We start from the raw sequence: 115343 nt of genomic DNA on the forward strand, positions 1-115343 counted from the left end.
TCACCATAATTGCTTGCATTATAGATAGCCACGTTATTCAAAAAATATTGAAGCATTTAGATAAAAAACACCCTACTTCTTCACAAGCAACTCTATTACCCCCTTTGCGTGCACCACCTGAAGAAGAGCACGACTTCAATATTCAACGCGACTTTAACTTTGGAGCGTAGACAATAAGCAAAATAAGATACTAAGACCTAGATTCTTTTGGTAGGGCAGCCTGCACTCAATTTTTACTATTGCTGTACCAAAGACTTGAAAAGATCAAACAATGAAAACTGTGCAATTAATCCAAATGCCTAAACCATCTTCGTAACGGACATCTAGCCACACTAAAAGCCAGCTACAACGAAGGATAGCATATAGCGTTTGTTTTACTTATACTCTGTTATGCCCTCTAATTATTCATATCAATAATAGAACGGTATTTATAAAAATGATGAAAAAGTAAGCGCGGGGTGCGTTATTCTCGAGTGATGAGCTACTTGCTAGGAATCAGTGAATGTCGGGTGATTTTTATTTGAGTGGAACACCAGTTAAACGCGAGTTGATGGTGCAGCGCGCGAAAAAATTAGCGTATGTTTTGCAGCAAAAAGGGCTGAAAAAGGGCGATGTAATCGCTGTTTTGCTAAGAAACGATCCCACGATGTTCGAAGTTGTGTTGGCATGTCGTTACGTTGGCGCATATTACGTTGCCTTAAACTGGCATAATACCCAAGCTGAACTCATGCCGATTTTGCTCGACAGCAAGGCTAAAGTGCTGGTGGCTCACAACGATTTATTGGCCGACTTTTTAGCTCCGCTACCTGTAGGTGTTGCGGTACTCGTGGTTGACACACCGAGCGTGATCGCAGAGCGTTATGCGGTAAAAAACATGTCAGACAACAGTGCACATCACGCGATAGAGCGTTTATATCCACTATTGGCACACAGTCCTATGGTTGAATCTGAGCCACTGCGCTTCAGAGGAATGTTTTCTTACACTTCAGGTAGTACCGGCCAACCGAAGGGGATAAAGCGTGATTATAATGAGCAAAGCCCCGACCCTTTTGTCGTATTTGCTGGTCTCGCAAAAAGCTTGCTGCAACTTAATAGTGGCGATCGTTTTTACATTGCCGCACCGCTGTATCATAGTGCTCCCCATGCCTTGACCTTAAGTTGCCTTGCCGCAGGTAATATTGAGGTGTTTGTTGAAGCAAAATTCGACCCGGAGCGATTTTTAGCCGATGTGCAACAACATAAAATCACTCATATCTATATTGTACCAACCATGATGATTCGCTTATTAAAGCTCACAAGAGCAGTCCGTCAGCAATACGATATATCAAGTCTGCGCTATGCCCTGTCAACCGGTTCTGCTTGTCCTGTCGAGGTAAAACAAGCCATGATTGACTGGTTTGGTCCCATTTTTTTTGAATCATATGGTGCCAGTGAGTTAGGTTTTATGACGCTTATTTCGTCTGCTGAGTCAGCTGCAAAGCCGGGCTCGGTAGGTCGAATTATCCCAGGTGGTTCGATAAAAATTCTAGACGAGAATAAGCAGCTACTGCCCAGTGGTGAATCTGGCTTAATTTACGTTTATTTACCAATGTTTGGACCGTTTAAATATACCAATATTCAGGGCAATATTGACGACTTGCATGTTGCAGGCCATACCACCTTAGGGGATGTGGGCTACGTAGATGATGACGGTTTTTTGTATATTAATGATCGCAAAAAAGACATGATCATTTCAGGTGGCGCCAATATCTTTCCAGCCGAGATAGAAACGCTGCTAATTGAGATGCCACAGATTGTTGATTGTGCCGTTTTTGGTGCACCTCATGCGGAATTTGGGGAAATGGTGATTGCTGCCGTGCAGTGCGTTGCAGGCGAAGCGTTATCGATGCAACAAGTTCACGAGTTTTTAGAGGGGAAATTGGCTAAATTCAAATGGCCCAAAAAACTCGACATACATGACTCATTGCCGCGAGAAGACAGTGGCAAGATATTTAAACATCGGTTAAAAGTCGCTTATGGTTGATGGCGGTACATGCCGTGTGCATGGCTTACTGATATCAAATCAACAGCGCTACAAAGGTAAGTCGCACCGCCATAAGAATTGCGCGGATGAAAAACCGTAGCCTGCACTAAATATTCGGGACTTTCGCTGTAATTTAAATTTAACGGCTGCGTCTTGCACTTTTACCCAACAATCGAGCTCCTGTCTTACTCTCGAGGTAAAATACACATGCTCGTGTTGTTAACCTCATTGTTTTAACCAAACGCCATCATACTTTCGCAAAGCATAATTTTTTGCTTTCAGGCATAAAACCAATCCACTGATTATTAAATGAATAATGCTATGCGTTGCGAGCTAATTGCAAAATTTTGGCTGCTAAGAGTGAATTGCAGACAATGAGAAAACCCATTGATAATGTCCGATGATCCGACATTGCGGACATACGGATTTGCTTGGTGACGGTCTTTTCGGTGTCATAATCAGATCATCGAACGTCTGACAGAGAACGATCACGTCGTACGTGCAGCTGCCGCTGAGAAAGAATGCCTTAGCATTCAAGTTATCGCTGTTTCAATTACTAAGATCTTTTCTTAACTGCTTCGCAATGTGCCACATATCCCGATCACCGTAATATTCCAACGAATTTCCCGTGTGAACTATTACTATTTGTAAGTCTGGTATGACATAGATATTTTGACCAAGATTACCCGTTGCAAAGAATTGATTATTGCCATCGCAATTAACATGCCCCCACCAATGAAAACTGTAATACGTTCTTTCACAATTATCGCTATCGAACCAGTCTGGGTAAATATCGGGTGAAGAATTCGGAATTTCAGAAAGACTTTGCTTTACCCATGAAGCTGATATTAACTGCTTTCCTTGCCATTGGCCGTTATTAAGATACAACATACCAAACCTCGCGTAATCAATGGCCCTAGCTATCAGTCGGCTAGGCATGTATTCAAAACCAGATTCACTACTGTCCAGTGAAAACAATGCATCATACTCCATAATTTGCAGCCATAACTTTTCTTCAAGATAACTGGAGACACTTTTACCTGTAGCATTTTCAATAATCATTCCTAGAAAGCTCGTATTGTAGTTGTTGTATTCGAAAAGCTCCCCGGGCGCAGTTTCGACTTCGATCTCGTTAAGAAGTCGATTTCGCACATTATTGTGATAATACCCAACAGCCTCGTCGTGCCAAGGTGAGTGAATATTGGTAAAAGGAACATAATGAGTCGTGTATTTCAATCCTGATTTCATTTCCAATAAATGACGAATCGTGATGTTGTGAAATCGACTGTCTCGAATAGCTAAACTCGGAATATATGTGACAATTGAGTCATCAACACTCTCGATTACGCCCTCGTCAATCGCTGCACCGATTAAAAATGATATAAATGACTTCGCCATTGATTGGGAGTGAAAAAAGGACTCTTTAGAAAAACCATTAAAATACTTCTCATAGAGAATTTTGTCTTTCTGAATCACGATTAGTGATGTAGTTTTAGACCTCAAGGCCCAGTCGTCGAATGAATCAAATCCAGATACTTCTAGTCGTCTATCAAATAGCGACTCAATATACTGCGCTTTGGGTCTTGACTCGAATTTTGATGCAGAATTACCCGCATTAATATTTCGATTAGGAAAAAACTGATAATCATAAACATCTGCTACGTGCATCGTTGCTAATCGATATACGTAAGTAGGTGAATATTGCACAGACAGCAGCACTACAAGAAAGCATATAAGAGCAACAAGAAATATTGTTAATGGCATTACTAATTTTTTAATAAACCTTCCCTGTTGTTCTAGTTATCTCATCGAAGAAAATTGTTTGCAATTACCGATATTTGTAAATACATCAGACGCCTATCCGATGGATGAAAGAAATGAATTAGTTTAAGCGAGAATCTGCTGCTTGTCTTCAGCAGGCCGTTAGATAAAATACGTTCTGTGATTTCTCATAGCTCTCCGATGCCCTTAAGTTAAGATTCCTTATGTAGGCAATACACCAGCAAGGGCACAACGCAAAATCTACACTTATGACTGCTCTATGTCGGCAGTCGACATTTTAAAAAAGGCAAAAAGTCCGACGGAGCAGACATATGAACAAAGAATTATATTTCTACATTTTGCCGTTAAACCCCTTCAACTCCCTCTATCCGTCGGCTGCGTGCGCGGGCTGTGTAAAAACTATATTCAGCCCGTTATTTGAACAAAAATAGATGTAAATTTGTCTTACATTTTACGTAGCATTGGGTAATCAATTGGGTTGTTGAAGTTTTTACATTACCTGAGCCAATTCAAAGCGTTCGTGGTAATAGCGATTCAGGAGCAAGAAGCCCAGGTTTTAGCAAATTAGGATGATGCCCCTGCAACTGATGTAAGACACTTTTTAGTTGGTAGGACACCTTAAAGTAAGTTGTCATTGCCGTCCCCATTCCTTTCCACCCATTTCTACCAACCGAGACGCGGCTCGTCGAAATGAAAAGGCGAGATCATTGGCGGACGATAATTGTGCCAGTGACACGCCAATCAGACCCGTCGCCGACCACTCCACATGCTCCCCCTCTTTATTGCGGATCATGGTCGTCGCAAAGGAACTCGAGTTTCCCCCCTTCTCACTGACAAACAATTCTTCATCTCCATCTCTGCTTTCGACTTGCGCTTCAAAATCGACAAACAACTCGTCGAGCGGGACTTGTGCCGCCAGCACCAAGCGGGTGCGAGATTCATAACACGCATCAATGAGGGTCACGAATCGTCGCGCTTCATTGAGGTGATTAGCGGTAAGTTGGGGTACGCGGTCCATGATGATGACCGGAAATCGCTCGCAAAGGGAAATATAATCGGCCGCGCCGAGCGGTTGGTAGCACAACTCGGCAAAGTCAAACCAGGCGCACCGATCATTTAATCGGGCGACCTGGACGGTGCGACCGAAGTGAACCTGAATGTCCTCCGCCTCAGTTGTGGATGCAGTGCCACCAAATATTTCTTCCAACTGCGCCCGTATGTCGTTTTCAGCATTATTATCGCCATGAGCATCCTCGTTAGACCAAAGATAGGATTGACCATCCCCTCGAGTTTCGAGTCGATAATCCTTGGGAGAATCCTCCATGGAAATAATGTCGAACGTCTGTTTTAACATATCTATGAATGGCAAAAAGAGGGATCGGTTAATGCCTCTCTCATATAAGGCCTCGGGAGAGCGATTCGAGGTGGCCACTACCACGACATTACAATCCAATAAGAATAAAAAGAGTCGTTTCAAAATCATAGCATCGCCAACGTCTGTCACTTGAAATTCATCGAAACAGAGGAGTTGGGCTTCTTGTGCCAATTGTTGCGCAATGATGGGGATCGCATCACTTTGTGGGTGTTTCTGTTTGTAGACAAAGACTCGATGATGGACGTCTAGCATGAATTCATGAAAGTGGACGCGGCGTTTGGTAATTTTTGCGCGTTTATTGGTATGAGTAAGGCTGTGGCTGTCATTATTACAGCAAGAATCATCATCAGCAAAATTAACCGACGCGTAAAAGAGATCCATTAAAAAGCTTTTGCCAACCCCGACCGGTCCATAAATGTAAATGCCTCGCGGTGGTGGACCAAAAGACCACAAATGGAACTTCTTTCGAAGAAAGGACTTGGCGGATACCAGGGGTCGCGCAAGTAACAATGGACCATTGCCTGCATAACTGCTCTCTGTCGAATAGTTGGTGCGCACGGGTACTGGTGGCAGCGAGGCTAAAGACTCATGTAGGGCATCCAATTTTGCCGCCAGAGCGACTTGCGCCTCGTCGCGTCGCACCTCTCCCGCATCCACCTTGAGTTCATAAGCCGCTGAAACGGGGCCTGTCGAGAGGCTCCGCCGAGCGACGGGTTGTTGCGCTATATTGGTCTTCATCATCGTCTTCGTTTTCATCATGGAGCTGATGAGTTTATAAACATGATGAATGGTACGTTAGATCTCTGTAAAGGTATCAAGTAATTTGCTCATACACGCCGATCTTCAAGTCGACAACCTGTTTAATACAATGTTGCAAAAAAACAGGGCGTTACCATTGTTAACCTTTTCTATATTCAAACCATAAAACGCAAAAAGCCAACTTAACAAAGCTGGCTTTAAAGGCGCATATTACGGCGTATACTAAGGTGAGTGCTATGGCATCTGCAGGCTAATTAAGAGACTAAAAAAGCCTACTCCAAAGCCTTTACATCTCTTTTTTTAAATTGGCGAGCCAGGTGGTAATGGCATTACCTCAAACGCAGCAGGCCATGTTCCACTGCTAAAGTAAGCGTCAAAATATCCGTTTAATATTTCGTACTTATCGTCATCAGCTTCATCCTCTAACCACTCGTTAAACTCTAACAAAGCTTCATCAGCCGCAAGTTTTACTTCAGGTGCCAATTTGTTGTTAGTCACAGCCTCCATAATGGCGTTAAGCGCAACTAACTGAAGGCGCTTTGCGATAGCGCTGGTATCTTTATTCTTATACCAATGAACATTCAGAATTTGTTTTATCAAAAGATTAACGTCAACTTTTTTGCGTCTATCTTTGCTGCTTGTTACTTGCCACTGAAGGCGATTTAGGCGCTCGGGGTGTAACAATAGCGACAATGAGAAGTTTGCCGCAGAGGCCGCAGCCGATGCAGGGTCGAGCATTAATCCCATTTTACCCTTAAATTGTTCACGAGTAATATCATCGCCGTAGGCTGTGGGAGGAATTAACGACAACACACTTTCAGGCATACTTAGGTAATCTGCCGTCGACGCTTTAATTAACTGCTGCATTGCACGCTGCTGCACCGCAGGTGCCACAAACTGTTGGCCTTGTGGGGTAACATAATCGCCCTTACGTTCATATTCATAGTGCAAACCACCTACCTGTTTTGCTACTGCTTCAAGCTGATAGCGATGAAGCAAGAAAATGGGCACTAAGCTGTGTTCTAGTGACGAAAGGCTGGCATTGGGGGCTAGGGTATTCATACCAAGGTTGTTAAGCGCTACATCGCGAACCTTCGATATTTCATCAAAGGCGTCTAATGGGTCTGAACCATTCTCCCACATATGCCCATTTGCAGAGCCGTGTCTGGAGCTTCGCGTATCTGAATCCGATTTAAAGGCAAGGCCGGCATTTCTTGCTTTAGTGATAACTTTCGCAAGAGCTTCCTTCTCTTCGTCTTCACTGGCAAATGTAGCGTAGCCATAGGTGACGGCATGCTTATCCCAGTCACCTATTCCTTTGTCATAGGCATTTTCTAAGCTAATCACCCCGTCTTTTAATGTAATTTGAGGGTGCGGATAATCCATCACCGAAGCTCTATTGTTTTCGCTGGCCGCAAAGTTGTGCGCAATACCCAGCGTATGACCAACTTCATGGGCAGAAAGTTGTTTTATTCTGTCTAGGGCCATTTCTTGCTGCGCGCTAGTATCGGCTGCATTGTCGACACTGCCATCCGAAAACGGGCTGGTGAGGCCAAGAGCGATTAAATAGTCTTGGCGCACGCGTAATGAACCTAGCGTTACGTGGCCTTTTATTATTTCTCCCGTTCTTGGGTCTACAACAGAAGAGCCGTAAGACCATCCCCTCGTTGCTCTGTGAACCCAGTTGATAACGTTGTAACGCACGTCCATAGGATCTGCGCCCTCAGGTAACACTTTCACCTGAAATGCGTCTTTAAAACCCGCAGCTTCAAACGCTTGGTTCCACCAGCTAGCGCCTTCTTTAAGCGATGACATTACTGGCTCAGGTATACCTGGGTCTAAATAATAAACAATAGGCTCTACCGCTTCACTCATTGCAGCGTGGGGCGTCTTTTTCTCTAGCCGATGACGAGTAATAAAGCGCTGCTCTGTCGACTCAGTAATCGCCGTAGAATAATCATAATAATTGAATTTCCAGTAGCCTGAGTACGGATGATATACACGGGGTGTATAGCCAGCCTCTGGCAGCGCAACAAAGGAATGATGCAAATGCACGCTTAAGCTTTCAGCGTCAGGCGTGACTTGCTGTACATAGTCACCTGGTTTGCTTCCACTAAACGTGACCAAGGCTTCAAGCTCAGTGTTTTTCTCAAATCCTTTCGTACGCGGAAGGTAAACGCCACTGCGCATTTTATCTACATTGTAGCTGCCTTGCTTACTGCCAGACAACCGGTTACCAATGCCATGAACATCGCTTAATAGGTAATCGGTGTAGTCAACCAGGTTCGCGCCGTCACTTTTCGCAACAATAGCAAAGCCTGCAATAACCGAGTCGGCAAAGGCTTCATCAATACTTTGCTTTTCAGCAACAGAGCCATGGCCAGCTCTAAACTTGGTGTTGTGCTGTGTTAGCAATAGCTTATTGCCGAAACGCTCGAAGGAAATTAATCGAGTCCTACCAAGCTGCCCCCTATCCAGGCCAATATCGTTTGAACCCACGCCGTATGGAAGGCTACTTTGAAATAGATACTGCTCATCAGATGCTGGTACTTCCAAAAACACCTTATCAGCAGAGTCATCATAATACATGGGGATCAGGCCGTTTTTCTTGGTCATGCCATCAGTAAACTCACTGATGCTTGGCACTGCGGCTAAGGCAAGAGATGATGACGTGATAAATAGCGCAAACAAAACGGTGATGAAATGGCTGGTAGCACGTAGGTACTGTGTGTACCTACCAATCAAGGTAGAACGCTGCATTCGTTAATTCCTTCTGCGTACATGCGAAACAGTAAAGTATGAATTGTTTCAGTTAGCCTACCCCAAGTGACTGTATTTGCCTATGATTGCGTCGGTAAAAAATACATCAACAGAAAATACTTGAATAGTTATCGTGAGTATTTCCTAATGTGTACCCGCTTACATTGTTTTTTTATCTATCAATATTGAGGTTGGCTATTTTGAAGTTTACGTCTCGCGCTACTGGTATCTCTGAGTTCTTGGCCATGGCCTATGGTGAAAAAGCATCGGCGCTTGTTAAAAGCGGCTTTGATGTTATTCGCCTGAATCTAGGCGAGCCTGACTTTGGTGCCCCAGACGCTGTAATAACAGCGATGAAAGACTCGTTAGACTCACCTGATTACCCTTATACATCGGCGCTGGGCACGCCTGAACTTCGCGAGGCCATAGCTGGCTTTTACGAGCAAAAACACGATGTAAAAATTCTCTCATCACGCATTGTGGTTACCGCCGGAGCAAGTGCGGCGCTGTTGTTAGCCAGCGCGGCACTGGTAGAGCCTGGCGACAATGTGATTTTAGGCGACCCTTCATACCCGTGTAATCGTCGCTTTTTGAACGCTTTTGGCGCGGATGTCACTCTGGTTCCCACCTCTAGTGAACATAACTTTCAGCTTACTGCTGACGATGTTGAAAAGCACTGGAAGCCCAATACGAGAGGCGTACTCATTGCAACCCCAGCGAACCCAACGGGCACAGTGATTGATGCTGCTGAACTGTTGGCTATTGGTAAAATCTGTAAACAGCATGATGGCTTTTTAATTGTCGATGAAATTTATTTAGATTTGCTGTTAGACGCTTCTGTACAAGAGGATGCTGCGGCAAGAGATGAAACTGCGCCTGCGGCAACAACCGTTCTCGCTAACACGCTTCTACACGATACTATTATTGTGATTAATAGCTTTTCCAAATACTTCGGCATGACCGGCTGGCGTTTAGGCTGGTGTGTGGTACCTGAGGAAATGACAAGCGTTGTTGAGCGTTTAGCACAAAACCTCTTTATATGCCCTTCTACCCTTTCTCAAAAAGCAGCGCTGGCTTGCTTTACCCCGCAAGCCCTCAGCCAATGTGAGGAAAACAGGCAATTACTTATTAAACGGGCCACACTGGTATTTTCTGCATTGGAAAAGATGGGGCTACCTGTTGATGCAAAGCCTAACGGCGCTTTTTACGCGTATATCAATATTCAAAAAACCGGGCTTTCAGCCATCGAGTTTTGTGACACGTTATTGGATAAATACTATGTTGCCCTTACTCCAGGAAACGACTTTGGTGAACATAATGCCAACAATTACGTTCGTTTGTCATTTGCCACTAGTGAGAGTGATTTACTAAAAGGACTGGAAAGACTATCTCAATTTGTGAATGAATTAGTAGGCTAACGGTTTCATGAATACACCAATATTATGCAAAAAAATAATAGCGGGCCCGCGAGATAGGTATATTTACCTAATTCGAGATTAGCGAAAACTAATTGGGCTAACATAAGACTAGCTATCGCAATATTGGTTTTCACAAGAATGCTAACGTAAAAGAACGCATAAAAACGTAAATTAAAAACAGGATGCAAGTATGAGTATTGAACGAGATTTAGATGTGGTGATTTTCGGTGCCACCGGCTTCACAGGAAAATTAGTCGCAGAATATTTTCAATCGCAGTACGGCAACGACAGCAGCGTTAAATGGGCAATAGCAGGCCGTAACGAGCAAAAGCTTAACGATGTAAAACAAGAGCTAGGTATCAGTGACGCTGTTGAAATGATTATTGCTGACGGCGATGACGACAGCGCGCTAGATACACTGACAAAACGAACTCATGTTGTACTGACTACCGTAGGCCCTTATCAAATTTACGGTGAAAAACTGCTTTCTGCTTGCGTTGACAATGGCACGGGGTATACCGATTTATGTGGTGAACCTGCGTGGATGCACCAGATGATCAACAAGTACAATGATAAAGCCAAAGAAACTGGTGCCAATATCGTCTTTTCGTGCGGCTTCGACTCTGTGCCTTTCGACTTAGGAGTGCACTATCTGCAACAACACGCAAAGAAACAAACCGGCGATGCCATTGAATACGTTAAAGGTCGCGTGCGTAAAATGCAGGGGACGTTTTCTGGCGGTACCGCAGCGAGCCTAAAAGCCACAATGGTAGCGGCGAAGAAAGATAAGTCGATAATGGCGGCATTGATTAATCCGTTTTCACTAGCTGATACAAACGTAGCGACAGAACAGCCAGATGGCAACAAACCCTATTTTGATGAGCAGTTAGGAACATGGGTTGCCCCTTTCATTATGGCTGCCATTAATACTAAAAACGTGCATCGCGCTAATTACCTAAGTAACTATGCCTACGGCAAAGCGTTCAAATATGATGAAATGCTTATGACCGGTCCTGGTGAAAAAGGTGAAGCCATGGCAAAACATGTGGCTAATGACAAGTCGTTAGCCAGTGATGATGGCCCTAAGCCCGGCGAAGGACCAAGTAAAGAAGAGCGCGAAAATGGGTTTTATGACGTCATGTTTGTTGGCAATGCGACAAATGGCGATATGCTGGCAGTATCAGTAAAAGGTGACAAAGACCCGGGCTACGGCTCTACCAGTAAAATGATTGCAGAATCTGCGCTGTGTCTTTGCAAAGACGTAAGTTTATCTGGCGGTTTTTACACGCCTGCATCTGCGCTAGGCGATAGCTTAATTAGCAGATTAGAGGCCAATGCTGGCCTTACGTTTACCATAGAAAAATAAGCTGGAGAAAGTAAACCTGCAAATTTGACGAACTGGTTTTATTACCGTAGCGCACACGCCGCTTTGAGAACCAATTTTGACATTTAGGTGAATAACAACGAACCCGTGAAAAGGCACTTTCCTTTTCACGGGTTTATTTTTTGTCAATGCTGGGGGCTGTTATAACGTGGAGTCATAACGTGGAGCTATAACGTCGAGCTATAACGGTGCTTTTATAGCGAAGAATTCATACCGGAGAATTCCTACAAGCTTCACCGAGCATCATTCGCCTTAGCTTTGCCTTTTGTAATTACAATGCGCGGTGCATCCCATAAAGACGGTAATAAAATTAAGGACACGGGCACAGCACTCACCACAATAAATGCTTGCAGTTTATCTATACCGCCAGAGTCAATCATAATAAGAATGGCGGCCATCAGCCCCATTGCAATGCCCCAAAACACTCTCACAAACGTTGCCGGTTGATCAGAGTCTGACATAGAAACTGATAACACGTAAGTCATGGAGTCGCCCGTTGTGGCTACAAACGTCATGGTAAGCAATAGAAACAAGAATGAAACAATGGCGCCCATAGGCAGCGCCTGAGTAACCGCAAGCAGCGCCGCTGGTAAGTTAAAGCCTTCAAACGCAGCTGAAATAGCTCCTGGGGCGTTAAGCTCTAATGACAGCCCTGTTCCACCAACAATAGTAAACCAAAACATAGTGATAAGCGGCGCAATAATAGACAGCATAATGACAATTGCGCGAATAGAGCGGCCTTTGCTAATACGAGCTATAAAAATTGCCATCATAGGCCCGTAGCCAATAAACCATCCCCAAAAGAATACTGTCCACCAGCCTAACCAACCCGCCTCGCCAAACATACCCGCATCTCCGCGATACAACGCCATTTGAAAAAAGTGCGTAATGTGTGTGCCCAACGCCTCAAAGAAATGGCTAATGACAAACATTGCACTGGTGGTCACCATTAAAAACGCCAGCAAGCAGACTGCGAGGATCATATTTAATCGGCTAAGCAGCTGAATACCTTTGGTCACCCCGGTGATGGCCGATGCAACATATACAATGGTGAGCACGCTAATAACTGCCGTTTGAGTTGTGGCATTGTCGGCTATACCAAACAACGTATTGAGCCCGTAACTTACCTGTAAACCCAAAAACCCTATAGGCCCCACCGTGCCTGCAACAACTGCAATAATACATACCGCGTCGGTGATAGTACCAATAGGGCCTTGTATAGCGCGGCGCTTAAAAATAGGGTAAAGCAACGTTCGGGGCGCTAATGGCAGGCCCTTCTCGTAGTGATAATACATAAGCATTATCACCGTCAGGCTACCTAAAATAGCCCAGGCCAAAAAACCCCAGTGAAGATAAGATTGCGCAAGGGCGTACACCGTAGCCTCGCCAGTACCTGCTTCAACATCACCAAATACCGGCGGCACACTTAAGAAATGTGCCATGGGCTCGCCAGCTGCCCAAAATACGCCACCGCCAGCGAGAAGCGTACACATGATCATTGAGCCCCATTGGAAGTTAGAGAACTCTGGTTTATCTATATTCCCCATTACAGCTCTAGCGCCTGGCAAACATGCCATACCAAGGCTAATTGAAAAGGTAGCCAATAACAGTACTTGCCAATACAAACCAAAATACGTTACCGACCAAGCGAAGCTGCTGTCTACCCAAGCAGCAAGCGCGCTCACATCAATTAAGGCCATCAAACAAAATACACTGATAAACCCAGCGGTAATGGCAAATAGCGGGATGTTTATCTTACGTTCTGTGTTTGTGTCTTTTGTTAATATCATTTTAAAAGCAAAGATTCCTTAAGGAGAGTAAGGTCATCGACATCATTAAATTTAAGTCGATGACTAATGTCGATGACTAATATAGATTGGTAAATCGAAATAACGCTAACATTATGTCTACGTTATCATATCGAATACATTATCGGATTACCGGGTTGATTGCTATTTCCAGCCTTGGCGCCACATTGTCGTGTCTTTTAAATCTCGCCAGTTTATCGGGTATTCTGTTTTTGACATCACCGATTCAAGAACACAAGAGACAACAACCCCCTCTTCGTCGAATGTCACGTCAGTCACTAAAAAATGCTTTTCTTTGTTTTTAGGCGACGTGGACGTCCATTTGCTGCGCAGAAGTTTTTTAGGGTTTATCTGATGTTTAGACATAAACAGGGCTCTTTAACTATCTTTTTATAATGATTAACGAAGGCGACTGCACTACTCAATCGCAACCGTAATTTTGCAATCAATATACTTGAGCATTTTATTAACTGCGTAGGGAATCGAAATTTCTGTAAGCGGCTCATTGATAGATTTGGCTTTTACCAATAGATCGCACCCATCATAACTAATCTGCTGACGTATAACATAATCGTTAAGCTCGTCAAAAAAGCGCTCCTCTAGAGGCACAAGCCCAATAAAAAAATCAGTACTGTCGTCTTTATAAAACCACGCTCCTGTTATCTCTTTTTTAAGTGTGTATGCCTGCATGATATCTAAACGCAAAAACCGAAAATAGGCTTCTGTACTTTCAGCACGCTCATTCGTTTGGCTTTTAGTGGGTTCGCTCACAGAGTTCCTATTGATGTTTTTAATGATAGTTAACGTCGCGGTGAAGTCGATAATGAGTCACCGTGAAAGCTATGTTTTATTACGCTTGGTCTATTACGTTTGGTCTATTACATACGGCCGATTAATCTGCGCTAAAGCAAGGCGTAGCGTTGATCCACATCAACGCATCTTTTCTGGTGATAAGCCACACTTCAATCATCTACACCTTTTCGTGTTAATGAGAATGCATACGTTAGAAAACACCACCGCTTTTCAAACCACCATTATCCCTATGGTGCATGGACTATACAAGCTGACATTGAAGCCAACAGTAAACCTCGCCATTCAGACAAAACCTGTTTTTGGCGCAAACGTCACCTTTCATAGCGATATTATCGAGCACCCTAGCTTTGTTGCTAGCCCTCGGTGTGTTATCGGTTGGCTTGATGTTGGCGGGTTATCTTATTTAAGTATTGAAGAAGGTATACAGGGAGCTGCGGACAATAGTGCCGCACCACCTTTTTTACCGTCTCAATTTATGCATTGTGATAGGGGTATTTTAAGAGTGAATATGACCACCCGCTTTTACCCAATTGCTAAAAACGCATTAGACGTTCACGAACACGGCGCGTTTTTCTTTACGCCGTTGTGAGTAGCGCCTCTCATTGGGAGTTCTATTTAATCGCTTGTATTAACAGATCTCTTTCAGAACCTATTGAGAGTCGCAATCGAACCGACCGGGCACATCATCTAACACGTAATCCCATGATTGTGTTAACAATACCGGCTGTAAAGTTGTGTTTGTCTCTGAAGGAACCCAACGATGCCCGCTAATTGCTTTTTTAGTTTCAGCAACAAAGGTATTATCGGGTAAAAAGTTGATGGTTTTTAGGTCTTCAGGCTCCCCTTCACTGTTAATAATAAATTGAATTTTGGCACACCCGTTCATTTTCCTTTTAGCCGCAGCTATTGGATATGAAGGATAAGACTTTTCAGATAAAACCCAGTAATCTTTCACTGACTCCTCGCTTTTGGTTAAGTCGATGGGGTCGAGTTTTACACCCTTAGTCTCTGCAGAATTAGGCTCTGTAGATGAACAGCCCAGCAGTAATGCTGTGATTGTGAATAACAGTGTTTTTTTCATATTCATCCTTAAATGTTCTATCAAAAGCTTTAACATTGGTTCGATGGCTGAGACCAATAGTATTAATCTACCATCCATTATATTCATCTACCATCGATTACGGTTCATCAACAGCTGCGTCGCAAATGGCGAATGCCAAGCCGGAATATCGCTTGTCTACTCGCGATACCATGTCACTAAAGGTAGGACTATTGGCGATTATCAAACATCCCTTTTTAGCTCGTGTAAGCCCGGTGTATACCAGGCCACGGTGAAACAACCCTGCAGCCTTTTCTGTTTCAGGCTTTGGAAGCAGCAGCACAACGTGAGAAAACTCAGAACCTTGCGACTTATGAATGGTCATTGCGTACACGGTTTCAAACTGGGGCACGCGAGATAAGGAAATATGCCTTAGTTCATCATTCTCAGCTTCAAACCACGCAAGTAGCTTTCCATTACTGTCTGGCCAAATAATACCAACCTCACCATTAGATAGGCGCTGAGGATGATTATTTTTAACTATCATGATGGGTTGGCCTTGATAGAAGTTGCCTTCTCGCCGTGTAATTTTGTGTTTAATAGCATCAAAAACCAATGAATTTAAACGCTCAACTCCCATGTTGCCTTTGCGCACCGGCGTTAACCACCTGACTTGGTTTAGTCGACGCAGTGCATCACATGCATTGGAGGCATCAAAAATAGGCATAAAACTTTGAACGGCCATTTTGCGCAGCATTTTCTCGTTTACCCATTCTTCAGGCCATAAATGAACACCATCGTTTAGTACTGGTATATCAGCTATTGATTCTGCGTTCTTTGCATTATTTATCGCGTTATTTAACGCGCTCAAGGCCCTCTGCGGTTCGCCTTTTTGGATAGCGGTTGCCACTGCCGCCACTTGCCCTTTGAATCGTTGTGGTGCTCGCAGCGTATGTACCCACGTTTTAGCATCTTCATCTACGGGTAATAAAGGTAAATGGGGGCATAGGGTAGCGATATGCTGACGCAGCGCAGCGGGCACTGCGCCGAGCATTTTGTCGCCTGAATGAACTAAGTCGTCATTCGTTTCTACCAATTGCTCTAACACGTTTCCTAGCTCTACAGCGGGCAACTGCTCAGCATCGCCAATGAAATACAGGCGCGCATGCTTAGGTAGCGCTCTCATTATTCGCGTCATTAGGGCAAGGTCTACCATACTGGCCTCATCCACAATTAATACATCAAGGGAAAGCTGATTTTGCCTGTTGTATTTTGTTGATACCGTGTGTTCTCTTAGCCCTAACAACCGGTGAATAGTTACTGCTTGTGTGGGAACGCGGTCTAACACACTGTCATCTATTTTCCCCCTCAAGCCAGCAATACTGTCGCTAATTGATTCCGTCATACGCTGCTGCGCTTTTCCTGTAGGCGCCGCCAACACTATGTTGATGTTGTCCTCGCAGGCTTGAAGGGCTAGCAACAAACGCAGTACGGTGTAGGTTTTTCCTGTTCCAGGGCCACCGTTAATTACGCTAAATTTTTGTACAATACTTTTTGCAACGGCTACCTGTTGCCAGTCTTGCTCGCTGCTAAGCGCTAGCTCTTGGCTAGGCTCTTGTGAAGCCGCACTTGATGGTGCTTTGAAAAACATGGCAGGCCACAAGGCTTTTACCTTGGAATATGCCTCTTCGGATAAGGGAGTAAAGGCGGTTCTAGCAACGACACCCTGCGCTATCTCTTGTTCAAACTCATAATATCTGCGGCTGTAAAACATACCGTTGTTATAAACAAACAGTTGAGAAATGCGTTCGTCACTTAACGCTTTTTTCACCACACCGATAAGCGGTGTAAGTTCATCAAACGTGTACCCTCTCTTTTGCGTATCGGTTTGGCCGTTGTCACTTGATGGTGAGGTTTGAGTGCTATTACTCACACTTGCATTTTCACTAACATCTTCGCCAAACAAGTTCTTTCCTGCTACATCGCTAAGCATCACACAGCTGTGCCCATGGCGCTGCATAAACGACAACAAAACCAGAAGATGCAGCCACGTTGTATTTTCTTGCTCACTAAGCACAGAAGTGGGTGTAAATTCAGAAGCTATAAATTTATCGATGGCCTCAATACCAGATAGCTGTTCAAACAATGCATTTTTATTCATTTTCATTGCTGCTATGCCGTCTGTATCAGCACTGTCTTTTTGGTCTATTTTGTTTGTGTTTATCGTGGCTGTGTTAATTAAGGTTGATTGGGCCTTATCACCACTAGCCTTATTTTTTTCACTCATGGTTTGCGTCGCTCTTTTCAATAGACACTTTCATCAATCAAACCCAAAACTTTGCTGATGACCTGCTTCGCCTTTCACTGGTTTTTCTTTCAGTGTTTTTTTCAGCTTTTGATCCTGCGAATGAGACGGCGAATACTCCGTCTTATCATCAATAGTATGCTCCGGTGTGTGTTCTGGCTTGCTTCCAGTAACGGGCTCACTGCTATTAGCTGTTTGAGCCATGACCGTATCGTCGCCGTCAAATATGCTGTCTAGCGAATGCAGCACTTCTTGAGAGATAGACGTAAAGAACACCCCTTCCCCTTCTTGGTTCTCTGGGTGCATACCACGCAGATACAAGTAATATACTCCCCCAAAATGGCGTTCTGGTTGGTAATCTGCAAGCGTATTGTTTAAATACCGATGTAGCGCAAGGCAATAAATAAGATACTGCAGGTCATAAAGATGATGCTGATTATTTTCAAACAATGCACTGGGGCTGTAGCTTGCGATGTCATCGCCTAACCACGTAGACTTATAGTCGGCCACGTAATATTTGCCTTCATGTTCAAACAACAAATCGATAAAGCCGTGCATCATTCCCGCAAGATTGGCTGTCATAAGGTGAGGCACTGTCAACGCCTGAGCGTTGTATTCAATGGCCACCTTTGCCCTATGAGCACGTAAAACCTCGCTTAGCCCCGCCCATTTACTGTCGTTCATGGGAAAATAAAATTCAGCCTCTCTTAGGGTTTGGTTAAGCGTTAAGTCGCTTAACGCAAGGCTTGTGTTAGGGTAAAGCGGTGTTTGCAGTACTTCCTCTAGCCAGTCGTACAGTGAACTTACCTTGTCCTCCTCTAGCCCAAAACGACTGACCAACTCAGGCCCATGTTCATCCCACGTGGGCGCACTAAAGTCATTAAGCTCTAACAAATCATGTAAAAGATTACCGGCGCTTGCGCCTTTAGTTAACGTAAAGCGCAAGCGGTGCGCCTCTTCAATATTCGTCGTAGTAGGTTTATCCGCTGCTTCATTAGTAAATCTGTCGCCAAAGCTAGATAGCCCATCTATTGAGAACTCTTCGTCACGAACAGTTTGAAGTACAGGTACCGTATGCGCTTTTTGATTGGCAACCGGTATGTTTCCTTGCGTTGTCAGCCTACTTAGGGCCGAAAACGAATATAACCGCCAATCTTCACTGTGGGTACCTGTAAATTGAAGTGCATAGAGATCTTGGCTAGTTTCATCAAGGGTGAAACTGGTGTATTTAAGGTCAAATTCATCGGCGCTGATATGACACGTATACGCGTCAGTTTCCCCGCTCACCGTGTCGAGCACACCCTGCCAATCACAGACGCTATCGGCGCTATCGGCGCTATCGTTACTAACTCCTAGGGCTCGCGCTAGTGCACTTTTTTCATTACCATCAAGGGGAATAACTCCCATATAACAGCGGTGGGCGGCGCGAGTAACCGCTACGTAGGCCAGTCGCATATCTTCTGCGGCCCCTTCAGCACGCACTCTTGCGATGGCTTGCTTGGTTTGCCCTAACTGCAGCTGTAACCCTTGTTTGTCTTCATCATAGTACGTCAGTATTTGCGACATCGATTTGCCGTTTTTTGCTGGATCTTTATAGCCAGTAGCAAATGGAATAAACACAATGGGATACTCTAGCCCCTTAGAGCCGTGCTGTGTCACTAAACGGATAAGCTGATTGTCACTCTCCAAACGCAGCGTCATCTCTTCATCTGACTCAGGCTGGTGTATTTGCTTGTGCAGCCAATCGAGTAATTGCTCAGGCCTTTGATGGGTTGTGCTTGCCTTTTCGAGGACTTCAGCAAGGTGTTGATAATTGGTTAGCGCTCGCTCTACTTCCCCGCCGTATGGCGTGTAGCTTTCTTGCATTAGGTGAAGCAGCACACTCATACAGCCTTTTTGCAGCCACAGTTCACGCAGTAACAGTACCCGCTCGAAGGCAGTATCCCACAGCGCATCATCTTCGTGATACAGTAAATCAACCAGTACTTCAGGGCTATAGCCCCACAAGGGCGATGCTAAACTTGCCGCTACTTTGCTGCTGTCGCTGGCATGCCAAATGCCATTTAACAAGCGCAGAATGTCTTTGGCTTCTGGCGTGAGAAATAAATTACTGCGATCGCTTAAGTAAACGCAGGCCAAACCTTGCTGCTGCAGCACATACTTTATTGCATTGGCTTCAGTTCTGTCTTTAACCAAAATGGCAATATCGGCTGGTGTGACAGGGGCGGCTGGTGTGACAGGGGCGGCTGGTGTGACAAGGGCGGCTGGTGTGACAAGGGCAACGGGCTTGCTGTCATTGGTGCCGGACGAGTTTGTATCATCAGCGTTTTGATCATCACCGCTTTGATCATTAACGCTTTCTGGCTTTGAATTATCAAAACCGGCTTCATTGAGAAGACGATAGATTTCTTGTGCAATCCACAGCGCCATTTTACGGCGCATTGTGTTGGTATCTTGCTTATCGTCTAAGCACATACTCACATAATTCATTGCACTGCGCTGCTCACACGGGTCGCTTAACGGATGCTTCGCTGCAGCGGCCTTTTTAGTAAACTCCACCTGCGTGTAGTCAATATTAAAACCGAAAACATTACCAGAATGAGCTGCCGACAGCGGCGCACCATAAAACACGCGATTGTACGCACTGACCATGCCTTTAACAGAACGCCAGTTTGTGTTCATAACCCACCGGAAATCTGCTTGTTTGCCCGCTTTTAAGTAGGTAAAAATATCCCCTCCTCTAAAGCGATAAATAGCCTGTTTGGGATCGCCTATCATCAAGAGCGCACTTGTTTTGGTGCTAGTCTCTGTGGTGCTAATCTCCGTGGTGCTAATCTCCGTGGTGTTAATATCTGTGGTGCTAGTGCTTAAAGCGTTGGTATCAGAATCGCGAGGATATACTGCGTCTAAAATAGCGTATTGTTTGGCATCGGTGTCTTGGAATTCATCGATTAATGCTACGGGGAATTTTTTGCGAAGCTCTGCGGCTAGCGTATTGTCAGGTTTTGCCACCTCATCAGCCAGCATATTAATGAGGTCGTCGAAATCAATGATCCCACGCTGCTTTTTCTGTTTTATCACTCGCTCTTTTATAAAGGAAATAGCGTCATTAACTAGCGCAAAAACAGGCAGCTGAGCCAACGTGTTATCTCTTTCCTCAATCTCAACTTCTATCGCTTTGGTAAAGTCTTTTATGGGGCTTAGCAGTTCTTTAACGCCAGAGGTGTTGCGAGAGTACCGTCTTTTATCTAGAAACGCTTTGGCCTCACTAGGTGCATCAACATACTCGCCCTGCCGCAACCACGATTTCAGGGCTTCAAGCTCGCCAGGGCGTACCTTTTTGTGAGCAGGGCTTTTAATAAGTTGCTCGTGTAATAGCGATTCATTGGCTTCTATGCCAGTTAAGAAGGCCGCAAATTGAGTCTGTTGGGTATCAGGGTTACTCTCTAAATTATATTTAAATGACTCCTCTACTGCGTGTTCATCAAGCACATTAGGGGTTAACGTACTGCGGATACTTGCATTAAATTCACCTAGCAAACGCTCAGGCACATGCCACCCTTTTGATGCCAGCAGCAAGAAATCGTCTTCGGTATAACCGTCGTGACCACCGCTTACTTTTCTTATCCAGTCTTCACTGGCCTGCAAGTATAGGTCGCTGGTATCTTTACTTAAATTCAGTGACATAGCAAAGCCACTATTAAAGGCGAGTTGCCCTATTACATGCTGGCAGAACCCATGAATTGTGAAAACGGATGCCTCATCAAGTTCTAGCTGCGCGGCTCTGAGTAGGCTCAAACTTTCTTCAAGATTGCAGTGGGTCAGTAAATGATGAAAAACGGGGTCCATTCCTTTAGGATCTGGGCCTTTAGAATCTATGCCTTTAGGATCCGAGCCTTTGGAATCTGCATTTTCAGATGCTATGTTTTCAGAAGCGGTACCTTCATTGTCTATTGCTTGTTGCCAAAAGCTAGCAGCTTCACGCAGCGTTGCCGCTACACGACCTTTAATTTCCTCGGTGGCGGCCTTGGTAAATGTCATTACCAAAATCTCTTTTACCGTTAGCTTTTTTTCAAGCAGTAGGCGTAAATACAACCGCGTAATATTGTACGTTTTCCCCGTTCCTGCACTGGCCTCGATAAGATGTCTACCGTGCAGGGGCATACTTGGCACATCGAGCAGTCGAGATGCCACAGTGCTTGAACCATCACTGCCTGGTATTTGAGTACCTTTAGCAAGTTCATCACTCATAACTGTTCCTCCGCTGCACAATTCGCCACCATTGAAAACAAAATAAAGCCTTCAATATGTGGAAAGCTCTGCCATGAAATACCATCGGGAAAAAGCCATTTCAGGTACGGGTTATTTGCCATGTCTGCACTAAATTGCCCCGAGGACTGCAGCCAGCTTTTAAGTATACGTTCGGCCTCTATGCTATTGAACAGCTCACCACTGCGCTCGACGATTTGTTGTGCCTTTTCTGAAATAACATCAGGCGCAGTTTCGCTGCCTTTTGTATCATCCGAGCTATTATCATCCGAGGCACTATCATTAGAGCTATGATCTTCAAAGCGATATGCAAAAGCAGTAGCGCTTGATTGCTGTAACGTAGCGATAATATCGTCATAATGTTCAGGCTTAATCTCACCCACTATCGCTTTGCTGTCAGAATTTCGCTTACCTGGCACTAGGTCTGAATATAAGCTGCGGTAAAGAGGCGTTGGCGCAGTGAATATTGCCATGTATAGCTGTTCAATAAATAACAATATGTTTTCAGCAGTGGCAGCGTCGAGTGCCGCAAAGCGACGTTTCATCAACTTTGTTTCGCCTTTTTCCCAATCGCAATAATAAATATCCAACGGATAGCCATGATGAGTGCTGGTTTCACTGTCGGCGCAAAAAACGAGTTGAGACATAAAGTACGACAGTGCTCTTATGTCGTTAATTTTTCCGGCGCTTCGCAGAACTAGGCTATCAGCAGCTTCAAAAGCGCTGGCGGTGAAGGTAATGTGCTTACCAACGAAACTGACATTTTTTGCCGCAGCATCATGAGGGCCCATTGCCTGGGTTAATGCTAGCGCTCCGTCTTTCCACATTTGTAGCTCTTCTTTTGCCACAGGGTTATTCGGAATATCGCCTCGTAAAGAAGCAAATTCAACCACCTGCTCTGAAGACAGTTCGTGATGCGAGCTTTCCTGTTGCCCAGGCGGCACCGAGAAAATAGCGTCTAGAACTTGATAGCGCACAAGCGCATTGGTTTCAAACGGCTCGCTGTTATCTAGCAAGGTGAAAGATTGAGATAGGTTCACCCCTAAGCGCTGCAGCGAAAAGTATTCTAAAGGGTCTTTAAATGCCCTCGCCACCTGCATGGTTGAAAGCCGTGTTTCATCCGGACTTTTACTGTTTTCGTTAGCGCTATGCTTATCGCCAGTCTGGGCATTCGTTTTTGTTTCGAAAGAAGCGCTTTGAACTGAATCTAATTCTTGACCCTCAGCCTGTGGCTGTGAAGATTTGGTAGCATGGGACTGTGAAGCATTGGTTTTTTGCAATGCGTCTGCCAAGCGAAGCCAACCCGTCTCATAGCTTGGAAGCTGACCGGTAAATGCACCCTCGCTAAAGGGATGCAATGGCGCGTGCTTTACAAAGTGCGACGTATCAAGCTGATAGCCTGTTGCTAGCATATCGAGAAATTCTGCTAGCACCAAACTTGGCTGACGTTCGCTGTTATTTTTTACATCGTTACCTTGGTAACTTAAGTACAAGCTCTCTCGGGTAGAGATGATTGCCTCTAAAAAAAGATACCTGTCTTCTAGTCTTCGTGACCTATCGCCTGTTCGTCTTTTCGGTCCCGCCATAAGATCAAGACCAAGCGGCGTTGCTTTTCTCGGAAACTCGCTATCGTTTAACCCTAAAATACATACCTTCTTAAACGGAATGCTGCGCATAGGTAACATAGAGCATACGGTTACTTGCCCCGTCATGAAGTGGTTTCCGGCATCTGGGGAGGAGAAGCGGCTTAACAATAGCTCCCGAATTTGACGTAAGCTCAACTCGTGTTCATAGTCAGCTTCATTACATCGCGCATATAAATCAGCGGCAACTTTAGCGATTAAATCCCAGCTTTGCTCCTGATCTTTAGTAGACACAAAGCACGCATCACGTAGCTGCAGCAAATCTTGGGCCCAAGCTTTCGGCGAGCGCGGTGTAGTGAGCTCGTTTGCAAACAGGCCAAGTAAATCAATAACCTGTACCAGCTTGCCTAAAATAAGCGCGCTTTGTCCTTCTACGTCGGGTATGGTCAGCGATCCATCTACAATCATTTCGCTATCTGGTGCTAGCATGCCCATTAGTAAGCGGCGAATCCCCCACCACCAGCTGTAGGTGTTTTCCTTTGTCACGCCCTCTGATATGGACGCCTTATGCTGGGCATTTAACCCCCAATGAATATGAGCTTGCTCGAGCCATACCATCATCTGATCGATATCAGCCTGCGTAACATTAAAGCGCTTCTGCACAGAATCGAGCTGTAGATAATCCATTATATCAGCCACGCCAAAGCGGCTATCTGGCAATTCTAACAGCGCCATAAAAGCGGCAATTAATGGCTCGGTATCCATTGGGCTTCTGTCGGCGATTGAACATGGCAAACGGGTGGTACCATTAGTGTACTGGTTTTTAGTGCCTACTCGATGAAAAACAGCGTCGACAAAAGGGGCATAATTTTCAATAGCTGGGCACATCACCAGAATATCAGAAGGTGTGCGCGTGATATCTTGTGACAACCAATGTAATAGATGATCGTGCAGCACCTGCACCTCACGCAGCGCAGAGTGAGTGCACATAATAGTGACACTGTCGTCTTGCTCTGCTTCTTGAGGGTCGTTTACTCGAATAGGGCTTGCAGGCAGGGCCTGCAATATATCGCTATGAATACGCTTTAGCAAATTGCGCTGGGCAAGTCCCCTGCCTAGGCTTTTCGGTTCTGCGGTATCGCCTTGAGGCTTTTCTGCTAAGCTAGTGCCTGTAAGACTGGCCTCTTCAGTGTTTGTTTTTTCACCGTTTGTCGATTGAGCAAGGGCGTCGTCAAGGGCATCAATTTCGGGTTCATCAATCTCGGGGGCATCAAAAGCACTAATTTCAAAGGTGTCTAACTCGGTCAGTAAGTTAAACAACTCTCTCCCCTGTTTCCCCAAGTTCCCTAACAACGAATTACTCTGCTCGTTCTCCATCCACTTATTGACGCCTTCCATGCGCAGTTGCTTCGCAAGTTCGCTGTCGCTCTTCGCATCACCCCAATAGTTAACACTAGGGTTTAAATGAAAAATATGAATATCGATGTGTTCGGCCAGCGCATCAAAAAATGCAATGAGTTGAGGTGCCATGGTGTTGATAGCAAAAACCACTATGCGAGAGGGAAGACTCGTTGACAGCTGCCCTTCGCAAAGTGCTTCTAGGGTCATCTTATGCAGTCGAGCAGGATGCAGAGGCTGCTCTTTAGTCAGAATGCGCCAAATTTCGCTCTGCCACGATTCCATGTCATCGAACACCACCTGCTCGTTATTTTCCCAGGCAAAAAGCCAGTCTGGTCGGTAAAGTAAGTATTGCTCATACACATCGGCAAGGGCCGTAGCGAGCTGTAAACGCTGAACGCCCTGCTCTTGCTCACTGCCTGCGCTTAACCAATAGCGGCGCACTTGTTCAAACGCACCAGTGGTCATCAGGGCATCGTCTTGCAGAATATTATCTATACGCCAGGTAAGTACCTCTCGTCGATAAGGAGACTGGCGAGGCACCTTTTCATTGCCTAACACCACCCGGGCTGTATTCCACATAAACCTTACAGGCAAAGGGAAATCAAGATTCATTGCAATTCCCTGCTCTCGAGCCAGCTGCATGCTTACCCAATGCTGCATACCAGGGCTTTCAACAAGAATAGTTTCAGGGGAGAATACTGAAGAGGGTTGTCGCTCAAGTAACGAAGTAAGCAGAAAACTAAGATGCTCTAATTTGTTTGATGGATATAGCGCAAGCAATCTAAAAATCCTTTATTTGACTGGCAGTTAGCCTATCTTATACATACGAGGGCATGTTGGCCTTTAATAGAGAATTAGTGTATCGCAATTAACTGCAGTGTTAAGTGTTTTATTTCTTATACCAGTCTGCATAGATAATTACCCACTCAGCGAGACTTAAAATGTGTGTAATCGCGGCGTGTTACCGCAGGTGCAGTGGTTCTACATCAAGGTGGCACAACAAAGAGTACGGACATTTTAAACTCGCCCTTTGGGAAGGTCTGGCAAGTTTCCTAACTTCATTCTGGGAATTTGAAAGGGAATAGCCATTCCTGCATTCCCACGCTTTGCTAGGAAACTTGCCAGCGCCTTCTGAGTGGGCAATTATTTATGCGGACTGGTATTGTTGTGAGGGGGCGATAAAGGGGAAAAACAGGAAAAAAGAGAAAAAAAACCCATACAGACCTCAGGACACGAAAATTCTGTATGGGTAAGGTTTACGGGCTGCGCAATTGCCGCTCAAATGCGTGTTGCCTGGCACTCATTTAAACGATGTGTTATTGCACAGCTCAGTTAACGTTATTAACAAAGCAGATAAGATGCCAATTTTAAAAACTTGATAAATCAATAATTTAAATCAAAACCTATTCCATCAACCTAAGACTTTAGATTAATTTTGGTGCAGCCGCACCAATGTGTAACACGCTTCCCTTCTCTTGAACTGCGCAAACTCCGAGTAGCAGCATCATGCTTCATTCAAATAATTATTTATCCACACGCTGGCTTCCAGTACACTTTGCGCCATCGCATACAGATTAAAATTAGGTTATCAGGAGCCACAATGTTAAATGCACAGCAGCTAGCAACAATGCTTTCGCTTCAAGACAAGATGAATGCAAAAGTGAACCCAGACTGGTTAAATGCGGGTTATGGTTACCTGCGCGCCGCCATGGTTGAGTCGGTTGAAGCCATAGAGCATCACGGCTGGAAATGGTGGAAAGCACAACACAAAGACTTACCACAGCTGCAGATGGAACTTGTAGACATTTGGCATTTCGCATTAAGTGCGTGCATTATCGATGCTAATGGTGACGTTGACGCTTCTGCAAAAAGTATTGCAGCAGAACTTGCCAGTGGTCAAACAGTAGTAGCCTTCGACAATCAAAACTACGATGCAACCCAACAGTCTTTGCTTGATAACTTAGAACTAATGACGGGTTTATGTGCAGCGAAGCGCTTTAGTGTTCCTTTGTTTATGCATATTGTTGAACAATGTGACATGTCTGTTGACGAGTTATACCGTCAGTACGTTGGCAAGAATGTACTTAACTTTTTCCGTCAGGATAATGGCTATAAAGAAGGGACATATGTTAAACAATGGAGTGGTCGCGAAGACAATGAACACCTTGTTGAAGTAATGAATGCATTAGACTTGTCGAAGCCAGAATTCAGTGACTTGGTTTACCAAGGGCTGCAAGCGCGCTATCAGAGCAAGTAATGAGTAAATAACTCGTAACCAACAAAAATGGCGCCTTTTAAATGGCGCCATTTTTTGTTTTTTTGGAAATGTTACTAACAACTATTTGTTAACGAGTAATATCAACTAGGTTGATAACACACACCAACATAGGCTGCTTAGGCATCAACCCACACAAGCTTTTTGGTATAATCACCTTGAATAATATCAACGAATCGCTCTTCTAATACGTGTCGCTTCACTTTTAAGGTAGGCGTAAGCAAATCGTTTTCAATACTCCACTCATTGCTCATTATAACCACCCTATCCATGACTTGATGGCTCTCAAGCTTCGCGTTTATCGCCTCGAAGGTTTTCTTGAGACTAGCCTCTACCGCCGACTTGTCTTTTTTCTGCGCACCTTCACTAAGCACCAGCAGCGCTACTGGCTGAGGTAAGTTTGTTCCTGTTACGCAAACCTGCTCCACAATGGGGTTTTCCATGAACTTGGCTTCAATTGGCGCTGGAGTAACATACTTACCTTTCGCAGTTTTGAAGATATCTTTTAGTCGACCGGTTATTTTAACGTAACCATCGCTATCAATTACACCCTTATCTCCGGTACACAAGTAGCCGTCTTCGGTGAATACCTCAGCGGTTTTGTCTGGCTCTAAGTAATACTCAATCATATTACACGGTGATAGCACCTGTATTTCGCCCTCTTCAGAGGTGCGGATATCCACACCGTCGTAAGGCTTGCCGATACAGCCAATTTTATCGTGCCTAAAGGGTACACTGCCGGTTCCATAGGCACTGTTTTCAGTCATTCCCCATCCTTCGGAAATGTTGATACCTATTTTAGCGAACCACTCAATAACGGCAGGCGCTAGCGGTGCTGAGCCGCTTGCCCATAGTCTCGCATTGTTTATACCCAAACCGTTGCGTATTTTCTTCGCCACAATCTTGTTCAAGATTGGGATCTTCAACAAGGTATCTAACTTCTTCTGAGGCATTTTAGCCAGCACGCCCATTTGGAACTTCGTCCATAAACGAGGTACAGAAATAAATAGCGTAGGCTGACAATGGGTTACATCGCGCTGGAACGTGGCTAAATCTTCAACAAAATGAATTTTTCCACCACTGTAATAGCTCGACAACTCCACGAGAACACGTTCAGTAATGTGAGCGAGTGGTAGATAGCTTAAGGTGCGATCGTTCTCGTTAATTCCAAGTTGGTCCAACGAACGTCTGGCCGCCCAGCATGCTGTGTTGTAAGTATGTACAACCCCTTTCGGCTGACCGGTACTGCCCGAGGTATAGATGATTGTCATCACATCGTCCATATCATGAACGGGCGATGTCCTCAGTGGTTCACAGTCAATAAATTCATCCCACTGCTGTGAAACCGTAATATTCGGATAAGGAAAAGCGACCGTTTTGTACGATGATGGAATAGACGCTACTTGTTGCTCGGTATTGTCTAGCTTGCCCACAAATAAAAGCTGAACATCGGCGTGCTGCAATACGTATTGCACTGTGTCTGGGCCAGCAGTTGAGAAAATAGGCACGGACACATGTCCCGCCATCATAATACCTAAATCGGTAATGAACCATTCGGCACAATTTTTAGAAAAAATCCCAATGCGGCTTCCCGAAGGTAGCGACATTTCACAAAGGCGGGTTGCCACTTTTCTCGCAAGATTGGCAACTTGGCTCCACGTGTAGTCGTGGTACTCTCCTTTAATGGGCTGAGTAAGAAACACTTCGTCACCACGGTTTTTTTCCCAGTGGTACAACATGCTCAATGGCGATTCAATTACTTCCGTGCTGTTTGCGTTTGCTGTCATATCTAGCGGCATAGGTCACTCATTTGTTGTTATAATGTAGCTCATTTTTACAATGATTTCACAGAAGTATAATAAGCCTTATTTTTAATTGAATGACAAGCTTTTTAAACAGGCGTTTACAATACACCCTACGTAGAACGGGTGATACAGACCCCAATTTAGTTTTTTTATAGTAGCGTCTATGATTTTATTATGAGGCGGCTGGCATAAAAAATACGCTTAATCAGCGCACTACCCCCAATTTTTGATGAGGAATGACGTTATTTCATTTGCTGCCGCGGGCCTAGCGTAGTGATAACCTTGATGAAGTACGCACCCTTTATCAAGAAGTGCAACCGCTTGTTCGTGGGTTTCTACCCCCTCTGCCACGCAGCTCATGTTCAAGCTATTTGCCAGCGATATAGTGGTTGCAACCAGCGCCTCATTGGCGTTGCCAGGCGCCATTTCATTAACAAAGCTTTTATCAATTTTAAGCACCGATAACGGGTAGCGCTTCAAGTAGCTTAGCGATGAATAGCCGGTACCAAAATCATCAAGGGCTAAAATAAACCCTGCGTCGACAAATCGTTGAATTTGATGCAGTGCATTATCCGTGTCGTCCATCAATACCCCTTCCGTTATCTCAAAACGAAAGGCTTCTTTTGGCAAGCCAAATTGCTCTAATAAACTAAAGACACTGTGCAAATCAAACTCAGTTTTAAAATGCAGCGCTGAAAGGTTAATAGACATAAAGCCTGTAAAGCCATCCTCATACCAGGTCGAGAGGTCTTCAGCGGCGCGATACATGGCTTTGCGAGTAACTTCGATGATGTATCTCAGCTCCTCTAGGATGGGGATAAACTGATCGGGGTACAAAGGCTGATTGTCTAGCCTGCCGCGAAGGAGTAATTCAACACCCACGGTTTGCTTTGTCTGTGCATTAATAATGGGCTGATAGTGATTAAAAAAACTGCCTTCTGAATACGCACGCTTAACTTTGTTTTCAAGGGTTAAGCGGGTTTTCGCCTTTTCATTCATATCATTTGTAAAATAGGCAAACCCATTAAGCGTGTCTTTTTTAGCGGTGTACATGGCCACATCGGCTTGCTTAATAAGCTCGGCAGGCTCTGGCGCATCATCTGGGTAAAATGCAACGCCTATACTGCAGGATATTCTTAACACTTCGCTAGACAATGATATAGGTGTTTCTACCGCTTCAATTACTTGCCCCACAAACGAGCTTAAATCGTCATTTATATCAACTTCTTCAATAACAATAACAAACTCGTCTCCTCCCAAGCGGGCCACAGTGCCTGTATCGGCCACTAAATTACGCATTCTATTAGCTACAATTCGAAGCAGCTTGTCGCCGTAGTCGTGGCCTAATGAATCGTTAATACCTTTAAATCTATCAAGGTCAACAAACATCACCGAAACTCGATGACCGTGGTGCCTAGCAAGAGCAATGGCATGCTCTAAGCGGTCCAGCAATAATGTGCGATTGACTAACCCAGTAAGGCTGTCGTAGGTGGCAATCTTGAGTAGTTTGCGCTCAGCCTGTTTTTGCTCAGAGATATCTGAAATAACAATAAGGTAGTGCTCAGGGATGTGCCCGTTACCACTAATCGCCGTGATATCGATAAGTACGTCGTAGCGTTTTCCATCGGCACCATCAATTACCCCCTCGTCTTTCCAAAAATCGCCGCCCTGCATGTCGGTCAACCTGTCGGAAAGCTGTCTACTAAGGCCGGGGTAGCGCAAGTAAAGTCGCTCTAGTTGCTTTGGCAGTGGCTCTTTTTGATTAAAGCCAAATACGTGCTCAAAGGCTGGGTTTGCTGCCACTAGCTTTTTGTGTTCGTCAAAAATAATGACCCAATCGCGGGTTTGTTTGAACGCGTCGCTAAATAACGATACTTGCTGCTGTACTTTTCTTAGCCGGGTCAACGACTTGTGTCGAGAATAAAGATAGGTAATAAGCAAGCAAAGCAATAATGCACCGTAAACGGCGTACGCTAAAGGTGAACGATATGGCGCATAGGGCACAAACAGTGATATTTGCGCCGCTCGATAGCTCGATTCGAAACTGCCAGGTGTAGGAACCACAGAGAACGTGTATTTCCCAGGCTCTAAGTTCGCAAAGGTTATTTTCGCATCTTCTGTGACCCCCTCGGAAACAAGTTTATTCCCATCGAGTAGCTTATAATAATACTTGGTCTCGACAATACCTGATGTAGTGAGCGAAGAAAAATGAACGGTCAGGCCAAAGTCGTCGTGTGCGAGGTCGAAATGCTGACCGTTTAGATTTTTCAGCCCTTGAGGAAGTGTACGCTTTCCAACTGATACTCCAGTAATCGCGGTCTGCTTACCCACCAATGTCTGGCCTTCATCAGAGACGTCTAGCTGCTCCGGTGAAAAGACAACCACACCGCTGGTAGACCCATAAGCTAGCCTGCCGTCACTGAGGATAATAGAAGCACCTTGGTTAAACTCCGATACCGAAAGTTCACGGCCATAAATGAAATTCTGAACCGCACTTGCACGAGGATCATAGCGATGTAACCCCTGGTGTGAACTAAACCAGATATTACCCGCACTGTCTTTTTGCAGGCCATAAACAATGTTGGTCACCAGAAGGTTTGACTCATCCAGCGTGTATAAAGGTTCAAACGTATCGGCGTCTAACCCAACTAGCCCTCTACCGTTATGCGCCAACCACAGTACGCCCGTATCATCTATCACCCAAGAACTCACTGATTGATTGCTCAGTCGCTCGCCCTCAGCAAAACGGTACACAAGGCGATGATCATACGTTGTGAGGTCAAGTAACCATACGCCCCCTTCTGTACTAAAAAACATAGCGTTGTGATACTTAGATTCACCAAGAAAGGATGTGTCGAATTTTACGTCAAAAATACTTGGGTCGAGTGGCAGCGGCGCTAACGTTTCTGACGTGAAATCATAGGTGTAGAACTCGGTAGGCCCAGTAAAAAACATAACGCCATTTGAAGTTATTGCAGGGTTCGAATCCCACGCATTGAATACACTGGCATCTCCTCCCCCTTTTACCGATGGCACCGAAATGCTGCCAGTTTCCGGGTCAAACACCCGAATACCCTCATATTTTTCCAGAACCAACTTGTTATCTGGAGTCCTTATAATTCGGTCGACGGAATTGGTTCCTAACAGTGAGTCTTCAACCTCCTCTCTCAAAAAGTGCGACGAGGTTTTCGTGGCAAACTCGTACCGACTCATCCCGTTAGCGGTTCCTATCCACAATTGACCGGGAGATGTCTCAGCAAAAGACCACACCACGTTATCGCTCAACCTATCTACACCAGACCTTCGTTCGTTTTGAATAGTGTAAATATCTGAGCTTTGTATTCCAAAGTGCAACGCACCGGCGAAAACGGTGCTCAGCCAAAGATTACCTCTTTCTGTCTTCGCAATGGCCGAAATCTTTTTGTCCGACAGCTCGGAACGGCCGTTATTTGGCTGAAGTATGTGTTCGTAAACCCACTTGCCTTGTGTTCTTTTAAGTTCAAACAGCCCTTTGTTTGTACCCATCCAAAACGCGTCGGCTTCAGACTGAACCATTGTCCATACATTGCGACCTGTGAGTACCTTCTCAAAGCGGCTCTGCTTGTTGTCTAGCACCTGCGCAATAAAACTGTCCTGCTCTGAATTAAATACCCCGTTTACCGTGGTGATCCAAATTCGGTCACTTTCATCCTGCATCAAGAACTTTGCGTTTTGATTATCTTCATCTGCCTCGATGCCGTCTAGGTAATCAAGGGGCTGCAGCAATGTTGATTCGTCAAGAGTATTACGGGTAAAAACACCTAAGGTGGTTGCTACAATCAGTATGTCTTCAACCATCATTGCGTATCGAATGGAATGAGAATCGTCTAACATCTTATCGGTTAGCGATGCTAGCACTTCTATCTCACCGGTTGTTACATTCAGTCGCTGTACTTTTTCAGATAAGGCAAGGATAAGATGAGAGTCATCTTGCCAAAAGAAAGACTCGGCATGCTGATTATATTCACTGTAATACTTGTAAGGTGTTGCGGGGAGTTGTGATATAGCCTGCGTTTCTAAGTCCACGCGGTATATGCCGCGCCCATAAACGCTCACAAATAAGGCTTTGTCCTCTTGAACAGTCAACTTCCAAATGGAGCTGTTTGAAAATAGACTGTCGCTATTATCGATAATAGTCGTTTGAACACCATCCCAGCGCACCACACCGCCGTCAGTAGCTATCCAAACAAAACCCTCTTTATCGATAACGATGTCGTTGACAACATCTTGAGGTAGCCCATTTTTAGTCGACAGTGGTTGGAAGACCGGGTTTTGGATCCGAGGCTCTGCGAAAGACAAAAAGCTGACAAGCAATAAACAAAATGTGGCGAAAATGTGTCGATGCATACCCAGTGTCGTTGAAGTAAGTAAATTCCCAAACGCAGTGTATCAGAATGATTGATGGATGGGCAGCCTATATAACCAACATGTTATACACCTTGTTATGGAATTAAGTAGTTGATTAATCAAACACTTGCGAAGCCAGCCGCCGCGATTTTGCGAAGCCGCGCTCTATTCTTGCTGCACTGGCACTCGACCAACAGGAATGACATTTCGTCGAATACTTGGCTGAGGGGCTAAACGGTATAAATCGCCGTTCTCGCCCACATAGGTTTTCATGATACCTACAGATTTCGCTACCTCAGCATGCGCCATTAAATGACTATGTTCACCGTGTACCGGAATGGCTATTTTTGGCTGTACCCAGTTGTACATAAGTTTAAGTTCTTCTGCACAAGGGTGTCCACTTGCATGAATGGGCAGCGTGCTATCCTCGCTGTGAATTGTCCCAATGCCCTTCCCTTTAAACGCCGTATTTAAACGAGCGACGGTCTCTTCATTGCCTGGAATAACGATACTCGAAAATATAACGGTATCGCCCTTCTCAAGCTGAAGATGAGGATGAGTGTCATGAGCAAAGCGAGCGAGGGCTGCATTTTTTTCGCCTTGGCTTCCCGTTGCAACCACAAGTACTTCTTTAGGCGGCAAATACCCTAAGTGATGTGCATCGGCAATAGGCAAATCATCAGGCCAAATCCCCTGTTGGCGGGCGATACCATACATATTCAATAATGAGCGTCCGTAAAGGCCCATATACCGACCGGTTTTTTGTGCAATCTTTGCCAGAGTAATAAGCCGAGCAATATTACTTGCAAAGCAGCCTACTACTACGCGACCTTTTAGCGGCAATATGGTGCTTAACAACCCGTCGTAGCAATTGCGCTCGGAAATGGAGAAGCCAGGCTTATTCGCATTGGTGGAGTCGCCTACGAGGGCAAGAATATCTTCATTCGCTAGTTGCTTGTAGAGCTTTGGCTCGAAGGGTTTACCGGTCACCGGCGATGCGTCTATTTTCCAATCTGCAGTATGCAATATTGCCCCCGCAGGTGTATCAATTTTTAGTGCAAATGGCTCTGGTAAAGAATGGGTTATTTCTAGCCACTTAACAGAGAACACGCCAATGGTTACCGTATCGCCCGCCGACACTTCAATGATGGGTATCTTATTGGCAAGCTTGCTTCTAGACAGCTTTCTGCGAAGTACTTCGGCGGTAAACGACGTGGTGTAGATGGGCTTTTGAAAACGCTGCCAAAGGTAAGGGATTGCGCCAACATGGTCCTCATGAGCATGGGTGATAACGATACCAGCAAGCGCATCTTTTTGATTTGCAATAAAGGATGGGTCTGGTGCAACCACTCTGTGCGTTGTTTTTGACGCTCGCGCGTTTTGCTTGTAGGGAGCGGTGAGAGGCTCGTCAAACGATACACCGCAATCTACCATTAGCCACTGTCCGTTATGTCCGTACAAATTTAGATTCATTCCTATTTCGCCCGTTCCTCCTAAAGGAGCAAACCATAAATCATCAATACCTGGCTCTAACAAGTGTTGTACCTCTACAATAATGCAAACAATAGGAAGTTGTGACAGTGACATGCCGTGTTTGGCTTTGGCCTCATTGTGCGAGGCCATAACATGTAAACGGTAAATCGAACGGGAGGATCACCCTACAAAGATTCAGCAAACTCCTGTGGAGACATCACTTCACCTTCTTCTGCCGGCACAGGGCACACAATAACCATTAAGTTGTCTTGGGTCATTCCAGGCACCCATTTTGTCAAAAATTCATCAGTCGTCAGTTCCATCGCCTCACAATGGTCCCAGTCATCCGTTGCCCAAAGAAGGGCTAATTCAGCATCAGGCCATACCGGCACACCGTCGTCTTCATCGGTGGTTAGCATGACGCAACCGTGCTCATCTTTAAGAATAAACAACTTCTGCTGTGATTTTATCTCGGCAACGCTTGCCTCTAAACGTTGAAACGCGTTTTTCTCTAACATTGGGTGTAATGATGACATATTTTTCTCGCTACTTATTTCGGGGCGATAGAAGAAACGCTGGTTATAATATCAGCCAATCCTATTCGTCTTATTTGTTTCATAGTGTGAAGGTAAACCTTCAATGAAATATCGTCGATGGGCTCAATTAGCGTTAACGGTGCCCTATCTCTTAATTGTGACTCTACATTTACCGGTAATACCGCAATTCCACCTTCGGCGCATAAATTATTAAGCGCCAATGAAAGGGAGTTTGTGCGTAACTTTGCATCTCGCAGCTGCGGATAAGCGGTGAGCAACCAATCTCTTGCCTTTGCGCCCCAGTCTATCGCCACAAATTCTTCAGCCTTTATCTGTGAAGAAGGCTCGCCAACTCGATATAGACCGAGTGGCTGCTCAAACAAAATTACACTGGTAACATCTTCTGATTTGAGAGGCTCTGTAGAAAAAGCCAAGTCTGTCACCCTCTCGTGAAGTTGGCGTGACAACGCATCCAACGTGAGTATGTCTGCTTTCACAGAGAAGTCAGGAAAATGTTTGTGAAGGTGAGTGAGTGTTTGTGGTAAAAACAAGTCGCTTGCTAATTGCGTGGCGCCGCACACCGCATATTCAGAACTTTGCACCTGCAGCTCCTGCTTTGCGTCATTTAACGTAGCGCAAAGCTGTCGAGCAAAAGGCAGCAGCTTTTCGCCCGACTGGGTAAGCTGAATGCTATTTCGCTGACGTATGAAGAGCGTAGTGTGAAAATATTCTTCTAAGAGTTTGATTCTGGCGCTTACTGCAGACTGAGTAAGGTAGAGGTTTTCGGCAGCTTTGCCAAAATGGCGTGTTTTAGTCACCTCTATAAAAGTGGTGAGAAAGCGAATATCCATGCTTGCAGTACAACCAGCGTAATGTAAAACCAAATTTGGCTAAATGATACGTTAATTGAGGCAAAAAGCACAGTATCGCGCTACCGAATGATAGCGCGATATTATTCCAACAAACGGTAAACGAAATTAGTGTTGTGTTTCATCATGGGAATGGCGCTGTTTGTCGCGTCGCAACATGGCGCGCTTTCGCATAGCCTTTACACTTTTCTCGCGTAACGTATTGGGCTTTTTTGAATGAAACTCGCCTTCGTCTGCCGAATTCCAATCATCACTTTGAAAACGATAGTCTTTGCTCATTAGTGTCTCTACGTTGTAATTGCGAAGTAATTATTACTGTGGAGAATTTAAATGAAAGCGAAATTTTATTATCGTAGCGATAACAAATTCTGTTCTCAAAAAGGAGGTCTTATTTTTACGTTTACTCATTAAAACCCTTGGGTACGACCTAGTATTAGCGGTGCTGAAGAAATCGACAACTAAGCTACATACTGCATATATTTCAATTACATAAAATAAAAAAACATTTCACTCAAGTTTCGCAAGTTCGATAGCATCTACTTTTTACCCACACGTCTTGCTATCTGCATCGTGAATCATTTTTTTTTATTGATAAGAAAAAAAACTTTTGCTTTATCTCAGCAAAAACATGATTTACAAGTGCGATGTGGAATTAACAACGTTGGAACTATTATCATGAGCACAGCGATTCGTCCTTCAAGCAAACCCTTTGTAGATCGTCGAAAGTTTCCTTATGGCTTTAAAAAATCGGGAGATTTTAGTATTTCCGAGGCAAATATTCTCACCACCTACGGCAGTACTCTGCTTGGCCTAGAAAGCGGTGACTTGAAACCTGAAACAGCAGACGAAAAGCATTTCGTTAAGTTTGTAAACGGTAAAGCTCAAGCATCCGGTAGTATCGAAAAAACGTGGGCGAAGTATGTTCAGCTAGCAAGAGGAAGAAAGCAGTTCTTTACATTGCATAGTAGTGCTAGTAATCAAGCGGATTATGATGAATCCTACTCTGACGACGAGTTCGATGTAGCCTAAACCTCAACATAACGTATTAAAAAAGCTCGCAAATTTGCGGGCTTTTTCGTTTGCGTAAAATGATCTCAATCAAGAAGTCAGCAGAACAAATTACAAACATGATGTTTTATAGGTAGAAGTGACTACACTTATTATAGAGAAAATAATGCATGCTCAACGTAACGGCAGCCTATTTTTTCTTATCAGCCGAGCAAAGGAGGCGCAAAGATGATTATAAGTTCAAAACAACTCACCCAATATTCTATACATGCCACAGATGACAAGATTGGCGGCATAAAAGATATCCTCTTTGACGATGAAACCTATACAACACGCTACTTAGTAGCAGATACCAACACTTGGTTACCGTTGAGCAGGAAGGTAGTGATATCTCCGGTATCAGTATCTCAGGTTGATGTTGAAGAGGAAAGCGTACACGTAGACATGACCGTCGACACCCTTAAAAATAGCCCATCGATTGACGAACACAAGCCGGTTTCTAGAGAGTATGAGGAGCATTTGTTCAAGTATTTTGGCTATGGCTATTACTGGATTGGTCCCGGAGCATGGGGGGAATACGCACACCCTAACGAGTTGGTGACTTCCCCTACCGATGAAGAGGCTGAGAGCGCGCTTCCATCAGACTCAACTAATCATTTGCGCGCATGCGGCGAAATAGATGGTTATGAAGTTGCGACTACCGACGATAAAGTAGGGCACATTAGCGATTTTCTGATCGATACGAAAACATGGCAATTGGTAATTCTAGTAGTGGATACCAACAACTGGCTGCCAGGCGGCAAACATTTGGCATTGTTACCTAGCGACATTAAAGAAATTGACTGGGCGGCACACCATGTGGCGGTAAACTTAAATCATGACGATTTGGTACAACGCCCTGAAGTGGATAATGACAAGTTAGGTGATGGGCATTACATTGCTGCACTTATCGCGCAAATTACTGAGACTTAAAACGAACATAAAAAAACTGCGTCCGCTTATTAGTGGACGCAGTGTGGGCGTGCAGTAAAAATTAACACGCCCTTGTTCTATTCACAGAAAAATTCATACATAAGCGCAATTAAGCGCTTCACTCTTTCATCAGACAAACGATAGAAAATAGTTTGACCTTCCCTTCTCGTCGCCACCATATTGGACTCGCGCAACAATGCTAAGTGCTGCGATATAACAGGCTGTGAAACGCTAACAACTTGCAATAATTCAGACACAGACTTCTCTTGCTTAAGGAGAGAACAAAGGATCATGAGCCTAGTCTTGTTCGCAAATTGCTTTAGAAAAAATTCCGCTTCGGCAGAATGTTCCATCATCTCGCTTGGGCTTAACACAACTTCTTCAGACATAAGGGCTTCCTAATGACATTAACTTTACCCACGAATCTACCGCTTTATTATACTAAAGTATAAGCTTTTCTGACAAAACAATTAAAATAGACGCTAAAATGGCGATATTATCTTGTCTCAGAGAAATCATAACTATACATTAGTTTATACTTATATTAATTTTTGGAAAGTAAAATGCTGATTGATGTAAAAACACGTTTAGAAAATATTGATGTGGATATTCGAATTGTCTCGGCAAAAGAGGCCGCAGACGAAATGAAAACTAACCAAGGGCTATTAGTTGATGTTAGGGAGCCAGCGGAAGTGGCAGAAAATCATGTAGACGCCTCACTTCATATTCCACGAGGCATATTGGAAATGAAAATGCTAGAGCTTGAAAAGGATGCAGCAAAACCCATCTACCTGCATTGCGCATCAGGGGCACGAGCCAAGCTTTCTGCTGAACAACTCATAAAAATGGGCTACGAAAATATATCTGTTATTACTTGTTCGTTAGCAACCATCAAACAAGTTCACCGCACATAAATGCAAAGAACTGTATATACTCGAGTTTATTGTTTATATAAGAACGGTTGAAGTATGCTGAAGTCGACATTAGAGCAGTGGAGAATGTTTAAAGCCGTGGTGGATGCTGGCGGCTTTAATCAAGCGTCTTTGGTGGTACATAAAAGCCAATCCAGTGTCCATCATGCTGTTCAAAAGCTAGAAAATGGCATAGGCGTGGTGCTATTTGAGAACAGTGGTCGCAAGGTCAAACTCTCCCCTCAGGGAGAGGTAATGTATCGCAGAGCCACTTTTCTTCTCGATGAGGCTCAGAAACTAGAGTCCATTGCGCATAGCCTTCGCTCAGGCACCGAGACCACGTTACGAGTAGCAGTAGACATCATTTTCCCCTCACACCTTCTTTATAATGTGCTTAATAAAGTTTCTGAGGAATTCCCTCTATTGCGCGTCGAGTTGGAAGAGACGGTGCTAAGCGGCAGTAATACCTTACTCTCAAGCGGGAATGTAGACATTGGCATTTCTCCTTTCTTATACCCCAGTGGTTTCAGTGAGGACCTTTGCGAAATAGAATTCGCGGCGGTGGCACATAAAGACCATCCCCTTCATCAACTCAACCGCACCCTAACCCTCGAAGATTTGAAATCTCACAGGCAAATTGTAGTTCGTGATTCATCGGCAGAACGCAAAGTAGACGCAGGTTGGCTTGGCGCTGAGCAGCGCTGGACCGTAAGCCATATAAGAACGTCGGTTGATATTATTGCTCAAGGGCTTGGGTTTGCATGGCTACCAATAGCTATTATAAAAAATGAGCTCGAAAGCGGATTGTTAAAGCCGTTACCACTTAATAACAATGCGGCGTTAAGAAAGGCACTGCTTTATTTATCTTTTGAAGATGGCGACGCACTTGGTCCTGCCGCAAGAGCCTTCATTGGCGAACTTCGCTATCAGACCATGCAACTGCCCACCTCTGACTTTATGGATTCGGATTGTATTGAGGATGATACGTAACTAATACAAAGCGGGTAATATTTTCAAACCACCGAGTAATATTGTCACGCTATTAGTGAGAAACATTTTTCTCAGCAGCTGTATTGCCTGTTTCAATAGGCATGCTTTGTTAGTAATGAGCTCACAAATCGTCGATCTTCAGATAATAATTAGGCTATAAGTAGATAATAGCTAGCCATACAATGCGCAACACGCGCGACGAGTTGTGCCATTTTGCCTATCTAAAACGCGTTTGGACGTTCCACAAACGCCCTTGCCTATATGCTCTTCGCCCTATATTGGTCCTTTATTTGTATGCTTGCGATTACACCACTCATAACCGCTCTTATACATTTCTTGCTACCGCACCTACAAAAACAGGTTAAAAAGGTCACAAGTAAAACCACTGTAAAGGGAATGATTTTTGCAGAATCCCCCTCCAGAATAGTGCTTGTGACATAAAGAATAAAAACCGAGCCAAAACACCAACATGCCTTCGGGTAAAGGTTATAAGATGACGGAAATACCGTTGCGTGTTTTATGTTCACATTTTAGGGCATTAAATAAAATTACAATGCAGAGGTCAATTCTTCCATACTTAATGGTAGACTTTTGTCTTAATGCGAAATTATATAATTGATATTGTTCCAGTTTTCACACCTATGGAATAGATAAAGAGGGAATCTCACGTGCTTACCGTATTACTTGTCGACGACGACGCTGAATTTACAGAAGTAGCTTGTACCATTATTGAGTTTTTGGGGCACGAAGTGCTTACGGCGGCTACGCTTCAAGAAGCAAGAAACTGGCTAGAAAAAGAAACGTTCGACCATATCTTACTTGACTTCATGCTGCCGGACGGAAGCGGAGCGCATTTATTCGACGAGTTAGACTCATTGGATAAGCGCCCTCGAGTAACACTAATCACTGGTCACCCATCAGTAAAAAGCGTTATTAAAGGATTGTGCGGACCAAATATTGACTATCTTGTTAAACCGATTCAGCGAGAAGACATAGAAGCGGTATTAACGAAAAAATCAGAAAAAGCCGCACCGAAAAAAGCAAAAATCGAAAAGCACTTCGACCTTCTTATCGGTGAATCGCCGGCAATGAAAGATCTTTACAAGCTAATATCGCGAGTGAGTAAAACCAGTGCAAACGTCATGCTGCTAGGTGAAAGTGGTGTGGGTAAAGAAGTGGTCGCTGCGGCAATTCACAAAGCATCTGACAGTGAGGGTGCCTACGTGGCAACTAACTGTGGTGCATTTTCTAAAGAGTTAATTGCCAGTGAGCTATTTGGCCACGAGAAAGGCGCTTTTACTGGCGCTGTAGGTCGTAAAGAAGGTGTATTTGAACAAGCAGAGAGCGGCACGCTGTTTTTAGATGAAATTACCGAAATGCCAATCGATATGCAGCCTAATTTACTGCGTGTTTTAGAAAACAAAGTGGTGATACGCGTTGGGGGTACCAAAACTATTCCCGTCAATTGTCGCGTTGTATCAGCCACTAACAGAACCATGGAAGAGATTGCGCAAAGCAAGGTGTTGCGAGAAGACATCTACTTCAGACTAGCCGTATTTCCCATTACTATTCCACCGCTTCGCGAAAGAAAAGAAGATATTGCTCTTCTTGCAAAAACCTTCATTGAAGAGTTTAACAAAGACAATAATGCCAAATTTAAGTGGGATGACACACAGCTTGATACTCTGCAGGCCTACGATTGGCCGGGCAACGTGCGAGAGCTTCGCCACTTTGTTCACCGCGCGGCAATAATGAGCGATCCAGAAAGTAATGTATTGGAGCTGCCAAAAACTATTGAATCTCCGTTTGCGCAAAAGCAAAGCACAACCCCCTCTTTGCAAGCAGGTCGAACTATTGAGGATGTAGAAAAAGAGCTTATCTACGCCACGCTTGAAAAAGTAAATGGCAATAAGACAATGGCAGCTGAAATGCTAGGTATTAGCACCAAAACACTTTACAACCGACTGCATGCCTACGGCGATTTAAGTAAAGACGAGCAGTAACAGGGCAAAACGTAATGACCGACGATGAATTTTCTAAAATAAGCGTTTTTGTACATGACGCTCGTAAACCACTTAACCGTATTTCCATGCAGGCTGAATTAGTCAAAATGGCCTTAAATGGTGATATACCTGCGCAAAAAGCTGCTGAAGCACTCGATAAGATAATTGCTAGCGCAAAGGATTGCAGTAACACCCTCGCTGAAATGACAACACAGATGAGTGCATCAAATTCGGATAGTAGTGATGATTAACAAAATTTTGTCGTCTGTTTATAGCTGGATATTGATGGTAGTCATGGTAATGGGGATTATCACCGCTAACTCTTTCTACGTTGTGGACACATTGGACGATTTATCTGCACTTGAAGCAAAATTATTCAGTACAAATCGTATTATCAGCGCCGTCAACAAACTTCATGTTGTGTTACTTCGTGCAGAATCAGGGCAAAGAGGCTATTTACTCACCGGTGATGAAGCCTATTTGATGGAGTACACCGAAACGCTTAATACGTTTTCATCTGTAGCTGAAGAAGTTGAGGTCAGCGCGTTTGCCTCAGACACCCCTGAACAAAATGATCGAATAAGTGAATTGCTTGTTTTAACCAAACAAAAAATCAATAGCATGGTCGAGATTGTAGAGCTAGCTCGTTCAGACCAGCGCGCCCAGGCCATCGACCTTTTGCGTTCTGATCGCGGTTTGCGTTTGTACAATCAGTTTGAGGGTGTTTTTGAGGAAGTAGACAGTTCAGAACGAGACATCCAAGGCACTCACTTGGCTAGCTTGATGAAACTGCGTCGCGACTCTGTCAATACGTTAATTATTTCATCAGCCACTACCCTACTTCTTATTGTCACCATCTTCTTGCTGTTGAAAGTTAATGCAAGAGAGAACGAAAAGCATCAATCTGAGCTTGAAGGGATCAACGAAGAGCTAGAAGCCAAGATAGCAGCCCGCACTCAAGAACTAAGCGTATATTCTGACGAACTAGCGCGTAGCAACAGAGAGTTAGAAGACTTCGCTTTTGTGGCCTCTCACGACCTTCAAGAGCCGTTGCGAAAAATTCGCGCTTTCGGCAATCGAATAGAGTCAGGTTATGGCGATGTTATCGATGAGCGAGGTAGAGACTTTCTTGCGAGAATGCTTAACGCGGCTGAGCGTATGTCCATGCTCATTTCAGACTTGCTGTCATTCTCTCGAGTTTCCACCCGCGGTAAAGAATTTACGGATGTAGAGCTCAACACCATTTTCTCAGGTGTTTTGGGCGACCTTGAAATAGCAATTGAAGAAAAATCTGCTCAAATTAACGTGGCAGACATGCCAAGAATGCGCGGTGATAAATCTCAGCTTGAACAGTTATTTTTAAACCTTATTTCCAACGCGCTTAAGTTTCAGCCAGTGGATGTCGCGCCGATAATCAACATAGAGTGTCAAGACCTTACAAGTGAAGAGCAAGGCACATTACTGAAGTCTGATGAGTATCAGTGGATTAAAATTACCGTTACTGACAATGGTATTGGCTTTGAACAGTCTTTTGCCGAAAAAATATTTGCCCCATTTCAGCGATTGCACGGTAGAAGTGAATATAAGGGCACAGGGATTGGACTTGCAGTGTGCCGACGGATTGTAGAAAGACATAACGGAACCATAGCCGCCACCAGTGAACCTGGCAAGGGCGCTAAGTTCGATATTATTTTACCCCTAGACAGCGAGCCTTTTGGCTCAGATAACGAAAATGGAGAGTCTTCGCATGATGCGTAAACAAGCCCAATCAATTAATATTTTAATGGCAGATGACGACGAGGATGATCGTTTACTCACCGTTGATGCACTTAAAGAATCCCGTGTGTTGAACACTCTTTTCTGTGTTGAAGACGGCGTAGAGCTTCTTGAATTCTTGCGCCATGAAGGCAAGTACGCCGATGCAGAAAAGTATCCGCGCCCAAGTCTCATTTTGCTCGATTTGAATATGCCTCGTAAAGATGGCCGCGAGGCGCTTCAAGAGTTAAAGAACGACCCCAAACTTCGCAGTATACCCGTGGTTATCTTAACCACCTCGAAAGAAGAGGAAGACATGTTGCGTGGGTACGACTTAGGTTGTGCCTCGTATATTACCAAGCCAGTGAATTTTGAGGGTTTGGTTGACCTAATGCGAGCACTTGGTCGCTATTGGATTGAATTCGTAGAACTACCACACGAGTAGCGGAGTACTAGATGACAGAGGTAATAAAAATTCTATTGATTGAGGATGATGAAGATGACTACTTCCTTACCTCTGACTATCTAGAACGGTGTGAGTCTACACAATTCGAACTGACGTGGGTAACTGACAGCGATGCTGCGTTAGAAGCGCTGAAAGAACGCTCTTTCGATTTGTGCTTACTCGACTTTTTATTGGGCGCAGAAAATGCGCTCGATGTGTTAAGTATCTTAAAAGCAAATCAATTTAACGTACCCGTTGTTATATTAACCGGACAATCCGACGCCATGGTTGATGAAATGGTGATGCGCGCGGGCGCCGCAGATTACTTACAAAAGTCTGAAATTGAATCACCCCGCTTTATGCGCACTATTCGCTATGCTCTCGTTCGTAGAGACATTGAAAACGAGCGGATAGAACGCAATAAAGTAGAGCAAAAGAACAAAGCAAAAGATAAATTCCTTGCCCATTTGGGTCACGAATTAAGAACGCCACTCACCTCAATACTAGGCTACACAGAGCTATTGATTGACGACGCGAGAAATAGTCCGTTTCAGCAAGAGTTATCAATTATTCACTCTAATGGTAAACACCTCTTGAGCCTGCTCAACGACTTACTCGACATGTCTCGCATCATGGCAGACAAACTAGAGTTGAATGTAAAGCGAGTCAACTTAGCGTCATTTCTCACCGATATACATTCCTTAATGCAGTTGAATGCGAAAGACAAAGGGCTGAGCCTCAATGTGGTTGCTAAGACCAAGATGCCTGAGTTTATTCAGACAGACCCTACTCGTCTTCGCCAAATTTTGCTTAATTTAATAACTAATGCGGTGAAATTTACAGATAGCGGTACCATTACACTCACAATCGAAGTTGAAACGTCAGATACAGAGAATCAAGCTGAGCAGGCTCATAGCGTGTTGAGATTTACTGTGGACGATACCGGCATCGGCATGGCGCCAGATAAGCTTGAGAATATCTTCCACCCCTTCGAGCAAATTGAAGATGTGATGCGCACCAACCATGGTGGTGCTGGGTTAGGATTGGCAATTTGTAAAGAGTTGGTGTGTAAACTTGATGGTGATATCTCGGTAACTTCTCGCATGGGAGAAGGCAGTAGCTTTAGCTTCTATATCAACCCCGGAGACATAAGCGCACAGTCACTTGAAGAGCTCACCCTAGGGCAACTCTCTGTTGTTGAGCCAGCAAACTTGAATTTACAGTTGACTGGAAAAGTGCTCATTGTGGACGACCTTAGAGAAATAAGGCGTCTTACTGGTCACTTAGTGAGTCAATCCAAAGCCGATATAAGCTATGCGGAAAATGGGGTTAAGGCCCTTGAAGCAGTACTGCAAGCTGACGAGCAAAATGCTCCTTTTAACTTGGTACTGATGGACATTCATATGCCCGTAATGAATGGTATTGAAGCGCTTCATGCCATAAGACGACACGGTAAAAACCTCCCTGTTATTGCAGTTACCGCAGCGAGTCGAAAAGGGCTTAAAGAGTCGCTAATACGCGAAGGTTTTAATGATGTCATCGGCAAGCCCATCGATAGGTTTGCATTGGCTAGCTTGCTATCGCTTTACTTACCTGCTGACAACCCTGTTACATTCTCCAATGTTGAAGCTCAAGTCTCTGGAATGCCTACCACAAAACCTTTTGCTCCCGAGGCGGGATTGCCTCGCCATCACGACAGTAACGTAGACATTCCTGATATAATGAAAGCCCATTCCCCCTCCTCACCCATTCAACAAACGAATGAAATAAAAGGTTCTGTAGTTGAAGCCGACGCGCCAAAAACAAGTAAAAAGAAGATATTAGTCGTTGAAGATGACGAAGATGCGGCGGAGTTACTGCAATTATTTCTAACGCATCTAGGGTGCGATGTTGTAAAAAGCCTGTGTGGAAATGACGCTTTAGAAGCTATTAACGAGCATCGATTTGACCATGTCCTTATGGACTTAACATTGCCTGACTATGATGGCTATGAACTAGCAAAGATGTTAAAAAGTCAGCAAAGCGATTGCAAACTTACTATTGTCAGTGGCCATCAAGCAGACAAGAATACAATGCTGTCGATTGGTATCGATAGCTCACTTCTTAAACCAGTCACCAAAGACGACTTAGAGAGCGTGATAATTTAAGCTCCCCTTTCAGTTTCAAAATTTCCAATGCTTAAAGCTTGACCGAGAAATAATTACAGGGTGCTCACGATACCGTGTGCATTCTTCCTTCCACCCTCCACAGCGCTAGCAACGGCTTAATTTTTATCAAGCAAAATCAATCACTTGAGTAAAATACAACAATGGTACAGCCATTGCTTTACTAATAGGGAAAGATGCATTTAGTAAAATCAAGGAGAATACTATGGCTACACAAACAGCTAAAAATACATCGACAAAAGCAAATACTTCTAATGAGCAAGGTCACCCAGTTACGGATCAACTGAAAGAGTCGCTCCATCAGTCTGTAGACAAGCTTGCAGATAACGCGAGTGTTGCTGAAGAAAATATTCGTCGTACCGCTACGTCATCGGCTGAGAATATGTCAGAGCGTAAACGTCTCGCTGAACAAAAATGGCAGGCATCTTCTGTGCGTAACTATGCCGTTGAAAACCCAGTGGCAACAGCCGGGCTTGCATTTGCAGCGGGCATGCTAGTTACTTCATTATTCCGTAAGAAGTAATAATGGCAACAATACCTGATTTTCATAGCGCTCATTTTACAATGAGCGCTGAAAATCCGTTTTGCCTGACTCCACCATCGGAGCAGGCGCTCTATTTCATTGGCGTAGACAATGCTGTGATAGCGGTTAACGCTGATGGCAGCGTTAGTACTGGATATCACGACGCTTCCTCCAAAGACAAAAAAACGTTAAACGATGAACAAATTCCCTACCCTGATCCATCCTATGAAGCGGTTATTGACGCACTTAAAAATGCGGCGAAACAGCGGACTAAACAGGGTGCGGCCTATTTAAGCGTGCTAAATAGCGAAATAATGCTCATCAAAAAGTCGCTGTTTATTTCAGTTTTTGCAGCCCTTGTCGCTTTTGTTGTTAGTATGGTGTGCTGGCTGCTAGTAAATGTAGCGATTGGCGGCGCATTATACGCATTCGGTATCAGTATTATCCTTATCGCAGGTATTTTGTTGTGTTTTAACCTTGGGCTCAGCGTGTTGTTTTACCGAATTGCGAAAAAATCGTTGCACTTCGTTAGCTTTGAACGGCTAATCGCATTATTTAAGCGTTCTCTCTAAGCACGCTTTTTAACAACAACATCTAATCCGATATAACCCAATACCTAAACCAGAATCTAACCCAACACCTAACCTAACATCTAGCAAGAATTACGCTATAGTTTAAAGGACATCCAAAATGGTAGACGCATTGTTAAATAATTTTTTGTTGAAGAATAACATGACTGACATCGCACAAAAGGAACGGGATTTTTATGCGCAGCGTCATCATGCTCACCTTGCCGAAAAAACAGCAAAGCAACAGTGCCGGTACTTGGTGGGTAAACCAGAAATATTGCTAGGTGTTGTAGGGTTAGGTGCCTATAAAGGTATGTCCGATTCAAAACCAAAAGTGAAGAGCAACCGTAAAACTGCACTCATAACGATAGGCAGAACTGCTTTGCTATCGCTGTTTAAATTATAATTGTGTGACGAAAGGAAGTAGTAAATGCGCCGTAAGTTGGAAAAAAACGCTCTAAAAAGCAGCCACGTAAAATCGAGACCCACTCACCTACTCTTAGGCGTGGGCATTGCAGTCACCGCTTTACTGTCAGGCTGTTCGTCAGTACCTGTTGCCACGCCAACGCTTTATAAGTCGGCTAATTCCGAACAAAGCTACGGCTATTCAAGCGAAAAGCTTGGCAATGGTGAATACCGTATTTTATTTAAGGCATCGGATAGAACACCTGCTGATAAAGTGCAGCAGTACGCGCTGCGTCGAGCCGCAGAAATTGCAAAACAAAATAACTTCGGCTATGTGGCAGTAACAAAAACCAACATCACTAAAAAGCGTGTTCTTGCTCGCGAGGTTATCATGAGCAACGATGAGCCCGTGGTTTTTCCGTCAGATAAACAGTGCACCATGTCAGGCTGTTCAGATGTTGCGCAACCGTCTACTGTGCCCAATCCAAGTGATATTGAAAAAACGGCAATGAAAGACATATACTTTTCAATCGTTACCTCAATGTCGAATGACGAGCAGAGTTTAGGTGCAAACGCATTTTCGGTATCTGAACTCCTTGCAACGCCACTTGATGAAGAAAACAAAGGTTACTAAGACGTAGCCTTAAAAGAATACATTCGATGCATTGTTAGTCAGGTTTCAGCGCATCGGATGCCTCCCCTTCACTGAACGCGTTTAAGATTAACCCTGCGTTAATCAGTTTTTAATCCTCTGAAAAAGTACACGTCATTCGTTGTGTATATCCTTTAGTTATCGCATTGCAATGAGTTAGATATTGCACATGCTTCTAGCAAAATTATTGTTATTAAATTTAGGATGTATGCTATGAAAAATGTAAAAGCAACTCGCTCAAAAATTACCGCTGCTATCACCTCAATCCTGTTAGTGTCCGCATGCAGTGCTGTAGCCGATACGCAATCTACCAAAAGTGGCGCGCAAGCAAAGGCTTCGCTTACTGCAGAAGCACTAGACAACTCGTTACTGTATTCAAACACCTGCATTACGGAAAGAGAGGTCATCGCTGCGCAAAAAATGTGGGGAAACGGCATTGTTAGAATCGGCTCAGTGTTTACTAATAGCGGCAACTATTCTGATGAAGCTGCTGATTTTATCCAAGATATGTATGGGTACGATCTAAGTAGTGTATTGTTTAAACCAACGTTGGCAGCCGATGATCAGTTTCGCTCAAGTTTTGACGCCGCTCTTTCGTATTTTGTAGGCGGTAACGATGCCTACGAAGAGGATAAGGGCTTTGCAATAAAACCCTATACCAACGTGAAATTTGATAATGTAGGCATTATCAACAATAGCTGCAGAATGGCAGTTGCCATGGGCAATTACTTTTTCACAGATACCAATGGCGGTGAAACTAAAGTGGAATATACCTTCGCTTATGTCAAAGACAGTGATGGAAACTTACGTATTGTTGCTCACCAATCGTCGTTACCTTACAACCCCTCTGCCAGCTAACCTGCCTAGACCGCTTCTGTATATGGGCTTTTCAAATTAGCCTTGTGAGTAGAGCTTGGCAAATAAGGTAATGCGAATAGCGCTTGGCAGATACGGTATCGCGAATAGAGCTTGGCAATTAGCGTGTTTTAATAAAAATAGCCAGCAAAGCTCCTGAACAATCAAGACCAGAGCGCTTTACCGCTCTGGTCTTTTTAAATAGTACGAGCTGAAATTTTTCAATGAATTTTGGGCTATTTGATTTTATAGCTTCAATGACAGAGCACTCGTTATTCTTTATTAACGCTCTCGGCAATTTTCATGACCGCCTTTGGACAATTTTCATTAAAGCGTCCGACATGAGTTTTGCCCGCTTTATCATTCATAGAATTAATCAATCTTAATAATGGGTCATCACTTCTATCTATTGTTAAACAGAGTAAACTAGCGACATTATTATAATAAATTTCTGTTTTAAGGGGCGTATGCGTGCAGGCATCTGTACTTACTGAGGTATTACTACCTCTAGCGTTGGCGTTTGTGATGTTCGGTATGGGCTTAACACTAACCATTTCCGACTTTGGACGGTTACTTAGAGCGCCTAAAGCTATTTTGACCGGTTTCTTGGGTCAAATAGTATTGTTGCCCCTACTCACTTTTGCTATTTGTCTCGTGTTTGAACTGCCGCCCTATATTGCTGTGGGTATTATGATTTTGGCAGCATGCCCTGGGGGAACAACGAGTAACTTAATCAGTCATATTGCGAAAGCTAATCTGGCGCTGTCTGTGAGTTTAACGGCCATCTCCACTATTGCCTGTGTTTTTACCACGCCTTTCATTATTCAGTTCGCTATCGATTACTTTGTAAAAGAAAATGCGCCTGCGTTCTCAGTGATTGAAACCGTATTGGGACTTATTGGCGTGTCTATCTTACCTGTAGTGATAGGGATGATCATTCGACGTTTCTTTACAAGCTTTGCGACAAAGGCGGAAACTTTTTTTCGTCAATTCTCCATGTATTTTATGCTGGCAATGATTGTAGGCGTACTGGTGTCAGAGCGCGATAACTTAGCGACTTCATTTGAAAGCGCATTTCTAGTGTGTCTTACACTCAACCTGTTGTCTGTATTAATGGGCTTACTATTAGCGAAAATATCGTCAGTTTCGTTTAAAGACTCACTCACCTTATCCATCGAGATAGGTGTTCAAAACGCGGCTCTTGCCATGTTGATCTGTATCACTTTTTTAGAAGCGCCTGACTATGCAATTGCACCAGGGGTGTACGGTGTTGCAATGTATATAGGCCCTGCAATACTGGCTATTTGGGCAAAACGCAAGACGAATACATCTAGCTAAACCGATTACCTGTTTAATGGCAGACTGATTTTAAACTCAGTAGACCTTCCTAGTTCAGTTGTGCACGATAGGCTCCCTCCCAATTTTTGCACAATATTTAGCGTTACAGATAAGCCTAAACCTACGCCCTGCCCTATTGGTTTAGTCGTAAAGAAAGGATCATACATTTTCGCCTTCGTCTCCTCATCAATGCCCGGTCCGTTATCACTCACAATTAAGTGAAAGTAGTCCGATTCATTGAAAGCATTAACGGTAACAGTGGGCTCTTCAATATTTGTGCCCTCAAACGCTTGAATGGCATTTTTTACTACATTATTTATCACTTGCTCGATGGCCCCTGTGTTGAACGGTATAGGAGCAAGTGATGGTGTATCAAAGCGAATATTAACGGTGCTTTTCTCATCATATTTGTACATTTTTAACGATTCATTTAGCACCTTTTGAATATCACACGTGTCATCTTCGCTCGTTTTAATATCAGTAAACGATCGTAAATCCGCAATAATGCTCTCTACACGTTGAAGCCCATTGAAAGAGTCGGTAACAATGGCACGAATGTCTTCAAGAACGAATTCAATACCCTCTTTTTGCTTAAAAGAGGTGAGTGATTCTTTCAACTTTTGAGCTTCTTGGCTTTGCTGTATATCAATGCAGGTGAGCAATTCCGACTGCATTGATTGTAAGGTCATGATACTTTGTAAGTATTTGTCCATTGATGAAAAATTGCTTATAACAAACGATAGTGGATTATTTATTTCGTGGGCAATACCGGCGGCCATGCGCCCAATACTGGCTAGCTTTTCTTTGCTCTCTAATTTTTCTTTCGTGCTTTTCAGTTCAAGAAGTGCATTTTGCAACCGCTTATACTGATTCTTTAAGCTGTACTCCGCTTTCCTACGCTCGAGCAAAATAGTCAATTGCTCAGACGCCTTATTAATAATATTGATTTGTCTCATCGAGACACGGGACATGTCACTTTCAGGAATGAGAAAGAACAAAAGGCACAATACGCGCTTATACACCACAATAGGAAATGCCAAATAGCTGCCAATAACCACTGATGACTGTTTTAGTATTGCATCAATCCCCGAAGTTGCGTGCAAGAGATCAATTTGGGGTTGCTGCTCATCGATAGTTTTTAGTAAAAAATTTGGTAGTGATTTACCCGTGAGCAGACTGTCAAACGCATCAATCATGTTGCTTGGAGTGTCTGTTGCGGCTGAAGCGCGATAGTCATCATTACTTATATAGATTTCACAGCTGTATGCAGCATGACAGAGTTTCGCGAGCGATTGAGAAAAGGTACCTAGCAGTTCTTTCGTGGTTTCATTTGCTCGCGAAAACTGTGATATACACATCAACATTTCTGTTTCGGCATTATGCTGCCTATACGTACTTTCAATGTAATCAAAAGTATCAAGCTCGCGTTTTAAGACACTTTGATTAAACAAGGCTCTTTCTTGGCGAGCACACAGGCATGCGTTGACTTGAAACTCTTCTAGCCATTCCACTTCATCGAGTTTTTCTGACTCAGAGTGAATAACCGCAATACGTGACACTGCATTAGCTAATCCCTCACGGATGTACTGAGATACAGACTGACACAGAGCAATATCATCGACTGAGTCAATACACAGTAAGACCAACGCAGGCTTTGCCTGGCGCATTTTCTTTTTTGCAGCGCGTAAACTATTCGCATACTCAAGGGCCTTCCAGCTTTCAGGTACGAATTGCGTTGTATTGGCATGTGTGCATACAACAATAATTGGATTGTCCATAAGTAAACCACGTATTAACTATTTAATTTTTTCTGCTAAAGTTGGATGATAGTCAGCATATTGTGTATTTGCCAATCCAAAACCATCAGGAGAAAATAAGTGAAGTTAGTACAACTACTTTATTTTAGTCGCGCGTCGAGAGAGATGTCATTGGCCGACCTTAAATCGGTGCTTGAATCGGCACGTAAAAACAACACTAATTTAGAAGTAAGCGGTATGCTTTGCTATGACAGGCGTTATTTTTTACAAGCGTTAGAGGGAGAGCGTGATGTTGTCAATGAGCTATATCTTGATATTGCAGACGACCCCCGTCACGATGAAGTAACCATAATAAGCTATTGCAATGTAGAAAAACTGTCGTTTGACCAGTGGAAAATGGGGTATGCAAGCAGCAGTGCTGAATTTAATAAGCTACTAAGTGAGATGGGACAGCAGGATTTTCTTCCTGCTGAAATGTCTGAAGAACAGGCGTTTCATTTTTTAAAGCATATGTCGAAAAGCCAGCAACAGCTTTAGCAGAGAAATAAGCACGTCACTCGCTGTTTGTCCGAACCTGTCGAATTAACTGTATTGGCATTTTTATGTGTCATCACCGGCGCTTTACAGGTATGGGTAAAGGGCTTTCCATTGCAACTACCCAGTCAGAGCTGGAGGTTATCTATTCGCTACATTAGCCGTATAAATGCTGCACACGTATTCGTACGCCCCTATCTATCGCCGATAATGTAAAAAATGCAATGTGCCTGTAACTATTGTCTACATATGCTCATCCACTCGGTAACAAAAACAACTGAAATCAAAATACCCTATAAATTTCAATGACTTGAAAATCAGGCACAAAGATAGCATTACATTACTTAACAAAGTTTACCAATGGCGACAGCTATTGGGATCGTAACGGAAGCAACAAGAGGGAATAAGTCATGTTAGGTTGGGCAATCACATTTTTTATTATCGCCATTATTGCAGCAGTTTTTGGTTTCGGAGGCATCGCTGGGGCAGCAACAGGAATTGCACAGATATTATTTTTTGTATTTGTCGCCTTTCTTGTCATATCACTTCTCGTGAATGCCTTGCGCGGTAAAGCACCGAAAGCGTAAACAACATATTATATACAGTAGTAATTGAAAAGGAGTAAGGACATGAGTTCATTCAAGAATTTATTAAAAGTAGTAGCTGCATCAGCATTTGTACTTTCACTAGCAGCATGTAGTGAAAACGACGCGGAGAGCGCAGGCGAAGAACTTGACGAAATGGTCACAGACGCTGGCAATGCGCTTGAAGACGGTGGTGACAAAATTGGCGATATGGCCAATGACGCAGGTAACGCCGTAGAAGATGCATGTGAAGACGTTAAAGAAGGCGTTGAAGCTGAAGATGACGACTGTTAATTTACTAAGTAGTTGTGTAATTGTATAGTTGTGTAGTTGCGTAGCGAGATGACAAACCTAGCTACACATAAACACTACAGAATTAAAAAGGGCCGGTTTTTACCGGCCCTTTTTATGTCTGCGTGTCCTGGTTTTAGTTTGAACTGACCTTGTTTGACTTGAGCTTAGCTGACGCAAAGAGAACGACGTTAAGAAACCTCTATACCGCCAAGCTCCCTTGCCAAGTCATCTAGTATCGACAGGGTTTCATCAAATTCACCCACAATATAGGTGTATTTCACGCTGACATGATGATCAGTTTGACCAAACTTAGCCCGTAACCCGTCTGCATCAACATGTTTTACAGTATTGAGAAATCGATACGCTGACATCTCTGTATCAAATTGAAACTCTACACTATTTTCCATCTATGCCAACATACTCGGATTGTTATCGATAATGGTAACTACACGCTGTAAAAGACCGCTTTCGTCTTCTTTTACTTCACCATGTTGTAACCAATCGCTCAATATTTCTTGGGCCTCTGGGGCTTCACCTTGCTCAAGTTTTGCCGTCATCATTTGAAGCTGCACACTCGAACGTACCGATGCATCAGATTGCGGACTAGGCATACCGCTCGCCACCTCTAACGCTACCGTTAACCACGCTCTATCGTGCCTCGGCGCATCTGATGCACTAGCGTTAGTCAGCAAATTCGACCAACGTTTACCTAAGATTTCTAAAAGCTCATTCCTAGCCTCAGGTTCATCATTTTGCAGCAACCGAATAATGGCATGAGCTCGCGCCTCTATCACTTTTGCGTCATGTTCACGCTGCATAGACTCTCTTTGCTTAAAAAGCGTCTCAAGCTTGCGTTCTACCTTCACTCGCTGTGGTTTTGGCAGTGCTAACATGGCTTCTTGAATAGGCTGAACTGCACTTTGAAAAGTACTGTCATCACCTTCTACCGAGATAGACGCGATAGAAGACAACAGCTTTTCAGCTTGCTCAGTATACTCACTAGTTTGCGCTTTACGCTGGGTTTTTAAACGTTCGAAAATAGCATCATTACTGGCTTTAAATTCTGCCCACAATCTGCTCTCTTCGCGCTTACCGGCATGTCCAATACGCTTCCATTCTTGCTGTAGTTGCTGCGCAGACTCTGCTGCATCGCTAATATCATCAGCATCTTGTAGCGCATTAACCTTATCCACTAGCTTTTGCTTAAGCGCCTGATTGTCACTTTGCCACCCATAAACGCGCTTTTGAAGGGGTGAAAACACAGCCTTCCATTCGACTTTGAGTTCCTCGTAAGCTTGCTTTTCAACTTGACCGCAAGCTCGCCACTGCTTGGCAAGCCTATCGAGGGTTTTGCTTAATTCAGTCGGCTCAATGTCTTCGGGTACCGACGCTACTTTTTCAATAATCGAACGACGCAGTTCTAACGCTGCAGCTCGTTCAGCATCTAATTTAGCGTAATGCTCTCTACAAGGCTCGAACGCCTTTTCTAGCGCATTATCAAAATCTTGCTGCAGCACTGCATTTTCTTGCTCATTGTCACCTGCAGATGGTGTATTCAGCGATAACCATTGGCTGCGTAAATACTTTATCGACTCACTGCGCTGTTTTATGTTCTCTACGGGCGTAGCGGCCAGTTCTTTGGCCTCTTCAACTAAAGCAGGTTTTCGCGGCGCGGCGATATAGCTCTGCCATCCTTCCAGCCTAGCTATGTCGTCAGCCGTCTTCTGAAAACGCTTATCGATGTCTTTCTTTAAACTTTCAGGCAGCGAAGCAACATTATCAGACAGCTTCTTAAACTTAGCCATCGCCGCACGAAATTTACCCTGTGAAACTAGGTTATCAACAATGCTTATTTGCTTTCTAACGTGTCTCAGTTCGTCTTGGTGCTTTGACTTAGCGGCTTTTTCATCGGCTCTCACTTGCTTAGTTGCTGCCTTGAAACGCTGTAAAAGCGCTTTAGGCTGAGCGATAAGTTCGCGACTGATAGCTGAGTATTCCTCTATCGCAGTATCAAATTCGCTTCGTAAGTCGCGCTTGTGTTCATCACTCACATCAGCACTGTTTAATTTTTGCGCCACGTCTTCAACGACGTTCAGTCTAGACAATAACTTTTGACCGTACTGCTGCTGCATGGAAAAAGCTTCAAGCTTTGTATTTAGCCCATCAACAGCTAATTGAATCTCGTTGACTCGCTTGTCATTGCTGCCAAGCTGCCCCAACTGTTCCAGCGTAGCCTCGACACCTCTTACGCTTTCATTTACTGTTGCAACATCGGCTAACGTGGCTTCACACAGGCGCGTGTTGAATAACCAGCCTACTTGTTCTTTCGCATGGGTTAGCTGCTGTTCGCAAAGGGCTTGCGTATTCGCAAGTACCGCCGACTTTTGCTTCTCTTCCCACGCAGGACGGATCCTGTCTACATAGCGCGTAACTTGCTCAGTTATTTTGCTACGCTTTTCTTCGAACTCTTGCTTATCGTCAGTTGAAAGAATGCCCGTTTGAGCAAACAAGCCTTCCAGCTCACTGTGGTAACTGGACTGCAACTCTACAACCTGTTCAACATCGGCTTTATCAAGTAGCGCACGGTATTTAGACAAGCACAGTGTAAGTTGCTTTTTAAGTTCTACAGGCTTTTGCTCTGCTGCCCTTATTTCATCGATTCGGTTATTAATCGCATCAAGCGTAGGGGAATCGCTCAGTTTTTTTGCCCATTTTTGCAGTGTATTTGTCTGAGACTGACTGCTGATAAGCTGGCGTTGTAATTGGCCATTATTCGCATGTAAAAAAACGTGTTGCGTAAACGAAGGCTTATCGACTTTTGCTAATAGCGCAAAGGCCAACTCAGTATTGCCTAGCAGCTCAGGCTCGCGCTGGACTACATCAATGATTACATCCGTGCTTGCCGTTTCTCGCAAAAACGAAGACTTTTCTTCTGCACTAAGGGCTACGCTGCCCTTGCCTGATATCGCTTCGTTCACACTGTGCTGGGCCGCTTTTTTTACTTTTGGCGACTTGCCAATTTGTGCCATCTTTTGCCATAGCACGAAACTATCTAACTTTGCCAACGCCGCAAGACTAACGTCTGCATTATCATCGTTAAAAGCCAGCTCATGTAGAATCGTTTTGTCTTGAGGTTTTTCCGGTGAGAGTTTATCAATGGCTTCCAGTCTTTTCTCTGGCTTTTGACTGGTATGAGAAGGAGCAAATATACGACTAAATATCATCCTGTTTGAACCGCGCTATCGTGTTGTTATCATTTTGGTGGTCCGATAGAGAGCGTCTAAAATCGGCTTTGCTTTTATGCACAATTTCGCCACCCTCTCCTACTGTCATGTGCTCAGACGATTTTTCGATTTTCGCCTGATACAGCATCACTGCCTGCATAGTGCTGGCTTTTTGCTCTTCGTTAAGTGGCGTTCCATCAACCCACTTCCCGGTCTCTACGGCTTGACGCAGGCGTTCGTAAACCTCTGGCGTCATGCTACTTACTAGTGCATCTATATTCATTTATGAGAAACGCTTTATCATTACAATTCGAGCTCGGTTTACGAGGTACCAAGCGAAACCTACAATAGCGCCTAAAATAGCGAGGTTGTGCTGCAAATCACCCGGTCTAGTTCCACCCCAATACATAAAACCAAAGCTTGCCACAAATATCAGCATAGCCAGCAGTGATTGATTTTGGATGCTTTGAAGTTTTTGAAAACGGTTAAGGCTTTGCTTGCGCTCAACATCTTCAGACGTTGCATCGCCAACTTTAAATCCGCAATGTGGACACTCTTTTGCCTTGTCAGATGTTTTTTTCTTGCACGACGGGCAGTCAACTAATGCCATGTGTTGCTCCTGTTTATTCGCTGCGAGTAAGAAACGAAAACAATACGCTAGCGCGTACTATTATCTCGCGGACGAGTATCATACTGAAGTTGATTACAACAATGAAGTCGGATTATACACTTCGCAAACAAAAATGCGTGTAAGGGCTATTCTAAGAATAACGCCGTAACACGCATTTTATTACTGTTTAGAAGCCGATTAAGACCAGGGCGTGTTGATCTTAATTCATTTATCGCGGTTATTTTTGGTTCTTGACCAATAATCGTTCACTGTCTCTTTCATCTCCTTACTCAGCAGCAATATGCCAAATAAGTTAGGTAGCGTCATAACCACAATTGCTACCGCAGAGAGCGCCCATACCAATGTAGTATCTGAGAACGCAGCCCATACAAAGCCAGCGACATAAATGACTCGATAAGGCATAACAGAACGGGGACCGAGAAGGTATGTCATCGCACGGTCACCATAGTACGACCATGCAATTGCCGTTGAAAATGCAAACAAAAGTAAACCAACAGACACGATATATTGCCCAAAATCACCGAAGAAGCCTCGGGTGAACGCAATGGTGGTCAGTGCAGCAGAGTGAACCAAGGACTTACCGCTTACCTCTAGGTTCTCTTTTAGCGGTTTACCGTCTTCTATTTTCAACGTACCGGTAAATAAATCTTCACTACCTACCGAGTACTTTACGTCTTCAGCCACTGAACGAGAGTTTATAAGAGTAAAGTCGCCGCTGACTGCGGTGCCATTGACTACGGTAATTGCACCTGTAAATGGCTTAATTTCATTACCTTCAATCCCGTTTAGAAAGCCATATAGTTTTTCAACGTCTTTTGACTCACTGTCGTCATATTCGCCTGCCACAAAAAACATGTCTGAGCGGTCGAATACATTCTCATGCTTTTCTTTCCACACGCCAGAAGAAAGAATAACTAATCCAGTAATAGTACAAATCAAAATAGTATCGATAAACGGCTCGAGTAAAGACACCATACCTTCTGATGCCGGCTCTTTGGTTTTAGCCGCCGCATGAGCGATAGGCGCAGAACCCTGTCCCGCCTCGTTTGAGAACAAGCCTCGGTTTACACCACGGTTAAATGCGTAGGCAAGGGATGCTCCTAAGAAACCACCTGCTGCTGCTGAACCGGTAAAAGCATCGCCGATAACAGACAAAAACGAAGGAATGATATTCTCAAGGTTGGCAAAAATAACGGCCATTGCACCAATGAGATAGATAACCGCCATTGCAGGAACAACGCGCGCGGTGAATGCTGCAATACGCTGAATACCACCTAGAATAACTAGCGCGAGTAAAATACCTAGCACGCTACCCACAAGCCAAGGTTCAAAACCAAAGGTGGCTTCTATACTTTGCGCTATACCGTTACTTTGTGGAAGGTTACCCGTTCCAAATGAACTGACTACAGTGGCAATGGCAAACGCTACCGCTAACCATTTCATGTTCAAGCGACGGTCCATGTAGTACATAGGTCCACCGGCCATCGTGCCATCTTCCGTCTTAACGCGGTATTTGTGCGACAAGGTCACTTCGACGAACTTTGTCGTCATACCCAAAAAGGCAGTAACCCACATCCAAAATAGCGCTGCTGGGCCGCCGAGAAAAATAGCGAAAGCAACACCAGATATATTACCTGTTCCAACGGTTCCTGAAAGTGCCGTGGTTAACGCTCTAAAGTGAGTAGTATCACCAGGATCGCTCTCTTTATCAAACTTACCAGTTATCACCTGCCATGCATGTTTGAAGAAGCGAATTTGCGGAAACTTCAAGTAAACTGTGAAGAATAAGCCCACACCAAGAAGCACAAAAGGAAACCAACTCGCGCCCCCCAAGAAGCTATCAAGCGTGATTAGTAAACCGTATAACCCTTCCAAGGTATTTCCCCTTTTTTATTATTTCGTTTTGTTGTTTTTATCAAAAGACCCCATCAGTTGAGGCCTTTATTGTTAGAAGCGAATGCTTCTTTTTACTTAATGTCGTTTAGTTTTTTCACCACCGCATTGACAGCAATGAGAATATCCTCACCGAGCTGGCGACTTCGTTGAACAGACCAACCGTAAACATCGTCAGGCACGTTTGCGTTATCTTTAAACGGCATTTCTACGGTATACGCCATACACGTGAATTTTTCACCCACAGCGTTCGATGCTACAGTTAGATTTGCTTGGCCTGGCGCGTCTTTATCGTAGCCAAATTCATCTTGGAATTCTGGTGTTGCGTTAAGTAAAGTTGACTTGAATGTGTCTTCTAACGCTTTTATTTCGTCGTTATAACTCGGGTTTCCTTCGCCGCCTGCCACAAAATTGTACGGCAGTGCTTCATCACCGTGCAAATCGAGGTACATGTCAACGCCCACATCTTCCATCGCCTTTAGTACATAGAGTACTTCAGGACTTTTTTCAGGTGTTGGTGTTGCCCACTCTCGGTTTAAATTGGTACCCACAGCATTGGTGCGTAAGTGCCCTCTTGCACTGCCGTCCGGGTTCATATTCGGAACGACATAAAACACGGCATTATCAAGCAACTGTCGAGCCAAACCGTCTTGTTCGTCCAGTAACCGATAAATAATGCCCTCTGCGCACCATTCGGCCATGGTTTCACCAGGATGCTGGCGGGCTGTTATCCATACTTTTTTCTTGTTAGGTGTTTCTTCGCCAATAACTAACATCGACATGTCACGGCCATCTAGCGTTAACCCTAAAAAGCGGTGCTCACACAACAGTGACATTTGGGCATCGTGAACAAGGTCTAGATGACGCTCATAGCTATAAGGAATGAAATACGCAAAATACACGCTAGGCTGTTCTAACGTGAGTGAGAAGGTAAGATTGTCGCCATCAAATTCACTTGGCACGCGAAACCAAGTTTGCCTATCGTAAGAAGCAAGAACGTTATACCCCTTCCAACCATCTGGATACGCAGATTTTGCCAACTCTTGGATGGTCATTTTGTGAGTGACAAACGTTTCGCCCACAAGACGAAAATGAAACCATTGGGCAAATTCTGATTGGTTGTCTTTCGGTATAGTGAGAAGAATATCTTCTGGAGACTCTGCGCTAACAACATTGATGTTGCCACTGTCGAATTGACTGGAGATATGCATAGACTGTCGTTTCCCTTATTATTTGAGCGCTAATTTAGCATAGTCCGCGACACAAATACCATGTGCACTGGCTGGTTTTACCAGCATGAAGTACACATTTTGTTTACACTAATAAAAAACCGACCCTGTTGGTCGGTTTTTTAATCAATTAACGCTTGGTGTTCCAGCTAGCGCCGATGTACTGACTTAAGCAGCCGCTTAGCTTACTAAAGCGGTAGCGTTGGAAAGCTCAGGTTTGCCATGTCACGAACTACACGCAGAACTTGGCAGCTATAGCCAAACTCGTTGTCATACCATACATAAAGCGTTAGGCGATCGTCAGACACAATAGTTGCCTGTGAATCGACTACCGACGCAGCTCTCGAACCCACAAGGTCAGTAGATACGATTTCTTTACTCGCTGTGTAGTCTATTTGATGCTGTAATTTAGAGAATAAAGCGGTATCGCGTAAGAATTCATTTACCGATAGCTTGTCTGTCGCTTTTTCTAAGTTGAGGTTAAGAATTGCCATAGACACATTGGGGGTAGGCACTCGGATCGCATTACCCGTAAGCTTACCGCCTAATTTAGGGTAGGCTTTCGCCACTGCTTTCGCTGCCCCGGTTTCCGTGATCACCATATTAAGTGGTGCACTTCTACCTCGACGGTCCCCTTTGTGATAGTTATCGATGAGGTTCTGATCGTTAGTGTAAGAGTGTACAGTTTCAACATGTCCATTCTTAATGCCATATTCTTCATCGAGGGCTTTTAACACTGGTGTGATAGCGTTGGTGGTGCAGCTGGCCGCCGATACAATGGTGTCATCAAGGGTCACTTCACCATCATTCACACCATGTACGATGTTTTTAATGTCGCCTTTACCAGGTGCAGTTAGAATCGCCTTTGCTGCTCCCTTTGCTTTTAAGTGAAGACCAAGTCCGTCTCGGTCACGCCAAATACCGGTGTTATCGATGATGATAGCGTTGTCGATACCGTATTGTGTGTAATCCACTTCATCAGGGCTGTTCGCATAGATAACTTGAATGAACGAGCCGTTAGCTTTAAGTGCATTTCGCTCATGGTCAATCGTGATACTGCCGTTAAATGGACCGTGCACTGAGTCTCTGCGAAGTAAACTTGCACGTTTTTCCAAATCGCCATCGCGACCGCCGCGCACGACAATGGCGCGTAAACGAAGCTTGTTGTTTTTACCCTGACGCTCGATAAGTAGACGAGCTAGCAGACGTCCAATTCGACCAAAACCGTAAAGCACAACATCCTGAGGCTGCTGGTTATCGTCTTTATCAACTACTTCGCTCAATTTGTCTGTGAGGTAGGCCGTTAAGTCGTCGTTATCAACTGCCGAGCCGTAATGAAAATCAAACGCTAATTTGCCGATATCAATCTGTGCAGGTGCGATTTTCATCGTACTTAGCGCTTCTAATATAGGATAGCTTTCACGCAAACGTAGCTTAATACCTTCATGTAAACGTACTTTGCGATGCGCTTTAATGATGTCAATAGCACTGGCATTAAGAAGAGAGCGGCCGTATACGGATATTTCTACGGCTTTGTTGCGGTAAAGCTTGCCTATTAAAGGCAGCATAATTTCTGCGTATTCCTGACGCTCTTGCCAGCTACTTTGTAATTCCTGCTCGTACTGTTGATTCATGCTTCAGCCTTCATAGATATAAATTTACGTTGGTTTCACGCCGGCTTTTTATTATTGTTAGGGTACACGTAGGTGAGTTTTTTGCCTGACGATCGTGGGACGTATCTTAATTAAACACGCTGGGAAGACCAAATTGTCTATTAATTTCAAAAATGCAGTATATTTTATGAATGGACGTACATTATTTAGTAAGTTTCCAACAAGTCACTTCAAAGCTCCCTTCCTTGCGGCGTGGCTGGTAATGATTAGTGGTTGTAGCGATTGGTTCGAGCCAACGGTTAAAGAGATTTGCGAAGAACATGAGAACATGTGTCTCGATTTAAGCCTTGATGCTCGGTGCACACCGCAAAGAGCTGAAATTATCAGACTGCGTTACTACAATCAAAACCCGACGAGCGATGCATATAAATATCCCCTACTCCTGTCTTTCGAAACCTACCTTGAGTGCGTTCAAGAAGTGCAGCACATTGAGCATATAAAACGTAAAGCCAAAGAAGCAACGCGATTAAAAGGGGTGATCACCGCGAGAAGGGAATTACAGCGCTTAGCCCGAGAAACACAAGACTCTTTAGACCCTCACCTAAGCTATTACCACTGGACGCGCTTCGGTGATGACGACGCGTTTCATCGCTTCGAACGGTATGCAGCGAGTAACCAAGTAGAAGATCCTGAACTACTGGTTAATTTGGCCTCAGTGCAAATTAAAAACGACCCGAAGCGCACCATAGAGACACTTTATCGCGCACTAAGCCTGTATACCGACAGTGACGACATTGATATTGGCGTTTATCATTCTCTGGCATCGATAGGCATTGATGCAGACAACTACCGAATGGCTTACGTGTGGTATGGCGTAGCAGAAGAGTATGACGATAGATTACCTGACACGCAGCGCGTGCAGTTAGGCGAACGCTTCGACTTACCTACAGACATACTCGACTCGGTCACCGCTGACATCATCAGTGCCCTCAATAGTAATACGTTTGATGCTGCAAAATTAAAGCTCAACAAGCTCTGATATTGAAAGTAAATTACATTTTAAAAGCGTATAACACACAAAAAAACCGCCTTTCGTCGGCGGTTTTTTTTCTATTATTGAAAGCGATTACGAAACAAGCTTAAATTTTAACCACCTGTTTACCTTTAACTTAGCCCATAGTGCTAGCCTTTCACTACTTCGTTATTGTCACTTTTAAATGTCATAGAAACTGAATTTACACAGTACCGTTGACCTGTTGGTTCCGGGCCATCAGGGAAAACGTGACCTAGGTGTGAATCACACTGCTTACAAATTATTTCCACTCGACGCATGCCGTGAGATACATCTTCGCGATAATCTACATTGCCATCGTCCAGTTGTTTATAAAACGAAGGCCAACCGCACCCTGCATCAAATTTTGTGTCTGAGGGAAACAATGGCGCATCGCAGCATTTACATACATACACACCACCACGGGTCTCATCGAGCAATGCGCCAGTAAATGGCCTCTCTGTCTCGGCCTGACGGCAAATACGATATTCTTGCTCACTCAGCTTTTCTTTCCATTTATCGTCTGACATTACGCCCTCTCTTTGTTTAATATAATCCAATTCACATTAGCGGTTTACCAGTGCTCACCTTTGTAGCCAGTCTGTTAAACCTCACTCTTAACAAAATAATGTGGGTAAAATGGCTAACAAAAAGGGTGTATTTGCTGCCAAATACACCCTTACGCTAAACCGCTATGCGTTTATCGTTAATACTTAACGTTTTATAGCAGTCTCTGGTCTTGCAGGATCACTCCACTCTATGTGGTACTTTTTACCCGCTGGCTTATCTACGCGCTGGTAGGTATGTGCACCAAAGTAATCACGCTGCCCTTGAAGCAGATTTGCCGGTAACACTGCTGAGCGGTACGAATCGTAATAGCTGAGTGCCGACATCATTGCAGGACACGGAATTCCTGCTAGTGCAGATTGTGCAATAGACTCACGCCAATCAGCCTGATACTTGGTAATTTGCTCTGCAAAATACGGGTCCATTAACAAATTAGCCAAGTCTTCGTTATTTTCATACGCTTTTGAAATAGACTGTAAGAATACAGCGCGGATAATACATCCAGCTCGCCATATTTTTGCTATTTCGCCAAAGTCTAATGTCCAGCCATGCTCTTTACCTGCCATTGCCATTAGCTGGAAACCTTGAGCGTATGCACAGATTTTCGAGCAATATAGCGCCTGCCCAAGCTTGTTGATGATTGACATTTTTTGCTCATCATCAAACACAGAGGCTTCTGGGCCTGCCAGTACTTGGCTTGCCGCCACGCGTTCTTCCTTTAAACTTGAAATACTGCGAGCAAATACCGCTGCCGTGATCGTTTGAGCCGGGCTTCCCACCTGCAACGCACTTACCGCAGTCCACAGGCCAGTACCTTTTTGCCCTGCTCGGTCTAAGATAACATCCACTAGAGGCTGCTTGGTTTCAGGGTCTAGCTGTTCGAGTACTTCGGCACTGATTTCGATAAGGTAGCTATTAAGTTTACCATCGTTCCAGCGGCGGAATACTTCTGCTATTTCAGCAGGCGCCATGTGAAGCGCATCGCGCATAATTTGGTATGCTTCACAAATAAGCTGCATATCGGCATATTCGATGCCGTTGTGCACCATTTTCACGTAATGGCCTGCACCCACAGGGCCTATATAAGTCGCGCAGGGCTCACCGCCAACCACGGGCTTACCCGGCACAAAGCTCTCGATAGGCTTGCCGGTATCAGCGTCAACTTTTGCCGCAATAGATTTCAAAACAGGCTCAATACGCGTCCACGCATAAGGATTACCCGATGGCATTAGCGAAGGACCAAAACGAGCCCCTACCTCACCGCCAGATACTGCAGTGGAGAAGAATATGAATTTGCCTTTGTACTGCTCTTCGCGAGCAACTGAGTCGGTCCACAAGCTATTTCCCGTATCAACAACGATATCGTCGGCTTGAATGCCTGCATCAATAAGGTGGTTACAGACGTGGTCAACGGGGTCGCCGGCCGGCACTGAGAGGATAATGAGGTGTGGCGCTTTAAGTTTACTGAGTAATTCAGTATAAGAACTGCAACCTTCAACCCGTGGGGGTGTATTGCTTTCTCTTTCACTTTCATCTTTGGCAAGAATTGCATCAACTTTATTTTGATCTAAGTCGAAGCATGCCACTCGATAACCATGATCTACTAGGTTCATGGTAAGGTTGTTACCCATTACCCCTAAACCGATAAAACCGATATCGCACAAAGTGTTTTTGTGCGAACTGCCACCTTTATTTTGCATAGGAAAACCCTCACATTTAGATGGGAGAGCATGTTACCACTTGATGATATAAAGAACAGTCAAACATCGAAAATTTAGTGCGGTATGCCGTATTTACCACTGCTGGTAAAGGTTAATTCGCTGTTAACGGCTTAATTCAGAGAAACTGAATAAGGTTAACGACCTGCTTGCTTGTAAAAAGACCTGCTGAATACAAATTGAAGGCTGGTCATCAAGTGAGGCATAACGCGTATCTAGCTGCAGTGTCCAGCCGCCACGGCGTTTTGACGTAGGCAAATGGAACCGTACGTCATTTTCACTGGCGTTAACGCATAAAAACCAATGCTCGGGCTTAACATTACCGTCACAGTAACCTTTAATCTCAACGCCAAAAGCCTTGTTGTGATGCGCATTCCAGTCTTCGGAGGCTTTGTCAGAACCATCTGGTTTGAACCAATTAATGGCTTTCACATTTCTCGACAACGTAAACGAATCATCGTGAAGTTTTAGCTCGCTCAATAAAGTGGATGATTGGCGTAAGCGAATAACAAACTGACAAAACTGCAGGAAGTCTTGTTTACTCTTGTTCATCTCCCAATTCAGCCAGCTTATGGCATTGTCTTGACAGTACGCGTTATTGTTTCCGTTTTGCGTTCGGCTTAGTTCATCGCCACCGAGTATATGCGGGGTTCCTTGGGAAAAAATAAGCGTCGCAAATAAGTTGCGTTTTTGGCGTTCACGAACTGCCAAAATGGCACTGTCCTTGGTCTCCCCTTCAACGCCGTAGTTGGCAGACAGGTTGTTCCCATGACCATCGCGATTGTCTTCTAAATTATCGAGGTTATGGCGTTCGGCATAGGTCACCATATCGTGCAAGGTAAACCCATCGTGATAGGTAATATTATTGACTGACGTAGAGATATGGCGATGCCCTTTATGGAAAATATCTCTAGACCCCATTAGGCGGGTTGCAAAGTCCGGTGTTTGACCATCATCGCCGCGCCAAAACGCGCGAACGGTGTCACGGTATTTGTCATTCACCTCTAACCATGGTGATTCAAAGTTACCCACTTGATAGCCTCCAGGACCAATGTCCCACGGCTCAGCAAGCAATACTTTGTCGCAAAGCACCGGATCTGCACTAATTGCTCTTAGTAGGCCCGACTGACTGTTAAAATGCTGAGGTTCCCGACCAAGAGACACTGCCAGGTCAAACCTAAATCCATCAATACCAATAACGTTTACCCAATGACGCATAGCATCAAGGATAAGCCCCATCATAAAAGGTTGTGCAGTGTTTATTGTATTGCCGCAGCCAGAATGATTTGAATAAAATACCTCACCGGCGTCCGTCTGCTCAAGTAAGTAGGCCTCATAAGGGCAAAGGCCTTTATACGACAATATCGGGCCGCCAAATCCGGCCTCTGCAGTATGGTTAAATACCACATCCACAATGACTTCAATACCGGCCTCATGGTAACTATCCACCATCTCTTTTAGTTCAGCCAGTGCGTCAGACACACCGTAGCGAGGCTCTGGTGCAAAAAAATTAACAGGGTTATATCCCCAGTAATTTGTAAGCCCTTTGTCTGTAATAAAGGGTTCAGGCATAAACGAACACAGCGGCATAAACTGCACGGTGGTGACGCCTAGCGCTTTAATATGATTAATGACACTTGGGTGAGCGGCGCCAAGGAACTTGCCTTGGTGAGCCTTTGGAACATCAGGATGCAACTTCGTTAGCCCTTTAACATGGGCCTCGTAAACAATGCGGTTATGTTTTGCAATTTTCGGACGCGTGATTTCACACTGTGTGTATGCCGCGTCATCAATAACTAAGCATTTTGGTACCATAAACTGTGAATCATCGTCGTACTGACGACGATTCCATTTAATAGGTCGGCTAATTTTTTTTGCGTAGGGGTCGATTAGCAGCTTGTCTCGCGTTACTTCATCAAGATCACCCTTTGCTCGTTCAACGCGATAGCCATATAGCTGTCCGGCTGCAATGCCATCTACAAAACCGTGCCACACGTCCCCGGTTTTTTCTGGTAACGCTTGCTCGTGAGTAGTTTGCTCTGTATCGCTGTTAAAAAGGCACAATATAACAGCGGATGCCCCTGGTGCATACACTGCAAAATTACATCCATCTGCGTCTACAGCGGCTCCTAAAGGAAATGATGTACCACTTTTTATATTGTTTATTTTATTCAGCTTCACGTTTTTATTCACTGCTTATTCACTTTGCGAAATTATACCTAAGGGTGCGTTTTTCTGTGCCTATGGTGTACCGCGCCTAATTACTTTTCATAGTTATTTTTCATAGTTACTTTTCATTAACCACATAAAATATTGTCGCAAGCGGCGGTATCGTAAGTTCTACCGAGTAGTCTCTGTCATTCCACGCCGTTTTTTGCGGTGTAGCTTTACTTAATACCGTCATACCGCTTCCCCAAAACGTCTCATCGTCGGTGTTAAGCGCAAGCGTCAGCGCATTTTTGGAGTCTACTCCTACCCTGAAGTTTTCATGAGGTATTGGTGTAAAGTTTGTTACTACATACACTTTTTGTTTTGAGGACTTTGCGTTTCGAACAAATGAAACGATGCTTTGCTCTGCATTACTGTGGTCTATCCATGCAAAACCATCGGCGTGATGATCTTGTTCATAAAGCGCAGGGGTTGTTTTGTATAAATGATTAAGTGCTTTGTAGACAGCTTGCACCCCTGCATGGCGGTCGAAGTTCAAGAGCCCCCAGTCTAGTTCGCTATCGTGATTCCATTCTGAAGACTGCCCTAACTCGTTACCCATAAAGTTTAGCTTTTTGCCCGGGTGACCATACATAAACCCAGCGTAGCAGCGTAAATTAGCCGTTTGTTGCCACTCGTCACCCGGCATTTTACGCAACATACTTCCCTTGCCGTGCACAACCTCATCGTGAGAAATTGGCAAAACAAAGCTTTCGTCAAATGCGTAAACCATGCTGAAGGTGATGTCGCCGTGGTGGTAATTTCTGTATGCGGGGTCTTTGGCAATGTAGTGCAGTGAATCGTGCATCCATCCCATGTTCCACTTGAAACCAAACCCTAAACCACCGTCAAACACAGGACGAGATACTTTAGGGAAAGACGTTGACTCTTCAGCAATCGTCATTGCGTCAGGGAAGTGTTTGTAGACTTCTTCGTTCATCCAGCGCAATAGGCTAATAGCTTCGTAATTCTCGTTGCCGCCATCCACATTGGGGATCCATTCGCCATCATTGCGGGAGTAATCCAAGTACAGCATTGACGCTACGGCGTCGACGCGCAAACCGTCGATGTGGAATTTATCTAACCAGAATAACGCGTTGGCGACTAAAAACTGACGCACCGTGTCTTTGCCAAAATCGTAAATGCATGAATTCCAATCCGGGTGCCAGCCCTTCTTAGGATCCTCATACTCATACATGCACGTGCCGTCAAAGCGCGCCAATCCGTGTCCGTCTTCAGGAAAGTGAGCTGGAACCCAATCAATAATAACGCCAACACCTGCTTGGTGGCAGCGATCGACAAAGTATTTGAAATCGTCAGGGTCGCCAAATCGGCTTGTCGGTGCAAACATACCCACGGGCTGATATCCCCAAGAGCCATCGAATGGAAATTCAGATATGGGCAGTAATTCAACATGGGTGTAGCCCATATCGCTAACGTAATCGATTAAGTTGTCAGCTAATTCTTTATAGCTTAAGTAGCGTGCATCGCTCTCGCTATTCGGACGTTTCCATGACCCCAAATGAACTTCGTAAATGCTCATAGGTGTGGTGTATTTATTCGCTTTTCGTTTTTCCAACCATTCGTCATCATTCCACGTGTAGTTGTCGTGGTTATACACTTTTGATGCGTGGGAAGGGTATTGCTCAGCACTGAACCCTAGCGGGTCGGCTTTGTGCGGGAGGTCGTAGCCACGAGAGTCTTTAACTTGATACTTGTAGCGCTCGCCTTCGGCCATACCTGGAATAAACAACACCCAGTAACCCATGGATGTTTTTTCCATAGGATGAACCCGGCCATCCCACTGATTAAAATCGCCGATTACCGATACTGCCGACGCATTCGGTGCGAACACACAATATCTGACACCTTCTACCGATGAATTATCTGCCGCATCTACAGTGAGTAACTGAGCGCCTGCTTGCTGATACAAGTTGAACGGTGTGCTGTCGATAAAGTGAACGGCGTGATATGCCTGTTCTTTAAACTGATATGGGTCGATATAGTCGTACTGTTGCTGCCCTTGCTGTCCTTTGTTAACAACAACGCGATAAACATGACTAGCACAATCTCTTGGAATGACAGCTTCAAATAAACCTGAGGTTGAAATAGGCAGTAGCGAAATGTCTTTCAGTGCAGGGCTATCCCACGTTATCGTTATCGATGTTGCTTCTGGACGCCAAACGCGAAGAAGTAACTCACCTTCGCCCTCGATAACACCTAATTGGGAAAACGGTTGTGAACATTTTGCTTGTTTAAACTGCTCAACTACCTTCTGCACTAACTGCATTTGTTACTCCTATTAAAAACCCGCGTTACGCGGGCCTAACTAAGTCATAGTGAGAGGCAACATAGAGCACCTCTCAGTAAATTGCTCTGCAAGGTTAACGATTACTCGCTTGTTTTCTTGCAGCAGTAAGTTTAGACGCTAACTCATTTATATCATGACTTTCAAAGATTGACTCAATATTCTGTGTCAACTTTCGACGCCAATTTGGGTATTCATTAAACGTACCTGGAATATTCACTGGCTTATCCATTTCCAGCCAGTCTTCTAACTGCAAGCTCAGCAGCGCACTGGAACCGCCAGCCATGTGAATCTGCATACCGTTGTTAAGCTCTCGATTCATCCCGGTAACATTGACGTCGTGTCCCACATGTTCTGGGATAGAGTGATGCCCGTGCAGTGTATTAAGGATCTCCTGCTTGTTTTCATGCCTATCAGCATACAGGGTTTGCAATATATCATCCGTTGGATACAGCCCAATCTCTTTACCCAACTCTAAATCTAAACAATGCCAGAAGCCAATAAGCGTTGGCATATCGTGGGTTGTTAATGTACTCATCGACTGTTCAGGGTAGTGACTTGGTGAATAAAAACCACCGTCCTCGGCCTGTTCGAAGAAAAACACACGGTATGAATAAACGCCATTTTGAGCAAGCTTACTACGAATTTCCTCTGGTACTGTTCCGAGGTCTTCGCCAATCACTAAGCTTTCATTTCGGTGACTTTCTAACGCTAAAATCCCAAGTAAATCATCTACAGGATAGTAAACGTACCCTCCCTCTTTGGCACTATCACCTTTACACACCCACCACAGGCGAAGGAGTGCCATCACGTGGTCAATACGCAATGAGCCAGAAGACGCCATGTTCGACGCAAACAAATCAATAATAGGCTGATACTGCTGCTCGTAGAGCTTTTGAGGGTCCATGGGTGGCAAACCCCAGTTTTGACCTAAGGGACCAAGGATATCTGGCGGTGCCCCCACACTTGCATCGGTACAGTATAAATCTTTGTTACCCCAAATTTCAGCGCTGCCTTCACTCACGCCAACCGCTAGGTCGCGATAAAGACCAATGGTCATGTTGGCATCTGTTGCTCTGCTGCTTGCCATGTCGAGCTGCTGCGCAGCAATCCACTGCAAGAACAGATAAAACTTAACGTCGTGAGCGTTATCTTTCTTAAACTTAGCAACCGCAGAGTTGTGATAATCTTGGTAGGCTTTAGGGAATACAGGCCATCCCCAGCTTTCCTTGCCATCGGCTTTTAACTTAGACTGCAATGCGTCGTACACCGCGAGCATATCAAGGCTCTCACCACCGGCTTCAACAAAGGCATTAAACGCTTTGTTTTGCGGCGTTTTGCCACGTAGAAACTGCTTATCGTAGATATCAAACAAGGCATATAGGGCGGAAAGCTTCAGCTTGGCTACTGCTTCGTAATCTACGTGTTCAGCGTCTCGGGCATGTTTCAATGTGTCGACAAAGTCATCTGCATTGACCACATCTTGAACGGATTTATCATCAAAGCCGTCAACAGCAGTGACATCAATATATAGATAGTTCAACCAACGACGTGAGCTTGGGCCGTAAGGTGAGCAGGCATTTGGGTTGGCTGGATATAGTGCATGTATTGGATTAAGACCGATAAAGTCAGCCCCCACACCGGCAGCATTGTCAATCAGTTTTGCTAGGTCAGAAAAATCACCAATACCCCAGTTATTTTCACTGCGCACACAATAAAGCTGGACGCTTAGGCCCCAGATTTTTTTCCCTTCCTTAATTTCTTTTGGGCTATAGCACGCTTCTGGCGCAACGATAAATCTTGAGGTGCCAAGTTGGTCGTCGTCGGCTTTAAGTACTATATTGTGATAGCCCAGAGGAAAGTCCAAAGGCAATTCTACTGCGTACTCATGAAACTCTACGTCATCGATATGGGCCATTGACGTCATTTCTTGGTCCACAGGCGTAAACGGGTGTTGTTTTTGACTACCATCTTCCAAGGTAATCTCAAACACATGCTCGTCATTAACAAGTTCGATAGGTAGGCGCACAGGTAAATAAACTGCCTCAGTAGCTCTGACTACCTGGACGGGATTAAGCGGCGACAACCAAACGGAGGAAATATCATGTGCTATCTGAGACTGAATTTTTTCATTACTTGAAGTGTCGTAGCCAAGCGCGTTCAATAACTTCGCTTTGCTAGATTCTGCTATGGTAGTTGGGTTGCCCCGTGCGTCGACGTAGTGGGTTTCGATTCCACGCATTTCAACCAGTTGTTGCAGAAGTTGTTGTGTCATTATGGGTCATTCCTGTAATTCGGCAAAAGACGCTGGCATGAGAAAACTCGCAGAAAGCGTCTACAAACAATTTTTTAACATTATTCTAGAAATGGCGCTTCGGCGAAACTGAATACGTTTGCATAAGCATTTATTCGTAATTTTGCAACACATTATCTTTTTATTTTGCTAATTATGGCATTTTGATCCATACTTTACGTAATTTATTTTCATTTTATTTTAAATTTTCGAGGTACGTTATGACAATTCGCATCGGTATCAATGGTTTTGGCCGCATCGGTCGCCTAGTAATGCGCGCAGCAGCAGAGCGTCAAGACATCGAAGTTGTAGCAATAAACGACTTACTAGACACAGATTATATTGCCTACCTACTAAAATACGATTCTACTCACGGTGTTTTCAACGGTGAGGTTTCAGTAGACAATGGAAGCCTAGTAGTAAACGGCAAGACTATCCGCATCACCTCAGAAAAAGATCCTGCCTCTTTAAAATGGGGTGACGTTAACGTAGATGTAGTTGTTGAATCAACAGGTCTATTTTTGACCAAAGAAACAGCCGCTAAACACATCGAAGCGGGTGCTAAGAAAGTTGTTATGTCTGCGCCATCTAAAGACGACACGCCAATGTTTGTAATGGGTGTTAACCACGACAGCTATGCGGGTGAAAACATTGTGTCAAACGCATCGTGCACCACAAACTGTCTTGCACCGCTTGCGAAAGTGCTCAACGACAAGTTTGGTATTGTTGACGGCTTAATGACAACAGTTCACGCAACAACCGCTACGCAAAAAACCGTTGACGGTCCTTCAATGAAAGACTGGCGCGGCGGCCGTGGTGCTGGCCAGAACATCATACCTTCATCAACTGGCGCCGCTAAAGCGGTAGGTAAAGTTATTCCAGAGCTTAACGGTAAACTTACTGGTATGGCATTTCGCGTTCCAACGCCAAACGTTTCAGTGGTCGATTTAACCGTAAACTTGGCAACACCAACAAGCTACGACAATATCTGTGCGGCAATGAAAGAAGCCTCCGAGGGTGAGCTTAAAGGTATTATGAGCTACACCGAAGACGCCGTTGTGTCTAATGACTTCATTGGCAACGCAAATACGTCAATCTTTGATGCGACAGCGGGTATCGCACTTACGGATACCTTCGTTAAAGTGGTATCTTGGTACGATAACGAATGGGGCTACTCGTCAAAAGTACTTGATTTGGTTGCTCACATCTCTAAATAACGTAGCAATAACAAATTTTGCGGCGTTAACGCTTTATTTGTTTAACAGTTAGGGTACTCTAAAGGCGTAGATGTCATATCTGCGCCTTTTTTGTTTCTGTGACAGTGGTAATGTTTCGTCACTTTTAGCTTAAGCTCTGTCGTTTAAGTTTTACGTTTTCATTTTCTTTATTTTTTAGCGGAGCATCTATGACGCCGGTACCGTCAATTTCTATCAGTGAGTCTAACGGACTTTCATTTCTCAACGTTAACAATCAGTTTGCGTCGGCAAAAATCAGTTTGTTCGGTGGGCACGTTTTATCCTTTGTGCCAGCTTTAGACGGTAAAGACAGGCTCTGGGTTAGCCCTCATGCTTATTTAAACGGCGAACGCCCTATCAGAGGGGGTATCCCTATCTGTTGGCCGTGGTTTGCTAACGACCACGGCAAAGAGGCTGGTGAGTTACCGTCTCATGGTTTTTTACGAACTCAAGTATGGCAACTCGCAGAGTCGTCAGAAGACGAAAGTGGAACAACGCTAGCCTTGACCCCTTCATTTACCCGTGCAGAAGGCTTTGAACACGACTGTAACGTTGTACTTCGAATACACGTAGGCGCGAGTCTACGTGTGGCCATAGAAACTGAGAACACCGGTGTGGCTCCTTTCTCGTTTAACACAGCATTACACACCTACTTTCACGTAGACCACATTAAACATACTGAGCTTGTTGGAATAACGGGTGAGTACAAAGATAAGCTTGATGACTGGGCGGTAAAATCCACACCTGTGCCCTACACTATCGATGCCGAAACAGACCGCATTCACTTGTCCGCGGTAAAACAAGCAACCATTTCAGTTGATAGCACTGAATTTACTGATGTCATCTCAGAAGGTAACGACTCACTCGTGGTTTGGAACCCGTGGCAAGGTGCAGCGTCTATTTCTGATATGGACCCGTTTGGCTACAAGCATATGCTGTGCGTAGAATCGTCGGTAACAAAAGGGCTTAAGCTTGAGCCGGGAGAAAAGTTTGAACTGGCTCAAATAATCGTGCCGAAATAAGTCTCAAGTGTGGTGTGGGTAAAACGTCAGACAAATACGCATTGAGTAAAACAAAAAACCTGCCAATTGGCAGGTTTTTTAATGCTGATACCTTTAACTTAGGCTTAGGCCAGTATAATTACTGCTTTGCACCGGCAACCGCTTCTTTCGCTAACTGCGTAATCCGGTCCCAATCACCTGACTCAATCGCGTCATCGGGCGCTAACCACGAACCACCCACACATTTCACGTTATTCAGTGATAGGTAATCGTTGTAGTTATTAGGGCCAATGCCGCCAGTCGGACAAAATGTCACGTCTGGAAACGGGCCGCTGATTGATTTAATGGCTTTCACGCCGCCAGATGCTTCAGCAGGGAAAAATTTCATATGCGTGTAACCCGCATCTTTACCCTTCATCAAATCTGATGTTGATGAAATACCTGGAATCAGCGGTATTTCTGAGTCCATACCCGCTTTCAATAAGTCTGCCGTCATACCTGGGCTGATAGCGAATTTAGCACCCGCATCAACAACCGCTTTTAGCTGCTGTGCATTGGTTACTGTACCTGCGCCAATCAGAGAATCAGGGACTTCTTGTGCAATACGCTTAATAACGTCAATGGCAGAAGGTGTGCGAAGGGTAACTTCTAGCACTTTTATTCCACCCGCCATCAGCGCTTTTGCCAAAGGAACGGCTTTTTCTACGTCGTTGATAACCAATACAGGAACCACAGGTCCGGCCGCAAAAATTTCCTCTGGAGAGTACTTCCATTTAGTCGTCATAATTTAACTCGCTGTGTTTTGATTCAGATAAGCAGCTGCGCCTAAAAGGCCATGATCAGGCTCTGCTATCAAATAGGTAGGAATATCTTTTACATAGTGCTTCATTTGACCTTTAGCTTCGAATCTCGCCCTGAAGTCACTATTGTGTATAAAATCTGGAAAGCGGTTAGCAATACCGCCGCCAATGAAGATACCTCCAGTGGTTGCCATATTCAGTGCCAAGTTACCGGCAAAACTTCCCATTATTCGGCAAAACTGAGTAAGGGCAGCTGCAGATATCTCGCAGGTTCCAGCAAGGGCTGCGTCAGTAATTTGCGCTGGCTCTTGAAAAGCAACCGGCTTGTCAGCATGTTTAGCAAGTGCCGTGTAAATGTTCAAAATTCCGCGACCCGACATCACTTCTTCAGCGGATGCTCTTCCAAAAGAAGACTGCAAATGACGCCAAACAACAATGTCAGTTTCATCAACCGGAGCGAAGTCTATATGACCACCCTCTCCGTCTAATGTCTGCCAGCCTGAATCCGTCATGGTGATATGCTCAACACCAAGGCCTGTGCCTGGGCCGAAAACTGCAATGTTGCCGTTTTCAGTGGCAGTACCCTCACCAATTTGTATAACTTGGTCGCTACTTAGCACAGGAAGTGAGTGAGCTACTGCAGTGAAATCGTTTATCACAAATAGTGCATCTAGCTTGAGCTGTGAACGCAACGCATTTTGTGAAAACGCCCAACTGTGGTTGGTCATTTCTACCTGATCGCCAAGCACGGGGCACGCAATAGCAATGCAGCCTTCGCTAAAGGAAACATGAGGCATATCTGAAAAATACTGTGCAATGGCTAGATCGATACTGGCAAATTCTTCGCACATATATTTTTTGATGTCGGCTACGCCAGACTCGGTAACCCGAGCCAGACGAATATTGGTTCCGCCAACGTCAGCCACAAATCTCTGGCTCATTACGCTTGCTCCTGAGTATAAAAAAGAGAGCATGCTCCTTCTTCAGCGCCAGTAAGTATTGCGCGCATTCCGGCAAACATCTCGCGACCCATTCCAACATGGTGGCTCGCTAAATTAGCAGGAGCTGGTTCACGGGCTGCCAATGTTGCATCATCAACATGAAGAGTCAGTGCACCTGTTTGTGTATTGAGCTCAATCATGTCGCCTTCGTGCACTTTAGCAAGTAAACCGCCTTTATAGGCTTCTGGGGTTACATGAATAGCAGCTGGCACTTTACCTGACGCTCCAGACATACGACCGTCAGTGACTAGCGCCACTTTAAAGCCTTTATCTTGTAATACACCTAATGGAGGCGTTAAGCGATGAAGCTCTGGCATACCGATGGCAGATGGACCTTGGAAGCGAACAACCACGATACAGTCTTGATCTAATTTACCCGCTTTAAATGCTGCGTCTAATTCGAACTGATCTTCAAATACCACTGCAGGCGCTTTCAGTGTGCAATGTGGCGTGCGTAAAGCAGACGTTTTGATTACGCCACGGCCTAAATTGCCGTCCAGTACACTTAATCCACCATCTGGTTTAAACGGTTTTTCAACCGTTGCTAGTACTTCTTTATCAAGTGATTCAGTTGGTCCGTCGCGCCACTCTAGCTCACCGTCGACAAGTTTTGGCTCTTTGGTATAAAAGTCTAAGCCTTCACCACAAATTGTCTTGACGTCGTTGTGAAGTAAACCTGCATCGAGCAACTGCTTCATGAGTAATGACATACCGCCAGCAGCTACAAAGTGGTTGATATCGGCTGAACCGTTAGGGTAAATACGCGTCATTAACGGCACTGCGTTTGAAATATCTGAGAAGTCATCCCAATTAACGATATAGCCAGCTGAGCGGGCCACAGCAATCAGGTGCATGGTGTGGTTTGTTGAGCCGCCTGTTGCTAACAAGCCAACTAAACCATTAACAATAGCTTTGGCATCTACAATATGGCCAATTGGCGTATAGTTATCACCTAAATCAGTTAAACGAGTTGCTTGCACTGCAGCGGCTTTGGTTAGCGCTTCACGTAAAGGCGTACCCGGATTAACAAATGAAGAGCCCGGTAAATGCAGCCCCATCATTTCTACCACAAGCTGGTTAGAGTTTGCTGTTCCGTAGAACGTACACGTTCCTGCCGAGTGGTAAGACTGTGATTCAGCTTCTAACAGCGCGTCACGGCCCACTTTACCTTCGGCGAATTCTTGGCGAACTCGTGCTTTTTCTTTATTCGGCAACCCAGAAGGCATTGGTCCTGCAGGAACGAATACCGTTGGTAGGTGGCCGAAGGTTAATGCGCCCATCAGTAGCCCAGGTACAATTTTGTCACAAATACCCAGCATTATGGCACTATCGAACATATTATGAGAAAGCGCTATTGCTGCACCTTGTGCAATGTTGTCACGGCTCATTAGGCTCAGGTCCATACCAGACTGACCTTGAGTTACACCGTCACACATAGCAGGCACACCACCGGCGAACTGGGCCACACTGCCCACTTCTTTTATCGCTTCTTTGATAATAGCGGGATAAGACTCGTAAGGCTGATGCGCTGAAAGCATGTCGTTGTATGAAGATATAATAGCGACGTTTGCTTTCGTCATCGAACGCAAATCGCCCTTCTCTTCCGTGCCGCATGCGGCAAAACCGTGGGCAAGGTTACCGCAAGATAACACACCGCGATGTGGGCCTTGACGACGAGCCTTTTCGATTTTCTCTAAATACGCTTTTCGCGTTTCTTTGCTACGCTCAATAATACGTTGCGTGACTTCGGCAATTTTTGGGTTCATTTGTTGTCTCCTATGGCGCCCACATCAAGGTAACCGGCGCTCTATTAACAACGGCTGTGATGGGCTTTTGCGCTTCGGTGGCGTTCTCGATAGCATCGAGCAACACTTGTTTTTTCTTCTCGCCCGTAAGGTGCAAGAATATATTTCGGCTGTTAAGTAAAGCGGGCAGCGTAAGTGAAATACGTTGATGAGGTGCTGTTGTAGGTTGAACAGCGATGCACGTTCGCCCACTGCTCATATCAAGGCCGTCATTAACCTGTTCTGAACAGGGGAAAAGCGATGCAGTATGACCATCTTCTCCCATACCCAAAATAAGTGCATCGAAAGGCTGAGACATACTGGCTAAATTGCGCTCAGCAACATTCACACCTTCGTTTGCATCTTCTACATCACTTTTTAATTCTACAAAGCGTGCAGTTGCAGCCTTATTTTGAATAAGGTTATTTTTTACTAAACTGGTATTACTGGCGTCGTGGTCTTCATTTACCCAACGTTCGTCAGCGAGAGTAACGTCTACTTTATCCCACTCAAGGTCGGTGTCGCTCAACTGCTTGAACAACGCTAACGGCGTGCGACCACCGCTAACAATAAGCGACGCACGGCCACGGGTTTTAATACCTGTTTTAAGGATACTAACTAAATCTTCAGCAAACGCGCTGGTAAGCGCGTCTGGGTTGTCGAATGATAATGTAGTGAGTGCCATATTATTTCTTCTTTACCGTTTTGCTTTCGTACCAGCTGCGATTTTCACGCGCTAACAGACCAATGGAGTCTACTGGGCCCCAGGTACCTGCCTGATAAGGCTCTGGAGGCTCATTTGATGACTTCCACGCATCGAGTATTGAATCGACCCACGTCCACGCTTGCTCAATTTCATCGCGACGAACAAACAGCGCCTGATTACCCAGCATAACTTCTAGCAATAGCTTTTCGTAGGCATCGGGAATGCGCTCATCTGCAAACGCTTCTGAAAAGCTTAGGTTAAGCTTCGACTTTTGAAGGTCCATAGAGCCCGAGTTAGTCAAACCCGGCACTTTGTTCATTACGGTAATTTCTACGCCTTCATCTGGCTGTAGACGGATGACTAATTTATTCGGAGGTAAGTTCTTGAAGCTGTCGCCGAACAAGTTGTGAGGCTGTCGCTTGAAGTAAATAACAACTTCACTCACCTTATTTGGCATGCGCTTACCAGTGCGCAAATAAAATGGAACACCTGCCCAGCGCCAGTTATCTATTTCAGCTTTGATAGCAACAAACGTTTCAGTTTTACTTTGGGTGTTGGCATCATCTTCTTCAAGGTATCCAGGTACTTCTTCACCTTTCACAAAACCGGATGTGTACTGACCGCGAACAATACTCTCACTGATGTTAGTGGCATTGATCGGACGAAGCGCCTTAAGCACCTTAAGTTTTTCGTCACGAATGCTGTCTGCGTCTAGTGTTGTTGGTGGCTCCATGGCCACTAGGCTCAATATCTGCAACAAATGATTTTGCACCATATCACGCATTTGACCGGCGTCATCAAAGTAACCCCAGCGGCCTTCAATGCCTACGGATTCAGCCACTGAGATTTGAACATGGTCAATACAGTTGTGATCCCAGTTTGTCGCAAATATCGAATTGGCGAAACGCAGAGACACAAGGTTTAATACCGTTTCTTTACCTAGATAGTGGTCAATACGATAAATTTGCTTTTCATCAAAGTACTCAGCAACTTGTTCGTTGATAACTTTTGACGACTCAAGATCATGGCCAATGGGCTTTTCAAGCACAACGCGTACGCTTGAATCAATAATTTTGCAGCTGTGCAAACCACGACAAATATCACCATAAATAGCAGGCGGTGTTGCTAAATAACACACCATGGTACGAGATGGGTCTACATGGTCGTCTAGCACACAGTAGCTGTCGACATTTTTCATATCAACACACGCGTAATGAAGGCGAGCGCGCATTCTTTCCCATGTCGCTTCACACAGCTCTTTTTCGCCAAACTTGACTAAGTTTGTATGCACTTCTTCAATGTAATCTTCCAAAGACATATCATGGCGAGCAACACCCACAATAGTGGTTTCAGGGTGCATTAGATTTGCTTTCTCAAGCTGATAAAGTGATGGCAACAGCTTGCGTCGTGAAAGATCCCCAAGTGTACCGAAGAGTACAAAATCACAGGGTTCGTAGGAATTATCCATTACCATATTCGTCGACCTTTTAAATGTGGTTTTAAGTGCCGTGTTGGTTCTTTATTTACAACACTGACGACTATTATTACCGTATAGTTAACACCAAATGTAGTAAAATTACAACTTCTACAAACTATACGATGAGATTCTTTACTTTTCGATGATATAGACCCCTGTCTATTACCATTTACAGTACAAAAAATGTTAAAAAATTACATTTTTCTTGTCACAGCTTTCACATTGGGTACTATTAAGGTGTACCTTACAATAAACCGAGCCAATTACTTGCCGTATCTGTATGAACATTTTAGAAAAAATAACTCAAAACAAAGCTGCGTTTAGCAAATCAGAAAAGAAAGTTGCTGAGATTATACTTGCTAATCCTCAAACTGCCATCCATTCAAGTATAGCAACCTTAGCTAAAATGTCGGATGTCAGCGAGCCAACTGTGAATCGATTTTGCCGCAGACTAGATACTAAAGGCTTTCCGGACTTTAAACTCCATTTGGCGCAAAGTCTCGCAAACGGCACGCCTTACGTGAACCGTCATGTTGACGAGAACGACAGCCCAGACGAATACACCAACAAAATCTTTGAATCGACAATGGCTTCGTTGGAAGTAGCGAGACAGTCGATTGATGTCAATGTGGTCAATCGGGTTGTTGATTTACTTACTCAAGCACAGAAGATTTCTTTCTTTGGTCTTGGTGCATCGGCCTCTGTAGCTCACGATGCGTTAAACAAGTTTTTCAGGTTTAACGTGCCCGTTGTTTACTTTGAAGATATTTTGATGCAACGCATGAGCTGTATGAATTGCTCTGCTGGTGACGTTGTGGTGTTGATAAGTCACACAGGTCGAACCAAAAGCTTAGTGGAAATTGCGCAGATATCGCGAATGAACGACGCCACCGTTGTTGGCATAACATCAGCTGATAGCCCACTGGCGCAGGAGTGCAGCTACGTATTATCGCTAGAAGTACCTGAAGATACCGACATGTACATGCCGATGGCATCGCGCATTGCACAGCTGACCCTTATCGATGTACTTGCTACCGGATTCACGCTTCGCCGTGGTAATAAATTCAGAGAAAATCTAAAACGGGTGAAAGATACATTGCGTGGGTCTCGTTACGATAAAAGAGATGGCTAAGGGTTACATCCCTTTCTTCTCTCTTTTTTCTATTAATTATTTTCCATGCCCTTCTCTTTTACTTATACATGACTGACGCTTGCGTGTAAGCGTCAGTATCCTATACTCAAACGTTACCGCGATTATTAATCTGTTTCTCGCAAAATAGAGGAAAGTTAACGACAACTGGTCAAGCCAGTGGTGAGTTTTTCTTTCTTTCATTCACATTTTTGTCAAAATACTCTACTATTCTGTAATAAAATTACGTAAAGCGATTACAGCTCTCATTGAGTTAAAGGATCAGCTTTACCCATCTTTTCTATAAAAGAAGCAGCGACGGAATCCCATGACCAGAAGAACCAAAATTCTTGCCACATTAGGCCCCTCAACCGATTCACTTGAAAAAATTAAAGAACTTATTGCTGCCGGAGCAAACACGGTTCGCATGAATTTTTCTCACGGACAGGCAGAAGACCACATTGAGCGTGCAAAACGTGTTCGTGAAGCGGCGAGAAGCCTGGGTAAATATGTGGCAATACTCGGTGATTTGCAGGGACCTAAAATTCGCGTTGCCCGATTCCAAGAAGGCGCCGTCAAGTTACAGATTGGTGCAAAGTTTGTACTAGACGCTGAACTTGAGCGAGATGAAGGCACAGTTGACCACGTAGGCATAGATTATAAAGCACTACCTGATGATGTGTCTGCTGGCGATATTCTATTACTGGACGATGGACGCATACAGTTAAAGGTAACGGGTGTAGAAGGTCGAAAGGTAATTACGGAAGTTACCGTTGGCGGCAAGCTGTCTAATAATAAAGGCATTAACCGCCAGGGCGGTGGTTTGTCAGCTGAGGCCTTAACAGAAAAAGATAAGCAAGATATAAAAACGGCAGCGCTCATTGGAGTAGACTACCTTGCAGTGTCGTTCCCACGCAGCGGCGCCGATCTTAATTACGCTCGTGAGCTTGCTGAAGCAGCTGGCTGCTATGCAAAAATTTGCGCAAAAGTAGAGCGCGCAGAAACCGTTGCGACTGACGATGCCATTACCGATATTATTAGCGCCTCTGACGCGGTCATGGTCGCCCGTGGGGATTTGGGTGTTGAAATAGGCGATGCCGAGCTTGTTGGCGTTCAAAAGAAACTTATCGCTCGCTCACGTCAGCTTAATAAAGTGGTTATCACAGCAACTCAAATGATGGAGTCTATGATTGATAGCCCTATGCCTACTCGTGCAGAAGTGATGGATGTGGCTAACGCCGTATTAGATGGTACTGATGCAGTTATGCTATCTGCTGAGACAGCGGCGGGAAGCTTTCCGATTGAGACGGTTCAAGCTATGGCACGTGTTTGCGAGGGTGCAGAAACTCATCCTAGCGTAAAAATTTCCAAGCATCGCATGGACCAACAATTTTCATCTACCAGTGAGTCTATAGCGCTATCTGCGGTTTATGCTGCGAATCACTTGCCAAGCGTAAAAGCAATTGTAGGATTGACAGAAAGCGGAACCACGCCGAAATTAATGTCTCGAATTACAACATCACTGCCAATTATCGCCATGTCGCGTCATGAGAGTACGCTCAATGCAATGGCACTTTATCGGGGTGTTAAACCGGTGTTCTTCGACTCATCAAACAGTGAGCCAGGCAAGCTTAAGTACGACGTGGTTACTTGTTTGAAAGAAAAAGGGTTAGTGGAGAGCGGTGATAGTATTATCTTAACCTACGGCGATGAAATGGAAAAAGTTGGTGCGACTAATACGCTTAAAATTGTAGATGTTGAATAACTAGATAGGCTAACTCTAGAAAAAAGCTTAACGCCCACTACATATAAGCGATGTTAAGAAATAGGCATTGAATGAGTTTTTAGCGAAATAGCTAAATAGCTAAATAGCTAGCACAAAAAAGGGGCACAAGCCCCTTTTTTGTCAATACAGCTAACTAATTAGTTCATCGCTGTTTTTGTTACAACCTTGAGATTGTTTTCAACGTTCTTCACGTCAGAGGCGTTTTTCGCAATCTCTACCGCTAAGTCTTCCTCAGCATCAGAGTCTACGGTGCCCGTAAGCACAACATTACCGTCTTCAACGTCTACGTCGATGTCAAAACCTGAAATATCAGAGTCCATCAGCAAACGAGTTTTAATCACTGTGGCGATTTTCGCATCAGTTAATTCGCTTGTACCTTCATCGACGCCGTCTTCAACGTCGTCAGACATATCTGAGGTCATTGAATCCATGTCAGAGTCTTCGATAATTGTAAGCTTATTATCTACTGACATGACGCCGTCGATATTAGCAACTAATTCTTCAGCGAGCTTTTTGTCCACTGAGTTATCGACTTTACCGGTTAAAATAACGTCTCCGTTTTTTACGTCGGTATTAATATCAAAAGAATCTAGGTTACCATTGAACAGCAGCGTAGCTTCCGCTTTGCCATCAATCCATGCGTCTTTGGCACCTTTTTCCCATGCGTTATCTGTTTGGCTATCTGAATTCATATCACCTGCAACAGCAGCAGTAGACAATGATGTAGCAACAATAATAGATAGTATTGTACGTTTCATAACATTTCTCCTTTGTTGAAACTCACAAGAGATATAGCTAAGTTCATGCCAAAGCCGTAAGACCTTGTTATATATGCACTTGTTTAAATCCAACTAAAAATAGGAAAGATATACTTGCAAAGTTTGCGTACTTTCAAGCAATTTTTACTGATTCTCATTTAGATTAATGCTGAGTTGATAAACTCACGCATTTATCTCAAGCGGCTTTATAAGCGCTTATATAACGAACTCAAGCGCCTATATAGCGAAGCATATCCTTCAAGATAGATGAGTGTTGGGTGTACAGGTTGAATTTTGGAGATTGCACTGAGGTATTAGAGTTCCTAGTACATCAAGTCGCCGAAGGATCTGCTCATAGAGATAAGATGCTATCGACATTAGTCAGTATGGATATAGGGTTTATCGCAGTTGTACTGTTATGATGAACCCAGTAGAGTAATTTAACCAAACGCATTTTTTGCGGATGTTCCCACTCAAAGGGCACGCATTTAGCATATGCGATTGTGCACTTGCACGAGTTGCATCACTTTACATAGAACAGACATAGCTTATCTTAGCCTTAAGCCTATGTGAGTCTTAAAACGATTAATATGGATATTTAATGGACATTTTTCTTGTATCACTTTCGGTATTTTTTATAGCAGTTAGCGCTGCACCTTTACTGCCATCGTCTCATTGGCTAGTAAGGGTCTGGGAATTTCCAAGGTTACAACTTGCGGTGTTAATAACTGCGGTACTTATCACCCTACTCTGCTATAACGGTCTTTCACTGCCTTTTTGGCTGCATGCTGCACTAGTCGCAGGGTTGAGCATAAGTTTACTGTATCAGGCTATTTGGATTTTTCCTTACACTGGATTTTATCGCAAAGAAGTACCCCGGGACAGCAACCCGCAAAAGCAGCGTACGATAAGCATTCTTTCCAGTAACGTTTTTATGCCTAACAGCAATTACCAAAAACTCATCGACCATATCAACAATAAAAAGCCCGACTTTGTAGTCACCCTAGAATCAAATGAAAAGTGGGAGCGCGCACTAAAGCCTATTGAAAAAGACTATCCTTTCACGCAGTTCTGCGCTTTAGAAAATCTTTACGGTATGCATTTGTATAGCAAATATGAATTTGAAGAGCACACGCTTCGCTTTTTGGTGGAGGACGATGTCCCCTCTGTAAAGATAACTATAATAATAGACGGTGAACGCGTTACTCTTCAGTTCCTCCACCCTAAACCTCCTAGTCCTACGGAAAATGAATACGCTCGACCAAGAGATATTGAACTAAATTTGGTAGGGCAAGAAATGGCGCAAACGCCGGGGCCTATCATCGTTGCGGGAGATTTGAATGATGTGGCATGGTCGCCAACTACACGCAAATTTAAAAAGATAAGCGGACTTTTAGATCCAAGGGAAGGACGTGGCTTCTACAACACATTCCACGCTCACTATCCGTTAATAAAATGGCCGTTAGATCACGTCTTTCATTCTTCACATTTTGCGCTAGTAGACCTAGAGAGGCTCTCTGATATTGGCTCAGATCATTACCCGCTTTACACCGTGCTTGTACTTAAAGAAGCGAATGAAAAGTAGATCCAAAGCGGTTACAAGGATACAAGCCAAGCTCAAACCAATTCATTCAAACCAAATTGCTCGCATACAAAAAAGCCCCCTATCTGGGGCTCACTCATTACAACTGGTAAGTGAAGTAACGTTGCGCGCTGGCAGCGCTTGTGTGAAAGGGCTTATGGGAAAGCGCTCCGTTTTACATCTTATGACTTCGCTGAGGCCGACTTATTTGTGCACCACATAACGCTATCACACGCATCTTCTCGGCGTTTAAAATGTGCGAGTCCTACCAATTTCCCCTCTCGCGGCCACACTGCTTGTTTTAAGACTTCATTATCTTCAACAGTAAGCTGTTCACTGCGTAGCTGAATTTCTACCGCTTTTTTGTTTGGTTTTATTAATGTGGGTATCGCATCCACAATTAATGATTTATCAACGCATATGTATTCTCGTTTAACGGGGTCGCGAACTACGCCAATAACGTTGTCATCGCTGATAATTGCAGGCCACCCCTCTGAAATTCGGCTTTGACCAAACATAATTAGCGTAAAAGCAACTAAAACAAAAAGCGTTAAACCAACAAATTGAAGGCTCAGATCTGGCGCTACAACAACGATTACCGCAACAACTGCAGCAAAAAAAATCCAGCCGCCAAACACTCTGCGCATAGCATTGGGAGAAATACCTGAAATAACGTCTACAAGGCGCAACGTTTGTTTGTCGTAATGTCGAAGTTCTACGGAAGACTGAGATGACACAGGAATAACCACCATCGATAAAATAAAAAAATGAAACAACACTATTACGTGCGAGACATGGTTAAAGGCTTAAATATTCTATTTTCATCAATACCACGGTTGTGTTCAATACATACGGCATGAAGAAAGATTACAAATAAGTTGTTGAAAAATAATTACTTAAGCTTTGATGTCAGATTAGCAAATAACCCTTCGGTCGCATAGCTTTATTCGTCGTAAAAAAGAAAAAAGCCCCTGGTGTTGCCTGCCTGTAAATTTTTCCTTCTCATTTGCAAAAATACGTATCGATTTTCTTCCCTTTGGGTTAAATATTAAAAATCCACATATAAAACAACACCTTAAAAATAGGCTCGACTATTGCTTAACTGAAAACAACAACGAAGCATTGTAGACAAAAGTATAAGGCGCAGTGTTGTGCATTATCTTATCTACAACACGTCTCCTCTTATAGTGATGGAAAAGGGATATTTAAAATGAGTGCTCCAATAAGCGTGATAACAATAGTGAAAAACAGAACTGAAAAGCTTTGTAATCTCATTAATCAGCTTGAAGCTTGCAGCACTACTCCTAATGAATTACTCATTGTTTGGATGACACCACCTTCTGACTTGTCACTTATTACCAGTGACAAATTCAACATTGAACACAAATTTGTGAATCAGAAAGAGCTTCCCATTGCTAAGGCAAGAAATAAAGGGCTGTTTGAAGCGAAAAACGAGCTATTAGCTTATATCAGTGTTGACACAATTTTTTCTCCCTCATGTTTTGAAGAAGTCAAATCAGCACTCGCTCCTTCATCAGTCTTGAGGGCTCCGGTATGTTGCATACCAATTACTTCTCGCCATCAACACTACTCAACGCTTTTAAATACCAAAAACGAAATACATGTTCACAAATCTGTTCCCGCAACACAAACCAGCGCCTCTCTGCATCGCAACCCTCAGCAAAGCGAACTTTCAATGAGCAATAATTTGCCACCAGTAAGCTTGAAACACGATTCAGAGTCAGCAAATAAAAAGGATGATAATCATGGAAAATTTAGTAACGATAGCACTGCTTCTGCAATGTTTTTTATACGTAAGACAGACTTTGAAAAAACCGGCGGCTTCGATGAAAACTTCGACGGTTACGGGCTAAACGACGAAGACTTCTTCGCACAGTGTCGTGAAGTTGGACTGACACTTACCGACTCTCCTTCGGTGGTTTTTTCTCCGGTTCGCGATCTCACGCGATGCCCGGTTAATCATTTATTAGACTTTGTCCACAACGCACAGCTTTTCCGTGAAAAGTGGGGCTTCTTTCCGCGTAGAGATATTCTTAATAGCTACGCCGAAAAAGGATTAATCAATCACGATTTTGAAACTAGTAATATTCATGTCACTCGCTTGCCGAACGAAGAAGAGATAACAGAAAGTGAAAAAGCCTTAGAACCAATTGATAATGCAGATCAGGCAGGGTCCGTGGTAAAAAAGCGCTCAAATGAAGCGTTAACCGCTCAAGAAGCCTCCTCTTTTTTTATCGCCCGCAATATTCAACGTAAACCAAGTGTTTCACAGCGTTCTCAATATGCTGCCTGTTCATTGGCGCAAGTATCTGGATTAGCACCAACCTAAAGCTCTTCTTAGAATTTTATCACTACTTGATAACGTTAAATAGCTGATATGTTGCTTATCAAAAGCGTGTCTATTACATTATTAGATAATGTTTGCCAGATGCGTTTGTAATGACCATAAAGTCTCAGTACATCTTTGCCCTTTTGCTTACTGCCACAGCAGTGTCTCTATCCTTTTTTATCATTAACGATTTATTGAGCGACCAGCGTCAAGATGCAGAAATAATCAATATTGCTGGCCAGCAGCGAATGCTTTCTCAAAGAATTGCTTTATTAAAGTCAGCCACTAATTTATGTAGCAGCACGCAGACCAAAAGCTATTTAGCATCCTCATTAGATAAGCTCGAAAGTAACCATGCAAAACTCATCGCCCTTGATAATTTATCAGCCACACACAAAGACTTGTACTTTGGGGATGTGAACCTCGATAAAGCCGTTAATACCTATGTAAAAAGCGGCAGGAACAAACTTGCGAATGCATCTAGTACAAACAATTCAATGAGTGAAGTCAGTGAAAGCAATAAAGAATGCTCCACAACATTTTTGCTAAACGCATCAGTTCAACCGTCTGCGTCATCTTCGATAATTGCAGATTCCACGCAACTTCTTAAGCACTTAGATATGGTAGTCACCTTATTTGAAAACGAGGCCAACGCCCGTGTGAACAATGCAGAAAATTTTGCGCTGTATCTTTGGCTAATAACGTTAATACTGCTTATTATTGAGGCGGTATTTGTTTTTATCCCAATGGAAAAGCAAATACGTCGTTCATTAGCCCGTCTCACTAAACTAAAAAACGTGGCTATGGAAGAAGCAGAAAAAGCGAAGCGGGCAAGCCAAGCAAAGTCCGATTTTCTTTCTAGCATGAGCCATGAACTGCGAACGCCAATGAACGGGCTTTTTGGGATGATTGAACTTGCCATTGATACGCCTAGTAAAAGCAATATCTACCTTAAAAAAGCGAAGAGTTCAGGTAGGCAGCTACTCTCTCTTATCAACGATATTCTTGATATTTCAAAAATTGAAGCAAACAAAATTAAAATAGAAAAAGTGCCTGTCGACTTGCTTCAAGTGTTAGATGACGTCGTATCGTTGCAACGTGTTTTCTGCCAAAAGAAAGGGCTCGAGTTTTATTACCATAAAGAGGCTACCCTTCCACCCATAATAGAAGGCGACGTGACTCGTATTTCACAAATTCTGCATAATTTGCTGAGCAACGCAATTAAGTTTACCTCATCCGGCAGCGTTTCATTGAATGTGAGTCACGCCATGGTGGGTGATTCGTTATTACTCACATTTGATATTATCGATACCGGAATAGGCATAGAAGAAGATGTCATTGACAAAATTTTTCAAAAGTTTGAACAAGCCGATCAAACCACTACCCGTCAGTTTGGCGGAACGGGGCTTGGTTTAAGCATCGCGAAACAGCTGGCGCTCCTTATGGGCGGCGACATAAGCGTGCACTCAGCGGTAGGGAAAGGGACAACCTTTTCATTTACTATGAACACACAGGAGGCCCGTTTACCGCCAATGTCCGTTCAGTCTAAAGCAAATATTCGCTGCGCCATCATCGACGACTTACAAACTAGTAGAGAATATCTTGCCCATATATTGGCTTCACTGCATATTGAAGGCACCTGCTATTCTTCGGCCAGCGACTTTTTAAACCACACGCCTTTTGACTACGACGCTATTATCGTCGATTTAGCGATGCCGGACGTAAGTGGTTTAGACCTCATTGACCAATTGAAACACAGCAAGCACAGTGTCCTGCCAAAGATAATTGTAGTGTCCGCGGAATTAGAGAGGCTAAACGGCCAAGACACGCTAACGGAAGTAATATGGCGTTCACACACTAAGCCCATCAATAGACGTGAAATAGAACAAGATTTGCGTAAATTACTTGCCAGCTCTTCTCCTATTTCTGAAACGCCAAAAACTAAGGTAAAGAAAAAAAGAATACTGCTAGCGGAAGACAATGAGATTAACGCGGAAATTGTTAAAGCACTTTTACAGCAAGAAAATTTTATTATATTACACGTTAAAAATGGACAAGACGCCCTTGAGGCTTGTATTAAGCATACCTTTGACCTCATTCTCATGGATTGCAATATGCCGGTAATGAGTGGTATTGAATCATCCATATCCATCCGAGCCACTTTAGACTTAAAAACACCTATTATTGCGTTAACAGCGAACGCATTCGCCGAGGATAAAGAGGAGTGTTTGGCGGCTGGCATGAACGACTTTCTTACCAAGCCCATAGATAAAGCCACCTTAATTACCTGCATCAGAAAGTACCTAGGTGAATGAGCTAGCCTTAATACTTAACATTACCCCCATTGCTCCATTGTACCTTTACCAGAGTTCTCTTATTAACATTATAGCTATTGTTCTGGCTTGCACATCAGCTAGAGCAATAGCGTAATCGTTAGCATCATGTTACTGATACTCAACTTCCTCACTGGTATAGCCCGGTGCAATAGCAAGATTGTCTGTATTTGCCAAGCTTGCCTGATTTTTCAGCCACAATTGATATTCACCCGTTCGCAGACTGGCTAATTTAGTGCAATCCACGTTCCACCTTCTGAGCAAATATCCCGCCATTGCAGCACGAACTTGAAGTACCAATACGCCTTCTTCCATGGCGTAGTCTAGCTCTATCGCTGTAGGGTATTTAATATTTTTAGGGTGAGGAACAATTTCAAGGGGAATCATTCTTTGCCACGCCTCGTCACAGTCTTTGAGCTCATTTTCATTAGGTGTATCCTTAACTGTAACCTTGCTAATACGGGTTAATACAAAGTCTCGAAAGCTCTGAGACTTTCTATCAAACGCGCGAACATGCCACCGCTGCCCGTTATCAACAATACTATGGGGAACTAGCTCTCGCGCGCCAGAGCCGCTTGAAAGCGACGTATAAATCACGCTCATGGCTTTTTGATTCACAATAGCTTGCACTACTTTAGCCACAACAAATATATCCGGCACGTTAAGGGACGATGCGCTTTCAACGGGAAAATGAATATCACCGATGGCATCAAAGCCATCTGAAATATCATTGGCTAATTTGACTAACGTACGTCTAGCATCGTGCTCGAAGAGTGGCAAAAAGGATTCTGTTTGAAAATACCGCTTTTCTTGCGCTGAATACACCAAGTTGTCAGGCGCTAACTCTTTGTACAACGTAAAGTCTCGAGAGCCGGCAGACAGCCCCACTTCGAAGCGCTTAATAAGGTCTTGTCGATGAATAGCGCCTTTAAATAAGAGGCAAAAATCGATGTAGGCCAGTCGCTGGCGTTGTGAAAAAGAGATGGTATCTAGCATTAAAGCGCCTCATTATTTTCGACAGAGTATTTTTACAGGCAAAGCTATTTATTAACGCATTCACAATAGAGATTACAAAATAAGCGTTACGGGCAAACCGCTGTAAGAAACGTGTTCTTTTAGCCAGTGTGGTTTATTTTAAGCCGTGTGTAAATATAAACTTTAATCAGGCAGTATATTCGCAATGAGTGTTTACTGTGAGTTGGTTTTTGTAAGTCGGTTAGAGTAAGTCGGTTAGAGTGAGACGGTTAGTGTGAGACGGTTAGTGTGAGACGGGCATCATATCGGCACGTGCAATAAAAAAGCACCTTTCGGTGCTTTTTTCTAACTCCTAGCAAACAGCGCTGCGTGCTATGTATATCAGGTGTTGCGTGCTGTGTATTTCAAATATAGCTACTTGGCATAGTTAGCAAGAAACTTATCAAAGTCACTTTGAAACGCCGTTTTTAGACGAAGGCACTGTTGAGATTCGTCTTGCATAATTTCAACACCTCGCGACATACCTTCGTAACGTTCTTGAATCTTGCTATAAAACGTGTTCGCCATGGCAAGGTTTGTTTCAGAGCAGCTAGAAGACACAAACTCAGGCATGCGCGCTACGTGATAGTCAGGCATTTTCTTAATCAAGGCGTCAGCGTTATTATCAAGCCATTGATATACCAAGGTATGATCATCAAGATTTCTTGCCACCCGCGCGACCATATACATAGTGTTTGCTGGTGTTATCTCATTGGTTAACGCCAAGTCTAACATCTTGAATACAGATTCCTTGTCGTCAAAACGCATGGAATAAATTAGCGTACTTTTTACGTTTGGCAACTGGGCTTTCTTAAATGCACTTACCACCTCGTTGAACCACTTGGCGTTATCTTTATCTGCACTATTTTTTGTCGCAATAGCGATAGCAGTTCCAGCGATGCCAGAGGAAACACTTGACGTATCTTCGATGTATTTCTTGGCGAGCACGTTACTCTTTTCAACCAAGCTATCGCTATCGGCATACATACCTAGAAAGCCATACAGCTGGTTGCGAAGGCGAATAATGTCTGTCGAATCATCATCTGCCTCAGTAAGACTCAGTGCATCTAATAACGGCATATAAGTGTTAGTAAGCAAGGTAGCATACGCATCGCGATTGCTATCATTCACTAAGTAATCAAATTCTTGCAGTACACCTACAGCTGCGCGAATAACGGCAGGGTCTTCATCTGCACTTAACGCATTGAGTACTTTCATCACACTATCTACACCAACCTCATCGGCATTTAACAGTGCTTGGTAGTTATACAACACGTTTTTCTTTTCACGCTTGTTCAGTACCTCAATATTTGCCAGTAAATTGTCTAACTGCGCAGGCGAAATAGACCAGCGAAAATAGCCTGTGGCATTGTCATTAGGATACACCCAGTCGGCCTCAGCTAGCTGAGAAAGCGTTGTAGTGGTTTTGTCGATAAACACAACCTCACTTTTCATTTCGCCGTTTTGCTGGTAGGTCAACTTAAGCGGTATGGCCCACGTTTTTTCTTCTACCGATGCACCAGCAAAATGGAAGCGAGACTGAGTGACTTTACCGCCTTCTGTAATATGAATGATGGGATAGCCTGGCTGTTCTAGATAGGCTTTCATCATTGCGCTTAAATTAAAGTCGGATACGCCATCAAGCGCTCGCCACAAATCATCAGCTACTGTATTACCCCATGAATGGGTTTTCATGTAATTACGCACGCCCTCACGGAAGCTGTCAGTACCGATTAGCGACTCAATCATTTGCAAAATTGATTCGCCTTTTGAGTAATTAAGCCCCAAACCATCCATAACGTCTGGCTGACGTTTCACTACTTTTTTCACGGGCTTCACCGTTGGGCTTGCATCTGCACCAAAAGCCCCTTCTTGTACAAGGCGATCGGCATAGTTTAACTCAGGATATAACGTCTTCATTGTGTGACTTGCAGCCCATGAAGCAAACGCTTCGTTTAGCCACAGGTCGTCCCACCAGGCCATGGTCACTAAATTGCCAAACCACTGGTGGGCAAGTTCGTGGGCAATCACATTAAGTGGGCCAGAGCGCTCAGTAACACTTGGGTTATCAGCTAAAAGCAATAGGCTATCGCGATAGGTAATTAGACCCACATTTTCCATAGCGCCATGTGTGAAGTTAGGTACAGCAACAAAATCCATTTTTTTGTATGGATATTTGATGCCAAAGAAATCTTCTAAAGACGTCAGTATTTCTGGGGTGTGCTTGATGACAAACTTCGTTTTGTCGATATAGCCTTTTGGCACATAAATACGACCTGGCACAGACAACCCTGTCATCTCAGTGCTATCAAATGGGCCTACTGTATAAGCGATAAGGTAGGTCGGCATAGGCTTTGTTTTTTCAAACTGAACGGTTTTAACACCATCGCTTACCGACTCTTCAAGCACAGGCGTATTTGATACCACTACCTGATGGGCTGGCGCGCTAATAGTCATTTGATATGGAATTTTAAAAATAGGCTCATCAAAGCTTGGAAACGCTTTTCTGGCGTGCATATCTTCGAACTGGGTAAAGATATAATTGTTTTTTTCAAAACGAGACAGGTACATGCCGTCTGACGACGTGTTTACATTACCGCTAAACGCAATTTTAAGTGTGTAGTTACCAGGCTTAATAACGGTTTCGGCCTTAGCCCAGTTAATATCGTAATCACTTTCCATAACGCTTAGCGACAACGATTGCTCAGCGTTGACTAACGCAGCGGAGGTGATAGATAAATCATGCTGATAAAAACCGACTTTTTGAGTCGGTGAATTCACAACGACATCAATCTCTGTCGTCCCAGAATATGCTGGGTTGTCAGGGTCTACATTTAAGTGAATACGTTGAAAAGTAGGGCTTACTGATGATGGCAGACGATATTCAGCATCCGCCGCAATAGCAAAACTGCTCAGCAATATGTTAAGCGTGAGCAGCACCGCCGCTGTTTTAAACAGCGCAGTTATTCGTTTCATTATACTTATTCCGTGAGTGGTGCAGCGCTATGTAGCCACCGCATTAATTATTCCACCGCATAGAATAAAAGGGAACACTCTCTATCGCAACGCTAAGGTGCTGTATTCAATATTCAAATTGTTACTGTTCGTTTCAAACCTGACTTTCGGGTATTTCGTCGCAATTAGTGAGTGCCTTAAGCGACAGCGCAATAAGGTTCATACTGGCCCTTTGCTAAAAACGGTAGCGCCTGAGCTGCGCTTGCATTTGTTTAATTTGCTCAACCAACTCATTACAGCTAATTGCAACCTCAGTGGCATAGTTACGATTGGCATCGCCAACGGCCTTAATACTCTCAACGCCTTGAATAACGTTTCTTGCTACCTCTTTTTGACCTTGTGCAGTATGTGAGGCCTCTTGGTTTAACTGAGTAATTCGAGCCACGGCTCCTAGTGCTTGCTCTAGAGAAGTGCCCGCATTTTTAGTGACTTCAAGAGTACTAAATGCGGTGTCTTTATTCCGGTTCATTTTTGATGCGGCTTCTCTACTTCCTTGCTGTAAACGCTCTATCATAATACGAATTTCTTCTGTTGATGATTGCGTTCTACTTGCCAGAGAGCGAACCTCATCGGCCACAACAGCAAAGCCTCGCCCTTGCTCACCCGCCCTAGCCGCTTCAATTGCCGCATTTAATGCCAGCAAGTTTGTTTGCTCCGCAATATTTCGTATAACTTCCATCACACCGCTAATTTCTTCACTGGCTTGTGCTAACTCATCAATAACTTTAACTGACTCATCAACATCATTGGCCTGTGCCTGAATATCATCAATAGTTTGTGCAAGTACGCTGACACTGGTCCTCGTGTCGCTATCTGCTGCCGTCGCAGCTTCACTAGAACTGGCAATGCATGCCGAAACACTATCAGTATTTTCCTGCAGCAAAACGATGGCGGAGTCAATTTTGTCGGTTTCTACAGAGAGTAACGACACTGAATCGCTGGACCGCTCTGCTGTTTTATTCAGTAACTCTGATTTTGTAAGCATACCGCCAGTTGTAGCATCAACCTTTTGCAATGTCTCTTGTAGCTGGCCCAAGAGTTTATTAAAAGCTCTCGCCATCTGCCCAAACTCATCGCTCCTTTTACCTTCAAATCTAAAAGTAAGGTCTCCTTCGCCAGAAGTTAAGTTAGTCACTACCGCAATAAATTCTTCAAGAGGGCGGCCCACAATATACTTAACAAGCAACCAAATAGTGATGAGGACTCCCGCACTGGCAACAAGGACTTTAGCAATTACGGCGAAAACAGCGGTGCTTATCAGTGCGCTCTTCTCACTTTCCGACGCAACCAAAATAATATCGTAGCCCCAGGCTTTAAAAGGCACGATGGTTGTCGACCATTTATCACTATTACTGAGTGCAGACTTCACTGTTTGCTCATTGACGTGGGACGAATGCATTCGGATATTGCCCTTACCATCTCTTAGGGCAACGAATCCTTCATCAAGTAGATGACTTTTCTTAATGGCATCCTCAAGCACATTTAAATCTGCGGAGTAGCCTACATACCAAATACCAATAACTTGACCTTGAGCGTTAAACATGGGTTCATACCCCGTAAGATACGGACTTCCTAAAATATCTACCGCGCCATAGTAAGCTTCTTGCTGCTCTATTTGTTTTATTGCCTTACCGGATGGCGCAAGCTTAGTACCAATCGCTCTTGCCCCATTTTTAATAACATTGGTACTCACTCTAATGTAATCATTGCCCGTTTTACTAAATAAGGTAGCCGTTCCTCCCATTACATCAGTTAGCCCATCTACTAATGAAAAATTGTTAGCTTGTGCTTGAGAGCCGAGGAACAGTTGCTGGGCCGGTGTTGCCTTTACGGTAACGACATCGCCATGACTGGGCACACCTAATGCTTCACCTCGCTGTTTGAGCAGCGACATACTGCTTTTTACTCGCTCGAGTACAATAGCGTCAGTAACGGTGAGAATATTAACGAGCCTGTCTGCTGTGTTTTGTTTTTGAGTTTCTATTTGCTTTACGACACTGGAAGACGTGGTGACTACCGTGATAATTGCGATAACCAAGGCTAATAATGCAATGACAGAACAAATTGCTAATAAAAACTTTCGCTGGATCGACATACAATTCTCACTTGTTCATGCTGGTTGTTGATACTAGTTAAATAAGCTTGATATCTATAAATCTTCCCTGATTAATTCGTTTCATATACTTAAATTTAGGTAACTTTTTCTATAGAGCAAATTTTTTTGTCAATTACTTCATATTCACCTTACCTCCAATCATTTTTAGAGACGGGGTTCCTCGAATTAATGTATCTCGTGCAAATTGCTGTTCGCAGTTAGGGCATATACCCTCTTCTTTTGTGAAGTCCTCAACTATTCGCTCTTTGAAACACTTAACCAACGCCCCTTTACCCCCTTTTTTGTATTTATAGAGCGAGGCTTTACACTTTGCACAGTAAATGTGAACGGTTTTATCTGGGGCTTTTTTACGGGGTTTAGCCATCAATACCTCGTTATTGATTATTTAACTATTTGCGACCTTTATACAATCGCGACTTCGTCTTATTTTCAGCTATACTTTAACAAACGTAGACACGATTCACTGTTTCTTTCCTTTATTGGTTATCTGTTTTCAGACAGTCTGAAAGACAAGCGCCCGATATTGGATTTGTTTTCAATGACCAAAGGTAACCTTCATGAAATTTATTTTTGCACTATGTCTTTCGCTTTCGGCGCCTGTATTTGCCGGTACTGCAATCATTGTTAATGCGGACAACACCTCAGGTATTGACGTGGAAACGGTAAAACGCATTTATTTGGGTAAATCAAAAGCGTTTCCTGATGGAAGCAGAGCTATCCCACTAACCTTTGAAACCGGTAATGGACTTCGAGACACATTTAACAAAGACGTACTTGGAAAGTCTGAATCACAATACTCTGCCTTTTGGTCAAAATTGGTCTTCACCGGGCGTGGAACGCCGCCGGAAATGATTTCAAATGAAGAAGAGATGCTGACTCTCGTTGCAACAAACCCAAACACCATCGGCTTTATCGATGAGAGTAAAGTGGATGGCTCAGTAAAAATCGTAGGCAAATTTTAAGATAGCTATATTGAAGCCAGCTCGGCTTCCGGGTGAGTTACGTGCTAACCATAGGTGTGATAACACCTAAGTAAAATTTAGCTAAAGACATTGCGACGTACAGTGCAGCTTTCGGCTGCACTGCATTTTGAGTGTGTCGAGCGAGTATTTAACAAGTATTAACTCGGATATTCTGCTAGGTAATTCAAATTAGTAAATGCCGTGATAACGTCCTTGGCAAAATCGACTCTTGGATTAGAAAGCGCGCCTTTTTTCCACACCAAATATAAATCATTTTCAGGACCAGGCTTACCCAGCTGAATCAACTCTCCCTGCTTTATACCTCGTTTACAAAGGTAATCGGGCAATACTGAATACCCAACCCCCGACGTAACGATAGACGCAATAGCTCTTATATCTGGGCAGATGGCTGCCACAGGCGAGTCACATTTGGCATTAAACACATCAGCAAAGTAGCGGCGAATAAGAGGTAGCTGTTCATCGTACGCTACCACTTTGTGTGTGTTTAATAGCGACGCCGTAACTTCACGGTCCTCTATCAGTTTGCCTTGAACCCGGTTCATAACAAGAACAAGCCGCTCTTTGTCCAGTTTTTGATATTCATACATTGTTGATTCTGGCTCAGATCCGGTAATGGCAAGTTCGGCCACATCGTTTTTCAACAGCCCATAAATATCTGCTTTATTGCCGGTATGGACAACCAGGTTGACTCTATCGGCCTGCAGCAGATTGGCGAGTGTTGGCCCCGCCACAGAGCTAAGGTATTCAGCGGGCCCAGCGAGATGCAGTGTACCGTGATCTGTAGAAGCTCGACTTCGAATGGACGCCACTTTTTGCTCAAGAATGTCGATGTGACTAGATACTTGAAGCGCCAGATCATCGGCAATTGGCGTTGGCTCCACGCCTCTCGCTTTTCGAATAAACAGCTCCTTACCCACAATGGATTCCATTGCTTGAATATGCGATGTAACTGAAGGCTGTGACATATGTAGCCTTGATGCGGCCCGAGTAATGTTGCCACTGCGATACACTTCAACAAAGGTTTTTAACTGCGTAAGATATGACATTGACCGACCCATCAGATTATTGATGGCTGATACTAACTTATCTGACTTCTCGTGCCAATTAAACCTCCGTAAGATGCAGCCCATTGAAGCAATTGGCTTAAATCAATAAGGATTTTTTGTGAACAAGACACTACCGATATTACTACTTATTTCATCATCATCGCTATCGCTGAGCGCTTTCAGTCATGGGCACGGAAGCGGTGAAGGTCATGAAAGTCAAACTAAAACCAAAGGCGAGGTACTGGTACTGCTATCTAGTGAAGATAGAATGCAGCTTACAGAAGGTAAAACAGAGCCAACGGGTTATTATTTAAATGAATTTGGCGTACCCGCAAAAGCACTGGTCGACGCCGGTTACACTCTGGTATTAGCCACACCGAAAGGCAATGCACCCGCCGTAGACAGCAAATCGGTGATCCCGCAGTATTTTGGCGGTGACAGTGCTTACATGGAGCAAATACAACGCTTTGTTGCCTCTATTGATGGCATTGACGATACCCTATCGCTTTCAGAAGTCATCGATGCAGGTTTAAATAACTACAAGGGCGTGTTTATTCCTGGCGGCCATGCCCCGCTTATCGACTTAGCCAACAACCCTGAAGTGGGTAAAATTTTGGGCTATTTTCATAGCGCAGAAAAGCCCACCGCGGCAATATGCCATGGCCCTATCGCGCTTTTATCAGCACAAAACAACCCTGAAACGTTTAATTCAGCACTTAAAAGCCAAACCGATGCAGAGGCTGATGACTGGATTTACGCGGGTTATGAAATGACGATTTTCTCGGAAGCTGAAGAGGAATATTTTGAGAGTACCCTTACCGATGCAGGTCTGCTTTATTACCCTTCAGATGCTATGAGTACCGCTGGCGGCGACATGAGTTACGAAGAAATGTGGGCTCCTCACGTGGTTGTAGACCGCGAGCTAATTACAGGACAAAACCCGTTTTCAGACAAATTACTCGCTGAAAAGCTTATTAACCAACTGAATGAACAAAACTAATAAGGACGAGAAACTAACTATGCTTAATTTTACATTTAAAAATCAAACCGAAGTGCTGTTTGGAAAAGGCCAACTCAGTGAAGTAGCCTCTCGTTTACCGCAAAGTGCAAAAGTACTTTTTCTTTATGGCGGTGGCTCAATCAAAAAAAATGGCATTTACGATAAAACCATAGAAGCACTTGGCGATGCCGAGGTTGTAGAGTTTAACGGTGTTGAGCCAAACCCGGAATTTTCGACGCTGATGAAAGCCGTTGAAGTGGCTCGTGAAAACAAGGTTAACTTTATCCTTGCTGTGGGTGGCGGAAGTGTTATCGACGGTGCAAAATTTGTCGCTGCGGCGGTTAACTTTGCTGGCGACCCCTGGGATATCCTAATTAAAGAGGCGCCGTTTGAGAATCCATTACCTATCGGTGCCGTACTTACGCTGCCTGCAACTGGCTCAGAAAGTAACGGTAATTCAGTGGTAAATCGCAAAGAAACCTCACAGAAGCGGGCGTTTTCTTCGGAATCTGTACAGCCTGTATTCGCAGTGCTTGACCCTGAATTTACCTATTCGTTACCAACGCGACAGGTATCAAATGGTGTGGTTGACGCTTTTGTTCATGTTATTGAACAATACCTCACCTATTCAGTTAACGCGCCGTTACAAGACAGGTTTGCAGAAGGCATTTTGCAAACGCTTATTGAAGAAGGCCCTAAGTCACTAGCAACACCGCATGATTACGACGTAAGAGCTAACGTAATGTGGTCAGCGACAATGGCGTTGAATGGTCTTATTGGCAAAGGCGTTCCACAAGATTGGGGCACTCACATGATTGGCCACGAATTGACGGCACTTCACGGTTTAGACCATGCGGTCACGCTAGCTATCGTTTTACCGTCGCTAATGTATGTTCAACGAGACAGCAAGAAAGAGAAGATTTTGCAGCTTGGTGAGCGCGTATTTAATATTTCAGAGCAAAATGAAGAAAAGGCGATAGATTTGACTATTAAAGCCGTTCAAGATTTCTTTGAAACAATGCAGGTCAAAACTCGTTTGTCTGACTATGATATTGATAAATCAGCGATTGATGGATTAGTTGATAACCTAGAGCGAAACGGCCTAACTGCGCTTGGTGAGCACGGCGATATTGACCTAGTAAAGGCAAGAGAAATTCTCACGCTGGCGGCCTAATGCTTAAACTCTCTAGTTTTAGGCTAAGTGCGCTAAAGCGCTAGTACAAGTAGCGCACACGCCTAAGCTAGTAGATAAAGCCAATAGATATCAATAACGCGCTAATAAGTAGAACAAATGAGTCTGCTTATTAGCGTGAGTTTATGTTCTTTTTGCCCTCTTTTCCGATTCCTCTCTTCCTCCGCTAAAGTCACTGCAAATGGAGAATAACCTAGACTTACTCAAATCCGTGGTAAGTCACAAAATCAGCGTTGTCTACGCGGGTTGAGCGAACTGAGTTGGCTGGAAAATCAGGGTCTGGATAGCCAAGTGCTATACAGATCATGATTGCTTCATCGTCTGGAATATTGGCATGCTTATGAACAACATCAGATTGCATAATGCCCTGCCCGTTAATCACGCACCCCAAACCTAAATCCCACGCGGCCAAGACAATACCGTAGGCTAATGAACCTAAACCAAACTGAGTAATACCGGCAGGCTCCAACGTTTTGTCGTAGGTCAGCACTAAAGACACAGGTGCATCAAACTGACGAAAACCGCGCATCATCCAGTCCATTCGCTTTTCTTTGTCTTCTCGCGTTATGCCCATAACGTCAAATAGCTGAACGGCGACATCAATTTGTCGCTGGCGGTGAATACCCTCGTAATCTTCTTTATAGGGAAAGTCCCGTTTATGAGGTTTTCCTGCCAATGTATTCTCTGTATTACCTTCACGTATTTTATCTAGCACATCGCCGGAAACAGCGTGTATCTTCCACGTTTGCGTGTTGTATGAAGATGGCGCCCATTTGGCCGCATTGATGATAGAATCTACGGTTGCTTTAGACACTGGCTGTTGTGTAAAACCGCGAACACTTTTTCTGGAAGCGGCAAATTCTGCAAAATTCATAAGACTCTCGCTCACTCTATGTTATTACAATTTATTAACACAGAGTAAACGCTGAACATCCTTTGATGCAATGGCAAAATCAGACACAACCGATTGATTTTGGTTATATATATCTATGGTTTGATGATGAATAAATGCTAAAGCTCAAACTGTTCAAAAAAACCATTGAATTAACTTTGCGCTTTTTTTCGTTTCATTAGTCCTTTCAAGTCTCTACCGTAGCCTCTAAAATACTGCTTTATATCCTCGAGAATAAGGTAGTTTAGCGGCACAATGAATAGCGTGATCACGGTGGCGAACAAAATGCCAAAACCTAGGCTTACCGCCATTGGAATAAGAAACTGGGCCTGAGTCGACTTTTCAAATAACAGCGGCATCAGCCCTGCAAAAGTCGTAAGGGACGTCAGTAATACTGGCCTGAAGCGTCGACCACCAGCATCGTAAACCGCTTTTTTAAGGGCGACTCCTTCGAGACGCTTTTGATTTATATAGTCGACCAATACTAATGAGTCGTTCACCACAACCCCCGAAAGCGCGAGCATGCCCATAAAACTCAACAACGTTAAGTCCATACCCATGATCCAGTGGCCAATAACAGCGCCAACAAGGCCAAAAGGAATCACCGACATTACAATTATCGGCTGAGAATACGACTTAAACGGAATGGCTAACAAAATATAAATCAGTATTGCCAGACCCACTCCTCCTACAATTAGCCCTTGAGAGGATTCCTCTTGGTCTCGCGCCTCACCTGCCATTTCAAAGCTCACCCCAGGGTACTGACCTAACTGCTCAGACAACCAATCGTTGACCTCTGCTTGCACAAGGGTTAAATCGCCATTCTTTTTATCAAAGTCTGCGGTAACCGAAAGTGTTCTTTGTCTATCTACCCGCAAAATGCTGTCTGGGCTAAACCCTGGGATCACATCTGCTACTTGCCAAAGTGGCACTTCTTGGTTTGGTCCAATGCGAATCATCATTTGTTCAAGGGTTTCAATAGACTGCCTAGCTTGAAGTGGGTAACGCACCATCACGCGTACCTCTTCTCGGCCGCGTTGGATGCGCTGTATTTCAAACCCAAACACCGCTTGTCTGACTTGCCTTGCCACAGTATTAAGGTCTAACCCTAGCAGTCGAGCTTCGGGTTTTAATTCAAGCTGAAGTTCTTCTTTACCATCTGACAACGAGTCTTCAATATCAAAAACAGCCGCATACTCCGCCAGTTTTGTTTTTAGCTTCTCACCAAGTTCGTTAAGTGCATTGGTGTCTCTGCCTTTAAGCTCAACATCCACCGGCGAGCCGCCCCAACCACCAATTTCAGCGCGATAGTTAAGCTGTTCTGCACCAGCAATTTGGCCAACGCGTTTACGCCATTCGTTAACGACTTCACGTGTAGATACGTCTACGGTACGTTTTTCAGGCGGCACTAAATCAATTTGCACTCTACCTGTGGTGGAGTTTCTGCCCCCACTCACTGAATAAATATTTCGAATGACTGACTCGCCAGTATCTTCATCAAGGTACTCCTCACGAAGCGCTTGCGCGTGACCCGTCATAGATTTTACGATGCGATCCGTACTTTCAAATGCCGTTCCCGCAGGCATAACCAAAGTAGCAGTTGCCACCTCACTTTGAACTCTTGGGAAGAAAACGAATTTGGTTTGTCCACTGGCAATAGAGCCAATGATAATCACCAGTACTGAAAACATGAGCACCCACGATGCATAGCGCCACTGCATTGCGCGAGCTAAAACAGGTTGATATGCCCGTTCAATAAGAACTTCTAAAGACCGAGCAACCTTCTTTTGAATTTCTGACAGTTTAGATGCCGGTTTGTCGCCACGGGGTTTCACGTGCTTTAAGTGAGCGGGCAAAATAAATTTCGATTCAATTAATGAAAACAGCAATACTGGGATGATGACAAACGGAATAGCCGCATACCAACTTCCCCTGCCTGTTTGAAACGCGAGTGGCAAGAAAGCCGCTGCTGTTGTCAAAATACCAAACGTAACCGGTACCGCCACTTCTTGCGTGCCTTTAATGGCCGCATCAAGAGGGTTTTCGCCACGCTCTAAATGGGCGTAAACATTTTCCCCGGTCACGATGGCATCGTCCACCACTATGCCTAGAACTAAAATAAAGGCGAAAAGGCTCATTAAGTTTAGCGTAACGTCGAACACAGGCATCAATAAGAATGCCCCCATAAAACTCATGGGAATCCCTAAACATACCCAAAACGCCACCGATGGTCGCAAAAATAGGGCAAGTAAAGTAATCACCAATAGCGCCCCCTGCCATGCACTAGTCGATAACGTAGCAAGGCGGGCTTTAATTGGCTCACTTCTGTCTCGCCAAAAATCTAAACTTAACCCTTCGGGCATTTGCGATTGTTTGGCGATTACGTAATCTTTAACCGCTTGGGTAACTTCAATAATACTTTCATCACCGGTGCGAAACACCTCTACTTCCACAGCAGGCATACCGTTAAACCGTGTTTTAAGTGGCGTTTCTTCAAAAGCATCTACAATATTCGCCAGGTCGCCCAACTTAATCATTGTGCCGTCTTGCGTGGTGACTATAGGAATGTTTGCATATTCATCAGCGTTATACGCTTGGCCTCTACTACGGATGAAAATATCACCGCCTTCGGTCTTTAGGTTACCTGCTGACACATCGGTTGCGTTTTGACGAATAACGGTAGCAACCTGCTCTAACGTTAGGTCGTACTTTCTGAGCACTAATTCTTGAATTTCAATGGAAATTTCAAAGGGAAGCGTTCCCCCCACTTCAACTTGAGAAATACCTTTAATGGCAGCCAATTCATCGCGCACTGTATCTGCTAATCGGCGCAGCGTTATGGGGTCGTAATCACCATACAGCACTACCCCAATGGCATCTCGTCGCCATTGAGGTACTTGAATAAGTAAATTCTCTGCATCAACCGGAAAATTATTGATCGCGTCCACTTTTATTTTTACATCATCAAGCATTTCCCTAACGTTATATCCTTCCTCAACTTCGATGGTGACAGATGCACTACCCTCACTGCTTGATGAATTAAGTTCTCGTATTCCCTCTAGGTCTTGAACCGCCTCTTCAATACGAATTGTGATCCCCTCTTCGACTTCCTGAGGCGATGCGCCAGGCAAAGACATAGTGACGCGCACACTGCGCTGTTCGAATTCGGGAAACAAATCAACGGGGATATGGTTTGATACAACATACAGCCCTGAGATAAAAATTACGGCAAGTAAGATATTCGCCGCCACATCATTTTTAGCAAACCATGCAATCATGTTGGCATCTCCTACTCTTGTTCAGTGTTTTTTGCACTGTCAGCAGTCTTTGCCTGAAGCGATTTTTTAGCTGATGACGTCTCTGGCAAGCTATCGGCGAGTGACTTCACCTTCGTGCCATCGGGAATGTTGGCCGTAGGTGTAAGAATTAACTGATCGTTTGGCGTTAACACATTGCTGCCATTGCCAGTAACTTGACGATTAGTGGCAGAAACAATCACGTTTTTGTCGTCGGTCCATAACGGAGTGATGGGTCTTTTTCTTAAGACTCCTTCGTCCACCACACTTACCATATTGCTCTGAGACACAGCTTGACGAGGAATGACAAATACATCATTGAGTTTCTGCCCTTCGATACGAGCACTTAAAAATTGACCTACTCGTAGCGCTGGCCTTTGTTGAGTAGCTTTAAAAGGGGCTTCTACCTGAGCCACAAGAAATAGCATGCGGGTGGTAGGATCGAAAGCACCTTCACTTCGCACAATCTCACCTTCCCATTGATACGTTTTAGTGCCTAAATCGCCGTAAAGTCTAACCCGGGGATTTTGAGAAGAGTCCGAGCCGTTTTCACCTAAGTAAAAATATTCTAGCTCTGCGGTTTTAATGGGCAACCTAACTTCAACAACGTCTGTACTGTAAATAGACGCGATAGTCTGTGACGGCGTCACTACTTGTCCAACATCAATTGACTGACTTAGCACCATGCCATCGAAAGGCGCTTTGATAACAGTTCGTTCAAGATTTAGCTGGGCGCCCATTAGCCTTGCCTCTGCCGCGCGAAGCGCCGCTTCGGCAGCGGCAACCTGAGGTTTGCGCAATGCCAAAAGTTTAGCGGCCTCTCCTTTAGGCTGTTTGTTCCATTGTTGCGCTGAAAAATCGGCTTCAGCCAGCTCTTGCAGATAGCTTACGTTGGCCTCTGCAACCGCAGATTTCGCAATATCCACTTCAATGCGAAAGTCTCGGTTTTCTAACTGAACAAGAACATCACCTTTTTTAAATGAAGCCCCGGCACGAATATTGGGAGCAACTGATACCACGCGACCGGAAACATCAGCTACCAGCTCGGTTTGTGTGAGCGGTTGGGCCGTACCGTAAGACTCAATCCATATCTCATAATTATCGATAGTGAGATCCATGACATCAACGGCGACGGAGGGAGCAGCTTGACTTCCTCCCCACTTCCTTGCCTCTGGCTTACTGGAAAACATCGCTTTCACTATTAGCCCAGCGATGATGAGGATAACGATAGAGACAATGATATGAACTACCCAAGGTGCTTTTTTGTTATAGGTGGTTTGTTGATTTTTGTTGTTATTATCGGTGTTAACCATATTTTCACTCCACGCAGTACGCGCACTACTTCAGTTTTCTACGACATAGAATACGGCGTTTTAAAAATTTAGGACTCCGATAAGCGACAAAAAGACGAAAAAGAAGGTTTAACACAACATAAACAATTAGCGAGATGATAAGCGTATCTGCGAAAGCCAGAGTTGAATTTTTGCCTCGTCTTTATCAATCATAAACGGCATGGTGAGATTTGAAGGCCTATGCGGGGAGCCTGCGTGAACAAATATACTGTTTTCGACAATACCCACCGCTTTGCAGCCGGCCTGTTGAAAAGCAACGTATCCCGCCATCATTTCGTGAATTGCATCATGAGTAATGCCCGCAGTTTCTGTGGGACGTTGAAAAAGCACCCAGGCATTTAACGAGGCGGTTAATGAAAGAATGTCGAGTGTAAGTTTTCGAACGCCACTTAAATTAAATCCATCGGCATAATCGCAATATACCGTGTCGCCCTGCAAAGACAGCGAATAATTTCCGTGTGCATTATCTAAGACCATACTCTGTTAAACCATAATTTGGCAGAAGACCACTTCAGTTAGACAAAAGTATATTCCTAGAAAATTAAAAATGACAAATTAATTTGAAGATAAGATTTTATTTAAATAAGCGAAAATGAATAACCTAAAAGCCATCCGCCTATCAGTATTAACATTAAAGCTAAAAGGGTACTTTTCCATTTGGGCACTACTACAACATATAGATATTGCGACGTTGCAGGTAATTACTATCTCAAATTAATGACGCACACGGACATTTTCCCTCTTTTCTACCACCTGCGCTCTAGCTACTGTATAGTGGCAATTCTAAGGCTGTTCGTACTAGCGAATAGGGTTATCTTGATGTTATGTCAACGCAACATTTCGGCAATTACTCCCAGTCATAAAATACAGCCCAAAAAACACGGTTAAAAAGCACCGTGATAACAAAATAATTTAAAAGAGAGTTTTTGCATGAATAAATGGACAACCTCCATTTGGTGTATCGTTGTGCTATTAGCTGGGTCAGGCATTTATCATTTTTTCCAAACGCCCATAAAAGCCAAGTCGCTACCTGTATCAGTGCCGCTTGCAAGTGAAGTGGTTAATTATCACGATGACGTAAAGCCCGTGTTAGCCAAGCGCTGTGTGGTATGCCATGCGTGTTATGATGCCCCTTGCCAACTTAAAATGGGCGCTTATTCCGGTATTGAACGAGGCGCGAGCAAAGAACGAGTCTACGATGGTGAAAGGCTCATAGAAGCCAACTTAACTCGGCTATTTGAAGACGGCCATACGCTAGCCCAATGGCGAGACAAAGCGTTTTTTGCTGTAAATTCTGACACGCCCCAAATGAGCTCAAATGGCTTGTCATCCGCAGATTATCAAACTGCGGCCAATGAAAACTTATCATCAAGCGTTATTGCCCACCTGCTGCAGTTAAAACAAGACACGCCAGTGAAAACAGCCAGTGAAACGCCGGCGCTTCTCAATAAAGAAGATTATCCGCTGAATATCAACAGAGCATATCAATGCCCTACCATCGACGATATCGATGACTTCAAAGAAGATTACCCTTTATGGGGAATGCCCTATGCGTTGCCAGCATTGGACAAACAAGAAAACGCACTCATTCTCAATTGGATAGCACAAGGCGGCAAAGGTAGTGATGACGTTGTCATTAGCGAAGAAAATAAAAAGCAGATTATGGCGTGGGAAGACTTTTTAAACGGCGATAGTTTAAAGTCTCAATTAATGAGCCGTTACTTGTTTGAACATCTCTTTCTTGTGCATCTGCACTTTGACGCAAAGCAACCTCAACAGTTTTTCAAGCTGATTCGCTCTTCAACTGCCCCTGGACAACCTATTAACAGTATTCATACCCGTCGGCCTTTCGACAGCCCAGGCGTAGAGCGGGTGTATTACAGAATAGTGCCGCTAAAACAAACGCGAGTGCACAAGTCGCATATGCCAGTATTACTTACCAGCGATCGCATGGATAAATATGAAGACTGGTTTTTAAACGACGATTATGAGGTTACCTCAATGCCGTCGTATAAGCCTGAAGAGGCCTCTAACCCCTTTATTACCTTTGCCCAATTACCTATAAACGCGAGATACAACTATATGCTTGATGAGGCGCAAAACACCATCATGCAATTTATCAAAGGCCCAGTATGTCGCGGGCAAATGGCGCTAAACGTAATAAACGATCATTTTTGGGTTGTATTTTCTGAGCCAGATTTAGATTTGGTTCAAAATAACGGCGAATTTATTCAACAAGCACTCCAAAATATTGAGCTGCCTGCTGAAGAGCAAAGCAATGCCCTACCCACGGCATGGATGAACTATGCCGCGATGGAGCGTGAATATTTAAACGCGAAATCTGAATTCATCAATACCCAGATAAAAGACAAGTTAAACATCGATCTTGATTTACTGTGGAACGGTGATGGTGAGAATGAAAATATGGCATTAACTATCTTTAGGCATAAAGATGCCGCAAGCGTAGTTAAAGGGCTTGTTGGAAATACACCACAAACGGCTTGGGTGTTAACGTACCCACTATTTGAGCGCATTCACTATTTACTCGTGGCGGGTTACGACGTGTACGGCAACGTTGGCCATCAGCTTAACAGTAGAATGTATATGGACTTTTTGCGTATGGAAGGCGAGTTCAACTTTTTAGCGTTACTGCCAAGTGAAACCAGAGACAAGGTTAGAAGCAAATGGTATCGCGGCTCGGTGAGTGAAGTTGAAGAATTTGTGTATAAAGGCAATACATCAAAGATAGAGACTAGCATTGAGTACAACACCGATAACCCTTATCAAGAATTACTCGATACCATGAAGCGTAAATTCACAGGCACAATCAGCGAGCGACATTACCTAAATAACGGGTTTAAAGAGAAAGAGGCTATCGCTAGCTTTAACACGATAAACTCGTTTAAGGGCAACAATATTTCACTGCTGCCTGAGTCAACCGTAGTGCGTGTTTATGACAAATCAAGCGATGAACAGCACTTTTACACCATGCTAAGGCACAGCGCCCACACCAACATTTCTCATTTGTTTAATGAGGAAGACAGGCGCTTGCCCGAAGAAGACACCGTCACGATTGCCAGTGGCTTTATGACCTCTCACCCAAATGCATTTTTGCAAGTCGAAATATCAGACCTACCCGACCTCGCCACACGCATCAATAAAATGGGGTCAGAACCGGATTATGCAGCATTGCTAGACACCTATGGCGTAAGACGCACAAACCCCAAATTTTGGGACTATGCTGACAACATGCACAGCTATTTTAAAGCCACCTACCCTACTGAGTTTGGGTATTTAGACTTTAACCGGTTGGAAAACAGGTAGAAATGACGGCTAGAGGGTAGCCTTCTACTCCCTTTTTTAAACAGTAAGATAAATGAGGGCGCCGATAACGGCGCCTTTTTTTTGCTGTGCTCAAATTAAGTAACTCAACGAAAGGCAAATCATTACACGTGCCTAGCTAAGTCAATAAACACAACGCTAGGACACATTAAAATCTTGAGTCATTCTCACAAGGCTGTCCATCGTTGTCTCCGTCCATTTTGGTATTAGGGCAGTTTCTGATAAAGAACACGGCCTCAGCTCGCGAGTTCATCTGGCTACAGTGTTGACGGCCATCGCATGTAAATTGCGTGTTTTCCACCGTAGTAAGCGGCATCAAAGGAATATCTTTTAAAGGGGAATCTATAAGGCCTTCGTCTTTAAAAAATTGAACAATGGTTGGGTAAAGTACGAAGCCCAGTATCATTAATGTACACATTCCTAAAACGTTCGATACGTTTAGCGAGGATTTCTTTTTTAGGCGATGCGGCTTTACAGAATTCGAGGACAATCGAGAAAGGCGCTTTAAGTTAACCGCTTTACGCTTGCCATTCCGTTCGATGTCAATATCGATGTCGAATGACAACACTTCACCTACTTCTGGCCTATTTGTATTGTGGGGAAAGGCGGATATATGAACGAAGACCTCTTCCCCATTGCTGTCATCTGTAATAAACCCATAGCCTCTTTGGTCATTCCATTTGCTCAGTCGTCCGTGCAATTTCATCTCAGTCCTTTTATAACCATCTTCCCTGTAATAGTAATTAACTACATTGTCTGCTTCTTTTCAAGTACGGTCTTACGCTTTTTGAAGAAACAACTTTTAAAGAATATTCTCGCCCCCCTCAGGGTCTCTCGAGTTACGGGCCTGTTCTCTAATCTCATGCGCTTCAGACGCTACATCATCATCTGAAACACGGCTATGCTCAGCCGTATCAAAGTTATTTTCGGCTTGATTGGGCGTTGTATCCTGTGATGACTTACTTTCTCTATTTTCTTTCATCTTATTGCCACTGCGGTCTTCTTTATCAACACCTGCCTCTTCTTGGTTTGCCGCTTTTTCAACCATGATGCCTTGGGGAAATATGCGCTCTCTTGCATCATCAGGCATGCTGATTTCTGCATCCAAAAAGGCTTTGGTAATATTACGCATTAGCACTGAAGACATTTTGACAACACTCGTTTTTTCTACATTAACCCAAAAGTACACTTTCACGTTGTAACTAGAGGCACCTAGCGTATCGATAAGAACTTGCGGCTCTGGATCATCAAGTACGTTTTGCTGATGAGCGATAACACCTTGAGCTATCTGTTGTGCCTGTTGTATTTCCGAGTCGTACCCTACCCCAATGACAAAGTGCCCTCGCATTAGCGGGTTAGCCGTTAAATTCTTTATTACGCCCTTATAAATAGTCGCATTAGGTATTTGAATGTGATTGCCATCAAAATCCACCAGCGTGGTAGCACGTGCCGTCACTTTTTGAATAATACCTGTAAAATCATTTATCTGAACAATATCGCCTATTCGAAATGGCCGTTGAATAGTGAGCAGTAGGCTTGAAATAAAATTTTCTGCAATGTCCCTAAACGCAAAACCTAAGATAAGCCCGACGACACCGGTTCCACTGACCACTGCAATAGCAAAGCCCGTTAAACCCGCCAAAAACAGAAACAAATATATGCCGAGCAACATAAGTACTAAGCTGATGCTTCGTTGTATAACAGAGCGAAGTAAAGGCGACGTTGTCGTTCGCGTCATTGGTTTTACAAGTAGTCTGGCAACATGAGGTGCTAACACGATAAAGATCGCCATCACTACGATGCCAAGGCCTAAACCAGGCAAGCGATAGACAAAGCTTTCCCATAGTTGGGCTAAAAGCGATTGTGCATTGGACAGACTGGAGATAGCACCGCCGCCATCAGTGCTTTGCACCAGTGAGGAAACAGTAACGTGTTCCGCTGCATTCAGTCTTGCTGAATGCATTTCCACTTCATTTAATAGCGTGCTGTTTAACGCAGTTCCATTTAAAAACGTGGCTTTTGATGATGTTACAAACATAACCTTAATCCTTGGTGAACGCCTTCACATTTAGTGACGGCGTAGTGTTTTATCCTAAAATTCAGAGTGCAAAAAGCGTTTCATTTAATGCTCGCTGGCTTGTTCATTGCCATTGCTTGACGTTTTGCTTAGACGACGAACCCACACAAACAAAAAGGGAGCAAAGAACACAACGCATACTGTTGTCATCGTTATTCCACCCAGCACGCCTATGCTAATTGCATTTTGTGCACCCGAGCCTGGGCCAGAGGCAAAAGCTAGGGGCATTACGCCTAAAATGAAAGTAAGCGATGTCATAATAATGGGGCGAAAGCGCTGACTTGCGGCGTTGATGGCAGCGTCGTAAGCGCTCATCCCTTGGCTGTAGTTGCGCTGTGCAAACTCCACAATCAAGATAGCATTTTTTGCTGCTAAACCAATGGTCATTAACAGCCCTACTTGGAAGTAAACGTCGTTTGATTGACCCGTTAACCAGGTTGCTAATACTGCACCGCAAATACCTAACGGCACCACCAATATAATAGCAACGGGGATCACCACACTCTCATACAACGCGGCTAAAATCATAAAAACAACGACTATTGTAATACTGTATAGCAACAGCGTTTGACTACCACTTTCTTTTTCTTCGTAAGATAACCCCGTCCACGCAATTTCAAAACCATTATCTAATGATTCTGCAATTCGCTCTAACTCTTTTAGTGCCTCGCCTGAGCTCACTCCTGGTGGCGTCGAGCCCTGTATCTCTCTTGCAGAACCGCCATTGAACCGCGTTAACTTAGATGGGCCGTAAGACCACTTTCCCTCTGCTATTTGGCTAAGCTGAACCATGCCATCGCTGCTGTTACGCAAATACCAATTATCGATATCAGCAGGCAGCATTCGATATTCATTATCGGCCTGAACGTAAACCCGCTTAATGCGACCGCTATCGACAAAATCATTCACATAGCGACCGCCTAGAGCAACGCTTAACGTTTGATTTATTGTTGATATTGGAACCCCTAGCGCTAGCGCCTTTGGCGTATCTATATCTAAGCTGTATTGAGGATTGTCAGCAAGGCCATTAAAGCGAACTTGAGACAGCAATGGACTTTCGTTGGCAGCTTTTAATAATTGCTGAGTTGCCTGCTTCATTGCCTCATGCCCCGCTCCTTCGCGGTCAATCAGCTGCAGCTGAAAGCCACTGTCGTTACCTAACGCACTCACAGGCGGCGGTACAAGGGGAATAATCATAGCGTCTTTCACCGGTGCCAACGCCTTTGCGGCGCGCTGCTTAATGTTAAAGACGCTGTTTTGTTCGCCACGCTTTTCCCAATCTTTCATCTGTACAAACGCAATACCCACATTCTGCGCTTGCCCTGCAAAGCTAAAACCAGCGGCAGTAAACAACCCCTCTACTGCATCACCCGCGTCGTTGAGATAAAAGTCTTCCAGCTTGGCCATTTTTTTTCGAGTTTGCTGAAGCGTTGAGCCAGGAGGCCCAGACACCAAGGTAAACATTCGGCCTTGATCTTCTTCAGGTAAAAAGGAGGTAGGTATTCGTCCAAAGATCCACATGCTTCCTGCCACTAATACAATAAACACCGCAGGTAAAATTATTTTATTGTTGAGCAATTTTTCTAACAGGGAATTGTGACTGTTTTTGATCTTGTCGAAGCCGCTATTAAACCACTGCAGTGCCTTTGTGCTTTGCTTCTTTCCACCAGATTGCAGCAACAATGTGCAAAGGGCCGGAGACAAGGTAAGAGCAATAAACAGTGATATACCCATGGCAACCGATATCGTGATAGCGAACTGCCTATAAATAACCCCAACCGAGCCGCTAAATAGCGCCATGGGCAAAAACACCGCCCAAATCACCACTGTAGTTCCCACTAGTGCAGACGATATTTCTGCCATCGCATTTTTTACCGCCTCTTTAGGCGACAGGCTTTCATCTTCCTCTAGCTTTCTTTCGGCGTTTTCGGTAACCACTATGGCGTCATCTACTAACATGCCAATAGCCAAAACAAGGGCAAACATAGTAAGTACGTTAATGGAGTAACCAAACAGCAATAAAAAGCTAAATGTACCTAGTAAAACTACAGGTATCGCAACCGCCGGAATCAAAGTAACTCTTAGCGTTTGCAAAAAAATGTAAATCACTAGCACCACTAACACCACCGCAATCACGAGGGTTTCAAGTACGTTGAAAATCGACGCTCGGATAAAAGGCGACGTATCGACTGGGTAAGCAATATCTAAATCATCTGGAATGATGCTTTTAAATTCATCAATCCGCGCTTTCAAGGCTTCTATTGTGGCAAGCGCATTGGCGGATGGCGCAAGCTCAATGGCAATACCGGATGCGGGTTTTCCGTTCCATCGCCCAAGCACTCTGTAATTTTCTGCACCCACTTCAATTCGAGCAACATCGCCTAACGTTAAACTCGCGCCATTTAAATCTGAGCGAAGCAAAATGGCTTCAAATTCTTCAGGCGTACTTAACAGCGACTGCGCAGTAATAGTGGCATTTAATTGTTGGCCTTCTACCGATGGGGCTCCGCCAATTTCACCCGTTGCTAACTGCACATTTTGTTGTTCAATGGCATTAGTGACATCGAGTGCAGTAATGTTGTAGTTATTCATGGCGTTAGGATTAAGCCATATGCGCATGGCGTTTTCAGGGCCGAAGGTTTGTATTTGCCCCACCCCATTAACCCGACTTAATGGCTCTTCAAGATTCGACACTAGAAAGTCTGAAATCTCGTTGCGGTTCATCTCGCCACTTTTTGAGAAAAAGCTGACCAGCAGCGCATAACTGCTGCCTGCCTTTTCTACTGCAATGCCAAGCTGCTGCACAATGGGCGGTAACGCAGATTGCGCTTGAGATACTTTGTTCTGGGTTTGTACTTGCGCAATATCGGGGTCGGTACCTGGTTCAAAGTTTAAGGTAATTGACGCCGTACCGGCAGAAGAGCTTTGCGACTGAATGTAGCGCAAGTTGTCGATACCCGTGAGGCTCTTCTCAATAACTTGAGTAACCGTAACCTCCATGGTCTTTGCCGACGCACCGGGGTAACTTGCGCTAATAGAGACTTTAGGTGGAGCGATATTCGGGTACTGCTCTAGCGGAAGATTCATCACTGAAAAAGCGCCGCTTCCCATAATAAGAAGCGCGATAACGGCAGTAAAAATAGGGCGATTGATGAAAAAGCGAGAAAACATAATTATTGTGCCTTCGCTGTCATCTGAGTACTTTGGTCATCAGAGCTCTTATTGGCTTTTTGTTCAACTTCTTGTTTAGCTTGTTGCTTAGCTTTTTGATTAGCTTCTCGGTCACCCTCCTGATTCACCTTTTGCGGCTTAACACGTTGCCCATCGGCTAGTGTCATTGTGCCCTCAATAATAAGCCGTTCTCCTTGCTTCAATCCTTCTTCAATAACCCATTTGTTTTCAAACGCAGTGCCCGTAATTACCTCTCGTTCACGTGCTTTATTGTCGGCATCTATTACCCACACATGTTTTTTATCATTAACTCCAATTTTTACACTTTTTTGAGGGACAATAATAAC

General features: G+C 44.2%; 85 protein-coding genes (1 of these 85 running past the window's edge). 35 read left to right on the forward strand and 50 right to left on the reverse strand.

Annotated features, from left to right (window positions below; genetic code table 11):
* The first annotated feature begins 502 nt into the window (after positions 1-502).
* Positions 503-2023: an AMP-binding protein gene (locus O9X84_RS13625; RefSeq protein ID WP_269520269.1), complete on the forward strand. Its 1521-nt coding sequence runs from the start codon at positions 503-505 to the stop codon at positions 2021-2023.
* Between the two features lie 549 nt (positions 2024-2572).
* Here O9X84_RS13625 and O9X84_RS13630 read toward each other — a convergent pair.
* From O9X84_RS13630 to O9X84_RS13640, 3 genes are all read right to left on the reverse strand, one after another.
* Entirely contained in the window at positions 2573-3787 is a 1215-nt protein-coding gene (locus tag O9X84_RS13630) for a serine hydrolase domain-containing protein (protein WP_269520270.1), read from the reverse strand.
* A gap of 649 nt (positions 3788-4436) precedes the next feature.
* Positions 4437-5921, reverse strand: coding sequence for a cell division protein ZapE (gene zapE / locus O9X84_RS13635; protein ID WP_269520271.1), 1485 nt, complete (start codon positions 5919-5921; stop codon positions 4437-4439).
* 318 nt (positions 5922-6239) lie between these two features.
* The gene (locus tag O9X84_RS13640) at positions 6240-8699 is read right to left on the reverse strand and encodes a zinc-dependent metalloprotease (protein WP_269520272.1); all 2460 of its coding nucleotides are present in this window, start codon (positions 8697-8699) and stop codon (positions 6240-6242) included.
* Positions 8700-8899: 200 nt separating this feature from the next.
* On the opposite strand from O9X84_RS13640, the gene O9X84_RS13645 reads away from it, so the two are divergent.
* Positions 8900-10117, forward strand: coding sequence for an aminotransferase class I/II-fold pyridoxal phosphate-dependent enzyme (locus O9X84_RS13645; RefSeq protein WP_269520273.1), 1218 nt, complete (start codon positions 8900-8902; stop codon positions 10115-10117).
* Positions 10118-10307: 190 nt separating this feature from the next.
* Positions 10308-11483, forward strand: a complete 1176-nt coding sequence (locus O9X84_RS13650; protein ID WP_032096611.1) for a saccharopine dehydrogenase family protein — start codon at positions 10308-10310, stop codon at positions 11481-11483.
* Positions 11484-11734: 251 nt separating this feature from the next.
* Here O9X84_RS13650 and O9X84_RS13655 read toward each other — a convergent pair whose 3' ends face one another.
* From O9X84_RS13655 to O9X84_RS13665, 3 genes are all read right to left on the reverse strand, one after another.
* The gene (locus O9X84_RS13655; RefSeq protein WP_269520274.1) at positions 11735-13291 is read right to left on the reverse strand and encodes a BCCT family transporter; all 1557 of its coding nucleotides are present in this window, start codon (positions 13289-13291) and stop codon (positions 11735-11737) included.
* A 162-nt stretch (positions 13292-13453) separates the two neighbouring features.
* A complete protein-coding gene (locus O9X84_RS13660; protein ID WP_163106688.1) occupies positions 13454-13675 on the reverse strand; it encodes a TIGR02450 family Trp-rich protein in 222 nt (73 codons plus the stop codon).
* Between the two features lie 51 nt (positions 13676-13726).
* A complete protein-coding gene (locus O9X84_RS13665; RefSeq protein ID WP_269520275.1) occupies positions 13727-14080 on the reverse strand; it encodes a hypothetical protein in 354 nt (117 codons plus the stop codon).
* A gap of 13 nt (positions 14081-14093) precedes the next feature.
* Between O9X84_RS13665 and O9X84_RS13670 the strand changes: the two genes are divergently transcribed.
* Positions 14094-14711 carry a hypothetical protein gene (locus tag O9X84_RS13670; protein WP_269520276.1) on the forward strand — a complete coding sequence of 206 codons (618 nt, stop codon included), beginning with the start codon at positions 14094-14096 and terminating at the stop codon, positions 14709-14711.
* Between the two features lie 60 nt (positions 14712-14771).
* Here the strand turns inward: O9X84_RS13670 and O9X84_RS13675 are convergent, their stop codons facing one another.
* The 4 genes from O9X84_RS13675 to recC all read right to left on the reverse strand — a co-directional run bounded on the left by O9X84_RS13675 (position 14772) and on the right by recC (position 25499).
* The gene (locus O9X84_RS13675) at positions 14772-15203 is read right to left on the reverse strand and encodes an energy transducer TonB (protein WP_269520277.1); all 432 of its coding nucleotides are present in this window, start codon (positions 15201-15203) and stop codon (positions 14772-14774) included.
* Between the two features lie 97 nt (positions 15204-15300).
* Positions 15301-17328 carry an exodeoxyribonuclease V subunit alpha gene (gene recD, locus O9X84_RS13680; protein WP_269520338.1) on the reverse strand — a complete coding sequence of 676 codons (2028 nt, stop codon included), beginning with the start codon at positions 17326-17328 and terminating at the stop codon, positions 15301-15303.
* A gap of 153 nt (positions 17329-17481) precedes the next feature.
* Positions 17482-21717 carry a UvrD-helicase domain-containing protein gene (locus O9X84_RS13685; RefSeq protein WP_269520278.1) on the reverse strand — a complete coding sequence of 1412 codons (4236 nt, stop codon included), beginning with the start codon at positions 21715-21717 and terminating at the stop codon, positions 17482-17484.
* Positions 21714-25499 carry an exodeoxyribonuclease V subunit gamma gene (gene recC, locus O9X84_RS13690; RefSeq protein ID WP_269520279.1) on the reverse strand — a complete coding sequence of 1262 codons (3786 nt, stop codon included), beginning with the start codon at positions 25497-25499 and terminating at the stop codon, positions 21714-21716. Before recC ends, O9X84_RS13685 begins: the two co-directional genes overlap by 4 nt.
* 820 nt (positions 25500-26319) lie before the next feature.
* On the opposite strand from recC, the gene O9X84_RS13695 reads away from it, so the two are divergent.
* Complete coding sequence (locus O9X84_RS13695; protein WP_032096615.1) at positions 26320-26976, forward strand: dUTP diphosphatase; 657 nt, start codon at positions 26320-26322, stop codon at positions 26974-26976.
* A gap of 137 nt (positions 26977-27113) precedes the next feature.
* Here O9X84_RS13695 and O9X84_RS13700 read toward each other — a convergent pair whose 3' ends face one another.
* From O9X84_RS13700 to O9X84_RS13725, 6 genes are all read right to left on the reverse strand, one after another.
* Positions 27114-28793, reverse strand: coding sequence for an AMP-binding protein (locus O9X84_RS13700; protein WP_269520280.1), 1680 nt, complete (start codon positions 28791-28793; stop codon positions 27114-27116).
* A gap of 219 nt (positions 28794-29012) precedes the next feature.
* A complete protein-coding gene (locus tag O9X84_RS13705) occupies positions 29013-33185 on the reverse strand; it encodes an EAL domain-containing protein (protein WP_269520281.1) in 4173 nt (1390 codons plus the stop codon).
* A 165-nt stretch (positions 33186-33350) separates the two neighbouring features.
* A complete protein-coding gene (locus O9X84_RS13710; RefSeq protein ID WP_269520339.1) occupies positions 33351-34721 on the reverse strand; it encodes a ribonuclease J in 1371 nt (456 codons plus the stop codon).
* A gap of 122 nt (positions 34722-34843) precedes the next feature.
* Positions 34844-35194 carry a DUF2750 domain-containing protein gene (locus O9X84_RS13715; protein WP_269520282.1) on the reverse strand — a complete coding sequence of 117 codons (351 nt, stop codon included), beginning with the start codon at positions 35192-35194 and terminating at the stop codon, positions 34844-34846.
* A gap of 14 nt (positions 35195-35208) precedes the next feature.
* Positions 35209-36045 carry a LysR family transcriptional regulator gene (locus tag O9X84_RS13720; protein WP_269520283.1) on the reverse strand — a complete coding sequence of 279 codons (837 nt, stop codon included), beginning with the start codon at positions 36043-36045 and terminating at the stop codon, positions 35209-35211.
* 126 nt (positions 36046-36171) lie between these two features.
* Positions 36172-36342: a hypothetical protein gene (locus tag O9X84_RS13725; protein ID WP_269520284.1), complete on the reverse strand. Its 171-nt coding sequence runs from the start codon at positions 36340-36342 to the stop codon at positions 36172-36174.
* A gap of 396 nt (positions 36343-36738) precedes the next feature.
* On the opposite strand from O9X84_RS13725, the gene maoP reads away from it, so the two are divergent.
* A complete protein-coding gene (gene maoP / locus O9X84_RS13730) occupies positions 36739-37092 on the forward strand; it encodes a DUF413 domain-containing protein (protein ID WP_269520285.1) in 354 nt (117 codons plus the stop codon).
* Positions 37093-37299: 207 nt separating this feature from the next.
* Complete coding sequence (locus tag O9X84_RS13735; protein WP_269520286.1) at positions 37300-38043, forward strand: PRC-barrel domain-containing protein; 744 nt, start codon at positions 37300-37302, stop codon at positions 38041-38043.
* Positions 38044-38120: 77 nt separating this feature from the next.
* Here the strand turns inward: O9X84_RS13735 and O9X84_RS13740 are convergent, their stop codons facing one another.
* The gene (locus O9X84_RS13740) at positions 38121-38432 is read right to left on the reverse strand and encodes an ArsR/SmtB family transcription factor (RefSeq protein ID WP_032096621.1); all 312 of its coding nucleotides are present in this window, start codon (positions 38430-38432) and stop codon (positions 38121-38123) included.
* Between the two features lie 174 nt (positions 38433-38606).
* Between O9X84_RS13740 and O9X84_RS13745 the strand changes: the two genes are divergently transcribed.
* The 13 genes from O9X84_RS13745 (at position 38607) to O9X84_RS13805 (ending at position 50654) form a co-directional block, all read left to right on the forward strand.
* The gene (locus tag O9X84_RS13745) at positions 38607-38957 is read left to right on the forward strand and encodes a rhodanese-like domain-containing protein (protein WP_032096622.1); all 351 of its coding nucleotides are present in this window, start codon (positions 38607-38609) and stop codon (positions 38955-38957) included.
* A 54-nt stretch (positions 38958-39011) separates the two neighbouring features.
* On the forward strand, positions 39012-39944 hold the full coding sequence (locus O9X84_RS13750) for a LysR family transcriptional regulator (protein ID WP_269520287.1): 933 nt from the start codon (positions 39012-39014) through the stop codon (positions 39942-39944).
* Positions 39945-40612: 668 nt separating this feature from the next.
* Positions 40613-41947 (forward strand): sigma-54-dependent transcriptional regulator, encoded by a 1335-nt coding sequence (locus tag O9X84_RS13755; protein WP_269520288.1) that lies wholly within the window; start codon positions 40613-40615, stop codon positions 41945-41947.
* A gap of 14 nt (positions 41948-41961) precedes the next feature.
* Positions 41962-42198, forward strand: a complete 237-nt coding sequence (locus tag O9X84_RS13760; RefSeq protein ID WP_269520289.1) for a hypothetical protein — start codon at positions 41962-41964, stop codon at positions 42196-42198.
* Positions 42191-43705, forward strand: coding sequence for a sensor histidine kinase (locus O9X84_RS13765; RefSeq protein ID WP_269520290.1), 1515 nt, complete (start codon positions 42191-42193; stop codon positions 43703-43705). The genes O9X84_RS13760 and O9X84_RS13765 overlap by 8 nt, the downstream gene beginning before the upstream one ends.
* Positions 43695-44147: a response regulator gene (locus tag O9X84_RS13770; protein WP_032096627.1), complete on the forward strand. Its 453-nt coding sequence runs from the start codon at positions 43695-43697 to the stop codon at positions 44145-44147. The genes O9X84_RS13765 and O9X84_RS13770 overlap by 11 nt, the downstream gene beginning before the upstream one ends.
* A gap of 11 nt (positions 44148-44158) precedes the next feature.
* Positions 44159-46294 (forward strand): response regulator, encoded by a 2136-nt coding sequence (locus tag O9X84_RS13775; protein ID WP_269520291.1) that lies wholly within the window; start codon positions 44159-44161, stop codon positions 46292-46294.
* A gap of 223 nt (positions 46295-46517) precedes the next feature.
* The gene (locus O9X84_RS13780; protein WP_032096629.1) at positions 46518-46835 is read left to right on the forward strand and encodes a hypothetical protein; all 318 of its coding nucleotides are present in this window, start codon (positions 46518-46520) and stop codon (positions 46833-46835) included.
* A gap of 2 nt (positions 46836-46837) precedes the next feature.
* Positions 46838-47407, forward strand: a complete 570-nt coding sequence (locus O9X84_RS13785) for a hypothetical protein (protein WP_269520292.1) — start codon at positions 46838-46840, stop codon at positions 47405-47407.
* Positions 47408-47567: 160 nt separating this feature from the next.
* Positions 47568-47810 carry a hypothetical protein gene (locus tag O9X84_RS13790; protein WP_269520293.1) on the forward strand — a complete coding sequence of 81 codons (243 nt, stop codon included), beginning with the start codon at positions 47568-47570 and terminating at the stop codon, positions 47808-47810.
* 24 nt (positions 47811-47834) lie between these two features.
* Positions 47835-48443: a CC0125/CC1285 family lipoprotein gene (locus O9X84_RS13795; RefSeq protein WP_269520294.1), complete on the forward strand. Its 609-nt coding sequence runs from the start codon at positions 47835-47837 to the stop codon at positions 48441-48443.
* A 231-nt stretch (positions 48444-48674) separates the two neighbouring features.
* Positions 48675-49319, forward strand: coding sequence for a phosphoribosyl-AMP cyclohydrolase (locus O9X84_RS13800; protein WP_269520295.1), 645 nt, complete (start codon positions 48675-48677; stop codon positions 49317-49319).
* 468 nt (positions 49320-49787) lie between these two features.
* Positions 49788-50654 (forward strand): bile acid:sodium symporter family protein, encoded by an 867-nt coding sequence (locus tag O9X84_RS13805; protein WP_269520296.1) that lies wholly within the window; start codon positions 49788-49790, stop codon positions 50652-50654.
* A 5-nt stretch (positions 50655-50659) separates the two neighbouring features.
* Here the strand turns inward: O9X84_RS13805 and O9X84_RS13810 are convergent, their stop codons facing one another.
* Entirely contained in the window at positions 50660-52432 is a 1773-nt protein-coding gene (locus O9X84_RS13810; RefSeq protein ID WP_269520297.1) for a sensor histidine kinase, read from the reverse strand.
* Between the two features lie 99 nt (positions 52433-52531).
* On the opposite strand from O9X84_RS13810, the gene O9X84_RS13815 reads away from it, so the two are divergent.
* The 3 genes from O9X84_RS13815 (at position 52532) to O9X84_RS13825 (ending at position 53823) form a co-directional block, all read left to right on the forward strand.
* A complete protein-coding gene (locus tag O9X84_RS13815) occupies positions 52532-52948 on the forward strand; it encodes a BLUF domain-containing protein (RefSeq protein WP_269520298.1) in 417 nt (138 codons plus the stop codon).
* A 407-nt stretch (positions 52949-53355) separates the two neighbouring features.
* Complete coding sequence (locus O9X84_RS13820) at positions 53356-53532, forward strand: DUF1328 domain-containing protein (RefSeq protein WP_032096636.1); 177 nt, start codon at positions 53356-53358, stop codon at positions 53530-53532.
* Between the two features lie 42 nt (positions 53533-53574).
* Positions 53575-53823, forward strand: a complete 249-nt coding sequence (locus tag O9X84_RS13825; RefSeq protein WP_032096637.1) for a hypothetical protein — start codon at positions 53575-53577, stop codon at positions 53821-53823.
* A gap of 188 nt (positions 53824-54011) precedes the next feature.
* Here the strand turns inward: O9X84_RS13825 and O9X84_RS13830 are convergent, their stop codons facing one another.
* The 7 genes from O9X84_RS13830 to O9X84_RS13860 all read right to left on the reverse strand — a co-directional run bounded on the left by O9X84_RS13830 (position 54012) and on the right by O9X84_RS13860 (position 62434).
* On the reverse strand, positions 54012-54230 hold the full coding sequence (locus O9X84_RS13830) for a hypothetical protein (protein WP_163106712.1): 219 nt from the start codon (positions 54228-54230) through the stop codon (positions 54012-54014).
* Positions 54231-57047: a DUF349 domain-containing protein gene (locus tag O9X84_RS13835; RefSeq protein WP_269520299.1), complete on the reverse strand. Its 2817-nt coding sequence runs from the start codon at positions 57045-57047 to the stop codon at positions 54231-54233.
* Positions 57037-57330 carry a YeaC family protein gene (locus O9X84_RS13840; RefSeq protein WP_269520300.1) on the reverse strand — a complete coding sequence of 98 codons (294 nt, stop codon included), beginning with the start codon at positions 57328-57330 and terminating at the stop codon, positions 57037-57039. The genes O9X84_RS13835 and O9X84_RS13840 overlap by 11 nt, the downstream gene beginning before the upstream one ends.
* Entirely contained in the window at positions 57331-57657 is a 327-nt protein-coding gene (locus O9X84_RS13845) for a Zn-ribbon protein (RefSeq protein ID WP_032096641.1), read from the reverse strand.
* A 225-nt stretch (positions 57658-57882) separates the two neighbouring features.
* A complete protein-coding gene (locus O9X84_RS13850; protein ID WP_269520301.1) occupies positions 57883-59553 on the reverse strand; it encodes an alanine/glycine:cation symporter family protein in 1671 nt (556 codons plus the stop codon).
* A 92-nt stretch (positions 59554-59645) separates the two neighbouring features.
* The gene (locus O9X84_RS13855) at positions 59646-60782 is read right to left on the reverse strand and encodes a M14 family metallopeptidase (protein ID WP_269520302.1); all 1137 of its coding nucleotides are present in this window, start codon (positions 60780-60782) and stop codon (positions 59646-59648) included.
* A gap of 206 nt (positions 60783-60988) precedes the next feature.
* Positions 60989-62434 carry a glyceraldehyde-3-phosphate dehydrogenase gene (locus tag O9X84_RS13860; protein ID WP_269520303.1) on the reverse strand — a complete coding sequence of 482 codons (1446 nt, stop codon included), beginning with the start codon at positions 62432-62434 and terminating at the stop codon, positions 60989-60991.
* Positions 62435-62600: 166 nt separating this feature from the next.
* On the opposite strand from O9X84_RS13860, the gene O9X84_RS13865 reads away from it, so the two are divergent.
* The gene (locus O9X84_RS13865) at positions 62601-63452 is read left to right on the forward strand and encodes a DUF2989 domain-containing protein (protein ID WP_269520304.1); all 852 of its coding nucleotides are present in this window, start codon (positions 62601-62603) and stop codon (positions 63450-63452) included.
* A gap of 143 nt (positions 63453-63595) precedes the next feature.
* Here the strand turns inward: O9X84_RS13865 and msrB are convergent, their stop codons facing one another.
* The 5 genes from msrB to malQ all read right to left on the reverse strand — a co-directional run bounded on the left by msrB (position 63596) and on the right by malQ (position 72540).
* On the reverse strand, positions 63596-63994 hold the full coding sequence (gene msrB / locus O9X84_RS13870) for a peptide-methionine (R)-S-oxide reductase MsrB (RefSeq protein WP_269520305.1): 399 nt from the start codon (positions 63992-63994) through the stop codon (positions 63596-63598).
* A gap of 183 nt (positions 63995-64177) precedes the next feature.
* Entirely contained in the window at positions 64178-65731 is a 1554-nt protein-coding gene (gene gndA, locus O9X84_RS13875; RefSeq protein WP_269520306.1) for an NADP-dependent phosphogluconate dehydrogenase, read from the reverse strand.
* A 123-nt stretch (positions 65732-65854) separates the two neighbouring features.
* On the reverse strand, positions 65855-67942 hold the full coding sequence (gene glgX, locus O9X84_RS13880) for a glycogen debranching protein GlgX (RefSeq protein WP_442864543.1): 2088 nt from the start codon (positions 67940-67942) through the stop codon (positions 65855-65857).
* Positions 67943-68036: 94 nt separating this feature from the next.
* A complete protein-coding gene (gene glgB, locus O9X84_RS13885) occupies positions 68037-70247 on the reverse strand; it encodes a 1,4-alpha-glucan branching protein GlgB (protein WP_269520307.1) in 2211 nt (736 codons plus the stop codon).
* Between the two features lie 94 nt (positions 70248-70341).
* Positions 70342-72540 carry a 4-alpha-glucanotransferase gene (gene malQ / locus O9X84_RS13890; RefSeq protein ID WP_269520308.1) on the reverse strand — a complete coding sequence of 733 codons (2199 nt, stop codon included), beginning with the start codon at positions 72538-72540 and terminating at the stop codon, positions 70342-70344.
* Between the two features lie 239 nt (positions 72541-72779).
* Between malQ and gap the strand changes: the two genes are divergently transcribed.
* Both gap and O9X84_RS13900 read left to right on the forward strand, forming a co-directional pair.
* Positions 72780-73775, forward strand: coding sequence for a type I glyceraldehyde-3-phosphate dehydrogenase (gene gap, locus O9X84_RS13895; RefSeq protein ID WP_163106722.1), 996 nt, complete (start codon positions 72780-72782; stop codon positions 73773-73775).
* Between the two features lie 188 nt (positions 73776-73963).
* On the forward strand, positions 73964-74815 hold the full coding sequence (locus O9X84_RS13900) for a D-hexose-6-phosphate mutarotase (protein WP_269520309.1): 852 nt from the start codon (positions 73964-73966) through the stop codon (positions 74813-74815).
* A gap of 118 nt (positions 74816-74933) precedes the next feature.
* On the opposite strand, the gene O9X84_RS13905 is transcribed toward O9X84_RS13900, so the two are convergent.
* The 5 genes from O9X84_RS13905 to zwf are packed head-to-tail and all read right to left on the reverse strand — an operon-like array spanning position 74934 to position 80559.
* On the reverse strand, positions 74934-75578 hold the full coding sequence (locus O9X84_RS13905; RefSeq protein ID WP_269520310.1) for a bifunctional 4-hydroxy-2-oxoglutarate aldolase/2-dehydro-3-deoxy-phosphogluconate aldolase: 645 nt from the start codon (positions 75576-75578) through the stop codon (positions 74934-74936).
* Between the two features lie 3 nt (positions 75579-75581).
* Positions 75582-76535 (reverse strand): glucokinase, encoded by a 954-nt coding sequence (locus O9X84_RS13910; protein WP_032096653.1) that lies wholly within the window; start codon positions 76533-76535, stop codon positions 75582-75584.
* A complete protein-coding gene (gene edd, locus O9X84_RS13915) occupies positions 76535-78361 on the reverse strand; it encodes a phosphogluconate dehydratase (protein WP_269520311.1) in 1827 nt (608 codons plus the stop codon). Before edd ends, O9X84_RS13910 begins: the two co-directional genes overlap by 1 nt.
* Before the next feature lie 10 nt (positions 78362-78371).
* Positions 78372-79064 (reverse strand): 6-phosphogluconolactonase, encoded by a 693-nt coding sequence (gene pgl / locus O9X84_RS13920; RefSeq protein ID WP_269520312.1) that lies wholly within the window; start codon positions 79062-79064, stop codon positions 78372-78374.
* Between the two features lies 1 nt (position 79065).
* The gene (gene zwf, locus O9X84_RS13925) at positions 79066-80559 is read right to left on the reverse strand and encodes a glucose-6-phosphate dehydrogenase (RefSeq protein WP_269520313.1); all 1494 of its coding nucleotides are present in this window, start codon (positions 80557-80559) and stop codon (positions 79066-79068) included.
* Positions 80560-80842: 283 nt separating this feature from the next.
* On the opposite strand from zwf, the gene O9X84_RS13930 reads away from it, so the two are divergent.
* A complete protein-coding gene (locus O9X84_RS13930; protein WP_032096656.1) occupies positions 80843-81694 on the forward strand; it encodes a MurR/RpiR family transcriptional regulator in 852 nt (283 codons plus the stop codon).
* Positions 81695-82019: 325 nt separating this feature from the next.
* Positions 82020-83456, forward strand: a complete 1437-nt coding sequence (gene pyk / locus O9X84_RS13935) for a pyruvate kinase (protein WP_269520314.1) — start codon at positions 82020-82022, stop codon at positions 83454-83456.
* Between the two features lie 158 nt (positions 83457-83614).
* Here the strand turns inward: pyk and O9X84_RS13940 are convergent, their stop codons facing one another.
* Entirely contained in the window at positions 83615-84235 is a 621-nt protein-coding gene (locus O9X84_RS13940) for a BON domain-containing protein (RefSeq protein WP_269520315.1), read from the reverse strand.
* A gap of 601 nt (positions 84236-84836) precedes the next feature.
* Here O9X84_RS13940 and O9X84_RS13945 point away from each other — a divergent pair.
* The gene (locus O9X84_RS13945; protein ID WP_269520316.1) at positions 84837-85820 is read left to right on the forward strand and encodes an endonuclease/exonuclease/phosphatase family protein; all 984 of its coding nucleotides are present in this window, start codon (positions 84837-84839) and stop codon (positions 85818-85820) included.
* A gap of 179 nt (positions 85821-85999) precedes the next feature.
* Here the strand turns inward: O9X84_RS13945 and O9X84_RS13950 are convergent, their stop codons facing one another.
* The gene (locus O9X84_RS13950) at positions 86000-86554 is read right to left on the reverse strand and encodes a hypothetical protein (RefSeq protein ID WP_442864545.1); all 555 of its coding nucleotides are present in this window, start codon (positions 86552-86554) and stop codon (positions 86000-86002) included.
* A gap of 473 nt (positions 86555-87027) precedes the next feature.
* Here O9X84_RS13950 and O9X84_RS13955 point away from each other — a divergent pair, with 473 nt between their 5' ends.
* A complete protein-coding gene (locus tag O9X84_RS13955; RefSeq protein ID WP_269520318.1) occupies positions 87028-88167 on the forward strand; it encodes a glycosyltransferase family 2 protein in 1140 nt (379 codons plus the stop codon).
* 110 nt (positions 88168-88277) lie between these two features.
* A complete protein-coding gene (locus tag O9X84_RS13960) occupies positions 88278-90482 on the forward strand; it encodes a response regulator (RefSeq protein ID WP_269520319.1) in 2205 nt (734 codons plus the stop codon).
* A 129-nt stretch (positions 90483-90611) separates the two neighbouring features.
* On the opposite strand, the gene O9X84_RS13965 is transcribed toward O9X84_RS13960, so the two are convergent.
* The 4 genes from O9X84_RS13965 to O9X84_RS13980 form a co-directional block, all read right to left on the reverse strand.
* Positions 90612-91496, reverse strand: coding sequence for a WYL domain-containing protein (locus O9X84_RS13965; RefSeq protein WP_269520320.1), 885 nt, complete (start codon positions 91494-91496; stop codon positions 90612-90614).
* A gap of 393 nt (positions 91497-91889) precedes the next feature.
* Positions 91890-94490, reverse strand: coding sequence for a M1 family metallopeptidase (locus tag O9X84_RS13970; protein WP_269520321.1), 2601 nt, complete (start codon positions 94488-94490; stop codon positions 91890-91892).
* A 214-nt stretch (positions 94491-94704) separates the two neighbouring features.
* Complete coding sequence (locus O9X84_RS13975; protein WP_269520322.1) at positions 94705-96624, reverse strand: methyl-accepting chemotaxis protein; 1920 nt, start codon at positions 96622-96624, stop codon at positions 94705-94707.
* A 133-nt stretch (positions 96625-96757) separates the two neighbouring features.
* Entirely contained in the window at positions 96758-97009 is a 252-nt protein-coding gene (locus tag O9X84_RS13980; RefSeq protein WP_269520323.1) for a hypothetical protein, read from the reverse strand.
* Between the two features lie 193 nt (positions 97010-97202).
* On the opposite strand from O9X84_RS13980, the gene O9X84_RS13985 reads away from it, so the two are divergent.
* On the forward strand, positions 97203-97607 hold the full coding sequence (locus O9X84_RS13985; RefSeq protein WP_269520324.1) for a phosphate ABC transporter substrate-binding protein: 405 nt from the start codon (positions 97203-97205) through the stop codon (positions 97605-97607).
* A gap of 158 nt (positions 97608-97765) precedes the next feature.
* Here the strand turns inward: O9X84_RS13985 and O9X84_RS13990 are convergent, their stop codons facing one another.
* Positions 97766-98674: a LysR family transcriptional regulator gene (locus O9X84_RS13990; protein WP_269520325.1), complete on the reverse strand. Its 909-nt coding sequence runs from the start codon at positions 98672-98674 to the stop codon at positions 97766-97768.
* 118 nt (positions 98675-98792) lie between these two features.
* Between O9X84_RS13990 and O9X84_RS13995 the strand changes: the two genes are divergently transcribed.
* Together O9X84_RS13995 and O9X84_RS14000 are read left to right on the forward strand one after the other, a co-directional pair.
* On the forward strand, positions 98793-99674 hold the full coding sequence (locus O9X84_RS13995; RefSeq protein ID WP_442864544.1) for a type 1 glutamine amidotransferase domain-containing protein: 882 nt from the start codon (positions 98793-98795) through the stop codon (positions 99672-99674).
* 19 nt (positions 99675-99693) lie between these two features.
* A complete protein-coding gene (locus tag O9X84_RS14000; protein ID WP_269520326.1) occupies positions 99694-100848 on the forward strand; it encodes an iron-containing alcohol dehydrogenase in 1155 nt (384 codons plus the stop codon).
* Between the two features lie 217 nt (positions 100849-101065).
* On the opposite strand, the gene O9X84_RS14005 is transcribed toward O9X84_RS14000, so the two are convergent.
* The 4 genes from O9X84_RS14005 to O9X84_RS14020 form a co-directional block, all read right to left on the reverse strand.
* Positions 101066-101740: a nitroreductase gene (locus tag O9X84_RS14005; protein ID WP_269520327.1), complete on the reverse strand. Its 675-nt coding sequence runs from the start codon at positions 101738-101740 to the stop codon at positions 101066-101068.
* A 170-nt stretch (positions 101741-101910) separates the two neighbouring features.
* Positions 101911-105036: an efflux RND transporter permease subunit gene (locus O9X84_RS14010; protein ID WP_269520328.1), complete on the reverse strand. Its 3126-nt coding sequence runs from the start codon at positions 105034-105036 to the stop codon at positions 101911-101913.
* 11 nt (positions 105037-105047) lie between these two features.
* Positions 105048-106367, reverse strand: a complete 1320-nt coding sequence (locus tag O9X84_RS14015) for an efflux RND transporter periplasmic adaptor subunit (RefSeq protein WP_269520329.1) — start codon at positions 106365-106367, stop codon at positions 105048-105050.
* 126 nt (positions 106368-106493) lie between these two features.
* A complete protein-coding gene (locus O9X84_RS14020) occupies positions 106494-106883 on the reverse strand; it encodes a hypothetical protein (RefSeq protein WP_269520330.1) in 390 nt (129 codons plus the stop codon).
* Positions 106884-107336: 453 nt separating this feature from the next.
* Between O9X84_RS14020 and O9X84_RS14025 the strand changes: the two genes are divergently transcribed.
* Entirely contained in the window at positions 107337-109730 is a 2394-nt protein-coding gene (locus tag O9X84_RS14025) for a fatty acid cis/trans isomerase (RefSeq protein ID WP_269520331.1), read from the forward strand.
* A 166-nt stretch (positions 109731-109896) separates the two neighbouring features.
* Here O9X84_RS14025 and O9X84_RS14030 read toward each other — a convergent pair whose 3' ends face one another.
* From O9X84_RS14030 to O9X84_RS14045, 4 genes are all read right to left on the reverse strand, one after another.
* A complete protein-coding gene (locus tag O9X84_RS14030) occupies positions 109897-110454 on the reverse strand; it encodes a cold shock domain-containing protein (RefSeq protein ID WP_269520332.1) in 558 nt (185 codons plus the stop codon).
* Positions 110455-110550: 96 nt separating this feature from the next.
* Entirely contained in the window at positions 110551-111711 is a 1161-nt protein-coding gene (locus O9X84_RS14035) for a mechanosensitive ion channel family protein (protein WP_332108334.1), read from the reverse strand.
* 159 nt (positions 111712-111870) lie between these two features.
* Complete coding sequence (locus tag O9X84_RS14040; protein WP_269520334.1) at positions 111871-114996, reverse strand: efflux RND transporter permease subunit; 3126 nt, start codon at positions 114994-114996, stop codon at positions 111871-111873.
* 2 nt (positions 114997-114998) lie between these two features.
* A protein-coding gene (locus tag O9X84_RS14045) for an efflux RND transporter periplasmic adaptor subunit (RefSeq protein WP_269520335.1) crosses the window boundary here: on the reverse strand, positions 114999-115343 show its end. It continues 924 nt past the right edge of the window; only the last 345 of its 1269 coding nucleotides appear in the window; its start codon lies beyond the right edge, outside the window; it ends in the stop codon at positions 114999-115001.

Origin of the sequence: Alteromonas sp. BMJM2, from assembly GCF_027257845.1 — a bacterium.
GTDB lineage: Bacteria > Pseudomonadota > Gammaproteobacteria > Enterobacterales > Alteromonadaceae > Alteromonas.

Excerpts from the sequence above, each read along its gene's own strand:
- glgB (WP_269520307.1), bottom strand. The coding sequence starts at position 70,247 with ATGCAGTTAGTGCAGAAGGTAGTTGAGCAGTTTAAACAAGCAAAATGT.
- O9X84_RS13625 (WP_269520269.1), top strand. The coding sequence starts at position 503 with ATGTCGGGTGATTTTTATTTGAGTGGAACACCAGTTAAACGCGAGTTG.
- O9X84_RS13900 (WP_269520309.1), top strand. The coding sequence starts at position 73,964 with ATGACGCCGGTACCGTCAATTTCTATCAGTGAGTCTAACGGACTTTCA.
- O9X84_RS13930 (WP_032096656.1), top strand. The coding sequence starts at position 80,843 with ATGAACATTTTAGAAAAAATAACTCAAAACAAAGCTGCGTTTAGCAAA.
- O9X84_RS13700 (WP_269520280.1), bottom strand. The coding sequence starts at position 28,793 with ATGCCGCTAGATATGACAGCAAACGCAAACAGCACGGAAGTAATTGAA.
- O9X84_RS13910 (WP_032096653.1), bottom strand. The coding sequence starts at position 76,535 with ATGAGCCAGAGATTTGTGGCTGACGTTGGCGGAACCAATATTCGTCTG.
- O9X84_RS13975 (WP_269520322.1), bottom strand. The coding sequence starts at position 96,624 with ATGTCGATCCAGCGAAAGTTTTTATTAGCAATTTGTTCTGTCATTGCA.
- O9X84_RS13765 (WP_269520290.1), top strand. The coding sequence starts at position 42,191 with ATGATTAACAAAATTTTGTCGTCTGTTTATAGCTGGATATTGATGGTA.
- O9X84_RS13715 (WP_269520282.1), bottom strand. The coding sequence starts at position 35,194 with ATGTCATCATTACACCCAATGTTAGAGAAAAACGCGTTTCAACGTTTA.
- zwf (WP_269520313.1), bottom strand. The coding sequence starts at position 80,559 with ATGGTAATGGATAATTCCTACGAACCCTGTGATTTTGTACTCTTCGGT.
- O9X84_RS14005 (WP_269520327.1), bottom strand. The coding sequence starts at position 101,740 with ATGAATTTTGCAGAATTTGCCGCTTCCAGAAAAAGTGTTCGCGGTTTT.
- O9X84_RS13845 (WP_032096641.1), bottom strand. The coding sequence starts at position 57,657 with ATGGCATTAGTTGACTGCCCGTCGTGCAAGAAAAAAACATCTGACAAG.
- O9X84_RS13655 (WP_269520274.1), bottom strand. The coding sequence starts at position 13,291 with ATGATATTAACAAAAGACACAAACACAGAACGTAAGATAAACATCCCG.
- O9X84_RS14015 (WP_269520329.1), bottom strand. The coding sequence starts at position 106,367 with ATGGTTAACACCGATAATAACAACAAAAATCAACAAACCACCTATAAC.
- O9X84_RS13985 (WP_269520324.1), top strand. The coding sequence starts at position 97,203 with ATGAAATTTATTTTTGCACTATGTCTTTCGCTTTCGGCGCCTGTATTT.
- O9X84_RS13990 (WP_269520325.1), bottom strand. The coding sequence starts at position 98,674 with ATGTCATATCTTACGCAGTTAAAAACCTTTGTTGAAGTGTATCGCAGT.
- O9X84_RS13825 (WP_032096637.1), top strand. The coding sequence starts at position 53,575 with ATGAGTTCATTCAAGAATTTATTAAAAGTAGTAGCTGCATCAGCATTT.
- O9X84_RS14010 (WP_269520328.1), bottom strand. The coding sequence starts at position 105,036 with ATGATTGCATGGTTTGCTAAAAATGATGTGGCGGCGAATATCTTACTT.
- gndA (WP_269520306.1), bottom strand. The coding sequence starts at position 65,731 with ATGCAAAATAAAGGTGGCAGTTCGCACAAAAACACTTTGTGCGATATC.
- O9X84_RS13970 (WP_269520321.1), bottom strand. The coding sequence starts at position 94,490 with ATGAAACGAATAACTGCGCTGTTTAAAACAGCGGCGGTGCTGCTCACG.
- O9X84_RS13780 (WP_032096629.1), top strand. The coding sequence starts at position 46,518 with ATGGCTACACAAACAGCTAAAAATACATCGACAAAAGCAAATACTTCT.
- zapE (WP_269520271.1), bottom strand. The coding sequence starts at position 5,921 with ATGATGAAGACCAATATAGCGCAACAACCCGTCGCTCGGCGGAGCCTC.
- O9X84_RS13980 (WP_269520323.1), bottom strand. The coding sequence starts at position 97,009 with ATGGCTAAACCCCGTAAAAAAGCCCCAGATAAAACCGTTCACATTTAC.
- O9X84_RS13965 (WP_269520320.1), bottom strand. The coding sequence starts at position 91,496 with ATGCTAGATACCATCTCTTTTTCACAACGCCAGCGACTGGCCTACATC.
- O9X84_RS13640 (WP_269520272.1), bottom strand. The coding sequence starts at position 8,699 with ATGCAGCGTTCTACCTTGATTGGTAGGTACACACAGTACCTACGTGCT.
- O9X84_RS13745 (WP_032096622.1), top strand. The coding sequence starts at position 38,607 with ATGCTGATTGATGTAAAAACACGTTTAGAAAATATTGATGTGGATATT.
- O9X84_RS13790 (WP_269520293.1), top strand. The coding sequence starts at position 47,568 with ATGACTGACATCGCACAAAAGGAACGGGATTTTTATGCGCAGCGTCAT.
- O9X84_RS13725 (WP_269520284.1), bottom strand. The coding sequence starts at position 36,342 with ATGAGCAAAGACTATCGTTTTCAAAGTGATGATTGGAATTCGGCAGAC.
- O9X84_RS14035 (WP_332108334.1), bottom strand. The coding sequence starts at position 111,711 with ATGCATTCAGCAAGACTGAATGCAGCGGAACACGTTACTGTTTCCTCA.
- pyk (WP_269520314.1), top strand. The coding sequence starts at position 82,020 with ATGACCAGAAGAACCAAAATTCTTGCCACATTAGGCCCCTCAACCGAT.
- O9X84_RS14040 (WP_269520334.1), bottom strand. The coding sequence starts at position 114,996 with ATGTTTTCTCGCTTTTTCATCAATCGCCCTATTTTTACTGCCGTTATC.
- O9X84_RS13905 (WP_269520310.1), bottom strand. The coding sequence starts at position 75,578 with ATGACGACTAAATGGAAGTACTCTCCAGAGGAAATTTTTGCGGCCGGA.
- pgl (WP_269520312.1), bottom strand. The coding sequence starts at position 79,064 with ATGGCACTCACTACATTATCATTCGACAACCCAGACGCGCTTACCAGC.
- O9X84_RS13670 (WP_269520276.1), top strand. The coding sequence starts at position 14,094 with ATGTTTTTAATGATAGTTAACGTCGCGGTGAAGTCGATAATGAGTCAC.
- O9X84_RS13770 (WP_032096627.1), top strand. The coding sequence starts at position 43,695 with ATGATGCGTAAACAAGCCCAATCAATTAATATTTTAATGGCAGATGAC.
- O9X84_RS13940 (WP_269520315.1), bottom strand. The coding sequence starts at position 84,235 with ATGAAACGTACAATACTATCTATTATTGTTGCTACATCATTGTCTACT.
- O9X84_RS14020 (WP_269520330.1), bottom strand. The coding sequence starts at position 106,883 with ATGGTCTTAGATAATGCACACGGAAATTATTCGCTGTCTTTGCAGGGC.
- O9X84_RS13840 (WP_269520300.1), bottom strand. The coding sequence starts at position 57,330 with ATGAATATAGATGCACTAGTAAGTAGCATGACGCCAGAGGTTTACGAA.
- O9X84_RS13685 (WP_269520278.1), bottom strand. The coding sequence starts at position 21,717 with ATGAGTGATGAACTTGCTAAAGGTACTCAAATACCAGGCAGTGATGGT.
- maoP (WP_269520285.1), top strand. The coding sequence starts at position 36,739 with ATGAGCACAGCGATTCGTCCTTCAAGCAAACCCTTTGTAGATCGTCGA.
- O9X84_RS14030 (WP_269520332.1), bottom strand. The coding sequence starts at position 110,454 with ATGAAATTGCACGGACGACTGAGCAAATGGAATGACCAAAGAGGCTAT.
- O9X84_RS13855 (WP_269520302.1), bottom strand. The coding sequence starts at position 60,782 with ATGCATATCTCCAGTCAATTCGACAGTGGCAACATCAATGTTGTTAGC.
- O9X84_RS13720 (WP_269520283.1), bottom strand. The coding sequence starts at position 36,045 with ATGGATATTCGCTTTCTCACCACTTTTATAGAGGTGACTAAAACACGC.
- O9X84_RS14025 (WP_269520331.1), top strand. The coding sequence starts at position 107,337 with ATGAATAAATGGACAACCTCCATTTGGTGTATCGTTGTGCTATTAGCT.
- O9X84_RS13760 (WP_269520289.1), top strand. The coding sequence starts at position 41,962 with ATGACCGACGATGAATTTTCTAAAATAAGCGTTTTTGTACATGACGCT.
- O9X84_RS13945 (WP_269520316.1), top strand. The coding sequence starts at position 84,837 with ATGGACATTTTTCTTGTATCACTTTCGGTATTTTTTATAGCAGTTAGC.
- O9X84_RS13735 (WP_269520286.1), top strand. The coding sequence starts at position 37,300 with ATGATTATAAGTTCAAAACAACTCACCCAATATTCTATACATGCCACA.
- O9X84_RS13830 (WP_163106712.1), bottom strand. The coding sequence starts at position 54,230 with ATGGAAAATAGTGTAGAGTTTCAATTTGATACAGAGATGTCAGCGTAT.
- O9X84_RS13660 (WP_163106688.1), bottom strand. The coding sequence starts at position 13,675 with ATGTCTAAACATCAGATAAACCCTAAAAAACTTCTGCGCAGCAAATGG.
- O9X84_RS13695 (WP_032096615.1), top strand. The coding sequence starts at position 26,320 with ATGTTAAATGCACAGCAGCTAGCAACAATGCTTTCGCTTCAAGACAAG.
- O9X84_RS13775 (WP_269520291.1), top strand. The coding sequence starts at position 44,159 with ATGACAGAGGTAATAAAAATTCTATTGATTGAGGATGATGAAGATGAC.
- O9X84_RS13650 (WP_032096611.1), top strand. The coding sequence starts at position 10,308 with ATGAGTATTGAACGAGATTTAGATGTGGTGATTTTCGGTGCCACCGGC.
- O9X84_RS13800 (WP_269520295.1), top strand. The coding sequence starts at position 48,675 with ATGAAAAATGTAAAAGCAACTCGCTCAAAAATTACCGCTGCTATCACC.
- msrB (WP_269520305.1), bottom strand. The coding sequence starts at position 63,994 with ATGTCAGACGATAAATGGAAAGAAAAGCTGAGTGAGCAAGAATATCGT.
- O9X84_RS13810 (WP_269520297.1), bottom strand. The coding sequence starts at position 52,432 with ATGGACAATCCAATTATTGTTGTATGCACACATGCCAATACAACGCAA.
- O9X84_RS13835 (WP_269520299.1), bottom strand. The coding sequence starts at position 57,047 with ATGATATTTAGTCGTATATTTGCTCCTTCTCATACCAGTCAAAAGCCA.
- gap (WP_163106722.1), top strand. The coding sequence starts at position 72,780 with ATGACAATTCGCATCGGTATCAATGGTTTTGGCCGCATCGGTCGCCTA.
- O9X84_RS13705 (WP_269520281.1), bottom strand. The coding sequence starts at position 33,185 with ATGCATCGACACATTTTCGCCACATTTTGTTTATTGCTTGTCAGCTTT.
- O9X84_RS13740 (WP_032096621.1), bottom strand. The coding sequence starts at position 38,432 with ATGTCTGAAGAAGTTGTGTTAAGCCCAAGCGAGATGATGGAACATTCT.
- O9X84_RS13795 (WP_269520294.1), top strand. The coding sequence starts at position 47,835 with ATGCGCCGTAAGTTGGAAAAAAACGCTCTAAAAAGCAGCCACGTAAAA.
- O9X84_RS13865 (WP_269520304.1), top strand. The coding sequence starts at position 62,601 with ATGAATGGACGTACATTATTTAGTAAGTTTCCAACAAGTCACTTCAAA.
- O9X84_RS13750 (WP_269520287.1), top strand. The coding sequence starts at position 39,012 with ATGCTGAAGTCGACATTAGAGCAGTGGAGAATGTTTAAAGCCGTGGTG.
- recD (WP_269520338.1), bottom strand. The coding sequence starts at position 17,328 with ATGAAAATGAATAAAAATGCATTGTTTGAACAGCTATCTGGTATTGAG.
- O9X84_RS13675 (WP_269520277.1), bottom strand. The coding sequence starts at position 15,203 with ATGAAAAAAACACTGTTATTCACAATCACAGCATTACTGCTGGGCTGT.
- edd (WP_269520311.1), bottom strand. The coding sequence starts at position 78,361 with ATGAACCCAAAAATTGCCGAAGTCACGCAACGTATTATTGAGCGTAGC.
- O9X84_RS13820 (WP_032096636.1), top strand. The coding sequence starts at position 53,356 with ATGTTAGGTTGGGCAATCACATTTTTTATTATCGCCATTATTGCAGCA.
- O9X84_RS14000 (WP_269520326.1), top strand. The coding sequence starts at position 99,694 with ATGCTTAATTTTACATTTAAAAATCAAACCGAAGTGCTGTTTGGAAAA.
- O9X84_RS13955 (WP_269520318.1), top strand. The coding sequence starts at position 87,028 with ATGAGTGCTCCAATAAGCGTGATAACAATAGTGAAAAACAGAACTGAA.
- malQ (WP_269520308.1), bottom strand. The coding sequence starts at position 72,540 with ATGACACAACAACTTCTGCAACAACTGGTTGAAATGCGTGGAATCGAA.
- O9X84_RS13860 (WP_269520303.1), bottom strand. The coding sequence starts at position 62,434 with ATGAATCAACAGTACGAGCAGGAATTACAAAGTAGCTGGCAAGAGCGT.
- O9X84_RS13630 (WP_269520270.1), bottom strand. The coding sequence starts at position 3,787 with ATGCCATTAACAATATTTCTTGTTGCTCTTATATGCTTTCTTGTAGTG.
- O9X84_RS13960 (WP_269520319.1), top strand. The coding sequence starts at position 88,278 with ATGACCATAAAGTCTCAGTACATCTTTGCCCTTTTGCTTACTGCCACA.
- O9X84_RS13785 (WP_269520292.1), top strand. The coding sequence starts at position 46,838 with ATGGCAACAATACCTGATTTTCATAGCGCTCATTTTACAATGAGCGCT.